We start from the raw sequence: 114878 nt of genomic DNA on the forward strand, positions 1-114878 counted from the left end.
GCACCCGGGAGGGTGTGGGAGAGTAGGTCACCGCCGGAACATCATTAAACGGTCGAGAGCCCCAACCACACGGTCGGGGCTCTCCCGCATTTAACGGTGAATCAGGGTGGAGCATGCTTCCCCACCTCCCGCAGCCACCGGTTCCGGAACAGCCGCCGGCCACCGGCGCACAACCCCCGCCTGCCCTCACCTCGTAGTGCACAATCCAGCTTCCCAAGTTCCCTTGCCGGCCGCGCTGGAGCTCAGTGGCATCAGACGGGCCTGTGTGGCCCCGCAGCGGCGGGAGGCCGCCGTCGTCGGGCTCCAAGGGAGTCCGGGAGCGCTGCCCCGGATCACGCAGGAACTGAGGGAGCATCAGCTCCGACCACGCCCTAGCTGAGGGGGCGTCCGCTGACGGCGAAATAATGCCCCGAAAGGCGCCGATTCCCGGGTTTTTCCCCAAAAAAGGCCGAAAACACGCGGAATTTGCCACCTCGGCGGCGGCAAGCTGGTAAGTTTTCGAACAGTGGCTTGTGCGCATGCCGTGTGCAGGCTCCAGAAATCATGACCGTCCAGGAGGACATAAATGGCTAAGAACCGTAGTGAACTTGTTGCAGAGGTAGCAGGCAAGGCCGGCACCAGCCAGGCAGCCGTCAACTCCGTGCTGGATGCGATGTTCGAGGTCTTCGAGACCTCTGTCGCCGCGGGCGAAAAGATCACCATCCCGGGCTGGCTTGCAGTTGAGCGCACCGACCGCGCAGCCCGCACCGGCCGCAACCCGCAGACCGGCGAGACCATCCAGATCGCCGCAGGCCACAGCGTGAAGCTGACCGCCGGCTCGAAGCTGAAGGCTGCGGTCTCCAAGAAGAAGTAATCTTCTGCGAACGCTTGAAAGGAGCGGCGACCCTCTGGGTCGCCGCTCCTTTTTCGTTAACTGATGCGTCCGGTCGCAGCGCCCAGGCAGCTGGCTGGTATCGCTCGATTCGGCGGGCAGGCGGGGCGTAGCGGACAATGGAACTGTGCCTTCCGCAGCAAATCCTCGTACCACCGCCGCCGCTCCCACCCCGACAGGGGGACCGCGGGGCGCCGTTGCGGGCTCCGGAGTGATCTCCCGGCCGTGGTTGTTCGCTGGCCTTGCAACCCTGTTCCTGGGGCTTGTTGCCGCGTTGGTGTTCTCCGGCGCCGCAGCCGCCCGCGAGGTCTCCGACCCGGGCGCCCTGGTCCGCTGGGGCTTGCCGGTCAGCAAGGCGGTGCATAACACTGCCCTGGCCACAGTGATAGGCGCCTTGCTCTTCGCCGTCGGAATCCTGCCCCGCACCCTTGCCGGCTCCCGGTCCAAGGACAGGGACGTCCCCGAGCATCCGGCCTTCACCCGGACACTGGCGATCGCCGCCGCCGCCGGAGCCGTCTGGACGCTGTCAGCGATTGCCGTGCTGGTGCTGAGCTACTCGGATATCGCCGGCCAGGGGATCTCCGGGGACGCGGAGTTCACCCGTTCCTTGGTTTATTTCATGACGGACATCGAGACCGGCCGCGCGTGGCTGGCCGTCGTCATTATCGCCGCCGTGGTCACCACGGCATTGTTTGGTGTCCGTTCCCAGGGCGCTTTGGCGGCAACCCTTGTGCTGTCCCTCATCGGGCTCGTCCCGTCGGCGCTGATTGGACACTCCGCCAGCTCCGCCGACCACGAAGGCGCCATCAACTCGCTCGGCCTGCACCTGGTCGGGGTATCGGCCTGGGTCGGCGGCATCATCACGCTAGCCCTGCTTTCCGGCATCTTGGGAGGCGCCGGGTCCGGCCCTAAGTCCGGCAGCCGCCCTGATATCACCGAGCCGACGTTCCGGCGTTTCTCCTCCCTGGCCGGCTTCGCCTTCGCCCTCGTCTTCGCCTCGGGGGTGATCAATTCCAGCATCCGCCTCACGTCCTGGAACGACCTCTTCGGCTCGGCCTACGGGCAGCTGATCCTGGCCAAAGCAGCGGCCACCCTCGTCCTTGGTGGCATCGGCTTGATGCACCGGAGCTGGGTCATCCCACAGCTGGGCAGCCAAGGCCGGGGGCTGTCCGCCCGCCGCGTGCTCTGGCAGCTCGTTGTTGCGGAGCTGCTGATCATGGGGGCGACGTCGGGCGTCGCCGTTGCGCTCGGCCGCTCGGCGCCGCCGCAGGAGCAGGCGCTGGCGCCGGACGCATCCCCGGCCTTCATCATCTCCGGCTACGAACTGCCGCCGGAACTGACGCCGGAACGCTGGCTGACTGAATGGCGCCCGGACTGGCTCTGGGTCGCCGTCGCGGTATTTGGCCTCGTGGCATACGTACTCGGCATGCGAAAGGTCCTCCGGCGCGGGGACTCCTGGTCCTGGTTCCGGGCCGTCAACTGGGTGATCGGACTCGGCGTCCTGACGTACGTGACCTCCGGTCCGCCGGCGGTCTACGGCCGGGTACTGTTCTCGGCGCACATGGTGGACCACATGGCGCTGACCATGGTGGCCCCCATCTTCCTGGTCCTTGGCGCCCCCGTGACGCTGGCCCTTCGTGCGCTCACGGCGCGCCGTGACAGCTCCCGCGGCCCGCGCGAGTGGCTGCTGATCGTCATCCACTCGAAGTTCTCCCAGCTGGTGACGCATCCGCTGTTCGCCGCCGCCAACTTCGCCGGCTCGATCGTGCTGTTCTACTACTCGGACGCCTTCGGCTACGCGATGCGGGACCACATCGGCCATGAGCTGATGAACCTGCACTTTGCACTCACCGGTTACATCTTTGTGCTCACCATGATCGGCACCGACCCGCTGCCACGGCGCGCGCCCTACCCCATGCGGCTGCTGCTCCTGCTGGCCACGATGGGTTTCCACGCGTTCTTCGGCGTCGCGATCATGGGCGGCACCGGGCTGCTGGCCGCGGATTACTTCGGCAACCTCGGCCGGACCTGGGGCCCGTCAGCCCTGCTGGACCAGCAGATGGGCGGCGCCGTGGCCTGGGGTATCGGCGAAGTGCCCACGCTGCTGGTGGCGATCGGCGTCGCCGTCATGTGGTCCCGGTCCGATGCGCGCGAGTCCAAGCGCACCGACCGGGCGGCGGACAGGAATAACGACGCCGATCTCACCGCTTACAACGATATGTTTGCCAAGCTGGCCGAGCGTGATGCCCGGCTGGCCGAACGCAACTCAAAGCTGGAAGGACGCTCATGACCGAAACCGTACGCACCCACCTCCGGGTCCGGGCCTCCGAACTGGTGGGCCGCAACTGGCTCAACACCGGAGGAAAGTCCCTGGACCTGGAATCCCTGCGCGGCAAGATTGTGCTGCTCGACTTCTGGACCTTCTGCTGCATCAACTGCCTGCACGTGCTGGACGAACTCCGCCCGCTCGAGCAGCAGTACTCCGACGTCCTCGTGACGGTCGGCGTGCACTCGCCCAAGTTCGAGCACGAGGCGGATCCGGTGGCCCTGGCCGCCGCCGTCGAACGCTACGAGATCCGCCACCCGGTCCTGGACGATCCTGAGCTGGACACCTGGAAGGCGTACACGGCACGCGCCTGGCCCACGCTGGTCGTCATCGACCCCGAGGGCTACATCGTGGCGCACCTCTCCGGTGAAGGCCACGCCGACGGCCTCGCCGTGCTGATCCCGGAGTTGATCGCCGAGCACGAGGCCAAGGGCACCCTGCACCGCGGCGACGGGCCCTATGTGGCGCCGGAGCCCACGTCGGGCACCCTGCGGTTCCCCGGCAAGGCCCTCTTCCTCCCGGCCGGACGCGGCGTCGGAAGCGCTTCAGAGGCGGGGTCCTGGCTTGTCACTGACACCGGGCACCACCGCCTCGTGGAGCTCTCCACCGACTTCCAGACCGTGCTGGCCACCTACGGCTCCGGCGACAAGGGCCATGCCGACGGCAATGCCGCCTCGGCACGCTTCAACGAACCGCAGGGCCTGGTGCTGCTCCCGGAAGACGTCGCCGCCGAGACCGGCTACGACGTCGTCATTGCAGACTCCGTGAACCACCGCCTGCGTGGGCTGTCCCTTGCGGACGGATCAGTCAGGACCCTGGCCGGCAACGGTGTGCAGCGGCTCCTGGAGACGGGACCGGCCCGGGTGGACGAAGAAGGCGCCGCGTACGGTGCCCGGCTGGAGGCGGATCCGCTGCAGGTTTCCCTCAGCTCGCCCTGGGACGTGGTCTGGTCCACCAAACTGCACGCCGTCGTCGTCGCGATGGCCGGCGTGCACCAGATCTTCAGCTTCGACCCGCGCTCCGGCGCCGTGTCCATCATCGCCGGCAACGGCCTTGAGGGCCTGCTCGACGGCCCGGCCGAGGAAGCGTGGTTCGCCCAGTCCTCCGGCCTCGCCGAGGACGCCGACGGCAACATCTGGGTGGCGGACTCCGAAACCTCGGCGCTGCGCAAGCTCGTAATCGACGACGGCGGCGCCATCACCGTTGAATCCGCCGTCGGCAAGGGCCTGTTCGATTTCGGCTTCCGCGACGGGGAGGCCTCCGAGGCCCGGCTGCAGCACCCGCTCGGTGTCACCGTCCTGCCGGACGGCTCGGTGGCGATCGCCGACACGTACAACGGCGCCGTCCGCCGCTATGATCCCTCCTCGGGCACGGTCTCCACCCTGGCGCGCGGGCTGTCCGAGCCCTCCGACGTCATTGTGGACCACACCCACGTTGCCGGCGCCGAGCCCCTGCTGGTGGTGGTCGAGGCGAACAAGCACCAGCTGGTCTATGTGCCGATTCCCAAGGAAGCGCAGCAGGTGGACGAGGGCGCGGTCCAGACCCACCGGCCCAAGAGCCCCGTGGCCCCCGGGCTGCTGGAGCTGACGGTCCGCTTCACCGCGCCGACGGGCCAGAAACTGGACGACCGCTGGGGCGACCCGACCCAGCTGAAGATCTCCTCCACCCCGCCGGAACTGCTGCTGGCCGGCGGCGGAACGTCGGTGGGACTGCTCCGCACCCTGGAACTCGCCGCCGACGTGCCCGAGGGCGTGCTGCACATCACCGCCCGCGCCGCTGCCTGCGACGGCCCGGAGGACGCGGACGGAGAGATCCCGGACCACGCCGCGTGCCACCTGTACCAGCAGGACTGGGGCATCCCGGTGCTGCTGCAGGCCGACGGCGACACCGAGCTGGTGCTGGACCTGCGCGGAATGGACTGACCTCCGCCGAAGGTGCCCGCTTTTGGCTGCTGTTCGTGACCTCGGTGTCACGGACAGCAGCCTTTTGGTTTTAACCGGGCCCTGGCCCCGCCCCCCGCGCCCCAGGCCCCTTGCCGCTGGTCCGCGGGATTAGTAGCTCAGGAGCGGGGTCACTTTGACGGTGTCTGCGTCGATGTCCAGGCGCGTGGTGAAGCTGAAATCGTGGACGTTGTTGACATACGTCACGGCCCCAGTGAACAGATCCACCTGCTGGGCCTCGATCCGCGCTTTGCCGTTCAGGGGTGCCACGACCCAGCGTCCGCCGAAAGGTTCGATGCTGATGGTGGGGTACTCGCTGATGCTCCAGTCGATGGTGCCGTCTATGACCCGGTTGTTGGTGGTGTGGTAAAACGGGCAGTCCGGCTGGAGTTTCTGCTCCTTGTCGGCGGTGTCGGCGCAGGTGTCCAGGAACTCGTTCACCTTGCTGCCCACCGCCTCCTTCAGCCCATCGGTGGCTTCCGTCATCAGGTTCAGCGGTGCCACGGGGAGCTCCCGGCCGGGCACTGTGGCCGTGGTGGCTGCGGCGGAAAAGTACTCACCGGCCAGGGAGGCCTCGTACTCGCCGGGGTAAAAGACGGCGAAGGAGTTGCGGCCGTTGGGCATGTTCACCGGGACCCCGTTGAGGGTGGCCTCGCTGGCGTTGACCACCGTGACGTCAAGGACTGGAAGTGCGGCGGGAACAATGGCCCATGTGTGGAAGAACAGCCATTCAGTGCCGGACCTCTCCAGCAGGAACTCGGTCCGAAGCTCGCTGCCGTCAATCGTGTAGTCGATCGGCACCATGACCTGGTTGTTGCCGCGGTCCTCGGCCTCGCCGTACTTGATGCCGCTGATCCGGGCGGTGGCGGTCTGCAGCGCCGTGCCGTCCAGCATGGCGGCGTTGCTTTGGGGAACGGAAGCGCGCAGCAGGCCGAGGGCTTTCTCGCCTTCGCCCTTCTGCAGGGCATCGAGATATTCACGGACAGGCTGCTGCGGGCTGGCCAGGGTGTTGTTCACGACGTTGACCGCGACGATGCCTCCGGCCACGGCAAGCATGAGGACCAGCAGCCACGCGGCTGCGATCCTGACCAACGCCTGACTCATTTGCACTTACCTTACGTTACCTGCACCCCACAGGAATCCCCTTGTCACGTGGACCCCATGTGACAGGTCCGCCTAGCGGCGGCGCTTGGGTGCGGTGCCGAAGACTCCGCGCAGCAGTTCGCGGCCGAGCTGGGTCCCGAGCGAGCGGGCCATGCTCTTGAGCCCGCCGCCGAGGGCGCCGCCCAGGGCCCCGGCAAGGTCTCCGGCCATGCCGCCGTCGTCCGCCGGCTGCCGTTGCGGCTGCCGGGGTTCCTGGCGGGACTCCTGACTCGGCTTCTGGCGGCCGGGTGCCGCAGCGGGCCGGCTGCTGGGGCGGCCCAGGATCTCCTCCTCGATCCGGCGCGCCTCGGCGTCGACGTCGGAGGTGCCGGCGGCCGGAGCGGGGGCCGCCGCGCCGGTGTCCGCCGCGGCCTTCCCGGAGATCTTCTCGTAGGCGGAGACGTTGTCGACGGCGGTGCCGTACTTGGGCAGCAACGCCGAGCCCGCCACGGTGCTGGAGATCAGGGCGTCGGCGCTGGGGCCCATCACGGATTCCGGCGCGCGCAGGCGGGTGAGGGCGACCGGCGTCGGGGCGCCCTTCTCGTTCATGACGGTGATGACGGCCTCGCCGATCCCGGCGGAGGTGAGGGTTTCTTCGAGATCGTAGTCGCTCATCGGGAACGTGGAGACGGTGGCTTTGAGTGCCTTGGCATCCTCCGGCGTGTAGGCACGGAGGGCGTGCTGCACCCGGTTGGCGAGCTGCCCGAGGACCTCCGCGGGGACATCCTTGGGGGTCTGGGTGACGAAGAAGATGCCGACGCCCTTGGACCGGATCAGCCGCACGGTGGTGGTGATGGCGTCCAGGAACGCCTTTGAGGCGCCGTTGAAGAGCAGGTGGGCCTCGTCCAGGAAGAACACCAGTTTCGGCTTGTCCAGGTCGCCGGCCTCGGGCAGGTCATCGAACAAGTCGGCCAGCAGCCACATCAGGAAGGTGGAGAACAGCATCGGCTTGGTCTGCAGGGTCGGCAGCTCCAGGCAGGTGATGACGCCGCGCCCGTCCGGGGCGGTGCGCATCAGTTCGGCGGTGTCGAACTCGGGTTCACCGAAGAATTTTTCCATGCCCTGCGCCTCGAGCGTGATGAGTTCACGGAGGATCACGCCGGCTGTCGACTTCGACAGGCCGCCGAGATCCTGGAGCTCGTCCTTTCCTTCCGCGGAGGTGAGGAACTGGATGACGGCGCGCAGGTCCTTCAGGTCGATCAGTTCGAGGTTGTTCTTGTCCGCGAAGTGGAAGACCAGCTGCAGGCTCGATTCCTGCGTGTCGTTGAGCTCCATGACGCGGGAGAGCAGGATCGGGCCGAAGGAGGTGACGGTGGCGCGGACCGGGATGCCGTTGCCGTCGCCGCCCAGGGCCAGGAACTCCACGGGGAACGTCTTGCCGGTCCAGGGCTGGCCGATCCCTGCCGTGCGGTCCATCAGTTTTTCGCTGCCCGTGGCGGCCGTGGCCAGCCCGGACAGATCGCCCTTGATATCCGCCAGGAACACCGGGACCCCGGCAGCTGAGAGCTGTTCGGCCATCATATGCAGGGTGACGGTCTTGCCCGTGCCGGTTGCCCCGGCCACCAGCCCGTGGCGGTTCATCATGGCCAGCGGCAGCCGGACGGGGGCATCCTTGTGGACTTCGCCGTCGACGATCGCGGCGCCGAGCTCAATCGTGGGTCCCTCGAGGGTGTACCCCTTCTGGATGGTGGCGACTTTGTCTGCGGTGGATTTGATGGCCATGCGGACAGCTTAGCCGGGCCCGGCAACCCGGACCCGGCTTCGGCAGGTGGTGTTGCGGCGGTGCTAGTCGGCGAGGGCCTTGAGGACTTCCTTCGCCACGTCCTCGCTGGACTGCGGGTTCTGGCCGCTGATCAGGTTGCCGTCGCGCACCACATGGGAGCTCCACGCGGCGGCGTTCTCGACGACCGCGCCCTTGTCCTTGAGCACGTCCTCCACGAACCACGGCGTGTTGGGGCCGGTACCTCCGCCCAGTTCCTCCTCGTTGGTGAAAACGGTGAGGCGGCGTCCCGCGAAGGCGAACGCACCGGCGTCGTCCGTCGCGCTCAGCAGGCCGGCCGGGCCATGGCAGAACGGGGCGATGATCTTGCCGGCCGTGTTCGCCGCCACCAGGATCCTGCCGAGGGCGGCGTCCCGGTAGAGGTCGGTCATCGGGCCGTGGCCGCCCGGCAGGACGATCGCGTCGTAGCCGGAGGGGTCGACGTCGGCCAGCGCGAGTGGCGCGGACAGCTCGGCGTCGATCTCGGCGAGGTACGTACGGAAGCTGTCGGCGCGGTCCTGGCCGCCGGCGGACTCGGCCGCCAGGCTCACCTCGTCCACCGTGGGCTTCGCGCCGCCGGGCGTGGCGATGTGGACGGTGTGTCCGGCGTTGCGGAGGAGCTGGTGCGAAACCACCAGCTCCTCGGCCCAGTAACCGGTGGGGTGTTCGCTGCCGTCACGCATGGTGAGGGAATCGGCGGCGGATACAACCATCAGAATGCTAGCCATGTGAGGCTCCTGTTCTGCCGGCCACGCGGCCGGCGGTGGTGAGTAGGGGGTTCTAGCGGGCGGCTTCGAGTTCGGCGAAGGTGGTGTCATCCAGGACGATGCCGGCAGCGGCCAGGTTCTCTTCGAGGTGCTGGACCGAGCCGGTGCCGGGGATCGGCATTATGGCGGGGGAGCGGCGCAGCAGCCAGGCCAGGGCCACCTGCGACGTGGTGGCGCCGAGCCGCTGGGCGGCCGCATCCAGCGGCCCGCCGGGCTGAGCCAGCTCGCCGGCGGAGATCGGCGCCCAGGGGATGAAACCGATCCCGTTCTCCTCGGCGTAGTTGAGCACGTCCTCGGAGCTGCGGTCGGTGAGGTTGTAGCGGTTCTGCACGGTGGCGACGGTGAAGAACTTCCCGGCCTCCTCGAGTTCTGCGACGCTGACCTGGGACAGGCCCAGCGCCTTCACCTTGCCCTCCTTCTGCAGGTCACGAAGCACGGTGAACTGCTCCTCCGGATCCACCTTGGGGTCGATCCGGTGCAGCTGCAGCAGGTCGAGCGCGTCGACCTTGAGCTTGCGCAGGCTCAGCTCGGTCTGCTGCCGGAGGTATTCGGCGCGGCCCAGCGGCACCCATTCATGGGGACCGGTGCGCGTGAAGCCGACTTTGGTGGCGATCCGCAGACCGTCCTTGTAGGGGTGCAGGGCCTCGGCAAGGATCTCCTCGCTGATGTTCGGCCCGTAGGAATCGGCGGTGTCAATGAAATCGACGCCGAGTTCGACGGCACGGCGGACGACGGCGATGGCGGCCTTGCGGTCCGCAGGCTCGCCCCAGACGCCGTCCCCGACAATGCGCATGGCCCCGAATCCCAGACGGTGGACGGTTCCCAGGTCCTTGAGATCGATCGTGGCGGATGTTTCCGGATGCTGTGAGGTGTCATGGCTCATAGGGGCGGCAACTCCCTCAGCCTGCTGAGTATTCCAACCGCGGGCCCGCACGGCGGGTTTCCCGACACGGGGCAGGGCCCGGAAGTAAGCTGGGGTATGGCCACCCGGGTATTGAAAAAAGTTGTTTCCGCCGCAGTCACGCTGGGCCTGCTACTGCTGGGTGGAGGGCCGGCCGCGGCTGCCCCGCCCCGAAATGCCGAGCCGGTCGGCATCGACGTGTCCTGGCCCCAGTGCGGCAAGACCCTTCCCAAGCAGCCGGCGTTCGCCATCGTGGGGGTGAATAACGGCCTCGCCAACACCACCAACCCGTGCCTGGCAACCCAGCTCGCCTGGGCAGACACCGCCCCGTCCCCGGCGCTCACCGCGCAGCCTCGAGTGGCGCTGTACGTCAATACGGCCAACCCCGGCCTGCAGGGTTCGTGGTGGCCCAGTTCCAACCAGTACGGCGGCGTTGACGTGCCCAACCCGTACGGTGTGTGCGGCAGCGGGGCAAACGACTTCCGGGCCTGCTCCTATATGTACGGCTACGCGAAGGCCTACGACGACGCCACCATCCGCGGGGTCGAGAATCCGGAGAACTACCTGTGGTGGCTGGACGTGGAGACCGAAAACAGCTGGCAGCCGGATAAGGCGGCCAATGTTGCGGTCCTCGAAGGCATGACCGATTACTTCACCGGCATCAACGCCAAAGTCGGCCTGTATTCCACCGGCTACCAGTGGAGCCAGATTGCCGGCACCGTAGAGGCCAGCAGCCCCCTCGCAGGCTTGCCCAGTTGGCTGGCGGGAGCGAGGTCGCTGACGGGTGCCAAGTCCCACTGCTCTTGGGCGGCGCTCACCCCCGGCAGCCGCGTCGCCCTGACGCAGTACGTCTCCGGCGGGCTGGACTACAACTACTCGTGCCCCTGAGCCGCCACCGGCTGCTACATGGGGAGCGCCACAGCTGAGGCAGAAATAACCCGGAGCCCGGCGTCGTTGTCGACAGTGTGCCCAAGCCGGGATGCGGCGTGGCACCTCAGACTTCCCGCTACGAAAGGCCGGCTTTTCCGTGACTGTTCCGCATTCCATCCTTGACCTGGCAACCATCGGCAAGGGCCAGACGGCGGCAGAGAGCCTGGCGGGGAGCGTCGCGATGGCGCAGCTTGCCGAGAGGCTGGGCTACCGGCGGGTCTGGTACGCCGAGCACCACAACATGTCGGCGATCGCCTCCTCGGCCACCAGTGTGCTGATCGCCCATGTCGCCGCGCAGACCGAGAGTATCCGTCTCGGCGCCGGCGGCGTGATGCTGCCCAACCACTCGCCGCTGACTATCGCCGAGCAGTTCGGCACCCTTGAAACCCTTCACCCGGGCCGGATCGACCTGGGCCTGGGCCGGGCGCCCGGAAGCGACCAGAACACGCTGAGGGCCCTGCGCCGCGACCCGATGTCCTCGGACAGCTTCCCGCAGGATGTACTGGAACTCCAGGGGTACCTGACCGGCCCCACCCGCATTCAAGGTGTGGAGGCCACCCCGGGCAAGGGCACCGACGTGCCGCTGTACATCCTGGGATCCTCGCTCTTCGGCGCCAAGCTCGCCGCGCAGCTGGGCCTGCCCTACGCCTTCGCCTCGCATTTCGCGCCAAACGCGCTGCAGGACGCCGTCGCGATCTACCGCCGCGACTTCCAGCCGTCCGCGCAGCTGGACGCCCCGCATGTGATCGCCGGCGTCAACGTGATCGCGGCGGATTCCGCGGCCGAGGCGCAGGAAATGTTCCACGCCACCAAACGCGCCCGCGTCTCGCTGTTCTTCGGCAACGGCCGGGAGTTCAGCGACGACGAGGCGGACATGATCCTGGACTCGCCGCAGGGCCAGCACGTGGCCCAGATGATGAAGTACTCCGCCGTGGGCACCCCGGACGCCGTGCTGGAATACCTGGAGGAATTCACTGCCCACGCCGACGCCGACGAGCTTATCGTCGCGCACCAGAGCACCGGCACCGAGGCCCGGCTGCGGTCGGTGCAGCTGCTGGCCGACGTCGCCGGGCTGGTCCGGGTCTAGGCGCCACGGGGTCCGTCTGCGCCATGCGTGTTGCTGTACATCGGTTGGCCTGCCCGTGCCGGAGGTTGCGGATGTTACATAGCCGCAACCGCGGGGACACCCGCGGGAAATCGGCCGGGAGGATACTTTAAGTACGTCCTCCACGGACGGTCTCACGCAGGCATTGGGGACTACTCGAAGGACTCCACGCATGCCCACTCCGCTGAACCAGTCCCTGGCCGATTCTGCCCTCCTGACGAAATCCCTGCCGCTGGGTCTGCTCCGCGCCTTTGTGCAGACCAACGCCGCCGACGACGGGCTGACGCCGCAGCTGCTGGCCGAACTCAAGATCCTGGCCCGCACCCCCGGGCTGCTCGTGGCCTGCAACTACGGCGGTACCCTGTGCGCCGCGGAAGGCATCTCCACCGAAACGCTTCCGCTGGGCAGCGCCGCGATTGCCCTCCGGGCGCTGGCTGCCCTGCCGAACACCCACGCTGCCGTCATCTCGGGGCGTTCCCTGCGCGACCTGGCCGCCGTCTCGCGGCTTCCGGCCGAGGTGCACCTGGTCGGTTCGCACGGCGCCGAGTTTGACATGGGCTACGCCCACGGACTGTCCCTGGCCACCGAGTCCGTGCTCCAGCAGGCCAGCCAGGCGCTCGCCGAAACTGTGGGCGCCTACCGCGGCATCACGATCGAGCGGAAGCCCGTCGCCGTGTCAGTGCACACCCGCCCGGCAGCCCCCGACGTCGTTGCGCTGGCCATCGAGCAAGCGGAGGCCATCGCCCGGGCGCACGGGCTGTCCTTCATCGTGGACGGTTCGGTGCTGGACCTGTCCGTGGTGGAACCGGCCAAGGCCACCGCCCTGGAACACCTGCGCTCCATGCTCGGCGTCAGTGCCGCCCTATACGCGGGGGACGCGGCCAGTGATGAGCTGGCAATGGCGACCCTGCGCGGGCCGGACATGGCCCTGCGGGTGGGGGAGGGCCCCACGCTGGCCGCGCACCGGCTGCGGGACCCCGAGTCCTTCGCCCGGGTGCTGGCCATCCTTTTTGAACTGCGGCGGGCCTGGCTGTTCGGGGAGGACGCCGTCGGCCTGGAACGGCATTCGCTGATCGGCAACGGCTCCTCCACGGCGCTGATCACCCCGGACGCCAAGATTTGCTGGATGAGCCATCCGCTGCCGGACTCGGGGTCCCTGTTCGCGCATCTCCTCGGCGGCGACGCGGCCGGCCACTTTTCGGTCGAGCCGGTGAAGGCCTCGCAGGTCCTGGGCCAGCGCTATGTGGACAGCACCATGATCGTGGAAACCCGCTGGGCCGACGTTACCGTCACTGACTATCTGGAACCGGCACCGGAGGGGGTGACCAGCCTGGTCCGGGTGCTCTCGGGCACGGGAACGGCGCGGATAGTCTTTGCGCCCCGCCCGGACTACGCGAACGCGCCCTTCAGCATGGAGGCCCGGGGGGAGGAGTTGCACGTCGTGGGGACCGCTGACCCGATCATCCTGCTCGCCCCCGGCGTCAGCTTCACCATCACTTCGGACGGCCGCCACGCCACCGCCACGGCCGACGTCGAGCTGCGGCACGGCCCGGTGGTGCTGAACCTGCGCTGCGGCGACACGGAACTCCAGCGCGCGGAGCAGCCGGAGGAGAACTCGCGCCGCGCCGCCGTCGCGCATCATTCCCGGCGCTGGGTGCAGGCACTGCAGCTGCCCTCCGTGAAACCCTCCCTGGTCCGCCGGTCCGCCCTGGTGCTCCGCGCCCTGGTCCACGAGCCCACCGGCGCCGTGCTGGCGGCGCCGACCACGTCGCTGCCGGAGGGGATCGGCGGCACCCGCAACTGGGACTACCGGTACTGCTGGCTGCGGGACGGCTCCATGACGGTCAACGCGCTGGTGGACCTCGGCTCGACGTCGGAGGCGGAAGGGTTCCTGGGCTGGCTGGGGCGGATCCTGGCCCATGCCCCCGGCCCGGAGTGGCTGCATCCGCTGTATTCGGTCACCGGGGCGCCGCTGTCCACCGAAGCCATCATCGAGAGCCTCCCCGGCTACGCGGGGTCCCGGCCGGTCCGGATCGGCAACGCCGCGGACCACCAGGTGCAGCTGGACGTGTTCGGGCCGGTCGCCGAGCTGATCGATGCCCTGAGCGCGCGGCAGGGGGCGCTGGATGATGCGCACTGGGAGCTGATGGTCCAGATGGCTTCGGCCGTCCTGGCCCGCTGGCACGAGGCGGACCACGGAATCTGGGAAGCCCGGCGGGCACCCCGGCACCATATCTACACCAAGGTGATGTGCTGGGTGGCGCTGGACCGGGCGCTGCGCACCGCCGCCCGGCACGGCCGGACGCCGCTTCCGGAGTGGGAGCCGACGGCGGCGATCATCAGGGAGGAAGTCCTGCGCGAAGGCTGGGATGAGAGTGCCGCGTCCTATACCGTGGCCTACGACAGCCCGGACCTGGACGCCGCGGTGCTGCATATCGGGCTCTCCGGGCTCCTGGACGTCTCCGACCAGCGTTTCCTGGACACTGTCACGGCGGTGGAACGGGAACTGCGGGTAGGGCCCACCGTGTTCCGCTACCGTTACGACGACGGCCTGCCGGGCCTGGAGGGCGGCTTCCACATCTGCACCACGTGGCTGATCGAGGCCTATGTTGCGGTGGGGCGGATCGAGGAGGCATGGGACCTGTTCGACCAGCTGGTCAACCTGTTCGGGCCCACCGGGCTGCTGCCGGAGGAGTACGACCCGGGCACCGAGACGCATCTGGGGAACCACCCGCAGGCGTACTCGCATCTGGGCTTCATCCGCTGCGCGCGGCTGCTGGACGCGCTGCCGAAGAACTAAGTGGCTCCGCTGGAGTTGAAGCGGAATGTCCGCTATTCGCAGGCGACGCCGTCGCGGTCGCCGTCCATCTGCTCGCGGTAGCCCGGCTGGCCGGCCCGCAGCGGAGCGGCCCCGGCGGCGCGGGCGGCGGCGCAGTTCGCGTAGTACACGGCCGTCGAAGCGGGTGGGGCGGCGGGTGGGGCGGCGGGGGGTGCGGCGTCGGCCGGGGCAGGTGCGGCGGGGGGTACCGGCTGGGGTTCGGCTGGTGCCGGTGCTTCCTGGCCGGCGGGGGCGGTGGTGTCCTGGCAGCCGGCCAGGACCCGTGCCATCGCATCGTGTTCCGCCCGGGTGACCCAGAGCCCGTAGCTGGACTTGACCGAGATCTGGCGGGCCACGTAGTCGCAGCGGTAGGACTTGTTCGGCGGCAGCCAGGTGGCGGCGTCGCCGTCGCTCTTTTGCTGGTTGGTGGGGCCGTCCACCGCGAGCAGGTTCAGCGGATCGTTGGCGAAGGAAAGCCGCTGAGCCTCGGTAAGCTGCTGGGCGCCCTTCTGCCAGGCGTCGCTGAGGGCCACGACATGGTCGATCTGCACGGCGGCGCTGGTGCTGTTGCCGCGGAGGAAGTTGACCAGGCTTGCCGTGTAGGGGTCGTTCAGGATGCCGGAGAGGACAACGCAGTCCCGGGTGCCAGGCTTGAGGGCGAGATCGGTCAGGTCCCGACGGAGCATGTCATTGCGGGTGTCGCAGCCGTTGCGGTCGACGTCGGCCCAGGCCTGGCCGAACTGGTCGCGCGAGTAACCCGTCTTCGGGGCCCGGCCCTTGACCGGGATTGTGGCCAGCACGTCCAGGGCTTTGCTGGCGACGGGGTCCGGTGCGGCCCCCTCGGCGGTGGGCGCGGGACTCTCCACGGGGGCCGGGGCGGTGGAGCTCTCAGCGGGGGCAGAGGCGCTCGCGGCGGGGGCCGGCGCGGCGGCCGGTGCCGTCCCGGGGCTGGCGCAGGCCGTGGCGGAGACCAGCAGCAGCCCCGCCAGCCCGGCCGCGATCCAGTCGACGGCGCCGGACCTGGCGGTGCTGGATCCCGCAGTGTTGCGTGGTGTGACCCTGTGCAATTCTTCCCCACTTCATGCTGTTGCCCCGGGTCCCCGCGGAGCAGCTTGAGACCGGTCCCAGCCTACCGCCGTCCACAGCAACGCGGGGTCACATCGCGCCCATGCTGAGGGCCGGGATGGGCGCGATCTGACCCCGCGTTGCTCCAGGGTTGCCCGCGGGGTCAGCGGAGCCGCGGGCGGGATGCCGAGAAGATCGCCGGTGCGGGACCTTCGCCGGTGGCGAGGTCGGCGAGGATCCGCCCGATCACGGGCGTGAATTTGAACCCGTGGCCGGAGAAGCCCGCGCCGATCACCAGGGGCCCGGTGCGGTCGAGGATGAAGTTCTCGTCCACGGTGGTGGTGTAGGTGCAGCTGATATCCGTAAGGGAGTCCGCATCCACTCCGGGCAGCCAGGACCGCGCGTAGCGTTGCAGCGCCGCCAGCTGCCCCGGCTCCGGCGTGAACGACCTCCGGTCCGGGTCCACCACCGGCCCCACGCCGTGCCAGCCGGCCTTGATGCCCTCCCCGGGAGTCTGCATGCCGTAGACCGGTGAGTACCAGTCGGCGAACTCCGCACCCTGGCCCGGAACATGGTTGAACCCGGGCCAGAGCGCACCCTCGTCCGCAATGGCGAAGTGCGCCGGCTGTTCCTGCGTCACGGTGAGCCTGGGGAGGGACGCCGCCGTGCCGAGCAGTTTCGAAGTCCAGGCCCCGGCCGTGACCACGGCCTGCCGGGCGGTCAGCACCTCAGTGCGGCCCCCGGCGTCGAGCGTGAGCCGGACGCCGCCGCCCTCCACTGCGAGATCCAGCACCTTGACCCGGTACCGGATGTCGGCCCCGCGGACCGCGGCGAGGCGCTGCAGCACCGGCAGGGCGGCATCGGGATTCAGCTGCCCGCCGTCGGGCATGTGCAGCACCTGCTGGTCGAACCGGATGCCGCGCCAGCGTTCGGCGGCTTCCGTGGCACTCAGGAACTCGGCCCGCAGCCCTGCCCCGAGCAGGGCGCTGCGCACCGCGCCCAGCCGCGGGTCGGTGCCGTGGTTCACGACGCCGGTGCGCGCCAGGAGGCGCTCACCGCCGTCAGCCTCGAGCTCGTCCCACAGCCGGACGGCCTCGGCGAGCATGGCCACGTAGTCCGGATCTGCGTAGCCGGGGTTAAGGTTCCGGGTGGCCCCGTGCGACGCGCCGTTGCGGTGTCCGGGGCTGAACTGCTCCAGCAGGGTGACATCCCGGCCGCGGCTGGCCAGGGCCCAGGTGGCCGCCGAGCCCATGGCCCCGGCTCCAATGACGACGGTGTCCAGGCTGGTGGTCATGGGTCCTCCGGAGGGTGTGGGTGCTGACAGGAGCGAGCGTTTTGTTGGGGTGGGCGTCAGGCGAGCAGCAGGGCGACGCCGATCATGCCCGGCACGGCGACGATGGTGGTGATGAGGACGGTGTCCTTGGCGACCGTGAGGCCGGTCTGGTACCGGCTGGCGGCAACGAACACGTTCTGCGCCGTGGGCAGGGCCGAGGTCACCACGACCGCGAAGAGGGCCTGGTCCTCCATGCCGAGGGCGAAGCGGGCAAAAACATAGGCCAGCGCCGGGTGGACGAAGAGCTTGAAGCAACTGGCCAGCAGGGTGTCGAGGCGCCGGCCGGCCGAGGCCTGCAGAGGCCGGGAGTCATTGAGGCTCATGCCAAAGGCAAGCAGCATGGCCGGAATCGCGGCACCGCCGATCAGGTGGATGGGCTGCATCACCAGCTCCGGGACCTGCCAGCCTGTCCCCGCCACCAGGAGGCCAAGGCCGGAGCCCACGATCATCGGATTCCGCAGGATCATGATCCCGAACCCCAACAGTGTGGTCCGGTGGCTGCTGGTGGTGGCGTCGAGGGCCATCAGGAACAGCGGCGTGAAGAAGGCCAGCTGGAAGATGAGCAGCGGGGCCACGTAACTGGCGTCCCCGAGGACAAAAACGGCGATCGGGATGCCCAGATTGGCGGAGTTGGCCAGCGAGGCGCCCATGGAGGACATCAGGGATTCCGGCACCGAGCGTTTGAGCAGGAAACGGACGATGACGAAGAAGAGCGCCGCCGTCGCGATGGCCCCGACCGCTGTGACCAGGAGCGGCGCGGCGAAGACGTCGTGCAGTGTGGCCTTGCTGAGCGTCTCGAACAGGAGGGCGGGGCTGGCGACGAAGAATGTCAGGGCGCTCAGCACGGACCTGGCGTTCTCGCCCAGGATGCCGCGCCGGCCGACGAACATGCCCACCAGGATGATGCACCAGACCACAAAGAAGCCGGCCAGAACCCCTAGCACGCGGCGGTCCGCGGAGTGGAAGGCGGGGAAGAGGCGGCAGTCACCCTCCCAGACTAATCAGCTTTATTAATGCCTGGCGCCTGTTGCAGCGGAAGAACGTCAGCGGATTGAGGCGTCAGTGGTTTGAGGGCGTCAGTTGAGCGTGGCGTTGTTCAGCGCGAACGGCGGTCGCATGATCCCGGGGGTATGGCCCTCCGCCGGGTCGTTGCCGATCTGGACAATTTTGTTGTCCTTGTCCACATGGACCACCTTGGGGCTGTAGGCCTTGGCCTCGTCCGTGGTCATCTGGGCGTAAGTGATGAGAATGATGACGTCGTTCTCGTGCATGAGGTGCGCCGCTGCGCCGTTGATCCCGATGACGCCGGAACCGCGCTCGCCGGCAATCGTATAGGTCTCCAGGCGGGCGCCGTTGGTGACGTCAACGATGGACACCAGTTCGCCGGGAAGAATGTCGGCCGCTTCCAGCAGATCCAGGTCAACGGTGACCGAACCGACATAGTGGAGGTCCGCGTGCGTGACCGTGGCGCGGTGGATTTTGGACTTGAATATTGTGCGATTCATAACGGGACCAGTCTAGCGCCGGCCCGCCGCCGGCGCTGTGAGCCAGCCAACACCGCCGGCCCACACCGCCTTCCCGGTCACGGGCCGGCGGGCGGGATGGAGGCTGCAGTCTCGGCCAGGATCTCCCGGGCGGCCAGGATCGCCGGGCGCCTGGTGCTGGAGCGCCGGACCGAGGTGAAGATGGTCCGGTGCGGATCGCCCGGCAGGGTGATCAGTTCCGACGTCGTCCCCCGCCCGGTCCAGACGAGGTCCGGCATGAGGGCCACAGCGTTGCCGGATTCGATCAGCCGAATCTGGGCCTGCAGGTCAGCCGTCTCGTAACGGACGTCGGGTTCGAACCCGGCGCTGCGGCAGGCCTGCTCGGCCCAGTGCCGTGACGCCGCCCCCCGCGGTTCCATCACCCAGGCCAGCGCGGCGGTGTCCGTGAGGGTCGTTACCGGCGGCCGGCCGGGGGAACGCGGCGGAACGGCGAGGCGGATCGCATCGCTGGTGAGCCGGAGCCGGTCGAGTTCGGCATACCGGGGTGCCGCGTGTCCGGGGTACTGCTCGGCAATCACCAGGTCGAAGTCCCGGGCCCAGGTTTCATGAAGTGCCGTTTCGGGTTCCCGCTGGGTCATCTCAATCCGCACTTCGGGATAGCGCGACGACATCCGGGTGAGGGCGTCCGGCATCAGGGCCAGCGCCGCGGACTGGAAAACGGCAATACGGACCGTGCCCGTCACAGTGGTCAGCGAAGCCGCCAGATCAGCTTCGGCCTGTTCCAGCGTTTCCAGCAGCTGCGCCGTGTGCGCCACCAGGACTTCGGCCTGCGGGGTGAGCTGGACCCGGCGTCCGGTCTTGCGAAGCAGCTCGACGCCGGCCTCCTTTTCCAGCAGGGCCAGCTGCTGGGAGACCGAGGAAGGGCTGTACTGCAGCGCCTCCGCGACCTCGGCCAGGGTGCCCCGGATCTTCAGTTCGCGCAACAGGCGCAACCGCCGGACATCCAGCATCGCTATTCCTTTGTGAATTCTAATGTTTATTGATTAGGAGAATTCACTTTATCTAATGCAATCCTGCTTGCATACTGTTGTCGTTGAGTAACTCCCATCACAGGGTGGATTGATGGGCGCCACACCTAAGCAGGAGACCCTGATGAGCACAAAAGACATAGACCGGTCGATCATGCGGCGCAAGCCCATCGACGACATCGAAGAAGAAAACCTACACAGCGGCCTGATGAAGAGCCTCGGGCTCTGGCAACTGACGGCCATCGGCGTCGGCGGCATCATCGGCGTCGGCATCTTCTCCCTGGCGGGCCTCGTCGCCCACGGCAGCGAATCCGAACCCGGCGTCGGCCCCGCCGTGCTGTTCTCCTTCCTGATCGCGGGCCTCGCCTCCGCGGCGGCCGCCTTGTCCTACGCGGAATTCGCCGGCATGATCCCGCGGGCCGGCTCGGCCTACACGTACGGCTACGTGGCGCTTGGCGAAATCATCGGCTGGTTCATTGGCTGGGACCTGCTGCTGGAATACATCGCGATCGTGGCCGTAGTGGCCATCGGCATTTCCGGCTACTTCGACGCCTTCCTCACCGGCATCGGTATCCAGATGCCCGTCTGGATGACTGCGACGCCGGACGAAGGAACCGGCGGCATCGTCAACATCCCGGCGATCGTAGTCTGTCTGATCGTGACCTGGATCCTGTCCCGCGGCACCAAGACCTTCGGACGCTTCGAACTCATTGCCGTGGCGATCAAGGTCATCCTAATCCTCTTCATCATTGGCCTCGGCATCTTCTACATCGACACCGGTAACTACAACCCGTTCATGCCCAGCGGGTTCGGCCCGGTAGTGGCGGGAGCAGCCACGGTCTTCTTCGCCGTGTTCGGTTACGACGCGATGAGCACCGCCGCGGAGGAAGCCAAGGACGGCAAAAAGCACATGCCGAAGGCAATCATCATGTCCCTGATTGTCGCGATGCTCCTGTACGTCGCTGCCACCCTGGTCCTCACCGGCATGCAGAACTACCAGGAAATCGACCCCAAGGCCGGCTTCGCCTCCGCCTTCAACAGCGTCGGGTTGCCGGTCATCGCCACGATCATCTCGGTCTTTGCCGTGCTGTCCATCCTGACCGTGATGCTCACCTTCCTGCTCGGCGTTACCCGCGTCTGGTTCTCGATGAGCCGCGACGGGCTGCTTCCCGGCTGGTTCGCCAAGACGGACCGCCACGGTACGCCGCAGCGTGTCACCTGGATCGCCGGAATCGCCTCCGCACTCCTCGCCGGAGTGTTCCCGATCAAGGCCGTGGCCGACCTGACCAACATCGGCATCCTGGCCGCGTTCGTCGTCGTCTGTACCGCGGTCATCGTGTTCCGCTACAAGAAGCCCGACGCCCCGCGCACCTTCCGGCTTCCCCTGATGCCGCTGGTTCCGGCCTTTGGTGTGCTGGCCTCGGCGTTCCTGATGTTCCAGCTGCATTGGGAGACCTGGGCCCGCTTCGGCGTCTGGCTCGTCATCGGCCTGGTCATCTACTTCGGCTACGGGCGCAAGCACTCGCTGATGAACCCTGAGAGTCCGCGGCACGAGGAGCTCGTGGAGTTGCACCGCCCCCTCGGCTAGCCCATCACCCCCCTCACTTCTGGCAGCAAATATCGGGACGCTCCCTCAGGTCCGGCGCGTTAGCGACAAACCCTCTCTCACTTCGTGGGAGGGGGTTCGTCGTTTCGGGGCGTCAACTGAGGGAGGGTCGTCCGAAAAGGGACGGGAAGTGAGGGAGGGTCCGGGGGGGATGAGCGGCTGATCAGACAGGCCACCTAGCCTTCGATTTTCCTAACCAGTATTGCTCGGAAAACATCGCTTTATCTTATGAAAATCCGGTCGCATACTGAATCTAGAACGGTCCATACCTTGAGAAAGAACGAGTACCAGCCATGACCAACATTTCAACGGAGTCCGGTGTGAACACCGGCAACGCGGCCGCGCACGCACCCGTCTCGGAAGGCTCACCGGTCCTCGAGGCCGCAGCCCTCGCCGAGGAGACCACCGGGCTGGTACGCCGCTGGCTCACCGAGGCGGCGAAAGTCCCGGTGGACGCCTCCGCCGAGCAGCTCGCCGGCGTCCTGAAGGACCCCAACGGCCTGGACTTCACCGTCGGGTTCGTCGACGGCGTCGTCCGCCCCGAGGACCTGGAAGTCGCCGCCCGCAACCTTGCCGCGCTGGCCCCCAAGGTCCCCGCCTTCCTGCCCTGGTACATGCGTGGCGCCGTCCGCCTCGGCGGCACCGTGGCTCCGGCGCTGCCGCAGGTGGTCATCCCGATCGCCCGCCGGGTGCTCCGTGAAATGGTCGGCCACCTCATCGTCGATGCCACCGACGCCAAGCTGGGCCCGGCCATTGCCAAGATCCGCAAGGACGGCATCAAGCTCAACGTCAACCTCCTGGGCGAGGCCGTACTCGGCGAACACGAGGCCTCGCGCCGCCTTGAGGGAACGCACAAACTGCTCGCCCGCCCCGACGTCGACTACGTCTCCATCAAGGTCTCCTCCACGGTGGCCCCGCACTCGGCCTGGGCTTTCGACGAGGCCGTTGAGCATGTGGTCGAGAAGCTCACCCCGCTCTTCACCCGCGCCGCGTCCTTTGCCGCCGACGGACAGAACGCCAAGTTCATCAACCTGGACATGGAGGAATACAAGGACCTGGACATGACCATCGCGGTCTTCACCCGGATCCTGGACAAGCCGGAGTTCAAGAACCTCGAGGCCGGCATCGTGCTGCAGGCCTACCTCCCGGACGCGCTCGCCGCCATGATCCGCCTGCAGGACTGGGCCTCCGCCCGCCGCGCCGACGGCGGCGCCGCGATCAAGGTCCGCGTGGTGAAGGGCGCCAACCTGCCGATGGAACAGGTCGAAGCGTCCCTGCATGACTGGCCGCTCGCCACCTGGGGCACCAAGCAGGACTCTGACACCAACTACAAGCGCGTCATCAACTACGCGCTGCACCCGGACCGGATCCGCAACATCCGGGTCGGCGTCGCCGGCCACAACCTCTTCGACATCGCGTTCGCCTGGCTGCTGGCCAAGCAGCGCGGCGTGGAGTCCGGCATCGAGTTCGAGATGCTGCTTGGTATGGCCCAGGGCCAGGCGGAAGCCGTCAAAAAGGACGTAGGCTCGCTCCTGCTCTACACCCCCGTGGTCCACCCCGCCGAGTTCGACGTCGCGATCGCGTACCTGATCCGCCGGCTCGAGGAAGGTGCCAGCCAGGACAACTTCATGTCCGCCGTTTTTGAACTCAGCGAGAACGAAACGCTCTTCGAGCGCGAGAAGCAGCGCTTCCTCGCCTCCCTCGCCAAGCTCGACGACGAGGTCCCGCCGCCCAACCGCCGGCAGAACCGCAGCCTTCCGCCCGAGCCCATGCCGCACGACTCCTTCGAGAACACCGCGGACACCGACCCCTCGCTGCCCGCCAACCGCGATTGGGGCCGCGCCATCCTGGAACGGGTCCCCTTCTCGACCCTCGGCAACGACGCCGTGGACGCGGCCACCATCAACGACGAGCAGACCCTCAACACCGTGATCAACACCGCGGTGGAAAAGGGCAAGGCCTGGGGCGCCCTCTCCGGTGACGAGCGTGCGGCGATCCTGCACCGCGCCGGCGATGTCCTGGAAGCCCGCCGTGCCGACCTGCTGGAGGTTATGGCCAGCGAAACCGGCAAGACCATCGACCAGGGCGACCCGGAGGTCAGCGAGGCTGTCGACTTCGCTCACTACTACGCCGAAGCGGCCCGCAAGCTCGACGACGTCGACGGTGCCGCCTTCGTCCCGGCGAAGCTCACCGTGGTGACCCCGCCGTGGAACTTCCCGGTCGCCATCCCGGCCGGCTCCACCCTGGCCGCCCTCGCCGCCGGCTCCGCCGTCGTGATCAAGCCCGCCAAGCAGGCCCGCCGCAGCGGTGCCGTGATGATCGAGGCCCTTTGGGAGGCCGGCGTCCCGCGGGACGTCCTGACCATGGTCCAGCTGGGCGAGCGTGAGCTTGGCCGGCAGCTGATCTCCCATCCCGCGGTGGACCGGGTGATCCTCACCGGCGGCTATGAGACCGCCGAACTCTTCCGTTCCTTCCGCAAGGACCTGCCGCTGCTCGCCGAGACCAGCGGCAAGAACGCCATCATCGTGACCCCGAGTGCCGACCTGGACCTCGCCGCCAAGGACGTCGCATATTCCGCCTTCGGCCACGCCGGGCAGAAGTGCTCTGCCGCCTCGCTGGTGATCCTCGTGGGATCCGTGGCCCAGTCCAGGCGGTTCCACAACCAGCTGATCGACGCCGTCACGTCCCTGAAGGTCGGATACCCGGAGGATCCGTCCAGCCAGATGGGCCCGATCATCGAACCCGCCGGCGGCAAGCTCCTCAACGCCCTCACCACCCTCGGCGAAGGCGAAAACTGGGCCGTCGAGCCGAAGCAGCTGGACGGGACGGGCAAGCTCTGGAGCCCGGGCGTGCGCTACGGCGTGCGCCGCGGCTCCTACTTCCACCTCACCGAATTCTTCGGCCCCGTGCTGGGCGTGATGACCGCTGACACCCTGGAGGACGCCATCGCCATCCAGAACCAGATCGAGTACGGCCTCACCTCCGGCCTGCACTCGCTGAACCCGGAGGAAGTGGGCATCTGGCTCGACACCGTCCAGGCCGGCAACCTCTACGTCAACCGCGGCATCACCGGCGCCATCGTGCAGCGCCAGCCCTTCGGCGGCTGGAAGAAGTCCGCCGTCGGAGCCGGCACCAAGGCCGGCGGGCCCAACTACCTTGTTGGGCTCGGCGAATGGGTCAGCAAGCCCAGCACCGCGGCCGGCAAGGTGGCCGCGCATGCCGGCGTCCGCCGGCTGGAGCAGGCAGCCCAGGGCTTCCTGGCCGACGGCGAGCTGGAACCGCTGCAGCGCGCCCTGGCCTCCGACGCCCTCGCCTGGGCCGAGGAATTCGGCACTGCCAAGGATGTCTCCGGGCTCAGCGCCGAGCGGAACATCTTCCGCTACCGGTCACTGCCGGTCACGGTGCGGCTCTCAGAAGGCGAACCGCTCGCCCACCTGGTCCGGACCGTGGCGGCCGGCGTCCTGGCGGGCTCCGCACTGACGGTGTCCACCGCCGTCGAACTCCCGGCCCGGCTGCGCACCGTCCTCGCCGGCCTCGGCATCGAGGTGACCGTCGAGAACGACGCCGACTGGCTGGCCTCCGCGGGCAAGCTCGCCGGCGCGGCCAGGCTCGCAACCTCGCGGATCCGGCTCATCGGCGGGAACGCCGAGGCCCTGGCCGAGGCGACCGGGGGCCGTCCCGACCTGGCGGTCTACTTCCACCCGGTCACCGAAGCCGGACGCGTTGAACTGCTGCCGTTCCTGCACGAGCAGGCCGTCAGCATCACAGCGCACCGCTTCGGCACCCCGAACCACATCTCGGACGGGCTGATCTGACGGGCTGATCCAGGGACCGCCTCCCTGCAGGCGGCACAAAAACGAGCCGGACGGCCACCCTCCAATAGTGGCCGCCCGGCTCGTGTCTTGTGGCTCGGAGCCTGCCGACTCAGCCGAAGTACCAGCCGGGTGGAACCCACGAGGCAGGCACGGCGTGGGCCGAGAAGTCGTCGCAACCGGAGCAGAAGTACGTGACTTCGCCCAGCTTGTTGATGGAACCGTCCCGGTGGTGAGTGGCAGGGACAAAAGTCTCAAGGTAGATGAACTCGTCGGTTCCGCAGCGTTCGCAGTAGGGACTGCCGACGTATTCGGCCTCCACCAGGGCCGGAGGGTGCGGGTCCAAACGTCCGCGGCTGGGGTGGTGGGCTGCGGAGCCGCGGTTCACCACCTGCGAAAGCGGGCCCGCCGGCTTGAGGCTGCGGGCTGATGCTGATGGGTGGGGGCGGTTTACGGCTGGCGTCATTGTCGGCCTATCCCGAACGCCTCCGGAGGGTCGCCGCATGGCAGACACCAAGGACAGCGTTCGTGTTTCGAATCGTTGTCATAGGCCTCTGCTTGACCTGCAACACACTCAGGATATGTCACGAACTCAAGTGGATCAATGGTACGCGTAAGTACGCAATCCGAGTAGGTACATCGGTGAGTACGCAGGTGCCCTCCGGCCGCCTAGGCGGAGCGCTTCAGGGTCCGGCCCGCGATGGTCTGGGTCAGGGCCTCGATCACCTCGGTATTGGCCAGCGGGTTGCGGATCAGGGTGAAATCGACGTCGCCCACCGCCGGCAGGTCAAAGCGCCGGGTAATGATCTTCAGGTCCTCCGGCACCAGCGAGGACGGCATGACGGCCACTCCGATACCGGCGCGGACTGCGGCCAGCACCCCGCTGATCTGCCGGGTGGTGCACGTGATCCGCCAGGTCCGCCCAGCGGATTCGAGCGCGTCGATGGCCAGTTTCCGGCTCAGGCTGGGGGCGGGGTAAGCAATCAGCGGCACGGATTCGGCCGGGTCCAGTGCGGTCTGTTCCAGGCCCACCCAGGCGAAGGAATCCTGCTGCACCACGGTGCCGTCCTTGGCCCCGGCCACCCATTTGACGAAGACGAGGTCCAGCTGGCCGGCGTTGAGCCGCTTGTAGAGCTGGTCGCTTTGGCCCACGGTCAGTTCCAGGTTGATCTGCGGGTAGACCTGCCGAAACTCCCGCAGGATCCTCGGCAGCCCGGTGATCGCGAGGTCGTCGGCCGTGCCGAAACGCAGCCGGCCGCGCATGGCCGATCCGGAGAAGTAGCGGGAGGCGGCGTCGTGCGCGGCCAGGATGCTGCGGGCGAACCCGGCCATGGCGTCCCCGTTGTCGGTCAGCCGCACATCCCGGGTGTCCCTGGCCACCAGGACCCGCTTCGCGGCGGTCTCGAGCTTGCGCACGTGCTGGCTGACCGTCGGTTGCGCCAGGCCCAGCCGCTCCGCCGCCTTGGTGAAGCTCAGTGTTTCAGCCACGGCCAGGAAGGATCGCAGCTGCGCGGGTTCAAACATGCGGTCTCCTGAGCTGCGGCGATCCCGCGCCGCATTGCGTTTCGTAATCCGAGTTATGCGGTGAATAAGCTTCCACAATCTGTTGCGGCCAGCTTAGCGTTAAGGCATCCCCGCTCACCCGCTCCTTTGAGGACTTTCCGTGGCACCCCCTCCGCCGTTAGAGGCCAACGTAACTGCACTGCCGGACACGAACACCGCGCCCATCCCCGTCGTCAGCCAGCGGCTTCCCTGGCGCCACACCTTCATCTCATTGAAAGTCCGTAATTTCCGCATCTTCGTGATCGGCCACTTCATCGCCGTGATCGCCCTGTGGATGCAACGGATCGCCCAGGACTGGCTGGTACTCCAGCTCTCCGGTTCCGTTACCGCCGTCGGGATCACCGTGGCGCTCCAGTTCCTGCCCTCGCTGTTCCTGGGCCCGTGGGCGGGCATGATGGCGGACCGCTTCGCGAAGCGGAAGATCCTGATGCTGTGCCAGTCGGCGGCAGCCCTGCTCGCGGCCATCCTCGCGGTGCTGGCGCTGAGCCATCGGATCGAGGTCTGGCACGTGTACGTGATCGCCCTGGCCCTGGGCCTGGTCACTGTGCTGGACCAGCCCGCGCGGCAGGTCTTCGTCAATGAACTCGTCGGCCCGACCTACCTCCGGAACGCCATCAGCGTGAACTCTACGACGTTCCAGCTCGGTGGCCTGATCGGGCCTGCGCTCGCCGGACTGCTGCTCACCGCGGTGGGGGCCGGCTGGGCGTTCGCCGCGAACGCCGTCGCCTGCTGCTTCACGGTCGCGATGCTGCTCACGCTGCGGAAGGACCAGCTGCACATCAGCGCGCCGGTGCCCAAGCGCAAGGGCATGCTCAAGGAGGGGCTGAACTATGCGCTGAGCAAACCCACCATCTACTGGCCGTGGCTGATGGCCGGCTTCATCGCCGTATTCGCGATGAGCCTGCCGGTGCTGCTGGCCGCGTTCGCGGACAACGTGTACGACGTCGGCGCCGGCGGCTACGGCCTGCTGAACGCGCTGGTGGCCCTCGGGGCGCTGGCCGGGGCCATCACTTCCGCCCGCCGGCGGCAACTGAGGCTGCGCTCGGTGATGCTGGGGGCGGGGATGTACGGGCTGATGCTCTGCCTCGCCTCGCTGGCGCCGTCCATGGTGTGGTTCGGGGCGGCGATGGTACTGGCCGGGTTCTGGTGCCTGATGTTCCTGACAGCGGCTAACCAGCTGGTCCAGATCAGCTCCAATATGGCCATCCGAGGGCGCGTCATGAGCCTGTACATCATGGTGCTGATCGGCGGGCAGGCCATTGGCGGGCCGATGATCGGATGGCTGGCCGAGCATGTGGATCCGCACACCGCCATCCTGGTCTCCGGCGGGGTGCCGGCACTGGCCGCGGCGACGGTCGCCGTCGTGCTGGCACGCCGCGGCCAGCTGATGCTCAAGGTGGACGTGAAGGACCGCCGGCGGCTCGTGAAGATCGTCCGGCGCTAGACGGCCAGCGGGGCGTGCGGGTACTCCGGCTTCCGCTGCTGGAACTGCAGTACGTCCGGGTTGAGGACCACGCCGTCGCGGATTTCGATCGCGCGGCGGATGGTCTCGTTCGCGCTCCAGGCCCCGGGGCCGGTGATCACGGTTTCCAGGAACGGCAGGAGCGCCTCGCTGATTTCCCAGCTGGACGAGTTCCACAGGTAGGAGGGGCTGTGGTCCACCGCGTAGTAGTCGATATGGTCCCCGACCTTGAACATCGGCTCGGCGAACGTGGTGGATTTCGCCCAGCTGAAGCCCATGCCCTCGTCGCAGGACACGTCCACGATCAGGCTTCCGGGCCGGAACGCATCCAGGTCCTCGGAGTGCAGGTACGTCAGCGGCGCGTTGGGATCCTGCAGGGTGCAATTGACCACGATGTCGCTCGCGGCGAGAAATGGCGCGAGCGGCACGCGGCCCCGGTCGGTGATGACCTCGCTGCGGAATGGCGCCTGATCGTCGTGGTCGAACTGCGCGATCCGCACCGAATGGATGGGGGAACCCACCGCGGCAACCCCGCGGTTGGTCAACACCTGGACGTCATGGATGCCGTGGGCGTTGAGGGCCGTGACCGCACCGCGGGCCGTGGCCCCGAAACCGATGACGACGGCGCTGAGGCGGCGGCCGTAGACCCCCGTGGATCCCGTCAGTGCCAGGGAGTGCAGCACGGAGCAGTAGCCGGCCAGCTCGTTGTTTTTGTGGAAGACATGGAGGCCGAAGCCGCCGTCGCTGGCCCAGTGGTTCATCGCCTCGAAGGCGATCAGCGTGAGCTTCTTGTCGATGGCCAGCTGGGTGATGGCCCGGTCCTGGACACAGTGCGGCCAGCCCCACAGGACCTGACCGTCCCGGAGTTCGGCGAGGTCCTCGGGCTGCGGCTTGGGCAGGAGCACGACGTCGGCCTCGGCCAGCAGCTGCGCACGGGGGACGATGCGCCCCACCAGCGGTGCCAGGTCGGCGTCCGAAAGGCCGAACCGCTTGCCGTAGCCCTCTTCCAGGATCAGCTGCCGCCGGAGCTCCGGGGCGATGCGGTCCAGGTGTAGGGGGTGGATCGGGAGGCGCCGCTCGTCAGGTTTCCGCGTGCTGGCAACGACTCCGAGGGTGAGGTGGCTCATGGTGCCGCTCACTTCTTTTTGGGACTCGCCGGCTTGGAGCTGGTGGCCTTGTCCAGGGAGCTGGGCGGCGCTGCAGCGGTCCTCTTGTCGGCCCGTTTTTCCTTGATGGATTTGCCGGATTTCTTGGATGCTGCTTGACGGGGGGATTTGTCAGCCATGATCGCTCCTGTAGCGGAACCGGAAAGGTTCCTGACTTCGAACGATACAGGTACTGACCTAACGGCCCCGGGGACGTCCACCGGGCTGGGTCCGGCCAGTGGCCGTGCGGGAATTGGAGCGGCTGACGGGAATCGAACCCGCGTATCAAGCTTGGGAAGCTAGCGCTCTACCATTGAGCTACAGCCGCAGTGGGACCGTCCGAAAGGCCGGACCTGGTCCCGGTGAAAACAACGAGATTCACATTACCCCAGTCGGAAGCCTTCTCAGAACACTCGAACCGGTTTCGCGTCCCGTCCCTCTCGTCCCTGGGCCGTCAACCCGCTTGGCGCGCCATGTGGCGCGCACCGCGGAGACCGAACACGACGGCGGGTCCGATGGTCGAACCGGGTCCGGGGTACGTCCGCCCCATGACGGAGGCGGCGTTGTTGCCCGCCGAGTAGAGGCCCTCGATGACAGTGCCGTCGGCGCGCAACGCCCGGGCCTCGCCGTCGGTGACGACCCCGCCCTTGGTGCCGAGGTCGCCGATCACCACCTTGAACGCTGTGAACGGGCCCTTTTCGAGCGGACCGAGGCAGGCGTTGGGGTGCACCGTCGGGTCGCCGTAGTAGCGGTCGTAGGCTGAGTTGCCGCGGCGGACGGCGACGTCGACGCCCGACCGCCCGGCACCGGATCCGCATCGTCGGACGGACCCCCGAGCTGCAGAGCAGCACCTCGGCCCCGTTCCGGCTGTGGCGGCAGAGCCTCTATGACTTCGCCGCCGCGCAACCGGGCGTCGACACCCTCCGTGCCCAGGTGTTCGCTTGGTCCGTGCAGAGCACGGCACTGGCCGGGCTCATCTGGTGGGTGACGGAGGAGTCGGGGGCGGCTCCCTGGCAGGCCGTGGATGAGGCGTTCGCGCAACTCAAGGACTGAGCAGGAGCCCGCCGGAGGCGGCACGGCGACGGTTCGCGGAGCGTCCTGGCTGTGGCGGCACGCAAGACCTCTATAGCCTAGATCCATGACTGTTCTGCTGAGGGAAGACCGACGGTGTTAGAGAACCCCGCGACGCCGCTGGGCGCCGGCCTGGATGACGGTCCGGCCGGCGGAAGCGCCGTTCCGCGGCCGACACCGCGGCACCAGCAGCTGATCGTGACGATTTACGGCCTCTACGGGCGCTCCAACGGGGGCGCACTGCCGGTCTCGGTGCTGATTTCCATGCTCGATGACCTTGGCGTCGAGTCCTCGGGGGTGCGCTCTTCCGTGTCCCGGCTCAAGCGCCGCGGAGTGCTGGAAAGCGTCAAACAGGGCGGAGTGGCCGCCTACCGGCTGGCCCCCAGTCTTGAGGATGTCTTCCAGGAAGGTGACCGCCGCATCTTCTCGCCCCGCCGGGCGACGGCTGCCGACCGCTGGCTCCTCATCGCCTTCTCCGTCCCGGAATCGCAGCGCCACCTCCGCCACCAGCTGCGCAGCATGCTGACCCGGATGGGCTTCGGATCTGTCACCCCGGGCCTCTGGATTGCCCCGGGCAACACCTATGACGACATCAGGCACCAGCTTGAGCGGACCGGGCTGACTGAATACGTGGAGTTCTTCAAGGCCGAACACCTGACCGCCGGTGACGTCAAGGACAAGGTTTCCCGGTGGTGGGACCTTCCGGCACTGGAGTCGCTCTACGCGGAATTCATCGAGCGCTTCGCGCCGGTCCTGGCGCGCTGGGAGTCGGCGGGCGCAGCCGCGCCCGGGCCCGATGCCGACCGGGCGGCCTTCGCGGACTACATCCAGCTCCTCACCCAATGGCGCCGGCTCCCGTATCTGGATCCGGGCCTGCCGGCGGAGTTCCTGCCGACGGGCTGGCACGGGCTCACCGCAGAACGGATCTTCGCGGAGCTGCACCGCCGCCTGAACGCCCCGGCCCGCCAGCATGCCGAGCGGCTGCTGGCGGCCACGGGCAGTTCCGGTACTGCCTAGGCTGTGCCGGGCAGGACCCTGGTCCTAACCCTGGCCTGACACCACAGCGACCCCCTGGATTTCGATCAGAGCCTCGGCCTGCCAGAGCCGCGTGACGCCGACGCCGGCCATCGCGGGATAGTCGGTGCCCGCCATCTCGCGCCAGATCCGCCCGATTTCGCGGCCGTTCTTCTGGTAGTCCTCGACGTCGGTCAAGTAGATGGTGACATTGACCAGGTCCGAGGGCGCGCCCCCGGCTTCAGCCAGCGTCGTGAGGACGTTGGAGAAGCACTGGCGGAACTGCTCCACGATGCCGCCGGGAACAATGTCGCCGTTGCTGTCCATAGCCGTCTGCCCACCCAGGTACACGGTGTTGCCGGCCAGGACGCCGTGGGCGAAGCCGGAGGGCTTGGCCAGGGCTGCGGGGTTGATGACCTTGTGGTTCATGGTGGCTCCTCTATGTCGGCTGCATATCAGCGGGTAGTTGGGGTCCGGCGTTCAACCGGCGGGCGGATTCGGAACCGCTGCCGGTCTACCCAAACCGGTGAATTCGTGTTAACTTGAGCATATGTGACGACCGTAAAAATGTCGACATACCCGAATCGGGGATGCCGCAGCGGGCACGTCACCGGAACCGGCAAAGGGGCCGGCTCCGCCGTCGACCCGGAAGTGAAGAATCATGCGCCTTGCGACCGTCATTACGGCAGCCCACGACGCCGAGGGCCCCGCCACCCGCGCCGCCGTGCAGGTGGGGGACCGCTTTGTGCTGCTGGCCGCGCAGGACCTCAGTGAACTGCTGGGAAGTGCCGGCTGGCGGGAACAGGCAGCGGCCGCCGTTGCCGCCGCGGAAGTGGCGGGCAGCGCGGGCGACGCCGTCCGTGCCGACACCATCCCCGCCGACGCCGTCCGCTTCGCCACCGTGCTGCCGCGCCCGTCCAAAGTTATCTGCTGCGGCCTGAACTACGCGGACCACATCGCCGAAATGGGCCGGGAGCTGCCGGAATACCCCACCCTGTTCGCCAAGTACGCGGACACCCTGATCGGGGACGGCGAGGTCATCGACGCCGCCGGACACGGCGCCAAGCTGGACTGGGAAGCAGAACTGGCGGTCGTCGTCGGCGCCCCGCTCAGGAACGCCTCGGTTGAGGAAGCCTCCGCCGCGATCGCCGGCTATACGGTGGCCAACGACATCTCCATGCGCGACTGGCAGAACCGCACCCTGCAGTGGTTCCAGGGCAAGGCTTTCGACCGCACCACCCCGCTCGGTCCGGTGCTGGTGACCGCGGACGAATGCGATCCCCAGGCCGGCGTCCGGGTCCGCTGCCTGGTCAACGGCGCAGAGGTCCAGAACGGCAACACCAAGACGCTGGTCTTCACCGCAGCCGCCCTGCTGTCCTACATCTCCACCTTCACCAGGCTGAGCCCCGGCGACGTCGTCCTCACCGGCACCCCCGGCGGTGTCGGCATGGGCGCCACCCCGCCGCGTTTCCTGCACGACGGCGACGTGGTCACCACCGAGATCGAGGGCATCGGCACGCTCACCAACACTGTCCGTCTCTAAGCCACAACCCCGCCAGTCCGACCCACCATACAGAGAGGCATCACCATGACAGAACAGATCAGCGAGCAGTTGACTGAACAGATCGTCCCCGTCGTTACCCGCAAGGGCGCGGAGCACCGCGACACCGGCCAGTCCGGCGGAGCCGTTAGGATCTCCGGCGTCAGCACCCAGCACACCCCTGCCACAAAGATTTGGTACGGCCAGGTCAGCAACGAACCGGGCTACCGCTCCTTCCCGCACCACCACGGCGAAGCCGAAACCGGCGGCTATGTGCTGCGCGGCCACGGCCGGATCTACTTTGGCGAGGGCTACAAGGAATTCATCGACATGACCGAGGGCGACTGGGTCTTTGTCCCGCCGTACATGCCGCATGTGGAAGCCAACATGAGCGTCACCGAGGAGCTCGTCTGGCTCACAGCGCGCACTCCGGAGAATATTGTGGTGAACCTCGACGACGTCGACGACTCCACGCTCGAAGGGTACCGCCGGGTATGAGCCCCACCTCGGAGATCCTGCTGTCGGCCCTTGCACTGACGGCCGTAGAACCGGAATTCCTCGACGAGGCCTACACCGCCACGACGCAGTACGTGCCCTGGCCCAAAGCCTACGGCGGCGACATGGTGGCCCAGGCCGCGGCCGCCGCAATGCGCTCGGTGGGCGATGACCGCTCGCTGCACTCGATGCACAGCTACTTCATGCGGCCGGTGGACATCGGCGCCGAGGTCCGTTACGAAGTGGAGCGGCTTCGCGACGGGCGGGGCTACTCCACCCGCCAGGTTCGCGCCTACCAGGCCGGCAAGACCGTCTATGTGGCCATGGCATCCTTCCAGGCGGAGGAATCCGGTCAGGAATTCGCCCGTGCCATGCCGGCCGGGATCCCGGGCCCGGAGTCGCTGCCGTCCTCCGCCGACGTGCTCGACGGCGTCGCGGGTGACGCTGCGGCCTACTGGTCCGGCGGCCGCAGCTTCGACATGCGGCATATTCCGGGATCCGTGTATCTCAGCGTTGAGGGGGAACAGGTTCCGTACCAGGCCGTCTGGGTGAAGGCCTTCGACCGGCTCCCCGACGACCCGGACCTGCAGCGGGCGGCGCTGGCCTACGTTTGCGACTACACCATCCTCGAACCTGTGCTCCGGGTGCACGGTTACGCCTGGGGTGACCCGGGCCTGGTCACGGCCAGCCTGGACCACGCCATGTGGTTCCACCGCGAAGGCCGGGTGGACGACTGGCTGCTCTACGTCCAGGAAGCAGTCTCGGCCCAGGCCAGCCGCGGCCTCGCCCAGGGGCACTTCTACGACCGGCAGGGCAGGCTCCTCGCCACGGTGGTCCAGGAAGGCATGATCCGGAAGTCGATTGCTCCGTAACTGCCCTTTTGGGCGGCCAAAACGGCCGTTTCGGAGCAATCGATGGCCCACCACCACCTGACAATGACGATACGAAAGGCTTGCAATGGAACTGACGCCCTCGGCGCACCAGGACACCTTTGCGCGTGACAACCTGCCCCCGGCATCGCAGTGGCCAGAATTGGAGTTCACGCTCCCGGAACTGCAGTACCCGCAGCAACTCAACGCCGCCACCGCACTGATTGACGACGCCGTCCGCAGCTTTGGTGCCGAACGCCCGGCCCTGCTCACCCCCGACGGCACCGCCTGGAGCTACGGGGAGCTGCAGCGCCGGGCCAACCAGGTGGCCCAGGTCCTCGTGGAGGACTGCGGGATCGTCCCGGGGAACCGCGTGATGCTGCGCTCGCCGAACAACCCGTGGCTCGTCGCGGCCTGGCTCGGGGTGCTCAAGGCCGGCGCCGTGGTCGTCACGATCATGCCGGCGCTGCGGGCCAACGAGATCCGGACGCTGCTGGAGCTGACCCGGCCGGCCGCCGCACTGTGCGACAGCCGCTTCCTGGACGATCTGGCCGAGGCTGCCGGCGACGAGGTGCCGGTGCTGGCCATGGGGGGCAGCACCGGCACGGACCTCGCCGCCCGCTGTGCGGCCAAGAGCGGCGAGTTCACGACCGTCCCGACGGCGGCGGACGACGTCGCGCTGCTTGGCCCGACCTCGGGCACCACCGGGACACCGAAAATCACCATGCACTTCCACCGCGACATTCTCGCCAACGCGGACACCTTTGCCCGGCACATCCTCAAGCCGACGCCGGAGGACATCTTCGCAGGGTCGCCGCCACTGGCCTTCACCTTCGGGCTGGGCGGTCTTGTGGTCTTCCCGCTGCGCTTTGGGGCCGCCGCGCTGCTGACTGAACGCGCCACCCCGCTCGAGCTGGCGCAGGCCGTGCACGCGGCGAAAGCCACCATTCTGTTCACTGCTCCGACGGCGTACAAGGCCATCCTCAAGGAGGGCGCCGAGGGGTTGCTCGCCAGCCTCCGGACCGCAGTGTCGGCGGGGGAGCACCTGCCGGCGGAAACCTGGCGCGCCGTCCACGAACGCACCGGCCTGAAGCTGGTCAACGGCATCGGCGCCACCGAAATGCTGCACGTTTTCATCTCCGCGGCAGGGGACGAGATCCGCGCCGGCGCCACCGGCACCGCCGTCCCCGGCTACCGGGCCACGATCCTTGACGATGACGGCAGGGAACTGGGCCCGAACGCGGTCGGGCGACTCGCCGTGATCGGTCCCACCGGCTGCCGCTACCTCAACGATTCCCGCCAGCTGGACTACGTCGTCGACGGCTGGAACGTCACCGGCGACACCTTCAGCCGGGACGAGGACGGCTATTTCTACTACCAGGCACGTTCGGACAACATGATCGTGTCCTCCGGCTACAACATCGGTGCACCCGAGGTCGAGGCCGCGATTGACCAGCACCCGGACGTGATGGAAAACGCCGTCGTCGGCAGGCCGGACCCCGACCGGGGCAGCGTGGTCTGCGCCTTCATCGTGCTGCGCGAGGGCGTCGAGGCCGATGATGCGAAGCGCAAGGAGATCCAGGACTTCGTGAAGCGGACCATCGCCCCGTACAAGTACCCGCGCCAAGTGAACTTCGTCGACGGCCTGCCCCGCAACCCGAGCGGCAAACTTCAGCATTTCCGGCTGCGCGAGCAGCTGGCCGCTGACACCGCTACCCCCGAACACCAGAACGTTTGAGAGGCACCACATGAAAATCGCAATCATCGGCGGCGGCCCGGGCGGACTGTACTTCGCCGCCCTCATGAAGCAGCTGGATCCAAACCACGAGGTCACCGTCTGGGAACGGAACGCCGCGACCGACACCTTCGGATTCGGTGTCGTCTTCAGCGACGAAACCCTCGGCGGCATCGGCAACGCGGACACCGTGATCGCCGAGTACATGTCCCAGCGCTTCGCCCGCTGGACCGACATCGACATTCACTTCAAGGGTCAGCAGCACACCGTCGGCGGCCAGGGCTTTGCCGCCATGAGCCGCAAGGAACTGCTCGAGCTGCTGCAGCGCCGCTGCGCCGAACTCGGCGTCGACCTGCACTTCAGCACCCTGGCGCCGGACGTCGAGGAACTCAGCCGCGACTACGACCTCGTCCTCGCCGCGGACGGCCTGAACTCCGCCGTCCGCTCGCGATTCGCCGAGATTTTCCAGCCCAGCCTCGACGTCCGCAGGTCCAAGTACATGTGGCTCGGCACCGACCTCGTCTTCGAGGCGTTCAAGTTCTTCGTCAAGGACACCGAGCACGGCGTCATGCAGATCCACGGCTATCCCTATTCGGACGAGGGAAGCACCTTCATCGTGGAAATGCACGAGGACGTCTGGCGCAGCGCCGGCTTCGACGCCACCGAACACCAGGCCTTCCGGCCCGGCGAAAGCGACGAGGCGGCCGTCGACGCGATCCGTGCCATCTTCGCCGCGGAGCTCGAGGGGCACGAGGTCCTGGTCAACAACTCCAAGTGGATCAACTTCACCACGGTCCGCAACGAGTCCTGGCGGCACGGCAACATCGTGCTCCTCGGCGACGCCGCCCACACCGCGCACTTCTCCATCGGCTCCGGAACCAAGCTGGCCATGGAGGACTCCCTCGCCCTGGCAGCCTGCCTGCACGAACACACCGAGCTCGAGGCCGCGCTGGAAGCCTACGAAACGGAACGCCGGCCCGTCGTCGAATCCACCCAGCGCGCCGCCCAGGCCTCGCTGGAATGGTTCGAGAACATCGGCATGTACAAGGACCAGAACCCGGTCCAGTTCTGCTTCAACCTGCTCACCCGCAGCCGCCGGATCACCTACGACAACCTCAGGCTGCGGGATCCCGAGTTCGCCGCCCGCGTGGACGAGGAATTCGCACGCACGCAGGGCATCGAGGGCAGTGCCCCTGCCATGTTCCAGCCCTACCGGATCGGCGGGCTGGAACTGAAGAACCGGATCGTCGTCTCACCGATGGACATGTACACCGCCACCGACGGTGTGCCGGGCAACTTCCACCTGGTCCACCTCGGCAGCAAGGCCCTCGGCGGCGCCGGCCTGGTTATGACCGAGATGGTCTGCGTCTCCGAGACCGGCCGTATCACGCCAGGCTGCAGCGGCCTCTACAACGAGGTCCAGCAGGAGAGCTGGCGCGAGATCGTCAACTTCGTGCATCACCGTTCGACGGCGGCCATCGGTGTCCAGCTGGGCCATTCGGGCCGCAAGGGGTCCACCAAACTGATGTGGGAAGGGATCGACGAGCCACTGCCCGAGGGCGGCTGGGAACCGGTAGGCCCCTCGGCGATACCCTACGGCCCGGGCAGCCCGGCCCCGCGCGAAATCGGCCGTGCTGAAATGGACCAGGTCCGGGACGAGTTCGTCGCGGCCACTGTCCGTGCGGCAGCTGCGGGCTTTGACCTGCTGGAGCTGCACTGCGCGCACGGCTACCTGCTGTCCACCTTCCTCTCGCCGCTGGCCAACCGGCGCACTGACAACTACGGCGGATCGCTGGAGAACCGGCTGCGGTACCCCCTGGAGGTGTTCGACGCCGTCCGTGCGGCCTGGCCGGCGGGCAAACCGCTCACGGTCCGGCTCTCCGCGACGGACTGGTCACCCGGCGGCAATGACGAGCACGACGCTGTAGCGATCGCCCGGGCGTTCGTGGAGCACGGCGCCGACGGTGTGGACGTCTCCTCCGGCCAGGTGGTCAAGGAGGAGAAGCCGGCCTACGGCCGGAGCTACCAGACGCCGTTCGCGGACCGGATCCGGCAGGAGGTGGCGCACAAGGCAGGCGTGGCAGTGATCGCGGTGGGGGCGGTGTCCTCCTACGACGACGTCAACTCGATCCTGCTGGCAGGCCGGGCGGACCTCTGTGCCCTTGGCCGCACGCACCTATTTGATCCGCAGTGGACCCTGCATGCGGCGATCGAGCAGGACTATCGCGGGCCCGGCGCCGACTGGCCGCAGCAATTCCGGGCCGGCAGCCGGAAGCCGCCGTCGGCCCGCACCGACGCGGTCCGGCCCCGGCTCGCGCTGGTGCGCGAGCCGGAAATTGCCGGGCTGCCGACGCACCTGCGCTGGACACCGGCGAAAGTGCCGGCGTCGGTCTAGCGCCGGCGGGGGACCGCTGTCCGGCGCCTCGATGGCGCGGTGCCGGGCAGCGGACGGGGCGGTCCGGTCAGTCCCGGCCGGACACGCCGCGGGCGGTGACTTTGGCCGTCAGCTCCGCCGGCCACGGGCTGGCGGCCGTGGCGCCCTGGGCGACGTGGGCCGTGACGAAGGACCCGTGGGCGGCGAGGGCCCGTGGTTCGCCGCGGAATTCCTCGCCCCACACCTCAAAGCTGAACGTCATGGACGTGCGGCCGATTTTCTCCACCACTACGGTGGTGGTGACCTGCTGGCCGAAGTACAACTTCGCCCGGTAGTTGAGTTCGTGGCGAACCCGCGGAGCCAACGGGAAGTACTCCGGCAGATCCAGGTCCCGGAACAACTTGGCCTCGCAGGCCTCGACAAAGCGGAGCACCGCCGAATTGTGCTGGTGCCCCGCGGCATCCGTATCCACCCATTCAATGGTCCGTTCCAGGGTCGCCGTCGTGGCGGTGCCGGGGAGGGACTGAAGGGGGTTCATGGAGGCCGCCTGGAAGTTCGAAGAGCAGTTAGCAACAGCGCAGTAATCAACCGCTGCATTACCCAATGGAAGGTAAGTCCATGGTAGTAGCTTCATATGTTTCCCCCGGCGCCCCCGGCGCCCCGGGCGTCCCGGAAGTGGCCGGCAAGCCCCTCGACACGGACCGGGAGGTCCCCGGCGACCAGGTGCAGCAGTCGTCCGGGACCGTCGCGCAGCTCGTGGGCAGGACCCTGGCGGAGCTCGGCGTCGGCCACGTCTTCGGCGTCGTGGGCAGCGGCAACTTCGAGGTGACCAACGCCCTGCGCCTGGCCGGGGTGCCCTACACCGCGGCCCGGCACGAGGGCGGCGCTGCCACCATGGCCGACGCCTATTCCCGGATGTCCGGCCTGGTCGGCGTGGTGAGCACGCACCAGGGCTGCGGGCTGAGCAACGCCGTCACCGGGATCGGGGAAGCCGCCAAGAGCCGCACGCCGCTGATCGTACTGACGGCCGACACCCAGAGCTCCGCAGTCCGGTCAAACTTCAAAATTGACCAGGATGCCCTCGCCCGGAGCGTCGGAGCCGTGAGCGAGCGGATCCATTCCCCGGCCACCGCCGTCGCGGACACCATCCGGGCCTTCCGTACCGCCCGGAACGAACGCCGCACCGTAGTGCTCAATTTGCCTCTCGATGTCCAGTCGGCCCCGGCACCGGCTGCCGTCCAGGCAGCGGCGGGCCGCCCTGCCGCTGTCGCCGACGCCCAGCCGGTCCGCCCTGCTGCCCCCAGCGTCCGTCGCCTGGCGCACCTGATCAACGCCGCGGAACGCCCGGTTTTCGTGGCAGGCCGCGGGGCCAGGAACGCGCGCGGGGAGCTGCTCAGCCTCGCCTCGCATTCCGGGGCGCTCGTTGCCACGTCGGCGGTGGCGAATGGATTGTTCCATGACGAGGACTTCGCCCTCGGGATCTCCGGTGGATTCTCCTCGCCGCTCAGCGCCGAGCTGATCCAGGGTGCTGACCTGATCGTCGGCTGGGGCTGCGCCCTGAACATGTGGACCATGCGGCACGGGCATTTGATCTCGGCCGGGACCGCCGTGGTCCAGGTCGACGTCGATGACTCCGCCCTTGGCGCCAACCGGCCCATCGACCTGGGCGTGGTGGGGGATTCCGCGCTGACCGCGGCGGATGTCCTCGCGGAACTGCGGACGCTCCAGCCGGCGCCGGCGCTGAGGTACCGCACCGCGGAGAACGCGGCGTCCATGGCAGCAGGCTCGCGCTGGAACGACGTCGAAACGCCGGACCTCTCCGGCGGCGGGCGGATCGATCCGCGGGTGCTGAGCCGCGAACTGGATCTCATCCTGCCCGCGGACCGGATTGTCTCGATCGACTCCGGCAACTTCATGGGCTATCCCAGCACCTATCTCGAAGTCCCGGATGAGTTCGGCTTCTGCTTCACCCAGGCCTTCCAATCGATCGGGCTCGGTCTCTACACCGCGATCGGGGCCGCGCTGGCCCGGCCGGACCGGCTGCCGGTCCTCGGGGCCGGGGACGGCGGCTTCCTGATGGGCATCAGCGAACTGGAGACCGCCGTCCGGCTGGAGCTGCCGCTCGTCTGCATCATCTACAACGACGCCGGCTACGGGGCGGAGGTCCACCACTTCGGCGCGGGCGCGGAGTCCGATGGCGGCCCAGCTGTCGATCGCGCCGTAGACCTCGGTACCGTCACCTTTCCGGACACTGACATCGCCGCGATAGCCAGGGGTTTCGGCGCGGACGCCGTGACGGTCCGCAGCGTGGCGGACCTTGAGGCCGTCCACCGTTGGCTGCAGGCGGGCCCGGCCCGGCCGCTGGTCATCGATGCCAAAATAGCGTCCGACGGCGGCGCCTGGTGGCTCGCCGAGGCCTTCAAAGGCCACTGACTTCAGCGCATAACGCTGACGATCGTTACAGAAACTAAATATGCTGATTTGTTTACTGTCGGAATGAATGCGTGACACAGTGGGCACAGCATGTGATCTGCCACACAAAATCCCTTCGAAATCTCAATGAGAGGTACACCCATGACGCAGTCAATGCCGACTGAGTTGCGAAACGAGGCCACGCCCCGGTGGAAGGGCCACGCGGTCCTGATCCTGTGCTTCGTGGCCATCGTCTTTGATGGTTATGACCTGGTGGTCTACGGATCCACCGTCCCCACGATCCTGAAGTTCCAGGAATGGGGCGTCACCCCCGCGCAGGCCGGCCTGATCGGCAGCCTCGCCCTGGTCGGTATGCTCGTCGGCACGCTCTCCGTCGGCATCCTGACCGACAAGCTGGGCCGTCGCCGCATCATGCTTGCCTGCATCGCGTGGTTCTCCACCTGCATGCTGCTCACGGCGTTCGCGCCGTCCGCCGAGGTCTTCGGCCTCCTGCGGTTCCTGACCGGTCTGGGCCTGGGCGGCATCGTTCCCACCTGCATCGCGCTGACAGTCGAATACGCCCGCAAGGAGCGGCGCCAGATCGCCAACGCCGTGATGTTTAGCGGCTACTCCGTGGGCGGCGTCGGCGCCTCCCTCCTTGCCATCAACCTGTTGCAGCACATCGACTTCCGCTGGATGTACGCCATCGGCGCGCTGCCCCTCGTCACCCTGCTCCCCATCGCCTGGAAACTCCTGCCCGAGTCGGTGGCTTACCTCGCCCGGAAGCAGCGCATCGAGGAAGCCAAAGCGACCGCAGGCCGCTACGGCCTAATCTACTCGGACATCGTCACCGCGGAGGACGTCAAGACCGGGGCAGAAGCGCCGAAATCGGCCATGAAGACCCTGTTCACCCGCAAGTGGATCCGCTCTACCGTCCTGTTTGCGATGGCGAACTTCTGCGGACTGCTGCTGGTCTACGGGCTGAACACCTGGCTGCCGCAGATCATGCGGCAGGCCGGTTTCCAGCTCGGCGATGCCCTGACGTTCCTGCTGGTGCTCAATGCCGGCGCGATCGTTGGCTCCATCAGCGCCTCCGTCCTGGCGGACAAGATCGGCATCCGAAAGGTGGTGACGGCGTCCTTCCTCCTGGCCTTCGTGTCCATCCTTATGCTGAGCCTCCAGCTCCCGCTGGCGATGCTGCTCGTCATCGTCGCCTTCGCCGGGCTCGGCTCGGTGGGAACCCAGATCCTGGTGGGCGGCTACTGCGCCACGCATTATCCGCAGTCCCTGAGCGCCACCGCCCTGAGCTGGTCACTCGGCATCGGACGCATCGGCGCCATCTGCGGGCCGCTGATCGGCGGTCTGATCGCCGGAATGGCCTTCGGCTGGCAGCTCAACTTCTACATGTTCGCGGCCTTCGCCGTGGTCGGCGCCATTGTGGTGTTCTCGGTGCCGAAACTCACCGAAAAATAGGCCACGCATTAGCCCCTGCGAAGGAGTCACAGAGCAGTACACAATCCGGGGAGTCCCATAACTCTTCGATAAAGGCCCGCCCCGCAGCCGCGCGGGGCGGGCCTTGCTGTCTATCCTGAAGGAGTTAGCTGCAGTTCCGGGGAAGCGGGCTACGCCCATCAGCCGTCCGCCGAGCAAGGATTTCCGTGGCAATCGCAGAATACGACGTCGTCATCAAACGGGATGCCATGAGCGTGTATGACTTCCTGCTCGACGCCCGCAACCTGCCGGCCTGGCGTGCCGGTGTCAGCAGCATTGAACTGGAATCGGGCGCTGCCGGAACCAAGGGGGCCGTGTACCGGCAGACCGTCACCGGCCCCGGCGGGCGCGCCATCTGCGGAGATTTCGAGATCACCGAGGCGCGGCCCGGGGCGGAAATCCAATACAGGGGCCTGGGCGGGCCGGAGCGGACCCGCGGCGGCTACTACCTGAGCACCGAAGGCGGAAGCACCCGCGTCCGCTTCGCCGTGGAATGCGAGCCCCGGGGTCTCCTGGCCCGGCTGAAGTCCCCCCTCCGCCGCCGGATGAAGGCCGAGGTCTGCCAATTGGAGCAGCTCAAGTCGGTGCTGGAAGAGCAGACAGAGCCGTAGCGGCAGTGCCGTAACACTCGCCCCGCGCACTGTTGTCCCCGGCGAGTACGGTAATTTTGAGACTGTGCTGATCTCCGACCGCGACATTCGTGCCGAAATTGACTCCCAACGGATCGTTCTGGAGCCGTTTGACCCTGCCATGGTTCAGCCTTCGTCGGTTGACGTCCGGATCGACAAATTCTTCCGGCTCTTCGACAACCACAAGTACGCCCATATTGATCCGGCAGAGGAACAGCCTGAGCTGACCCGCCTGGTCGAGGTCGAGTCCGGCGAACCCTTCATCCTCCACCCCGGGGAATTTGTCCTGGGCTCCACCTACGAAACGGTGACGCTCCCGGACGACATCGCCGCCCGGCTTGAGGGCAAGTCCTCGCTGGGGCGGCTGGGCCTGCTCACCCACTCCACGGCAGGGTTCATCGATCCGGGCTTCTCGGGGCACGTGACCCTCGAGCTGTCCAATATGGCGACGCTGCCGATCAAGCTGTGGCCGGGCATGAAGATCGGCCAGCTGTGCTTCTTCCGGCTCACTTCCGCGGCCGAGTACCCGTACGGCTCCGGCGAATACGGCAACCGCTACCAGGGCCAGCGCGGCCCGACGGCGAGCCGCAGCCACTTGAACTTCCACCGCACGGACGTCTGAACCCGCGGCGCGGTAATACCGCGCTCCTGCACCCGCAGCACGGATGCTGGACGCGGCTCAGGGCGGAGCTAGATGCCGTCCGCAGTCCGCACCGTGGGCGGTTTCGCGGGCCGGCGCAGCATCGCCACCACCGGCTCCACGAACCTGGCTGCGAGCGGGCCCGTCACGGCCATGATCAGCACGTAGGCGGTGGCCAGGGCCGCGAGCTCCTGGGGCACCACGCCGGAGGCGACAGCCAGGCCGGCAATGACGATCGAAAATTCCCCGCGGGCGATCAGCGCGGCGCCGGCCCGGAACTGCCCGGGCCGGCCGATCCCGGCCCGCCTCGCCGCCCAGATCCCCGTGATCATCTTGGTGGCGGCAGTGACGAGGGCCAGCAGCAGGGCCCAGCCCAGCACGGGCGGAATGGTGGAGGGGTCTGTGTTGAGGCCGAAGACCACGAAGAAGATCGCAGCGAAAAGATCCCGCAACGGCTCCAGGATCCTGGTGGCGCTGTGCGCAGTGGCCCCCGAAATGGCAATGCCGAGCATAAAGGCCCCCACCGCCGCGGACACCTGCATGGCCGCGGCCAGTCCGGCCACGAGCAGCGCAGCTCCGAGCAGGTTGAGCAGGAACACCTCGGAGTTCTCGCTGTGCACGGCCTTCGACACGTGGTGCCCGTGCCGCAGTGCCACCAGCAGCACGACGGTGACGACGGCCAGCGAGATCCCGACGGTCTGCAGCCCCACAACGAAACTGACGCCGGCCAGGGTCGCGGTCAGGATCGGCAGGTAGACCGCCATGGCCAGGTCCTCGAACACCAGGATCGAGAGCACCACCGGAGTCTCGCGGTTGCCGATCCGGCCCAGGTCCGTGATCACCTTCGCCGCGATCCCCGAGGACGAAATATAGGTGACTCCGCCCATCACCATCGCTCCCACGACTCCCCAGCCGAGCAGGACCGCCAGCAGGGCGCCCGGCGCGAAGTTCAGGACGAGGTCCAGGACCCCGGCCTGCCAGGAGCGGCGCATTCCCGTGACCAGCTCGGCCGCCGTATATTCCAATCCGAGCATAAGCAGGAGAAGGATGACGCCGATCTCGCTCGAGAGATGCGCGAACTCGTGCATACCTTCAAGTTTCACGATCCCGCCGGCACCGAAGAACAGCCCTCCGACGAGGTACAGCGGGATAGGGGACATGCCGATCCGCCCCGCCAGCCTCGCCAGCAAGCCGAGGCAAAAGACGACGGCCCCGAGTTCAATCAGGGTCAGTGCAAGCGGATCCATGCCGTCAGCCGTTGCGCAGGATGCCGGCTGCTGTGTCGAGGCCTTCTTGCGTTCCTACTGCCACGAGGAGATCGCCGCGTTGCATGATGACGTCCGGTCCCGGCGAGGGGAGTACTTCGCCCTCGCGCATGATGGCCACTATCGAGGCGCCACTCCTGGTCCGGATGCGGGCCTTGCCCATCGGGTGGCCGCGGAAGGGGGAATCGGGGCCGATGGAGAACTGCCGGGTGACGATCCCCGGGACCTCGCGGTGGGCCTCGGAAAGCTGCATGGCCAGCCGCTGGCCGCCCAGCAGGTTCCCCAGCGCCGCGGCTTCATCGGCGGTCAGGGGGATGGACGCCTGGCAGGTGTCCGGGTCGTCCCACGTGGAGACGATCAGCTCGGTTTGGCCTTCGCGGTATTCCACGACGCCGATCCGCCGCCCGGAGGCGGTCATGAAATCCTTGCGCCGGCCCAGCCCCGGCAGTTCCGTCTCATCCACGTTCATGCCTCCAGCCTAGTGCGCCGGACGGCTTTCCGGGCAGCCTCAGGCCGCGGGGACCACCGCGATGTCGGTCTTGTCCGGTGCCTTGACCGGGAGCAGGAGCAACAGCCCGGCCAGCAGCACCACCATGATGCCGAGGATGCCCCAGCGCTGGGCCTCGCCGGGCCCGACCAGCGGGGCGGCGACGGCGATGCACAGCGTGAAGAGTGCGGGGGCCAGGAAGCTGACGGCCCGGCCGGTGGTGGCATAGAGCCCGAACAGCTCGCCGGACTCGCCGTGCGGGGCGAGCCGGGCCAGATAAGCCCGCGACGAGGACTGCGCCGGCCCCACAAAGAGGCACAGGAACAGGCCGAAGATCCAGAACGTGGTGGTGCCGGCCCAGTCCATGCCGAAGAAGGAATGGCTCGCGTTGCCAAGCACGAGAATCATCGAGCCGGCGATCAGCAGGCCCACCAGCGACCCGGTGATGACCGATTTCGGCCCGATCCGGTCGTCGAGGAAGCCGCCCAGGATGGCTCCCACCGCGGCGACGACGTTCCCGAAGATCGCGAAGAAGATGACGTCCTTGAGTTCGAAGCCGAACGTGCCGGCGGCGATGATGCCGCCAAAGGTGAACACCGCGGCCAGCCCGTCCCGGAACACGGCACTGGCGAGCAGGAAGTAGATGGTGTGCGGGCTGGTCCGGTAGATCGCTTTGATCCGCCGCACCAGCAGGCCGTACGACGCCAGGAATCCCAGACCGGCGCCCTGCTTCGTCCTGGGAAGCTCCGGCACGGCGAACAGCACTGGCAACGCGAAGATGAAGAACCACAGGGCCGAGAACACCGCGACCAGGCGGATGTTCAGGCCGTTTTCCGTCGAGGCGCCGAACCAGTCGAAGCTGGGCTGGACGAAGAGCTGGAGCACAAGCAATAGCGCTGCGATCCCGCCGAGGTACCCCATGCCCCAGCCGAAGCCGCTGACCTTGCCGATGTTCTCCGGGGTGGAGATCTGGGCGAGCATGGCGTTGTAGTTCACGCCGGCGAACTCGAAGAACACATTGGCCAGCGCTATCAGCGTCACGCCGAGCAGCAGGAACTCCGGACGCGGGAAGACGAAGAAGCACAGGGCGGTCAGGAGCGCCACCGCGGCAGTGTTGACCCCCAGCCAGAGCTTGCGGCGTCCGCCGGTGTCCGAGCGCTGCCCGGTGACAGGGGCCAGCAGCGCGATGGCGGCACCGGCGATGGCCAGTGCGCCGCCCAGGACCGCGGAGGCCTGGTCCTCGCCGCCGAAGGCATTGGAGGTCAGGTACACCGTAAAGACGAACGTTGTCATGACCGCGTTGAAGGCAGCCGAGCCCCAGTCCCACGCTGCCCACGCGAGAATGCGGCCCTTGTGGGTGACCTGGCTTCCGGATTCCAGTTCCGAGGCGGGACGCATGGCCTCGGGGGCAGCAGCGGAGTTCATAGCGTGAATAGTATCCGCAGGGCGCCAAGGTCTCGGCGCACCGAGCGAAAAGAATTTGTCCACGCTTGGTAAACTGTCCGGACTGAACCTAACGAATGCCCCGCCTGCTCCAACTTCTTGACAATCGAATTCCAGACGTTGCGGAGATACCAGTGATCACAGTCCTTGCCGTGCACTTTGCGGTGGCTGCTGTGACGCCATTTCTCTTCCGGAAGTTCGGCCGGAATTCGTTTTACGCCCTCGCGGCGGTACCCGCTGGCTCCTTCCTCTGGCTGCTCCTGCAGCACGGCGCCGTCTACTCCGGCGCCGGAGCAGCCCAGGGCGGCGGTGGTGCCGGCCCGGGCCTTGCCGAGGTCCTGCCCTGGATCCCCGAGCTGAAAATTGAGCTTGCCTTCCGGATGGACGCCCTGGCCTGGATTATGTCCCTGCTCGTCCTTGGCGTGGGGGCGCTGGTCCTGGTCTATTGCGCACGGTACTTCAAGGACAAGGACGACTACCTCGGCGGATTCGGTGCCCAGCTGCTGGCCTTCGCCGGGGTGATGTTCGGCCTGGTGACGGCAGATGACCTGCTCCTGCTGTTCATCTTCTGGGAACTGACCACAGTCCTGTCCTACCTGCTGATCGGCTACGCCCGGACCAGGCTCTCAGCGCGGCGTTCCGCCTTGCAGGCCCTGATCGTGACCACCGCCGGCGGCCTGGCCATGCTGGTGGGCCTGATCATCCTCGGCTTTAACGCCAGGACCTACCGGATCTCGACGCTCCTCGAGCTGGCGCCCGGCCTCGTCACCGGGCCCGCCGCGGGAGCCGTGGGCGCCGCCGTCGTGCTCATTCTGATCGGTGCGATCACCAAATCGGCGCTGGTCCCGTTCCACTTCTGGCTCCCCGGCGCCATGGCGGCCCCCACCCCGGTGAGCGCCTACCTGCACGCCGCGGCGATGGTGAAGGCCGGCATATACCTCGTGGCGCGGCTGGCGCCAGGATTCGCGGACACCGCGTTCTGGTTGCCGGTGGTCCTCGGCCTCGGCCTAGCCACGATGCTGGTCGGCGGTTACCGGGCGCTGCGGCAGACGGATATCAAGCTCATCCTGGCCTACGGGACGGTCAGCCAGCTCGGCTTCCTGACCATGGTGGTGGGCCTCGGCAAACCCGATGCGGCGCTGGCCGGCCTGGCCCTGCTCCTCGCCCACGGACTGTTCAAGGCCACCCTCTTCCTGGTGGTGGGGATCATCGACCACCAGGCCGGAACGCGTGACATCCGCAAGCTCTCGGGCGTCTACCGTTCCTCCCGCGGCCTCGCCATCGTGGCCGCCGTCGGCGCCGCATCGATGGCCGGCATCCCGCCGCTGGCCGGCTTCGTCGCGAAGGAATCGGTCTTCGAAGCCTTCGTCCACTACAGCACCGACCCCACCGCCGGCCCGTGGGGACTGGTGATCCTGATCGGCCTGGTCCTGGGCTCCATCCTGACGTTCGCCTACAGTGCACGGTTCATGTGGGGCGCCTTCGCCGTCAAAACCGGCGTCGAAACCACCCCGTTCAAACCGATCAAGCCGGCCTTCCTGGCCGCCCCCGCCATCCTGAGCCTCCTGACCATCGTCTACGGGCTGTGGCCGGCCCCTGTCGACGGCTGGATCCAGCCCTACGCGGCGCTGTTCGTGCCCGACGGCGAGGACGCGGCGGACGCCGCCGGACACCTGGCGCTGTGGCACGGCTTGACCCCGGGCCTGGGACTGACCGCCATCACCTTCGCCCTCGGCCTGGCCATGTTCTACGGCCGCAACGCAGTCTCCCGGCTCCAGGGGCTGGTCCCCGGCTGGATCGACGGCGACCGCAGCTACCAGCTGACCATCGGTGCGCTCGACGACGTCGCGGTTTGGATCACCGGCCGGACCCAGCGCGGCTCGCTGTACTTCTATTTGACCGTCATCCTCGCCGTGGCGTTCGTCCTGCCGCTCACCGCGCTGGTGCTGGCCAACAAACCGCTGCCGCAGGACCTCTACTTCATTGATCCCAATTCCCCGCTGCAGATCGTCGTGGGTGCCGGAATTGTGATCGGAGCGCTGGCAGCGGTACGCGCCAACAAGCGCTTCCTGGCCGTGCTGATGGTGTCCGTCACCGGTTACGGCATTGCCCTGATGTTCGCGCTGCAGGGCGCCCCGGACCTCGCGCTGACCCAGATGCTGGTGGAATCCATCATCCTGGTGGCCTTCGTCCTGGCCATGCGCAGCCTCCCGGCCGAACTGCGCGACCGGACCGGCGGGAAGTACCGGGTGGTGCGTGTGATCATCGGCGCCGCCTTCGGCGTCACCATGGTGTTTGTCGCCATCTACGCCCTGGGCGCCCGGGTGGCCACTCCCGTGTCGCTCGAGTTCCCCAAGCTGGCCTACGAGGGCGGCGGCGGATTGAACATTGTGAACGTGACCCTGGTGGACATCCGGGCCTGGGACACTTTCGGGGAGATCGCGGTGCTGGCCCTGGCGGCCACCGGCGTCGCCAGCCTGATCTTCGTCCGGGGCCGCGGCGAGGGGATCCGGGCCTCCTCCACCGTGGCCGAGGGGACCGTCGGACGCCGAAACACCGGTGCCGGCCGCGGGAACACCCGTGACGATGCCACACTGGCCATGAGCCGCCGGTTCGCCGCCTCCAGCCGGGACGCCTGGCTCGTGGCCGGCCGGACCATGGCGCCGGAACGCCGTTCCATCATTTTCGAAGTCGTCACACGGCTGGTCTTCCACTCCATCATCGTCTTCTCCATCTACCTGCTGCTGGCGGGCCACAACTTCCCCGGCGGCGGCTTCGCCGGCGGCCTCACTGCCGGGCTGGCGCTCACCGTCCGCTACCTCGCCGGCGGCCGGTTCGAGCTGCGCGAAGCCACCCCGATCAGCGCCGGCACCCTGCTGGGCATCGGCCTGGCCACCGCGGCCGCCTCGGGTCTGGTGCCGCTGCTGCTGGGCGGCCAGGTGTTCCAGAGTGCCATTATCGAGTTCTGGCTGCCGGTCTTCGGCGACATCAAATTCGTCACCTCCACGATCTTCGACATCGGCGTGTACATAGTCGTCGTCGGCCTGGTGCTGGACGTGCTGCGCAGCCTCGGCGCCGAAATCGACGAACACTTCGAGGAACACCCGGCGGTACAGGCCGGCGGGCAGGCCGACGGGCAGGATACTGCCGGGGTTCCCGCCGAGACCACAGCCAGGGGGAAAGTATGAGCGTCAACCTGACCCTGCTGACGGTCATGGGTGCCCTCTACGCGTGCGGCATCTACCTGATCCTGGAACGCAGCCTGACACGGGTCCTGCTGGGCCTGATGCTTCTCGCGAACGCCACCAACCTGCTGATCCTCGCCACCGGCGGCTACGCCGGCCTGGCGCCGTTGTACAGCAAGGACACCGCCGCCGGGGAGTACAACGATCCGCTGCCGCAGGCCCTGATCCTCACCTCGATCGTGATTTCTTTCGCGGTGACGGCGTTTATGCTCGGCATCATCTACCGGACCTGGGTGCTGGCCCGGGAGGATGAGATCCAGGACGACGCCGAGGACCGCCGCGTCGCGAAAACTCCCAGCTTCGACGTCGAGGACGACTCCGTGATCCCGGTGGAGACCTCCGAGTTCCCGCTGACCATGATCGGCTCCGACGGCCGATCCGTGTCTGACGTTCCCGACGGCGCCGAGGCCACGGTCAAGGTCGCCGACCGCAAGCTGGACGCCGGGGAAGCGGCCTCGGAAGAACAGCCCGGATCCCTGAATGTTGCCCCACCCAAGGAAGGAGGCGGACAGTGAACATTGCCAGTTTCGCCCCGCTCGCCGTCCTCCTTCCCATCCTCGGCGCTGCCCTGACCTTCCTGCTGATCCGGCACTCACGGGCTCAACGGACCGTGAGCATTGCGCTGCTCTCCCTGACGCTGCTGCTGGAGTGCTGGCTGCTGGCCTCCGTCTGGGACGGCGGAACGTCGGCGGTCAACCTCGGCGGCTGGCTCCCGCCGTGGGGCATCGTGATGGTGGTGGACCAGTTCTCCTCGCTGATGCTGGTGGTCTCCTCCTCCGTGAGCCTCGCCGTGCTGATCTACGCCACCGGGCAGGGCATGGCCGACGGCGACCGGGACGCGCCGGTGTCGATCTTCCACCCCACCTACCTGATCCTGGTGGCCGGGGTGTCCAACGCCTTCCTCTCCGGGGACCTGTTCAACCTGTATGTCGGGTTCGAGATCCTCCTGACCGCCAGCTACGTGCTGATGACCCTCGGCGGGACCGGGCCGCGGATCCGGGCCGGCGTGACCTACGTGGTGGTCTCCGTGGTGTCCTCTGTGCTCTTCCTGATCGCGATCGCGATGATCTATGGGGCCACCGGCACCATCAACATGGCCGACCTCGCCGTCAAACTCGCCGACCTGGACCAGGGCACGCAGAACCTGCTGCACGTGATGCTGCTGGTGGCGTTCGGCATCAAAGCGGCCGTGTTCCCGCTGTCCTTCTGGCTCCCGGACTCCTACCCGACGGCACCCGCCCCGGTCACGGCGGTGTTCGCCGGCCTGCTCACCAAGGTGGGCGTCTACGCGATCGTCCGCACCGAAACACTGCTGTTCCCGGGCGACACGTTCAATACCCCGCTGATGGTCGCGGCCCTGCTGACCATGATCGTGGGGATCCTGGGCGCCCTGGCCCAGAGCGACATCAAACGTCTCCTGTCCTTCACCCTGGTCAGCCACATCGGCTACATGGTGTTCGGCCTCGCGATGTCCTCGGTGGCCGGGCTGGGCGCCGCCGTCTTCTACGTGGCGCACCACATCACCATCCAGACCAGCCTGTTCCTGGTGACCGGCCTGATTGAACGCCGCGGCGGCAGTTCCTCGATGGACCGCGTCGCCGGGCTCGCGAAGCTGTCCCCGGTGCTGGCGGTGCTGTTCTTCGTCCCGGCCATGAACCTGGCCGGCATCCCGCCGTTCTCCGGCTTCCTGGGCAAGCTGGGGCTGCTGCAGGCCGGTGTCCAGCTGGGAACCCCGCTGGCTTACGCCCTCGTGATCGGCGGGGTGCTGACCAGCCTGCTGACCCTGCTGGCCATCGCCCGCGTCTGGAACCGCGCCTTCTGGCGCAAGCCCGAGGACGCCGAACACCCCGATCCGGTGCTGCTGTCCGCCCCCGAGGATTCGGCCACGGGGGACCGGGCCGGCAAGACCAACGTCACCCTGTTGCCGCGGACCATGGTGGGCTCCACTCTGGGCCTGGTCATCTTCGGCGTCGGGCTGACCGTTTTCGCCGGTCCGCTGTACAAGGTGGCGGACCAGTCCGCCGTGGACATGCTGGACCGGACCTCGTACATCCAGGCGGTCCTCGGCGAGGAAACCCAGGTGCCCGCGATCGCCCAGCCCGAGCCGCCGGTGGTGTCCAAATGAGCCGGAAACGGATCTCGCTGCGGCAGGAACTCCCGCTGCTGGTATGGCTCGTGATTGTCTGGGGTGCCCTCTGGCGGGACTTCAGCCCCGGGAACCTGCTCTTCGGCGCCCTCATCGCCGTCCTGGTGGCCCGGCTGTTCTACCTGCCGCCGGTGGAACTCGGCGGGCGCTTCAACGTGCTCCGGGCGGTTCCGTTCGCCCTGATGTTCCTGGCGAAAGTGGCGGCAGCGAGCTTCCAGGTCCTGTATCTGGCCGTGGCCAAAGGCCCCAAGGTGATCAGCGCCGTCGTCGCCGTCCCGCTCCGGAGCCACTCCGACCTGCTGGTCACCGCGACCGGCCACATCACCGCGCTGATCCCCGGCTCGCTGGTGGTGGAGGTGGACCGCTCCACGTCCACGCTCTATATCCACGGCATCAACATCCGCAACGCCGCAGACGTCGCGCAGCTGCGCAGGCACGTTCGCGACACGGAGGCCGGACTGATCAGGATCATGGGAACCAAAGCCGAACTGTCCGCGCTCAACCGGGAGGTGGCGCCATGATGCAGCTGGTCCTGACCGTCACCGCCGTGGTGCTTTCCCTGGCCGCCGGAGGCGCAATTATCCGGATCGCGCGGGGCCCGTCACTGCTGGACCGGGTGCTCGCCGCGGACGTGCTGCTGGCCATCGTGGGCGCCGCCTTGTGCATCGACATGGCTGCGAACCGGCACCTGAACAACCTCATGCTGCTGGTGGCGGTGTCCCTCATCGGGTTCGTCGGCTCCGTCACGGTCGCCCGCTTCGTTGCCGACCGTCGGGAGAAGACCCGTGAATCCTGAGACATTTTCTGCCGATACCGTGATTGACGCCGTCTCGGCGGTCTTTATGGTGATCGGCGCCCTGATGTCCCTCGCCGCGGCGGTGGGCCTGCTCCGCTTCCCGGACCTCATGACCCGCATGCACGCAGCCACCAAGCCGCAGGTGCTGGGGCTGTTCCTGCTGCTCTTCGCGCTGGGCCTGCAAATGCGCACCTGGTGGGTGTGGCCGGTGCTGGTGGTGGCGTGGATCTTCCAGCTGCTCACCGTGCCGGTGTCCGCGCATATGGTCGGACGGGCCGGTTACCGGACAAAGCACCTGCACCCGGAGCTGCTCAGCACGGACGAACTGGAGGCAGTGGTGCAGCAGGCGGCCGGCAAACGCGGTTTTACCGACGACGACGGCGGCGCGGCCACCGACGGGCGCTGAGGGCTAGACGACGCGCCTTAAACCAGGTCCTGGGACTTGGCGAAGCGCGTAATCGCGCGCTGGGTGCCGCGGTTGGCGAGGACCTGGATGATCGCGCTGACAGACGCCGAGATCAGCGCGAAGGTCAGGGCTGACCGAAGCGTGGTGGGCACGTCGTCGTCGTGGCCCTTGGGCGGCTTGTTGCCCGTGGATTTCTCCCAGACGGTGTCAACGAGCTTGGTGCCGACAAAGCCGGCGAGCAGGCTGATGCCGGTGCCGAGCAGCTTGATGAAGATGTTCATTCTTCGGACTCCTTGTGGGAGGAAACAGGGCTTCCCCTAGCCTAGCGTTCCTGGCCAGGCGGTTCAGCCAGGGACGCGGGACCGCCGCCGGGGGCCGGGACCAACGCCCCTGTCGGGCGGGTCGGGCCCGGACCTACCTTCAAACATGGACCAGCCCAAAACCCGGCCGCGTGGCCACCCCGCGCCTCAGGCCACCCCATCGTCCGACGGCCAGACCTGGCGGCGGCTCTATTTCTGGGCCGGCATCTCCTCGGTGCTTTTCGTGGCGCTGCTGATTCTCGCCCTGGTCCTGGACTTCGCCGCCCCGCCGCCGGTCCACGGAGGCGCCGAGACGCTGGAATTCATCGCGCGGAACAAGGGGATCTACGTCGCCGAACAGCTGTTGTGGATCGTGCCGAACGTCCTGCCGGTGCTGGTGTTCGTGGCGCTTTTCCTGGCCCTGGCCCCACTCGATAAGAGCCTGGCCCTGCTGGCCGCCGTGACCGGTGCCCTGTCGTGGGGGCTGATCCTCGCCGTCCCGGTCACCAGCAGGGGCTCCCTGGTGCTCGCCTACCTCAGCGATCGATACGCGGCCGCGCCCGACGACGCCGCCAGGCTCCGCTACGCGACCGCCGCCGAGGCCATCGTGGCCGAGAACAACACCCCCGCCGCCGTCGGCGTTCTGTCGGCGCTCGGCATCCTGCTGATCTCCGTCGTCATGCTGAAGGGTGTGCTGCCACGGGCCCTCGCGTGGCTGGGGATCGTCACCGGCGGACTGGGCAGCATTGCGGAGGCGCTCCGGCACGCGGTGCCGGAGTCCTACTGGGGTTACGGGGTGCTGATGTGGGTCTGGTTCGTGGCGGTAGGGGTTGCGCTGATCCGGCTGGCGGCGCTGACACCCCGGGGCAGGGGCAGGAGCAGCAGGCTAGCCTGACGTCCCGGAGCGGCCGAGGATTTCCGACAAGGCTTCGACCACGAGGTCGTGATCGGCTTTCTGCGGCAACCCCGACACTGTGACCGTGGCGACCATACCGGTTCCGCGCAGATAGATGGGGAAAGCACCACCATGCGCGGCGAACTCCATCTCGTCGAACCAGTCGTTGTCCTCGATCCTCCGCCCGGCCGCCCGGGCCCGAAGACCGACCAGCAGCGACGGGACTTCGTACCGCACGGCAGTACGCTGTTTGGCCCGGATCCAGCGCTCGTTGTCCGGAGTGGCGCCCTCCAGTGCCGCGTGGAAAAGCACCTGCTCACCCTTGGTGATGTCGATGGCGATCGGATGGGAGCGCTGCCGGCCAAGTTCAACCAGGAGAAGTCCGAGGTCCAGGGCGTCGTCTTTGCTGAATGACCGGAACTGCAACTCATCCATTTCGGCCAGGATGCGGCCGATGAGCGCCGCCAGGGATCCGTGCGGCTGCGGTTCTGCCGAGTCCGGGTCGTAGCCGGGGGAAGACACTGATGAGTTGGTCAAATGATTCAGCTTCCGTTGGTTAGCCGCCGTTGGTGGCCTGCGGACCGCGGCGTCCGGAGTTCCGATGCTGTGCCGACTCTACCAAGCCGGCCGTTGCCGGTCACCGGGGCCGAAGCCGGCGGATTGTGACGGACGGCCCCGGAAAACAACCCGCCACGGGTGTAAACTGGGCCACGCCCACAAGGGCGATATTTACATACGACAGGGGAGCGCCGCCGTCGGGCATCACCGGAGGAATCCGGGGAACCACAGGTGGGCGCTGAGAGTGCGGACAGCCGCAGACCCTCGAACCTGATCCGGTTAGTACCGGCGCAAGGGAGTCGAGTTCTCAGAGTGCGCGGGGCGGCGGCGGAAGCTGCGGGACCCGGGTCACTCTCCCCTCCTGTTCCTCAGGAGGACGATATGACTGACACATCAGCCAAGCACGAACCCGCCGGGCACGAACCTGCCGGGCACGAATCTGCCACCACGCCCGCCCGACGCAGCCATAACTGGCGTGTGGTGGACATTGTGGTGGCCGCGTTGATCGCGGTGGCCGGCGGCGTGATTTTCTGGGCCTGGTCCCAGGGCGCCAACCTCATTTCCGCCCCCGTGAACGCGTTCTACCCGCCGCTCACCGGGCTTTACGCCGGCGGCTGGATGATCCCCGCGGTGCTGGGCATGCTCATCATCCGCAAACCGGGCGCCGCGCTGTTCTGCGAAGCCGTGGCCGCCACCGGCGAGCTGATCATGGGCTCGCAGTACGGCACCACGGTGCTCATCTCCGGCCTGTTGCAGGGCCTTGGCGCCGAACTGGTCTTCGCCGCCTTTATGTACAGGAAGTTCAACCTGCCGGTGTCCCTGCTGGCCGGTGCCGGGGCGGGCCTGTTCTGCGGTCTGAACGATTCATTCATGCCCTGGGGCTGGAACATCGCCTACGCCGGCGGCGACAAGCTCGCGTACATCATTTTCACTGCCATCTCCGGCGCCGTGATCGCCGGCGGGCTGTCCTGGCTCGCCACCCGCGGCCTGGCCAGGACCGGGGTGCTGAGTTCCTTTGCCTCCCGCAAGGCAGCCGCGGAGCCGGTCTTCTCCTGACGTCCGCACACTGATCATGACAACCTCCGATACAGTCCGCCCGGCCGCAATCACCGCCCGTGGCTGGGGCTGGCGGCACGCCGGCCGGTCCCGGCCCGCCGTCAGCGGCCTGGACCTGGACATCCGGCCCGGGGAGCGCGTGCTGCTGCTGGGACCCTCGGGTGCCGGCAAATCCACGCTGCTCCACGCCCTGGCCGGTGTGCTCGGTGACAGCGCCGCGGGCAGCACTGAGCGCGCGCCTGCCGCGGCGGCGGACCCCGAGGACGCGGACGAGGCCGGCAGCCTGCTGATCGACGGCGCCCCGCCGCGGGCCCGGCGCGGCCGGGCCGGGCTGATGCAGCAGGACCCGGAGACCCAGGTGGTGCTCTCGCGCCTCGGCGACGATGTCGCCTTCGGCGCGGAAAACCTCTCCGTGCCCCCGGCGGATATCTGGTCACGGGTAGCGGAAGCGCTGGACGACGTCGGGCTGGGACGGCTGCCGCTGGACCACCCGACGTCTGCGCTTTCCGGCGGGCAGAAGCAGCGCCTGGCGCTCGCCGGCATCCTGGCGATGCGCCCCGGGCTGATCCTGCTCGACGAACCGACCGCCAACCTGGATCCTGCCGGCGTCCTGGAAGTCCGCGACGCCGTCGGCCGCTGCCTGGAGAAGACCGGAGCCACCCTGGTGGTGGTGGAGCACCGGGTTTCGGTCTGGAAGGACCTTGTGGACCGGATTGTGGTGCTGCAGCCGGGATCGGCCACTGACTCCGCCGTGTTGATCGACGGGCCGCCGGACCAGGTCCTGGCGCAGGCACGGGACATGCTTACCGCGGCGGGCGTCTGGGTGCCGGGCTACGTGCCGCCGACCCGGGCGCGCGGCGGTGCGCGGGATGCCGGCGCGTCCGGCGCGCCGGGAGGGAACGCAGCCGGCGCCAGCACCGCGGGGCGGCTCCTGCTGGCCGCGGAAAGCCTGGCCGTGTCGCGCGAACGGCCGCGCCGGGCCGGTCTCCGCGGCGGTTTCCGGCCCATCCCGCCGAAACCCGTGCAGTCCGGCATCACGGCCCAGGTCCGGGCCGGGGAGGCCCTGACCATCACCGGCCCCAACGGCTCCGGGAAGTCCACCTTCGCCCTCACGCTCGCCGGCCTGCTCGCGCCCGTGTCCGGCACGGTTTCTGCCACGCTGGATCTCAGCGCCGGTGCCGGGATCGATCCGTACCGGTGGAAGGCGCAGCAGCTGATCGCCAGGATCGGCACCGTGTTCCAGGAACCCGAGCACCAGTTCGTCACCGGGCGGGTGCTCGATGAGCTGATGTTTGGGCCCCGGCATCTGGGCCGCGGCGAGGAACGCGTGGACGAACTGCTGGAGCGGCTGCGGCTCACGGAGCTGGTGGACGCCAACCCCTACACGCTCTCGGGCGGCGAAAAACGGCGCCTGTCGGTAGCCACCATCCTCGCCGCCCATCCGCAGGTGCTCGTCCTGGACGAACCCACCTTCGGCCAGGACGCCAACACCTGGGCGGAACTGGCTTCCTTCCTCTCCGAGCTGCTCGACGACGGCACCGCCGTCGTGTCCGTGACGCACGATGCCGAATTCAGCGAGGTCCTGGGCGGCACCGAGCTGAGCCTCCGGGCCCCCGAACACCAGGAACCCGGGAAGGTCGCCGCGCCATGAGGCAGGAACTGATGCTGCGCGGCAACCATGCCCTGCTGACCCGCGCCAACCCGCTGGCAAAGTTCGCCGCCGTGATGCTCATCACGATGGTGCTGGCGCTGTCCATCGACTGGGTGTCCGCCTCGGTGGCCCTGGCCTTCGAGCTGGCGATCCTTCCGCTGGCCGGGCTGACTCTCGGCCTGCTCTGGCAGCGCGGCTGGCCGCTGATCCTGGCCGCCGCACTGGGCGGCTGGAGCACCACGATCCTGGCGCCGGACAGCGGGAGCATCCTGTTGGACGCCAGGATCTGGTCTATCAGCGAAGGATCCCTTGAGCTCGGGCTGGGGTTCATGCTCCGCGGCCTGGCCATTGCCCTGCCGGCAGTGCTGCTGATGAGCTGCACGGACCCCACGGACCTGGCCGACGCCCTCGCGCAGAAGGCGAAGCTGCCGCACCGCTTCGTCCTCGGGACGCTGGCCGCGATGCGGCTCGTGGGGCTCATGGCCGAAGAATGGCAGACCATTGGCATGGCACGCCGTGCCCGCGGTGTGGGCTCCCACGGGAGTCCGCTGCAGCGGCTCCGCGCCACCCTGGGGCAGAGCTTCGGGCTGCTGGTGCAGGCTGTCCGGCGCGCCTCCCGGCTCGCGGTCACCATGGAGGCCCGGGGCTTCGGCGGCGCACACCGGACCTGGGCGCGGAAATCGACCTTCAGCGGGGTGGATGCCTGGGTGCTGCTGGGAGGGGTGCTGATGGCCGGCGCAGCCGTCGCCGCCTCGCTCGCGGCGGGGACCTGGAACATGGTCTTCCTCGCACGGCAGTAACGGCTGTTATCGCACGGCGCGGGTATTTCTGTGAGCTACACGGCATTTCGGCCGGAACCGCGGAGGAGAATAAATCATCCGTGATATTTTCTGGGAATGACTCAAGAGACTGCTGAAGAAGTCGGAGCCCTGCTCCGCGACGCCCGTGGCCAGAAAGGCTGGACCCAGGGGCAGCTCGCCGCCGAGCTGGGAACCAGCCAGAGCGCGGTTGCCCGCATGGAACAGGGCAAGCAGAACCTGAGCCTGAAAATGATCCAGCGGCTCGAGTCCATCTTCGGCCGGAGCATCGTCAAGGTGGGCCGGCCGGCCATGACGCACCTCCGGGTCGAGGGCGGCCGCACCCTCTCCGGCTCCGTCGACGTCAACAGCAGCAAGAACGCCGGCGTCGCCCTGCTCTGCGCCAGCCTGATCAACCGCGGCACCACCACCCTGCGGCGGCTCGCCCGGATCGAAGAGGTCAACCGGATCGTCGAGGTGCTGACCAGCATCGGCGTCGAATGCACCTGGCTCAACGCCAACGACCTGCAGATCCGCCGCCCGGCCGTGCTGGACCTCGACTCGATGGACGTCGAGGCGGCCCGCCGGACCCGCAGCGTCATCATGTTGCTGGGCCCGCTCCTGGACGAATCCAGCGAATACCGGCTGCCCTACGCCGGCGGCTGCGACCTCGGCACCCGCACCGTGCAGCCGCACATGCAGGCGCTGCGCCAGTTCGGCCTCAGCGTCGACGCCAGCGCCGGCTTCTACGCCGTGCAGGCGCCGCCGTCGGACGGGCACGACCGCTCTTTCGTGCTCAGCGAACGCGGCGACACCGTCACCGAAAACGCCATCATGGCCGCCGCGCACCGCAGCGGCACCACCGTGATCCGCAACGCCAGCCCCAACTACATGGTGCAGGATCTCTGCTTCTACCTGCAGATGCTCGGCGTCGGGATCGAGGGCGTGGGAACCACCACGCTGAAGATCGCCGGGGTGCCCGCCGTCGACGCCGACATCGAATACTTCCCGTCCGAGGACCCGATCGAGGCGATGAGCCTGATCACCGCGGGCATCGTCACGAACTCGGAAGTGACCATCCGGCGCGTCCCGATCGAATTCATGGAAATCGAACTCGCGACGCTGGAACAGATGGGCCAGCGGCTGGAGGTCTCCGGCGAGTACCTCGCCCGGAACGGGCGCACCCGGCTGGTGGACGTCACCACCAGGACCTCTGAACTGCGCGCCCCCGAGGACAAGATCCACCCCATGCCGTTCCCCGGGCTGAACATCGACAACCTGCCGTTCTTCGCGGTCATCGCCGCGAATGCCCAGGGCCAGACGATGATCCACGACTGGGTCTATGACAACCGGGCGATCTACCTGACCGAGCTGAACAAGCTCGGCGCCCAGGTGCAGCTGCTGGACCCGCACCGGATCTACGTCAACGGACCCACCAAATGGCGTGCGGCCGAGGTGGGCTGCCCGCCGGCACTCCGCCCCGCGGCCTGCCTGCTGCTGGCGATGCTGGCCGCCCGCGGCGTCTCGGAACTGCGCAACATTTACGTGATCGAGCGCGGCTACGAGGACCTGGCCGAGCGGCTCAACACCATCGGCGCGAAGATCGAGTACTTCCAAGACTGAACACCCCCAGCAACGCGGGGTCAGATCGCGCCCATTGGGAGGCCCTGCATGGGCGCGGAGTGACCTCGCGTTGTCCTAGAGCGTTTCGGCGGATCGTGTCGCACAATAGAGACATGCGCACCTTCGGCGTGGAGGAAGAACTGCTGATAGTCGACCCGGAAACGGGGATGCTGCTGGCCCTCGCCGACGTCATGCTGCCCAGCCTGGTCCCACCGAAGCAGGACGCCGGTCCGGTCGACCCGGCACGGCTGCATGACATCGGCGAGGGCACCGATTTCAGCTATGAACTCAAACTGGAGCAGATCGAAACCCAGACGCGGCCGTGCCTGGACTACACCGAACTGCTCCGGCAGCTCAACCAGGGCCGGGCCAACGCGGACCGCGCCGCCCGGGTGCACGGCGGCCGCGTCGCCGCCCTCGCCACCTCGCCGCACGGCTCCGCCACTCACCTGACGCCGAATCAGCGCTATCGGACCATGCAGCAGCGCTTCGGGCTCACGGTCCGGAACCAGCTGACCTGCGGCCTGCACGTCCACACCTTTGTGGAGTCGCCGGAGGAAGGCGTGGCCGTGATGGACCGGATCCGCGACAAGCTCGCCGTGCTGATCGCCCTCAGCGCGAACTCCCCGTACTGGAACGGCGCAGAGACAGGGTTCGAAAGCTACCGCACCCAGGCGTGGAACCGCTGGCCGGGGTCGGGTCCCACGATGATCTTCGGCAGCCTGCCGGTCTACCGGCGGCTGGTGACCCGGCTGGTGGAAAGCAACGTCCTGATGGACGAGGGAATGGTCTATTTCGACGCGCGGCTGTGCCGGAATCATCCGACCGTGGAGATCCGGGTCGCCGATGTCTGCCTGCGCGCCGAGGACGCGGCGCTGATCGCCGTGCTGGTGCGCGCGCTCGTGGAGTCGGCGTCCCGGGAATGGAACGACGGCGTCGATCCCGCCCCGGTGCCGACGCTGCTGTTGCGGATGGCGGCCTGGCAGGCCAGCAACTGCGGACTGCGCGGGCAGCTGCTGGACTTTGGGACCTTCACCCCGGCCCCGGCCGCGGAGGTGGTCCACGCACTGGTGGATTTCGTCGCACCGGTGCTGGCGGAACAGGGCGAGCTGGAGCTGGTGCGGGCGGGCGTCGGCCGGATCCTGGCGGAGGGCACCGGGTCGCAGCTGCAGCGGGAGCCTTACCACGCAGGCGGCCTGGCCGCTGTCGTCGAACGTGCGGTCGAGGTGACGACGCGGGGAACTGTCACCGGGGACCCTGTGGACGAGGACTCATCCCTGCGGTGGGTCCGCCGCGGCTGACCCACCGCGGGCCGGAACAGTCTTAGACCTGCTTGAGCGCCTGGCCGAGGTCGCGGGTCAGGTCCTCAAGGTCCTCAAGGCCCACTGAGAGGCGCACCACACCGTCACTGAGCCCGATCGCCGCCCGCCCCCCGGGCCCCATGGCGCGGTGCGTTGTGGTGGCCGGGTGGGTGATCAGGGACTTCGAATCGCCCAGGTTGTTGGAGATGTCGATAATCCGCAGCGCATCCAGCAGAGCGAACGCGGCCTCTTTCGCCGAACGACCGGCGGACGGGGAGAGTTCGAAGGTCAGAACGGTGCCGCCGGCTTTCATCTGCCGGGCAGCCAGATCGTACTGCGGATGGGACGGCAGCAGCGGGTACTTGACCCAGCTGACCGCGGGCTGCTGTTCCAGCCATTCGGCCAGCCGCAGCGCGGAGGCGGAGGAGTGGTTCACCCGCAGGGACATGGTCTCCAGCCCCTTGGTCAGCACCCAGGCGTTGAAGGCGGAGAGCGCCGGGCCGGTGTGGCGCATGAGCTGCTTGACCGGGCCCTCGATGAATTCCTTGGTGCCCAGGATCGCCCCGCCGAGCACCCGGCCCTGGCCGTCGATGTGTTTGGTTCCGGAATACACGATCACATCGGCGCCGAGCTCCCCGCAGCGCTGCAGCAGGGGGGTGGCGAAGACATTGTCCACGACGACCGTCGCCCCGGCGGCGTGCGCCAGCCCGCTCACGGCGGCGATGTCCACGATTTCCTGCATCGGGTTCGACGGCGACTCGAAGAAGACCGCCGTCGTGGGCTCCGACAGCGCCGACCGCCACTGCTCCAGGTCCGGGCCGTCCACGAAGACCGTCTCGACGCCCCAGCGGGGAAGGATTTCGTTGAGGATCACGAAGCAGGATCCGAACAGCGAACGGGCCGCGACCACCCGGTCGCCGGCGGCCAGCAGGGCGCCGAGGGCAGTGAAGACCGCGGACATGCCTGAGGCGGTCGCGAAGCAGGCCTCGGTGCCTTCGAGCAGCCGGAGCCGTTCCTGGAAAGTGGCCACCGAGGGGTTGCCGTAGCGGGAGTAAACGAAGCGCTCGTCCTCGCCGGTGAAGGCGCGCTCCGCGGCGGCTGCGGATTCGTAGACGAAGCCGGAGTTCAGGAAGACCGGTTCGGACGTTTCCTGGAAGCCGGTGCGGTCGAGTCCGCCGCGGACGGCCTGGGTGTCGGCGCTCCAGCCGGCGGCATCAGGGTTGAAGGTCACTTAGTGCTCTCCGAGGTTGGTGGGCAGGCCGCGGTTCTTCCAGCCGTTGACAGTCCGCTCGCCGTGGCGGTCCGGTTCGCCTTCGAAGCCCTCAAGAACGTTGTAGGAGACGAAACCGGCGTCCGTCGCGGCAATCGCCGCGGCAACGGACCGGGCGCCCGAACGGCAAAGGAAGACCAGCTCGGTGCCTTCGCCCCCGGGAGCCTGCAGTTTCAGCTGCTCAACGAACTGCGAATTGGGGATGCCGCCGGCCAGGTTCCACTGGATGAAGAGCGGGTCGTTCCGCTTGCTGCCCGCGGACGCGGTGTCGGGGATGCCGATGTGGGCCCATTCGCCCTCGGTGCGGACGTCCACCAGGATGGCGCCGTCCTCCAGCTTGGCCCAGGCCTCCTGCGGGCTGAGGTCCCCGGCGTAGCTCACGCGTGGCCCCCGCCGTCGAACTCAAGGTCATCCACGGCGTTGGCGACGGCGGCATCGGCGCTGGCGATCGCCGCCGGCAGCACGACGGCCTGCGCCACGATGACGCTGCTGCCGTTGAAGGTGGCGGTCGCGCTGCCGTGCAGCACGTAGCCCTCGGCGAGGGCGGCCGAGACGCGCTCGCAGAAGGCGCGGTCATCGGGGCCGGTGAACAGGCGGTAGGCCAGTTTTTCCTCGGCGGCACCGGGGACTGCGGGGGACGGGGCGGGTGCTGTCCCGGGGACAGCGGGGGCGGACGCGTCAGGCACGACGGATCTCCTTCTTTCTTTCACGCTTGCAGCTCGAATGGTCGATATGCCGAGTATTCACCTGAGGCACCCCGCCGCGAAAGGGAGGGTTGCCGACCGGCCAGTCAGGGCTTGGCGCCGGTTCTCATTACTCACCAAAAAACGTAACACCTGCGACGCCGGCCCGCACCGCCGCCGTCGTCATGTTAAGTAACGCTCCTCCCAGCAACGCGGGGTCAGATACGGCCCATCCGGCGGCCCCGCATGGGCGCTAGGTGACCCCGCGTTGCTTTGGAGGCGGGGAGGACTACTCGATCGTGGCGTAGAGCGCGTTGAGCTCTGCGGTGAGTTGCCGGCGCAGCTCGGGGGTGCCGATTTCCTTGCCGTCGATGCGGTTGACGGGCGCCAGCAGCCGGATGCTGGAGATCAGCCAGACGGCGTCGGCGTCGTACAGGTCGCGGGGCTCCAGCGGGCCGTAGCCCAGCTCCCAGCCGGCGGCCTTGGCCGCGATGAACAGGGCACCCTGCGACGTGCCGGGCAGGATCCCGCTGTCCAGCTGGGGCGTGATCAGCCGCCGGACGGTGCGGACCCCGCCGGCGCCGTCGTCGGAGGTCTCCAGGTGCGCGAGCAACACGGTCGACGTCGGACCCTCCAGCACACGGCCGTCCGCGGAGGTGAAAATAACGTCGTCCGCACCCTGGGCATGCGCGTAGCGGAGCGCGGCCATGTTGACGGCGTAGGACAGAGTCTTGGCGCCCATGAGCAGCCACGGGGCCCGTTCCCCGATGTCGCTGTCGTAGCCGCGGTCCAGCAGGATGACGTCGACGCCGGTCTCGCGCTGGCGCCTCCCGGCGGACCCGGGGGCGGAGGCCTGGACCCAGCAGGTGGGCGTGCCCGCGCCTTCGACGCCGCGGGTCACGAGGAGCTTGACCACAAGCTCGTCGTCCTCGACGGTCCCGGCGCCCGGCACGTGCTGGCGCCGGAATTCGCCGATCGCCGTCGCGATGGCCCGGCGCCAGGTTTCCTCCGCCGGGATGTCCAGCTCCAGCAGCCGGGCCGACCCGGCCAGCCGGTCCAGGTGCGCCTGGAGCTTGCGGGGCTGCCCGCCCACCGCAAGCAGCGACTCGAAAACCCCGTCGCCGCGGGTGGCGCCCTGGTCCGTCGCCATCAGCTGCGGCCGGGTGGCATCGGCCAGCCGGCCGCCGTCGAATGCCGGATCCAGGAAGACCAGCACCGGGACAGGGGCGGGAGCGGCAGCAGGAGAAGTCATGGCTTCAGCTTAGTGCGGCTCACTGCGGCGGGCTGCGGGATAGGATTTGACCGTTGCCCGTTCCGGAACTGTCCCGCGGGTCTGGAACTTGAGGGGTTCGTCTGTGTTGTGGCCATTTTCCCTGACGGAAACTCTCCCGTCCTGGATGATTTTGATCCTGACCGTGGTTGACCTCGCCATCCGGGTCCTGGCCCTCGGCATCATCCCCGGAAACCGCCGTCCCACTACGGCTATGGCCTGGCTCCTGATCATCTTCTTCGTTCCGGCCGTCGGCCTGGTCCTCTTCCTGCTCTTCGGCAACTTCCGGCTCTCCCGCAAGCGCCGGGCGCAACAGGACGCCGTGAACACCCGGGTACGCGCCGGGGCCTCCGATCTGGCGATGGTGGAAAGCCGCTACGAGGGCCCGGAATGGGTGTCCTCGGCGGCGGAACTGAACAAGACGCTGGGCTCGCTGCCGATGGTGGACGGCAACCACGTGGAGCTCCTGCCCGGCTACCCGGACTCGATCAAGGCGATGGCGGCTGCCGTCCGGGAGGCGAAGTCGTTCGTCAACGCCGAGTTCTACATCCTGAGCTCGGACCACGTCACGGATGAGCTGTTGACCGAGATGGAGGCGGCGGCCGAACGCGGTGTCGAAGTCCGCGTCCTGTTCGACCACCTGGGGACCCTGCGCATCCAGGGCTACAGCAAGCTGATCGCCCGGCTCAAGGCCAGCAAGATCCGCTGGCGGCCCATGCTTCCGCTGCGGCCCGTGCACGGGCAATGGCGGCGGCCGGACCTGCGCAACCACCGCAAGATCATGGTGATCGACGGTGAGATCGCCTTTACCGGGTCGCAGAACCTGATCGAGCCCTCCTACAACAACTCCCGGCACCGCAAGATCGGCCGCGAGTGGGTCGAGCTGATGGCCTGCCTGCGCGGACCGATCGTCACCACGCTGAACGTCGTCTTCGCCACCGACTGGCTCAGTGAAACCGACGAATCCCTCGAGGGCCAGCTCGCGCACCGGCCCGAACTGCACGCCGGGAACGTCACCGCCCAGGTGGTGCCCAGCGGCCCCGGCTTCATCACTGAAAACAACCTGCGGCTCTTCAACACGCTGATTTACTCGGCGCAGCGCAAGATCTCGATCTGCAGCCCGTACTTCGTCCCCGATGATTCGCTGCTGTATGCGGTGACGACGGCGGCGCAGCGCGGGGTCGACGTCGAACTCTTCGTCTCCGAAAAGGGCGACCAGTTCCTGGTCCACCACGCCCAGCAGTCCTACTATGAGGCGCTGCTGGAAGCCGGGGTGCGGATTTACCTGTACAAGGCCCCGTTCGTGCTGCACGCCAAGCACTTCACCATCGACAACGAGGTGGCCGTGCTGGGCTCCAGCAACATGGATATGCGCTCCTTCTCGCTGAACCTTGAGGTCTCGGTGATGCTTCTGGGTGAGGACATCGTGCAGCGGATCAGCGCCGTCGAGGACACGTACCGGGACATTTCGCGCGAGTTGACGCTCCAGGACTGGATGAAGCGGCCGATGGGGGTCAAATACGTGGACAACGTCGCCCGGCTGACGGCGACCTTGCAGTAACCGGCATCAGCCGGGCGGGAACTCCGCGCCGAGCGCCGAGAGCACCCCGAAGGCTTTGGTGCGGATCTCCTCGTACTCCTCCTGCGGCGAGGAATCGGCGGTGATCGCCCCGCCGACGCCGAGGCTGAGCCCGGTGCCGCCCCCTGCCTGCTCGGTGAGGACGAGGGTGCGGATCGCGACCGCCAGGTCGGTCGCGCCGTTGAGCGAAAAATAGCCGATCGCGCCGGAGTACACCCCCCGGGGAGCGCCTTCGAGCCGGTCCAGGATGGCCATGGTGCTGACCTTGGGGGCGCCGGTCATGGAACCGGCCGGGAAGCAGGCCGCGACGGCTTCGGCCCGGGGCATCCCGGGCTTGAGCCGGGCATCGATGGTGCTCACCATCTGGTGGACCGTGGCGTAGCTTTCGATCGCGCAGAGCCGGCTGACCGACACCGAACCGGGCACCGCGAAATGGCTGAGGTCGTTGCGTAGCAGGTCCACAATCATGATGTTCTCGGCGCGGTCCTTCGGGGAGGACTCCAGGTCGTGGCGCAGCAGCGCGTCCCGTGCGGGGTCCGCGTCCCGGTGCCGGGTGCCCTTGATCGGCTCCGCGCGCATCCCGCCGTCGGCCGTGATCCGCAGGAAACGCTCCGGCGAGGTGCTCGCCACGGTGAGGTCCCCGAACCGCAGGTAGCTCGCGAACGGGGCGGGATTCCTGCGGCGCAGCGCCAGGTAGGCCTGCCGCGGGTCCAGGAAGCCGGCCGGCAGTTCCGCTGCCAGGGCGGTGGTCAGGCAGACCTCGTACGTGTTGCCTTCGGCGATCTCGTGCTGGGCCAGGGTGATTTTGGATTTATAGGCGGCTTCCGAATCCCGGGCGGCGAAGTCCGGGGCATGGCCGGGGGCGGATGGCTCGACGGCGCCGCTGCCGCCGGCTCCCGCCGGCACGGATGCTGCCGCGGTGGCCGCGTGGGCGGCCTCCAGCCAGTCGCCGGCGTCCGCGGTGTCCAGGGCCAGCAGCCAGACCGTGCCTTCAACATGGTCCAGCACCACCGCGCGGCCGGCAAAGAGCAGGCTGGCGTCGGGGGATTCGGCCGAGACGTCGCTGCCGCCGGTCTCACGTTTGAGTTCGTAGCCGAGGTAGCCCAGCCAGCCCAGGGTGAAATCGCAGGGGTAGTCATCCGGGGCGCGGAGGTCACTGCGGCCCCAGACCCCGTCGAGCCAGCGGAAGAACGGCCCCTCGGTCCTGACGCTGGCGTTACCGACGCTCACCCGGGTGGTGCCCGAGTTGTGCCGGACCGACTGGCCGAACGGGCCGCCGTCGTCCGCCAGGATGCTGAAGCGGCTGCGTTCCGCCGCGGCGCTGGCGTCCGGCGCGAGGGACGAGTCGAGCCAGACGGCGTTGGCTGAGCGGCCGAAGAGGGATTCGAACAGCCGGGCCGGGTCCGGCACGGCGTCGATCCGTTCGGCCCGGAGCTCGAGGCCGCGGCGGGCACCCACTTCGGGGAGGAGCGCCGGGGCCAGCGCCGGCAGGTATTGGAGGGCCTGCAGCACTTCCGCGGGAGCGGCGCCGTCAGCAAGGTTGAGCACCCGAATATCGGCGTGGGCGGGAACGTCGTCCTTGGAAAGCCAGGCCTGCTCCTGGGCGGCCCACTCATCCCAGTAGGGTTCGTAGCTTTCACCGTCGCGGGCCAGGGCCCTGCTGCGCCGGTCATGTTCGGGCGAATCCGCCCAGATGGCCGCGGCCAGGAAAGGACGGGCGGCCTCCGCGGCGGCCCCTACCCCCTCCACCAGGACAATTTCGGCGGGCTGGGTGGTGCGGGTGTCGCCGTCGTAGTGCGCGTTCCAGTCCCAGCTGACCCATTCGGCCGGATCGCCGCGGTGCAGCGGGGCCAGGACAGTCGAGACATAGCGTTCAATGCCTGCCGCGAGGCCGTTCCAGCCGGGGTAGATGTCCTCAAGATGGAAGAGGGAAACCTTGTGGTGCTCGCGGAGCCGTGCCGCCAGTTCGATCGACAGGGTGGTCTTGCCTGCGCCGGATCGTCCGTCGATGGCGATGATGACGGGTGCGGGACTCATGAAATAGAGCGTACCGGCTGCCCTGCATTGGGTTGATCACTGCCGGGTTGTTGCCCGTCCGGCCGTCGACGCCGGGCGAGCTCGGCCCGGACGTGCGCCACGATCCCGGGAAGCGCGGCGTGGATCAGGTTCCAGGTCAGGTCGAAGTCCGCGTGCCCGCCGTACCAGGGGTCTTCGATGCCCTGGTCCAGGGGGTCCTTGCCCGCGACGGCCGGGTCAAAGCTGCGCAGCATGCGGATCTTGGACAGCGACTCGCGGTCCGGTGCCGTCTGCTGCAGCCAGCCGAAATGGTCCACATCCAGGGCCAGGATGAGTTCGCGGTGCCGGAACCAGTCCGCCTCCCATTCGCGGGCCACGTGACGGTCCGAAGAGATGCTGTGGGCGTTGAGCTTGCGGGCGGCCCGCGGGTCAATCGGGCGGCCCACCTCATAGGCCGTGGTCCCGGCCGAGTCCACGACGGCGCCGGACAGGCCTTCGGCGGCGATGGCCTCCGCCAGCATCAGCTCGGCCATCGGGGACCGGCAGATGTTTCCGGTGCAGACCGCGATGATCCGGTACTGGCTCGACGTTGGGGTCATAGTGCAAGCATGAAGGATGCGGGTCCGCTTGGCTAGTTTCCGGGCATCGGATATTACAGATTTTGTCACACTGGTATCTCATGCTGTCACGATGAGTGCGGCGGGGCCTTTGCCCCTACCCGTCCAGGTGCGGACGGGGGAGCATGTCCCCATGACGCTGGGAACAAATGTGCCACCTCCGGTTTCTGCGGTAACTGCGGCGGCGCCTCGTTCGGCGGAAGCCCCGGACACTGTGTTGCGGACCCGGCGGTACGTGTTCGGTTTCTTCCCGCTGCTGGCGATGCTGATGGTGACCGCGCTCGTGGGGGCGGGGGCCGCATTGCTCGTGGCGCGTGCCACCGGCTGGGGCGCCGAGACCATCGTGAACCGGTACATCTCCGCGAACGGCGCGGTGTCCGATCACCCCGTGGACATCAAGGCTCTGCTGGCCGCCGCGCTTCCCGCCGTGGTGTCCGTGAAAGCCACGACGAGCCCGTCCAACCCCCTGCTGGACCCCAGCGGCGGCGGCCGGGTGATGGCGCAGGGGACCGGGATTGTCATTGGCAGCACCGGTGAGGTCATTACGAACGCGCACCTTGTCACCGGCGTGGTCAGCGGAGCCTCGGCCGTGACCGTGACGTTCCACGGCGGGGGCCAACACCCGGCACGGATCGTTGGCTCGGACTGCGGAAACGACCTGGCGCTGTTGAAGGTCAGTGGCGTGAAGAACCTGCCCGTGCTGGAGCTCGGGGACTCCCGATCCACGGTGCCCGGTGACCCTGTCATAGCCATCGGCTATGCGCTGGGCCTGGACGGCGGTCCGAGCGTCACCACCGGGATCATCTCAGCGACCGGACGGACGTCCGTCGCGGATACCGGCCTCGGCACCACCTGCAGACTGACAAACCTGCTCCAGACCGACGCCCCGATCAGCTCCGGCGACTCCGGCGGACCCTTGATCGACAGCGGCGGGCACGTGATCGGCGTCAACACCATGGTGGCCACACCCACCTCGCAGACGACGGTGAACGGGATCAGCTTCGCCATCGCGGCGGACACGGTGAAAGCGCTGCTCCCGAGCCTTCGCGCGGGTGGCTAGGAACCTAGGCGCCCCGGTTCCAGAGCGCCTTGCGGAGCAGCCCCTTCAGCTCGCCGACCTCAGCGTCGCTCAGGCCGGCCAGTGCTGCCGATTCAGCCTCCCGGGCGGCGGCCTCGGCCTGCCGGAACACTGAAGACCCCTCTGCCGTGGCCGAAACAATCTTTGCGCGCCGGTCCTGTTTCCCGGGCGCGCGCATCACGAGCCCGCGCTTCTCCAGCTCATCGATCAAGGCGACGATCTGGCTGGGATCCAGGCTGAGGAATTCGGCCATTTCCCGCTGCGTGGGCTCCAGATCGCTGTTGGCCAGGGCCAGGACCGAGTAGGAACGCTCCTTGAGGCCGAACCCGGCCAGCGCGCGGTTGTTCAGGACCGAGCCGGCGGCATGCAGTTTGGCCAGCAGGAAACCGGCGTCCTGGCTGATGGGGGCCGCCACAAGTTTCTCTGCCGGTTCGGTGCCCGGCGCATCATCAACATCGGTGGCCATATCCAACTCCAATAGTCCAAGAAATAAATCATTGACTTTTTCAACTATCCATAATTTCATGGATACAGAACAGCATCCCACGCCGCAGGGCCGGATGCACAAGGCAGCTAGCAAAGGAGCGGCAATGAGTCTGTCAGGAAAAGTAGCAATCGTCACGGGAAGCGGCCGGGGCCTCGGCCGGGCCTACGCCCGGGAGCTGGCCCGTCAGGGCGCCGCGGTCGTCGTCAATGATGTGGACGCCGCCGTCGCCGCCGAAGCGGTCCGGACCATCCAGTCCGACGGCGGCCGGGCCGCCGCCGTCGTCGCCCCGGTGGGCAGCTCCGAGGTTGCCAGGCAGCTCGTCCAGGCAGCCGTCACGGAGTTCGGCCGGCTGGACATCCTGGTCACCAACGCCGGCGTCCTGCGGGACAAGAGCCTGCTGAAGATGACGGACGACGACTTCGACGCAGTGATCAACGTCCACCTGCGCGGCACATTCACCTGCGCCCGGGAGGCCTTCGGCTACTTCAAGGAGCACGGCATCCCCGGCCGCATCATCACCATCGGCTCGCCGACCGGCCAGCGCGGCAACTTCGGCCAGACCAACTATGCTGCCGCCAAAGCCGGAATCGTGGGCATGGTCCGCACCTGGGCGCTGGAGATGAAGAAGGCCGGCGTCACGGCCAACGCTGTCATCCCGGTGGCAGCCACCGCCATGACTAAAACCGTCCCGTACTTCCAGAAGGCCGTCGAAGCCGACGAACGCGGCGAGGCCATGCCGGCCTTCTTCCGCCAGGACCTCGGCTTCGGCACAGCTGACGACGTCGCCGGGCTGGTGGCGTTCCTCGCCTCCGACGCGGCCTCCGGAATCACCGGCCAGGCGATCGGCGCCGGCGGCGACCGCTTGCAGGTCTGGACCCATCCCGAGGCAGCCGCCACCGAATACCGCGAAGGCGGCTGGGGCTACCAGGACCTCGTGGAGAACTTCACTGCCCTCTTCGGCGACAAGTTCCAGAGCGTGGGCGAGGAATTCCTGCCCCTGCCGGAAGAGCTGAAGCCCGAACCGGCCGAGGCCCGCTGACCATGGCCGCCGCCCGCTACGAACTCGGCATCGACGCCGCGAAGCTCGACGCAATCGACATGCACGTCCACCTCGAAGTGGACGGCCACGGCCACGAATCCCTGCCCGCCGCGCTCACCGAAGCCTCGGCCAAGTACTTCAAGGCCGAGGACCGGACGCCGTCGCTGGACCGGATCGCGGAGATCTACCGCGGACTGAACATGGCCGCCGTCGTCTTCACCGTCGACGCCCGCACCCAGCTCAAGCACGAGCCCAACAGCATCCCCGACCTCATTGCCGGGGCGGCGCGGAACAACGACGTGCTGATTCCGTTTGGCAGCGTTGACCCGCGCACCGGCCCCGAGGCTATCCAGGGCGCCAAGCACCAGGCCGTGGACCTGGGCGCGCGCGGGTTCAAGTTCCATCCGAGCCTGCAGGGCTTCGACCCCTCGAATGAGCAGTTCTACCCGCTGTGGGAAACCCTCCAGGACCTCGGCCTGCCAGCCATTTTCCACACTGGACAGAACGGCATGGGCGCGGGCCTCCCCGGCGGCTATGGCATCAAGCTGGCCTTCTCCAACCCGCTCCTGCTCGACGCCGTGGCGGCGGACTTCCCGGAGCTGCAGATCATCATGGCCCACCCCTCGGTGCCGTGGCAGGACGAGGCCAACTCGATCGCCACCCACAAGTCCAACGTCTTCATCGATCTGTCCGGCTGGTCCCCGAAGTATTTCCCGGAGTCGCTGGTTCGGATGGCCAACTCGGTGCTGCAGGACAAGGTGCTGTTCGGCACCGACTTCCCGCTGATTACCCCGCAGAAATGGCTGGGCGCCTTCGCGGACCTGCCGCTCAAGGACGAGGTCCGACCCAAAATCCTCAAGAACAACGCCGTGCGCCTGCTCGGGCTGGAGGGTTGAGATGAGCGTGGACACACCCGTCGCCGCCGCGCAGGAACGGCTCTACGGCATCTGCGACTTCTACGATGCCGAGTCCCTGCTCACCCCCGCCGAACGCCGGGTCCTGGGCCGGCTGCGCACCTTCCTGGATGAAGAGGCCCGGCCGGTGCTCGCCGACTACTGGGAGCGCGGCGAATTCCCGGACCAGCTGGCGCGGCCACTGATCGACTTGGACCTCATGGAGCCGGCCGAACTGACCGGCGCGCCGGGTGCAGGGCAGACTCCGGCAAGGGGGATCTACCAGGGGTTCCGGATTTTCGAACTGGCCCGGACTGACGCATCGCTTGCCACGTTCTACACTGCCCAGGCCGGACTGTTCCGGACCGCCATCCGGGTCGGTGCCTCGGCCGAACAGCAGGCCGAGTGGATGCCCAAGGTCATCGACTTCTCGCTCAAGGGGGTCTTCTCGCTGACCGAGCCGGAATCCGGCTCGGACATCGCCGGCGGTCTGGCCACCAGCGCCCGCCGGCAGGGGGACAGTTGGGTCATCAACGGCGCCAAACGCTGGATCGGGGGAGCGGCCACCGCCGATGTTCTCGCCGTGTTCGCCCGCGACGAGGCCGACGGGCAGGTTAAGGCCTTCCTCGTGGACCGCCAAGCGGCGGGCGTGACCCTACAGAAGATCCACGGCAAAACGGCCCTGCGGATGATGCAGAACGCTCACATCACCCTCGACGAGGTACGCGTCCCGGAGGCAATGCGCCTGCAGAACGTCAACTCCTTCCGCGACGTGGCCGCCATGTTGCGGGCCATGCGTTCCGACGTTGCCTGGATCGCGACCGGCATGGCCGCCGGCGCATTCGAAGCCGCGCTGCGCTACGTCACGCAGCGGGAGCAGTTCGGCCGGCCGCTGGGGTCCTTCCAGCTCGTCCAGGAGAAACTCGCCCGGATGCTCGGCAACGTCACCTCGGCCCTGTCCCTCGTGGTCCGGCTGACCGAGCAGCAGGCCAAAGGCATCTACCGGGACCAGGATTCGGCCCTCGCCAAGATGCAGACCGCCCTGCTGATGCGCGAAACCGTGGCGCTGGCCCGCGAAGTGGTGGGCGGTAACGGCATCACTCTCGAGACCGACGTCGCCCGGTTCCATGCCGACGCCGAAGCCGTCTATTCCTATGAGGGAACGCACGAAATCAACGCCCTGATTATCGGACGCGCCCTTACCGGCCACAGCGCTTTCACCCACTGACCCTTCACTCCACCGATTCAGGCGGGACCGCCCACCCGGGTCCCGCCGTCGTCCCTTTCCATCCACCATCACTAGGAGCCCAAGTTGCCCAACCTCGTCGTCGACTTCGACAAACTACTCACCCTCGCCGGCACCGATCTCGGCGTCACCGAGTACCGCGAAATCACCCAGGAACAAATCAACAAGTTCGCCGATGCCACCGGCGATGACCAGTGGATCCACTTGGACCCGGAACGCGCCAAGGACGGCCCCTTCGGCGCCCCGATCGCGCACGGCTTCCTCACCCTCTCACTCATCATCCCGTTCTGGGGTGAGTTGTTCGACGTCGACGGCGTCACCACCAAGGTCAACTACGGACTCGACAAGGTCCGCTTCACCTCCCCGGTCAAAGTGGGCTCGCGCATCCGCATGCGGGCCACCATTGCCGAGGTCACCGAGGTCAAGGGCGGCGCTCAGATCAAAGTGGCCAACACAATCGAGATCGAAGGCCAGGAACGCCCTGCCGTCGTGGCCGAATTCCTCGCCCGCTTCTACAAGTAGGCCGCGTCCCGGCCGTCTCCGTCAGCAGGCCCACCCACCATCCCTTCTGCCCCAAGGAACAACGATGTCCCAGATCTCGCAGTTGCAGGCCATGGACGCGGCTACGCGTCGCCGTGAAGCACGGACCGTCATCGCCTCCAGCTATCTCGGCAGCACCATCGAGTATTACGACTTCCTGCTCTACGCCACGGCCGCAGCCGTGGTCTTTCCCAAGGTGTTCTTCACCGGCATGGACGAGTGGGTGGGCGTTGTCGCCGCCTACGGCACGTTCGCCGCCGGCTACGTGGCGCGGCCCGTCGGCGGCATCATCTTCGGCCACTTCGGGGACAGGCTCGGCCGCAAGAACATGCTGATCGTCTCCATGCTGGTCATGGGCATCGCCTCCACCCTGATCGGGCTGGTGCCCGGCGCCGCAGTGGCCGGAGCCTGGGGTGCCGTGATGCTTGTGTTCCTCCGCGTCTGCCAGGGCATCGCCGTGGGCGGGGAGTGGGGCGGCGCCGCCCTCATGGCGCTGGAGCACTCGGAATCGGGCAAGCGCGGCTTCGCGGCCTCGTTCGTCAACGCCGGCGCCCCCACCGGCGCGGTGCTGGGCACCCTTGTCATGGGTGCCTTCGCGGCCCTGCCCAACGAGCAGTTCCTGGCCTGGGGCTGGCGCGTGCCGTTCCTGCTGTCCTTCGTCCTGCTGGGGGTCGGCATGTTTGTCCGGCTCAAGGTCTCCGAAAGCCCCATCTTCAAGGCGGCACTGGAACAGGAAAAGGCGGAGCAGGAAGCGGCGCCCGTCCGGCGAGAGATCCCCCTCCTGCAGGTCCTCCGCCGGCCCAAGACCCTCATTTTCACCATGCTGGCCGGTGCGGCGGGCTTCGGGCTGCAGGTTGTTATGGCGACGTTCTCCGTCACCTACGCCGTGTCCAAGGGCGCCGACCGGCAGGGCGTGCTGTACGCCTTCGCCGCAGCTTCCTTCGTGTCCATCATCTTTGTGGTCATGGGCGGCCGGCTCTCCGACAAGCTCGGCCGGCGGCCTGTGATGATCGGCGGACTGGTGCTCTTCATCCTCTACCTCACGCCGATGTTCCAGCTCCTGGCCTCGAACAACATCGGGCTGGTCTTCGTGGCCTTCGCGATCGGCCTCATGATCCACTCCACCCTGTTCGGCCCGCTTGCCGCCTTCGTGTCCGAGCAGTTCGGCACCACCTCCCGCTACACCGGCGCCTCGCTCGGCTACCAGCTCGCCACGCTGCTCGGCGCCGGGTTCACGCCGGCCATCGTGGCCCAGATCTTCAAGGATTCCGGACAGAACACGGCATCCGTCATCGCGTACCTGGCCATCATGTCCGTCGTGTCGATCGTGTTCATCCTGTTGACGCGCGAGCCCAAGAACAACGATCTGACCACTGTCGGGTCCTAAACCGGCCCGCTGGCGCTACCGTCTAACTAGAAAGGATTTTGTCGTGGAGAATTTTGGCATCGGCTCGTGGCTGCAACGGCGCCGCCCGAAGTCGGGCATCAAGACCGCCGTCATCGCAGGGGACAGGGAGCTCAGCTACGAGCAGTTCGCGGACCGTTCCGCCCGGCTCGCCAACGCCTTACGGGACCGCGGCGTCGCCAAGGGCGACCGCGTGGCCTACCTCGGCGAGAACGATCCGGCTTTCCTTGAGACCCTGTTCGCCGCGGGACTCGCCGGCGCGGTCTTCGTTCCGCTGAACACCCGGCTCGCGCCGCCGGAAATCCAGTTCCAGCTCCTGGACAGCGGGGCTGTCCTGCTGGTCCATTCGGCGGCGCTCGCGGGGCTCGCGGAGCGCGGCTCGGCGGGGACCGCGGTGGGTGGGCGGGTCGTCGTCGACGATTCAACAGTGCCCGACGAATCAGTGCCCGGCGGCGGCACTAACGGCAGCGGAATTGTCGGCGGCGGTGCTGCCCAGGGAACCGCCGTGGAGGCTTTTGAGGCCGTGATCGCCTCCGGCGCGGCGCTGCCCCCGGATGAGTCCGTCGGCCTGGATGACGCCGCCATGATCCTCTACACCTCCGGAACGACGGGAAACCCGAAGGGGGCGCTCCTGACGCATGGCAACATCACGTGGAACTGCTTTAACGTGCTGGTCGACTTCGACTTTGCCTCCTCCGATGTGGCCCTGATGATCTCCCCGATGTTCCACGTCGCCTCCCTGGACATGGGCGTCCTGCCCACTCTCCTGAAGGGTGGCACCGTGGTCCTGGAGGCCAAGTTCGATCCCCGCCGGACCCTGGAGCTGATCGAGCGGCACCGTGCAACGACCATCAGCGGGGTGCCCACCACCTACCAGATGCTGTGTGAGCATCCGGACTGGGACCACACGGACCTTAGTTCGCTGAACAAACTGACGTGCGGCGGCTCCGCCGTGCCGATGCGGGTTCTGGAGGCCTACGAACGGCGCGGCCTGCGGTTCTCCAACGGTTACGGCATGACCGAGACGGCGCCCGGCGCCACCACGCTGCCCGCCGCCCGGTCCCTGGACAAGGCGGGGTCCTCGGGGCTGCCGCATTTCTTCACCGATGTCCGGGTGGCCGATCCTCTGGACCCGGCGGCGGGCTCCGCCGCGCCCGGAACGGTGGGGGAGCTCCAGATCAAGGGTCCCAACGTCATCCACCAGTACTGGAACCGGCCCGATGCCTCCGCAGATTCCTACACCCCGGACGGCTGGTTCAAGTCCGGTGACATGGGCTACAAGGACGCGGACGGTTTCGTTTTCATCTCCGACCGGCTCAAGGACATGATCATCTCCGGCGGGGAGAACATCTACCCGGCCGAGGTGGAGCAGGCGATCGCCGAGCTCGACGCCGTCGGAAGCGTCGCGGTGATCGGCGTGCCGGACGAGAAGTGGGGCGAGGTGCCGCGGGCCGTGGTGCTGCTGCGCGAGGGGGCGGGGCTGACCGAAGAGCAGCTGCGCGCCCACCTGGAGGGCAGGCTCGCGCGCTACAAGATACCCAAGTCCGTGGTCTTTGTGGCAGAAATGCCCCGAACCGCTAGCGGAAAGATCCGGAAGGCGGATCTTCGAAAACTGACGTCCGGCGCCGTCTGACGGGCCCGCGGGCGGTATCTGGCGCCAGGAAGCGCTGCCGCGGCGCCTAGTGGATCGCGGCCAGCAGGACGCCGACGGCCATAAACAGCACACCGAACGTGCGGTTGAGGATCAGCTGGCCGCGGGCGTCGTGGGTGAAGCGCTGGAAGGACTTGGCCGCCGCCGCGAAGAAGAACCACATGACCAGAATGTCGATCACGATCACGGTCGCGGACAGGACCAGGTACTGCGGCAGCAGCGGCTGCTCGGGCCGGATGAACTGCGGCATGAAAGCCAGGAAGAAGACCACGGCCTTGGGATTGAGCAGGTTGACCCACAGGCCGCGGCGGAACATGGAGAAGGCCGGCTCGTTGCGCAGCGCGGCGGCCTTCTCCTGGTCCAGGTCCGGTTTATGCAGGAACTGCCGGATGCCCAGGTAAACCAGATAGGCGGCGCCGGCGTAGCGGATCACGTTGAACGCGAGCGGCGAGCTCGCCACCAGCACCCCGACGCCGAGGGCCACGATCACGATGTGCACCACCAGCGCGGCCTGCTGGCCCAGGATGCCCCAGATGGAACGCCGGAAGCCGGAATTCAGGGAATTGCTCATGGTGTTGATGGCGCCCGCACCGGGCGTGAAGCTGATCAGGACGCCGGCGCCCGCCAGGGCCAGCCACAGGGAGGGTTGCACCGGTTCAGTTTACGGTCCCTGCGCCGGCCGGTTCGCTTGATGACGACGGCGGCCGCGGCCGCGCCTGACGCCCGCAGTCAGCCCTCGCGCAGACCGTAACTGAGAATCATGTTGCCCTTGCTGGTCTGCTCGGACGATTGCAGCTCAAGCCGGGTGAGGGGATCGCCGTCGTTGAAGAGCCGCCGGCCGCTGCCCGCGATCACCGGATGGACGATCAGCATCAGATTGTCCAGCAGACCGGCGAACAGCAACTGGCGGACCAGCGAGATGCTACTGAAGACCCCGATGTCGCCGCCGTCGCCCTTTTTCAGGTCCGCGAAGAAGCCCTCCAGCGGGCCTTCGATCAGCCGCGAATTCTGCCACTCCAGGTTTCCGGCCAGGGTCCGGGAAGCCACATATTTGGGCAGCGGGTTGATAAACCCCCCGAAATCGGCGTCCGTGTCGGCCCTCGGCCAGTAGTCCGCCCATTGCTGGTACCCGACCCTGCCCAGGAGTCCGGTATCGATCCGGCCCATCATCTGACCCATCCCCGCCCCGAGTTCCTCGTCGAAGCTGTCGAACTGCCAGCGGAACGGGTCTTCAACCACACCATCCACGGAACTGAACAGGCCGGCCGTCACGTTGCGCATCGTTTCTCCTCGCCGCTGGGTCTTTTAGAGCACCCTAGCGGCACACCGGAGGGTAGGGAATGGCTGGTTGAAATCCGGAGCAGCCGCAGGCCCGCTGGGGGCCCCGCTGTCTCATCCCTGCTGTTCCGCGTCTGAAAGGGGCTCCAGCACCAGGGGTGGCTACTATTGCGACTGTGAACCTGCGCCGCGCGTTATCCCTCCTGCTGTTCCTGCTTCTGGTCCCAACGTTCGCGGCAGTTTCCGGTGCATCGGCGCAGGCCAGCGGGCCAGGCCCGATTTTCGACGCGGCTGAAGCGGCGGACCGCGAGCCTGCTGCGGAGGCGGGCACCGGGCCGGCGTGGGGGGTGCAGCTTGACTGGTCGACGGACTCGGCCGCCCAGTATGCGCGGCGCCTGGGGAAACCGGCGGCTCTCTACGCCCATGAATTGTCGATGCCCGTTCGGGAGGACGAAAAGAGATTCATCCCGCAGTTCCTGGGACAGGCGGGGTCCGCAGGCGCCGATGCGTTGATCACCGTTAATCCGCGCGTTCCCTTGGCGCAGGTCGACACGGTGACCTCAGCTGAGCTGGCGCAGGAAATCAAAGTGATGGCCGACGGGTTCAAGGGCCAGCTTTACATCCGATTCGCCCCCGACATGAATGCGGGCTGGACGGCCTGGGGCCAAAAGCCGGTTGAGTACATTGGGGCATTTCGTGCCGTGGCTGCCGCCATGCGCGGAGAGCTGGACGAGCCGTTGATGGTCTGGTCGCCGTTCCAGGGAAGGGGCTACCCGTTCGTCCAGGCACCGGACGCTGCGCAGCCCGGCAGCCCGGGCTTCGAGGCATTGGACACGAATTCCGACGGCGTCTGGAACCTTGCGGACGCGGCCTACGCGCCCTACTACCCCGGGGACGACGCGGTGGACTGGGTCGGGTTGTCCGCGTTCCATGACGACTCAGCCGGCGGGCCGCCGGTCAACACTCTCCCTGCCGTGGACGGTCTTACCCGCATGCTGGGACCCGCGCAGCCGGTGCAGACCGCGGTGGACTCAAACTTTTACGCCAGCTATGCCGTGGACAGGGCCAAGCCCCTGCTGCTGGAAACGGGGGCCTTCTACAGCCCGGCCAGCGGCGGACCCGCGGAAGAAGACATTAAAAGTGCCTGGCTGAGCCAGGTACTTTCTTCCCCGGTCTCCGGATATAACCACATTCGGGCAGTGCTGTGGAACGAAACAGTTGAGCTGCGCGTATCCGGTGAGGTGGCCATCGACTGGCGCCTGACGGCGGACCCGGGCACCACCTCGACGCTGGCCAACGGGCTGGAGGGGTCCCACTTCCTGACGGGCACCGCGGCGACGGGCGAGGGTGGAAACGCTGCCAACAGCGCATCGGGCGGCAAAATAATCTCCGGTGGCTGGGCGTGGCTGGCTGCTGCGGCGGGTCTGGCGCTGGCCACCGTGTTATGGGTGCTCCCTTTCCGCTGGGCGGCGGCACGGTCGTGGGCCTACCAGGATGAGAACGTCAGGGACCGGCGCGTGGACATGCTGCGCGGCATGGCGATCCTGTTTGTGGTGGTGAACCACGTTGGCCTCACCTCGTTGTTCCAGTTGCTGACCCAGGAAACGATTGGCGCGGTGTCCGGTGCGGAATTCTTTGTCCTGCTCTCCGGGGCGGTACTGGGCATGGTCTACGGGCCAAGGGTCAGGGACAACCTCGGGGACGTGGTGGACAAAACAACCGGCCGGTCCTGGAAGCTCTACGTGACCGCCCTGACCGTCGTCATGACGGTCTTTGTCATCAGTCTCATCCCGCTGATCCAGAGCTCGGTACTGACCGCCTTCACTGACGAAGGGACCGGTGCTGTGGGCTCGGCGGCGGCGGGCCGCAGCTATGACCTGTATTCGGGGGTGGAGGGGCTGCTGCAGTTCCCGGTCCCGGCCTGGCTGATCCCGAAAATCCTGCTGCTGGAGTTCGGCCCGTGGCAGTTCAACATCATGGGCCTGTACGTTGTGCTCCTGCTCCTCAGCCCCCTGATCCTGTGGGCGCTGTCCCGCAAGCTGGCATGGCTGGTTCTGCTGGTGAGCGGAGCCCTTTACACGGTGGGGGCACTGTCCCGGATCCGTGTCCTGCCCTCCCAGTTCGAAGATTCCTTTCCCTTGCTGGTCTGGCAGGTCCTCTTTGTCGTTGGCCTGACCGCAGGCTACAACCGCCGGCCCCTCGTGGAGTGGTTTTCCCGCCACAAGAGTGTGCTGGCCTTCTGCACGCTGCTGACAGTACTCTTCGCACTGTTTGCCTGGTCCAACCCCTACCTGTCCAACGCCTACGATGTCCGCCTCGCCCTGCTGCCGGATGCCCTGCATCAGACGCTCTACAGCGGCTATTTCGGACGGACCTATCTTGGCGCCGGACGGCTGCTCAATGTCCTGCTGGTGGTCATCACCGCCTACACCCTCCTGACCGCCTACTGGAAGCTGCTGGAACGGGCTCTGGGCTGGTTCCTGATCCCGTTGGGGCAGGCCACCTTGTACGTCTTCATCATCCACGTGTTCCTGATCCTGGCCCTGGCCAACATCCCTGCGCTGCAGCTGGGCAACATCTGGCTGAACACCGGCGCCTATGTGCTGGTGCTGGGTCTGGTGTGGGCGATGGTCAAGACCAAGTTTTTGTTCCGGATCATCCCCCGCTGACCCGGCCCTGCCCGAGAAGTATCCTGCCCGCCACGGCGAGCAGGGACAGCCCGCCTGGCGGGAGGCTGCGACGCAGTCAACCGCACGGCTTTAGTCCCATCCTGCGCAACGCCGGGGGCCGGACCGCCGCCAGCAACCCCGGGGCCCCCGGGACGGGCTGCCCGTTGCGCCGGTCAACGTGAGCGTGCTGGTGACTGAGAACCAAGGCAGGGGGGCCTCCGCCAGCGTGACGCTCCCCGCGCTGCCGGATTAGGCGGCCGCCTCGCCCGGAGCACGTCAGGCCCGGGCGATCACCTCGCCGTTGGGGATCAGGAACCAGCCGTCGTCCGTGGAACCCCAGCGGTGCCAGCCGGCTGAAATCCGGGCCAGATCGGCGGCGTTGGCGAAGCCGTACTCGAGCGCCTGGTCCGCGAACGCAGAATGTAGCACGCGTTCGCCCCAGACCCGGGCCTGCCAGCGGCGCTGCTGGCCGGTGGCGTAGAGCCAGTTGCTGCTGGTGGGGGCGACGTCGGTGAACCCGGCGGACTGGGCCCAGGAGACCAGGCGGCGGCCGGCGTCGGGTTCGGCGCCGTTGCGTCGTGCGATCCGCTGGTACAGCTCCATCCATTCATCCAGCTCGGGGACGGCGGGGTACCAGCTCATGCCGTGGAAATCGGCGTCGCGTACGGCCACGATGCCGCCGGGCTTGGCGACGCGGCGCATTTCCCGCAGGGCAGCGACCGGGTCCGTGAGGTGCTGCAGCACCTGGTGCGCGTGGACGACGTCGAACGTTTCGTCCTCGAAGTCGAGGTCGTAGATGTTTCCGGCGACAAACTCGACGTTCTGCACGCCGCGCTCGGCCGCGAGGGCCGCCGCGTGGCTGATCACCTCGGGCGAGCGGTCCAGTCCGGTGACCTTCCCGGGGAAGACGAGCGCGGCGAAATCGCACGTGATGCTGCCCGGTCCGCAGCCGACGTCGAGCACCGAAACCCCGGGAGCCAGGTGCGGGATCACAAACGCCGCGGAGTTCTCCGCCGTCCGGGAGGCGTGGGCGCGGACCACCGACTCGTGGTGGCCGTGGCTGTACACATCGTCAGGCTGCTGCGCACTCATAAGGAAACGCTACCGCTTCGCGCCGGCAAATCCGCGAAGCGGCGGGAAGCAACCGGCAAGAGGGCAGGATTTCGCGTGTGGCGGGTATCGCCGTCAGGACCCCCGGAAACGCCAACTACTGCGGTGCCGTTGCTGACGGTGCCGTCTGCTGCGCCGCCTCCTGCCCGGCCCTGATCGTGGCATCGATCATCGAGGACATGAACCGGGTGGCGATCTCCAGTTCCTCCGGCGTGAATTCGGCCATCGCGGTAGCCATGTGGCGGGCCAGCGGCTGGAACATGGCGCCGCCGTCGCGGTAGGCCTTGGGGGTCATCCGGAGCTGGACCTGACGGCGGTCCGTGCCCTGCCGTTCGCGGACCACGTGGCCGGAGTTGTGGAGCCGGTCGATCAGCGCCGTCGTGGCAGGTGAGCTCAGGTGGAGTTCCTTGCGGAGTACGCCGGGCGTGACGATCTGGTTCCTCGCGGTGTGCTGCATGATCACGGCCAGGGCATTGAGGTCTGTCCGGTGCATGTCGTTCCGGCCGCCGGCGGAATCCACATAGCGGTTGGCCTCCAGGCTGAACTCCTGCAACAGCCGGACCAACGGCGGCGGCCCGGGAGATTCCGGGCGTCCCGAGGGATCAATTGTCACGGTGCACCGTCCTCTCTCCTGTCGCCGGTGTGGCCTGCTCCGCAGGTGGCGCCCTCCGGAGTTTACTTCAGCGGCACCCGGGGTCCGTGCCCGAAGTCCGGCGATATTCCCAAGATTTCACCCCGACGGGGTTATCTCCATTGTGGAGATAGTCTATTATGGACTCAATTCTACTCCGCCGAGGCAAGCACCAGAAGGAACCATGAACAAGACCCCACACGGCAGTGCCCGCGTCCCCTTCTGGCTGCGCTGGCTGGTACCGGTCCTGCTGGTCATTACCTGGCTGGCCATCGCCGGTATCGGCGGACCAACCTTCGGCCGGTTGGACGAGGTCTCCTCGAACGACCAGGCGTCCTTCCTGCCGGCTGGGGCCGAGGCCACGGCGGTCCAGGACTGGCAGGCAAAGTTCCGGGACACCAACGAGATCCCCGCCGTCATTGTCATTGAGAGCGGATCCGCCTTCACCCCGGCCCAACTCGGTGAGGTGGCGGCCCTCAAGGGCGAACTGGAGGCCGTGGCCGGTGGCAGCACCGTCATCGGCCCCATTCCGTCCGAGGATGGCAAGGCCGTGCAGTTTGTGGTCCCGATCGATTCGGCCGGGGAAGTGAAGGAAATCGTCAGGGAACTCCGCGACGAGGTGCAGGCGTCCGCCCCGGAGGGCATGCAGACCTTCGTGACCGGTCCGGCCGGCCTGACGGCTGACCTGGTCAGCGCCTTTGCCGGCATTGACGGCATCCTGCTGCTCGCGGCTCTCGGCGCGGTGTTCGTGATCCTGCTGATTGTCTACCGCTCGCTGCTGCTGCCGATTGTCGTGCTCTTCACCTCGGTCTTCGCCCTCTGCGCCGCCATCCTGCTGGTCTTCGGCATGGCCCAGCTCGGCTGGATCCAGCTCAACGGCCAGAGCCAGGGCATCCTGTCCATCCTGGTGATCGGTGCCGCCACGGACTACGCGCTGCTCTATGTGTCCAGGTTCCGCGAGGCGCTGACGCACACGACCAACCGCACGGCCGCCGCGCTGACGGCGTGGAAAAATTCGTGGGAGCCCATCATGGCCTCCGGTGCCACGGTCATCATCGCGCTTCTCTGCCTGCTGTTCTCCGATCTCAACTCCAACAAGGCCCTCGGTCCGGTGGCGGCCGCCGGCATCCTCTGCTCGCTCTTCGCCGCCCTCACCCTGCTGCCAGCGCTGCTGGCGCTGCTGGGCCGAGCCGCGTTCTGGCCGTTCCTCCCCAAGCTGCTTCCGGAGGCCGAGCGCGAGCCTGCGATCGTCACCGGCCTTGAGGGGCAGAAGGGCGTGTGGCGCGCCACCGGTTCCCTCGTTTCCCGCCGGCCCCGGACCGTCTGGATCGCCTCCGTCCTGCTGCTTCTGGTGGCCTCCGCCGGTGTCCTGCAGCTCAAGGCCAACGGTGTCCCGCAGACCGATGTCATCCTCACCGCCTCCAATGCTGTCGACGGCCAGGATGCCCTGGCCCGGCACTTCGATGCCGGCTCCGGCAGCCCTGTCGTGATCGTCGCCGACGAGGCGAAGTCGCAGGAAGTGCTGGAACAGACCAAGGCGACCGACGGCGTCGGTGACGCCTACCTGCTGGCCGACGGTGGCGCGCCGATCGTCACCGGCGCACCAGCTGCTCCCGGCGCTCCTGCGGCCCCCACGGCTCCCGCAGTGCGGGACGGCAGGGTCCTGATCAACGCGACGCTGAACTTCGCCGCGGACTCCAATGAGGCCGAAAACGTCGTGGTGGTCCTGCGCCAGGAACTCAAGAAGGTCGACGACGGCGCCCTGGTCGGCGGAGTGACCGCAACGGCCCTGGACACGAACATCACCGCCCAGCGCGACCTCGTCACCATCATCCCGGTGGTCCTCGCGGTTATCCTCGTGATCCTGATGATGCTGCTGCGCTCGGTGCTGGCGCCGGTCCTGCTGGTCGCCTCGGTGGTCCTGTCCTACGGCGCCGCGCTGGGGGTCTCCGCCTTCGTGTTCAACAACGTCTTCGGATTCCCGGGCGCCGATGCCACCGTTCCGCTCTTCGGGTTCGTTTTCCTGGTCGCACTGGGGGTGGACTACAACATCTTCCTGATGAGCCGGGTCCGGGAGGAATCCCTGAAGCACGGCACGCGGCCCGGCATCCTGCGCGGACTGGGCGTTACCGGAGGGGTGATCACCTCCGCCGGTGTGGTGCTCGCGGCCACCTTCGCGGCTTTGGGCGTCATCCCCATTATGTTCCTGGTGCAGCTGGCCTTCATCGTGGCCTTCGGGGTGCTGCTGGACACGGTTCTGGTCCGCTCGCTGCTGGTCCCGGCGCTGGCCTACGACATCGGCCCGCGGATCTGGTGGCCGAGCAAGCTGGGGCGCCCGGAGACCGATGCCGCCGCGCGTGCCCTGCCGTCCGCCCCCGAGCCGGAGCCGGAGACTGCGGGGGCGGGAATCCGCTAACCGGTACCCGCGACCGCAGCCGCCGTCACTGGTCCTGGTCCCTCCACCAGGCAACCGTGGCGGCGGCTGCCACTTTAACCGGGGTGGGACGCAGCCCCAGGGCAGCCTCGCTGGCGCGCGAGTCCAACACGAAGGGGTGCTCGAACTGGTACAGGGTTTCGGCGAGTTCCCGGGCCCCGGGGGAGAAGACCGCCATCGTCCGCAGCACCCAGCCGGGGACCGCGGCCACCCGCGGTGTCCGGACACCGGCGGCGGCGGCGAACTCCTCGGCAATCTTCCGCTGGCTCAGCGCAGGGCCGGTCGGCGCATGCCACACCCGGTTCCAGAGCGCCGGATCCTGCGCGGCCCTGATCATGGCGGCGGCCAGATCCGGCACATACGTGAACGAATGCGGCAGCCCGGCATTGCCAATCACCAGCAGGGACTTGCCTGCCAGGACCGGCTTCAGCATGCGCTCGCCGGCATGCGCGCCGCGGACCCTGGGGCCGAAGAAATCACTCGCCACCACACTCACGGTGTCCGTTGCGGACGCCTGCCGGGCCTTCAGCAGCTCGGTGCGGATGCCCCGCTTGCCGCCGCGGGCCTCCCGCGGGCCCTCCTCGGTCATCGGCCGGTCCGGCTCGCTGTAGGAGTACAGGCTCTCCGGAAAGACGACGACGGCGCCGGCCCCACCCGCCGCGGCAAGGACCGTCTCCTCGGCGCCGGGGAGTTCCTCCGCCCAGGTCCTGGCCGTGTACCGCGAGCCGTGGATGCAGTGGAATACCGCCTTGGCGCCGCGGAACAGCTCGCCGAGCTGCGCCGGGTCGGACGCATCCACGCGCTCCTTCTCGACGCGCGGGTGGTCGGGACCGCTGCCGGAGCGGGTGAGCACCCGCATCCGGTGGCCCGCCGCGGCGAGCTGTTCGGCGACTGTCCACCCAACCGGGCCGGCGCCGGTGACGACGTACAAAGCCGGGGTCTGGGCCGCGGGGGATTCGGGCTGGGACATGGTCTGCTCACTTTCGCTGTGTTCGATCGCTTCGGCTTCGGCTTCGGCTTCGGCTTCGGCTGCTGGGGCTGGGTTGCCCCGGCCGGCCCTGCCCGCCCTGCTCGGTCTTGAGAGCAGTGCTCTCTGAAATCAGGATGCGGCCAGTGCGGATGGAAGTCAAGAGCGGTGCTCACATTTGTTGACAGTGCTCTGCCTTGTGGAATGCTGGAACCATGCCGCAGACCGCCCGTGACCCCTCCGTCAAGCCGTCCACGCCCCGCGAGCGTGCCCGGGCCCGGACCCTTGAGGACATTGTGCGCCTCGGACGCGAGCATTTGGCAGTGCACGGGGCTGCGGCATTGTCCCTCCGCGCCGTGGCCCGGGATCTCGGTGTCGTTTCCTCGGCGGTCTACCGCTATGTGGAGAACCGCGATGAGCTGCTGACGCTGCTGCTTATCGACGCTTACACCGAACTCGGCGACGAAGTCGACGCTGCCGTGGCGGCCCTGCCCGAGGCCGACTATGCCGGACGGTTCAGCGCCCTGGGCTCCGCAGTGCGGCGCTGGGCGCTGCGTGAACCGGCCCGCTACGGCCTCCTGTTCGGCAGCCCCGTGCCCGGATACCGGGCGCCGGCCGAGCGCACCACGGGGCCGGGCACGCGTGTCATCCATGCCCTGATGTCGGTTCTCGACGGCGCCTACCGTGCCGGGCGGCTGGCGGCGCCCGGCGGGCATGCCGCCGTCGCGCCGCTGCTCGCCGCTGACCTCGAGCGCATCCGCGGCGAAATGGGACTGGCTGTGCCTGACCCGCTGCTGGCGCGCGGCGCGCTCGTCTGGACCTCCCTGTTCGGCACCATCAGCTTTGAAGTTTTCGGCCAGTACGGCGCAGGCACCTTCGCCGCGCCGGATGACCTGTTCGCCCACCATCTGGCCGTGTTGGCGAACCTTGCGGGCCTGGGCCCCGCTGCGCACCAGGCCGGCGGGCAGTCCGCCGTTCATCCGAAGTAGCCGCCCGGCCGGACTGGCCGCCCCCTGTTGTCTCCCCCCGGTGCTCGATAGACTGCCCCTGCGCCTGCCTGGGCGCGCCGAAGCTTCCAGGAAGGATCCAACCATGTCCGAAAACAACGAGTTTGATCGAGCGGCAGCCGAATCCGCCGACGAGGCCGCCGAGGGCCAGTACGTCGAGGGGGACTACGGCACGGCCGGCGCCACCGGCGAGAATCCGCCCGAGGCGGAAGAAGGCGAATACGCTGCCGGTGACTACGGAGCGGCCGGCGTCAGTGGCGACACCGCCGTCGGCTCGGAGGAGGGCGACTATCCCGAGGGCGATTACGGCGACGCAGGTGCCACCGGAGCGTCGCCGCCCGCCGCCGTGGAGGGCGAGTATGACGAAGGCGACTACGGAGCCGCTGGCGACGCGGGCTCCCGGCGCGACGGAGGGGCCGAAGCCGCAGCGGCGGGCGAAGCGGCGCGCACGAGGGACGACTCCGCCGGCGAGGCGGATCGCCGGGGCCGCTAGGCGGGAGGCTTCGCGCACAGCGAAACAGGCGGCGGCCCGCGCGGCCGCCGCCTGAAGAATGCCGGAATTCCGGGGGGAGGGGCCGTCTGAACGCCCTGCTGCGCCGCCTCCAAATCGTAAGTTGAGCGTAGGGCGCTCAACTTTGAATTGACATTGAACCGGCCCTGAGTAAAGTTGAGTGCAGATCGCTCAACGGTCGGATCCTCGCGGTCCGCAGCCATCTCAGCAAGTTTCCCCGGAAAGAAGGAAGCAACACATGTCACGTGCAGTAGGTATCGACCTCGGAACAACCAACTCCGTCGTCTCCGTTCTCGAAGGTGGCGAGCCCACCGTCATTGCCAACGCCGAGGGTGGCCGCACCACGCCGTCGGTTGTTGCATTCTCCAAGTCCGGCGAAGTGCTGGTTGGCGAAATCGCGAAGCGCCAGGCCGTCAACAACATTGACCGGACCATTGCTTCCGTCAAGCGCCACATGGGCACCGACTGGAGCGTCGCCGTCGACGACAAGAAGTACACGGCGCAGGAAATCTCCGCCCGTATCCTCATGAAGCTCAAGAACGACGCCGAGTCCTACCTCGGTGAAAAGGTCACAGACGCCGTGATCACCGTTCCGGCGTACTTCAACGATGCCGAACGCCAGGCCACCAAGGAAGCCGGCGAAATCGCGGGCCTCAAGGTCCTGCGCATCGTCAACGAGCCCACCGCGGCCGCCCTGGCCTATGGCCTGGACAAAGGCAAGGAAGACGAACTCATCCTCGTCTTCGACCTCGGCGGCGGAACCTTCGACGTCTCCCTCCTCGAGGTGGGCAAGGATGAAGACAACTTCTCCACCATCCAGGTCCGCTCCACCGCCGGTGACAACCGTCTCGGCGGCGACGACTGGGACCAGCGCGTCGTTGACTACCTGCTGAACCAGCTCAAGGTCAAGGGCATCGACCTGTCCAAGGACAAGATCGCCCTGCAGCGACTGCGTGAGGCAGCGGAGCAGGCCAAGAAGGAACTCTCCTCCTCCACCAGCACCAACGTCTCCCTCCAGTACCTCTCCGTCACCCCCGACGGCCCGGTGCACCTGGACGAGCAGCTGACCCGCGCCAAGTTCCAGGACCTCACCAAGGACCTGCTGGAGCGCACCAAGAAGCCGTTCCACGACGTCATCAAGGAAGCCGGCATCCAGCTGTCCCAGATCGACCACATCGTGCTGGTCGGCGGCTCCACCCGTATGCCCGCCGTCTACGACCTGGTCAAGGAACTGGCCGGCGGCAAGGAGCCGAACAAGGGCGTTAACCCGGATGAGGTCGTCGCCGTCGGCGCTGCCCTGCAGGCCGGTGTCCTGAAGGGCGAGCGCAAGGACGTTCTCCTGATCGACGTCACCCCGCTCTCCCTCGGCATCGAAACCAAGGGCGGCATCATGACGCACCTGATCGAGCGCAACACGGCCATCCCGACCAAGCGCTCCGAGACGTTCACCACGGCGGATGACAACCAGCCGTCCGTGGCCATCCAGGTCTTCCAGGGCGAGCGTGAGTTCACCCGCGACAACAAGCCGCTGGGCACCTTCGAACTGACCGGAATCGCCCCGGCTCCGCGCGGCGTCCCGCAGGTCGAGGTCACCTTCGACATCGACGCCAACGGCATCGTGCACGTCTCCGCGAAGGACAAGGGCACCGGCAAGGAACAGTCCATGACCATCACGGGCGGTTCCAGCCTCTCCAAGGAAGACATCGACCGCATGGTCAAGGACGCCGAGGAGCACGCAGCAGAGGACAAGGCCCGCCGCGAGGCAGCCGACACCCGCAACACTGCCGAGCAGCTCGCCTACTCCGTGGACAAGCTGATCGCCGACAACGCTGACAAGCTGCCGGAAGAGGTCAAGACCGAGGTCCAGGCCGACGTCGACGCCCTCAAGGCCGCCCTCGAAGGCACCGATGACGCAGCCGTGAAGACCGCGTTTGAGAAGCTCCAGGCTTCCCAGACCAAGCTCGGCGAAGCCATCTACGCCCAGGCAGGTTCCCCGGACGGCGCCACCGGCGCCCAGGGTGCCCCCGCCGGTGAGCAGGCAGCCGGCTCCGACGAGGACATCGTCGACGCCGAGATCGTTGACGAAGACGAGAAGAAGTAATCATGCCGCACCACGGTAACGAAGAAGAGCACGGTTCTTCCGAGAGCCGTCGCGACGCTGAGCAGCGGGAGAACGAGCCGCAGAAGCCGATCATCCACGACAACCGCAAGGTTGATCCGAAGACCGGCCAGGCCCGCCACCCCGACCAGGAGCAGCACGCCGATTCCGGGGACGCCCTGTCCCAGGCGGAGGACATCCTCAACAGTGTTGAGGTGCCGGCCGCGGACTCCGTGGCCCAGGGTGCCGGCGGCGCGGAGGCGGAGGAGCTCAGGAATGACCTGCGCCGCCTGCAGGCCGAGTACGTCAACTACCGCAAGCGCGTTGAACGCGACCGTGCCGTGGCAGGGGAGATGGCCGTCATCGGCGTCCTGAACTCCCTGCTCCCGGTACTGGACGACGTCGACGCCGCCCGCCAGCACGGTGATCTCACGGACGGACCGTTCGCCGCGATCGCCGCCAAGCTGGAGAATGCGCTGAAGACGTACGGCCTGGTCCGCATCGATGAGACCGGAGTGGAGTTCGATCCCACGATCCACGAGGCCCTCATCCAGCAGCCCGGAACGGATGTTGAAATCGACACCGTCAGCCAGGTCCTGCGTTCCGGCTATAAGTCCGGCGACCGGGTCCTGCGGGCAGCCCAGGTCATCGTGGCTGTTCCGGCGTAGCAACACGTCGCGAAGCGAGACAAGGGGCCCCGCCCCTACGCGTGGCGGCTTTGGTCCTGCGGACCAAGCCGCCACGCTCCGGTAGGCCCGATGCCACTCCCGGGCCCCTTGTCTCGCTCCGCTCTTGGGGTTCTCTCGCCTTATCACTTTGTACTTTGAAAGGAAACGCCATTGGCTAGCCAGGACTGGGTGGACAAGGACTTTTACAAGATCCTTGGGGTCGCCAAGGACGCTTCCGACGCCGACATCAAGAAGGCCTACCGGAAGCTCGCGCGGCAGCACCATCCGGATACCAATGCGGGGAATGTCGCTTCGGAGAAGAAGTTCAAGGACATCTCCGAGGCCTACTCCGTGCTCTCCGATGCCGACGAGCGCCAGCAGTACGACGCTATCCGGGCCATGGGCGGCGGAGCCCGGTTCGCCCCGGGCGGCGGCGCCGGCGCCGGCGGCGGGGCTGGCTTCGAGGACCTCTTTGGCGGTCTGTTCACCGGTGGCCCCGGACGCCACTCCGGCGGCTACAGCACGTCTGGCGGCATTCCGCCGGAGTTCGCCGATCTCTTCGGCGGAGCGGGCGGCGGCTTCGGCGGCGGCCAGTCATTCCAGCGGGCCCCGCAGAAGGGCGCGGACCGGACGGCGTCGACCTCGATCTCCTTCGCCGGGTCCATCCGCGGCACCACCATTGGCCTGCGTGAACCGGACGGCGAAGTCATCGACGTGCGCGTCCCGGCCGGCATCAAAGACGGCCAGAAGGTCCGTGTCCGCGGCAAGGGCCAGTCCGGTCCGGCCGGAAACGGGGACCTTATGGTCACCGTCTCGGTGAAGCCGCACGATTTCTACGTCCGCGACGGTGACAACCTGCGCATCCACGTGCCGGTCACCTTCCCGGAGGCCGCCCTGGGCGCCGACATTGAGGTTCCGACCATCGACGGCGACAAGGTCAGGGTCCGCGTCCCTGCCGGCACACCGTCAGGTCGCACCCTCCGCGTCAAGGGCCGCGGCGTCAAGCACACCAAGGCCACCGGTGACCTGCTGGTGACCATTGACGTCGCCGTACCGCGGAAGCTGAACAAGGAATCCGAGGAGGCCGTCAAGGCCTTCGCCGCGGCCACCGCCGGCGAGGACGTCCGCGCCGAACTGGCAGCCAAGGCCCGGCTCTAGAAGCGGACGCCTGCCATGGCCATCGAATACGAGCAGCCGATCTTCGTCATCTCCGTTGCCGCGGAGCTGGCGGACATGCACCCCCAGACGCTGCGGCAGTATGACCGGCTGGGCATCGTCTCGCCCAGCCGGGCGCCCGGTAAGTCCCGCCGCTACTCGCAGCGGGACATCAGCATGCTCCGCGAGGTGCAGCGGCTCTCGCAGGAGGGTGTTTCCCTCGAGGGCATCAAACGGATCCTCCAGCTGGAGAACCAGGTGGCAGCCCTGCAGCGGCGCATAGCCGAGCTGAGCGAAGAGCTCGACCGCCGTCCCCGCACCCTGGAATCCCGCATCTTCGCCGCCGGAGCCGCGGGCGACGTCGTCAGCCTGGCCCGCGGCAAGCGCCCCCGCGCCCGGTCCCAGGCGGTCGTCGTGTGGAGGCCGCGGAACGGCGACTGACGAAGCCCCACGTCCAATGTGTCGCCGTTGAGGCCAACATGACGGCAGGCAAGTTTCCTGCAGGTTGACTTTGCTTCCCCTGCTTTCTGCCGTTTTATCAGCGAACTTACAGTTCCCGGACGCCGCATTGGGGATGACCTCCGCGACTGAGTACTTGGGAACGCGGTCCGGGTACTGACCGGAAAATAGAGTACACACTACTCGTGACGGACCGGAGCGGCAGCGGCTTGACTGGGCGCAGCTGGGTCTCACAGCTGGTCTCTGGTCTCTGGGGGTTGTCCGTATGTGTATTTTTTGCCGTGCCGTTATGGCTTGTCCTCGCCCTGTAGCGGGCGGGCCCGCAGCGAAAAACGGCGTCCGATGAGCGCGGGAATGGAATCCGTTGCCATGTTCGCCGGTTCCATCACCGGGCTGGTTCTGCTGACCCTCGGCCAGACGATGGTGGTGGTGTGCGTCTGCTTCGACATGGTCCGTGCACTGTCCGTGCCCAGGTCCCACCGGCGCTATGTGGCCAGTACCGTTTTCCGGTCGCTGGCGGTGCCGTCGATCCTCGTTATGGGCGTCAGCGTGCTGGTGGACGCCGTCTACTGGTCCTGGCTGGACGTGGCCATGGGCGTCTTCGTGATGACGATGATCATCTTCCGCCTGCACCACGACAAGGACGAGGACAACTGGTGGAAGGGCAAGGGCAAGAAAATCGCCCGCTGGGCCCGGAATCAACTGTCCTCGGGGAGATCACTGGCGCCGGCCGCGGCCTGAATTCCCACAACGCGGGGTCACTTCGCGCCCATCCTGAGGGGTTTCACCGGCGCTAGGTGACCCCGCGTTGCTGTTGGGGCGGCGGAATCGCGGACGAGCCCGGACTAGCCGTTGATCACTTGGGGAACGCCGAGGGCCTTGAGTCCTTCCACGCCGAATTCCAGGCCGTAGCCGGATTGCTTGGCGCCGCCGAAGGGGACCCGCGGGTCCACGGCGCCGTGCTTGTTGATCCAGACCGTGCCGGACTGGATCCGGGCGGCGACCTCGCGGGCCGCAACCGGGTCGGAGGACCAGACGGAGGCGCCAAGGCCGACGTCGAGCGCGTTGGCCATGGCGACTGCCTCGTCCACGGTGCTGTAGCGGATGATGGGCAGGGCGGGGCCGAACTGTTCCTCGGCCACGAGCGGATTGGCGTTGTCGATGTCGGCTACCAGAGTGGCGGGGTAGAAGTGGCCGGGCTGGTCTGTGGCCGGGTTGCCGCCGAGGAGGATCTTGGCGCCCGAATCGCGGGCGGCTTCGACCAGCCGGGCCACGATGTCGAACTGCTGCCGGTTCTGCAGCGGGCCCAGGACGTTGTTCTCGTCGAGGCCGTTGCCCATCGGCATGGCAGCGGCGACGGTGGTCAGTTCTTCGCAGACGGCCTCGTAGATGTCGCTGTGGACGTAGAGGCGCTTGAGGGCGGCGCACGTCTGGCCGGTGTTGATGAAGGCGCCCCAGAAGAGGCCCTCGGCGATGGCTTTGGGATCGGCGTCAGGCAGGACGATGCCGGCGTCGTTGCCGCCCAGTTCCAGCGTGAGGCGTTTGACGGTGTCCGCGGAGGACCTGATGATCGCCTTGCCGGTGGCGGTGGAGCCAGTGAACATGACCTTGCCGACCGCAGGGTGTTCGGCCAGCCGGGCGCCGACGTCGCGGCCGCCGGACACGACGGTGAGGAGGCCTTCCGGCAACTCCTCGTTGAGGACTTTGGCCAGCGCCAGGACGGACAGCGGGGTGTATTCGGAAGGCTTGACCACCACGGCGTTGCCCATCCGCAGGGCCGGGGCGATCTGCCAGACAGTGATCATCATGGGCCAGTTCCACGGGCCGATCGCGCCGACGACGCCGATGGGCCGGTAATGCAGTTCGGCGCGGGTTTCGCCGTCGTCCACCACGGTTTCCGGTTCCAGCACGGTGGTGGCGGCGACGCGCAGCCAGGCGGCGCAGGCACCGACCTCGAACCGCGCGTTGGGGCCGTTGAGCGGTTTTCCCTGTTCCCGGGAAAGCAGCCGGGCGAGCTCTTCAGCGGAGCGTTCGACGGCGTCGGCGGCCCTCAGTAACGCGGCGCTCCGGGCGTCGTGCCCCAGTGCCGCCCAGGCCGGCTGGGCAGCTTCGGCGGCGGCAACCGCCCGCTCCAGGTCCTGGACGGTGTGGACCGGCGCCTCGCCGACGGCGGTGCCGGTGGCGGGGTCGAGGATGGTCCGGGTCGCACCAGACGTCGGGGTGATCGCGGCGAGAAGGGCGTCGTAGGTTTCCATTGGTACTCCACATCGAGTAGTTGAGGCGCGGGGTCATTGAAGTACTGCGCGGTGCAGGATGGTTCCAGAGCGGCCGTACTGTCATGTCCGAGTGTCCTCCGATCCCGGACCTGCAGTCTTGTCTTTGCGCGAAGTGCACTTGACCCACTGCGAATGATCGCCATGGCCTGGATGCCGTTGCGCTAGGAAACAACAACCGATCGCTGATCGACAAGAGGGTGATGGGCGCCACCTGCGATGCTGAATTGCACGGTGCCAGGCGCCGCCATTTCCCCGACTCATGACCGTTAAGAAGGATCCGATGAGCATTTCAAATTCCGAGCCCCGGACCGCGGAAGCCAGTCCCCGCCAAGAGCACTCCACTGCGCTGCGCGCCGGCAGCGTCGGCGTCATGGGCATTCTCTTCTTTGTCTTGTCCGCCCAGGCGCCGTTGACCGGAATCGTCGGTGCATCACCGCTGGCTGCAGCCCTCGGCAACGGTCCCGGGGCGCCCGGGGCGTATCTGGTGGTGGGCATCGTCATCATGATCTTCGCCGTCGGGTTCGTAGCGATGAGCCGCAAGATCCAGGCCCCCGGCGCCTTCTACGCCTACGTGACGGCCGCCTTCGGGCGCAAGGCCGGAGCGGGAGCCGCGTGGCTCGCGCTCCTCGCGTACAGCACGATCCAGGCCGCGATGTACGGGCTGTACGGCGCCGCGTTCTCGGGGCTCCTCGGATCCGCCGGCATCGTAGTTCCCTGGTGGCTGCTGGCCGTGGTCACCATGGCGGGTGTGCAGGTGCTGGGATCCCTCAACATCGAACTTGGGGCGCGGGTCCTGGCGTTGCTCGTGGGCCTGGAGGTCGCCATCCTGCTCATGTTCGGCTTGACCGTGCTGTTGCGGGGCGGCGGGCCGGAAGGAATCAGTCTGGCGGCGTCGTTCTCGCCCACGGCGATCGCCACCGGCGCCCCGGGAGTGGCCATCATGTTCGCTGTCGCCTCCATGTTCGGCTTCGAATCGACGGCCATCTACTCGGCCGAGGCCAAAGACGCCCACCGCACGGTAGCCCGTGCCACGTACCTTTCGGTGGGCGTCATCTCGGTGTTCTTCTCCTTCATTTCGTGGATGCTGGTCAGCTACTACGGCCCCTCGCGCGTCATCGATGCCGCGGGTGCAGCCCTCGAATCCGGCGATTCCACGTCCTTCGTCTTGACGCCGATGGTGGAGCTCTTCGGGCCCTGGGCCGGAGTTACCACCGGCATCCTGCTCGTGACCTCCCTGCTGGCCGGCATTATCGCCTTCCACAACGGCATCAACCGTTACCTCCATTCGCTGGCCCTGCGCGGGTCGATGCCCGGCGCCGTGGCCCGGACCAACCGGCACCGGGCCCCGGCCGTCGCCGCGCGGATTCAGACCGTGATCGCGTTCCTGTTCGTGGCACCGTTCGCCGTGCTGTCCCTGGATCCTGTCCTGACCCTGTTTTCCTGGTTCAGCGGGTTGGCCGTGGCGGCTCTCCTGGTCCTGTATATTCTGTGCTCACTTGCAGTCGTCGCGTATTTCGGGCGCGAAAAGGTGGCCGGCCAGGTCTGGCAGACCAGGGTGGCTCCGGTGCTCGCCACCGCGCTGCTTGCCTGGGTGCTGTATCTCGTGGTCAGCAATTTCACGGCACTGATCGGCGGGAGTGCTGAAACGGCCGGGGGCCTGCTGATCGCCGTCCCGGTCGTGTTTGCGGCCGGCGTGCTGGTGGAAATCGGCGTGGAACGCAGGGCTGCGCGGGCGGGACTTCCCGCGTAGCCCGACTATAGAGAGGTGAAGGGGGCGGTCCCGGAAAGATCCGGTACCGCCCCCTTTTGCATCCCCGCTGTCGGGCGCCGTCAACCGCAGATGGGGCCAGGCTCAGGCGCCGCGCCGCCAGTCGCTGGGGGATTCACCGAAGGCATCACGGAAGGAACGGCTGAAATGGGCCGCATCCAGGAAGCCCCAGCGCGCGGCCACTGCCCCGACCGGCATGCCGGCTAGGAGCGGATCGCGCAGTTCGCGGCGCGCCCCTTCCAGTCTCTGTGCCCGGATCCAGCTCGCCACGGTGGCTCCCGATTCATGGAAGACGTTGTGCAGGTGCCGTGTGGAGATGAAATGGGCCGCCGCGATAGAAGCCGGCGAGAGCAGCGGATCGGCCAGGTGGGCGTCGATAAATTCGCGGACAGACGCCGCAAGCAGGGCTTGCGGCCTCATGCGGTCCGCGGACATGTCCAGTTCCGAATGCAGCATCGTGGAGACGAGATCGAGGGCATTCGCGGCGAGGCGGGACCCGCTGGGGCCGCCGAGCGCATCCAGGTTCTCCGCGAGGTGGGCGATGAACGGCCCGACGATCGAGGCGAGTGCCCCGTCGGCGGCCATCCGCACGGCGGAAAGCTGCGCGATGCAGTCCGGCGGCAGGGACAGCGCGTCCCAGGGAAACATCACCACCATGAGCCGGGCGTCCCCCTCGAAGGCAAGCGTGTACGGGCGGCTGGTGTCATAGATGGAGAGGTCGCCCGGCTGCAGGACGGCCTCGCGGTTGTCCTGGATGAGGAGCCCGGTGCCCTGGAGTTGGAGATTGAGCTTGAAATAGCGCTGGTTGGACTGCGCAATCAGCGCTGGCGTGCGGTGGACCTCATGGCTCGTGGAGGAAACCTCAACGACCGCCACACGGTCCAGTCTGCGGGCCCGCATACGGCCGCGGAAGTTATCCGCATCTTTGCTGGAGGCGGCCAGGGGAACAAAGGACTCCGCGACGAGGTGCCTCCAGTGGTCGAAGGATTCTGCCGTGCTGGTATGGACGTCTTGTCCGGCGGGGCTGAGCGATGGGCGGGCTGCAACTGCGGTCATAGAAAGATCCTGACGCCGTCGTATTTCGGGGACTGTGTCATGGAACACAGTCCTTTCAGGGTAGCGCCGCGACCCGCCGATGTCATCTTTTTTCGACAGGCGTCGAATAAAAATAGCCCGCGCGCCTAGCAGCCCAGCAAGGTCAGGAATCCCTCCAGCTGCTCGTTCAGCCCGAGTTCCACCTGGCCTTCCGGGGCGAGTGCCGCCGCGATCTGCGCGCCCAGGAGGAGGTTGAGCAGCTGTCCGGCCAGGGCGGCGTCGTCGACGGGGGTGGTGACGGCGCCGACTTGCCGCGCCTCGGCAAGGTACTGCCGCATCGCCGCAAGCCACTGCTCCATCGAATCCCGGTGGATCAGGGCCTTGTCGGGATCGTTGATGGCCTTCTGCCAGAACGGAATCACAATCCGGGCCTCGTTGATTCGCTCCTCATCCAGGGGCAGAACCTCGACGCAAAATGCCCTCAGGGCCGCGAGCCCGGTCAGCCCTCCGGTGACCTCCGCGATTCGTTCGTTGGTGCGGTTGAAGACGTGTCCGAAGGCAAAGGTCAGCAGGTCGTCCTTGGTGGGGAAGTACGGTTTGAGGGCCCCGTTCGCAAAGCCGGCCTCGAGGGCAATTTCACGCATGGTGGCACTTTCGATCCCGAGGCGGGCGATGATCCGCCACGTGGCGTCGACGAGTTCAAGCCGCCGCTGGTCGTGGTCGACAATCTTTGGCACCGGACAGTTCCCCCAGAATAATTTGCGTCGGACTCTTGTGGCACAGCTTACGTTTCCGTATTCTCTACAACTATAGAAAATAAAGTTTTGACCCGCCAGGGTCCCCGACCGAAGGCCGCCATGATGCCCGTACAAACTGACACCCGCACACCGTTTAGCCAGTACAGTCTGGCCGTGGGCGCGGAAATTACCGCAGTCCAGGGCATCCTGCGCGCCGCGGGCCTGCTGGGCGAGACCAAACGCATCGCGTACCTTGGCCTGGTGGACCCCGCCAGGAACGCGGCGGCAACCGGGGACCGCCGGTTCCGGGTCTTCGTCCACGACGTTTCCGGAGGGCGTCCGGCCGACGTGACCGTCTCGGTGTCCAGCGGCGCTGTGATTTCCGTCGTCGAGCTGGACACGGCGGTGGCCGGCGAGCTGCCCGTCCTGGAGGAGGAGTTCGAGGTGGTCGAGGAGCTCCTGGCCACGGACGAGCGCTGGCTTAAGGCGCTGGCCGCGCGCGGGCTCGACGTCGGCAAGGTCCGCGTCGCGCCGCTGTCGGCAGGGGTCTTCGAGTACCCGGAGGAAAAGGGCCGCCGGATTCTGCGCGGCCTGGCCTTCGTGCAGGATTTCCCCGAGGACAGCGCCTGGGCGCACCCCGTGGACGGTCTCGTGGCGTATGTCGACGTCGTCAGCAAGGAAGTCACGCAGGTCCTGGACCTGGGGGCCGTCCCGATTCCGGCAGAGCACGGCAACTACACCGATCCTGAGCTCACCGGCCCGCTGCGCACCTCACAGAAGCCCATCAACATCACCCAGCCGGACGGGCCCAGTTTCACCGTCACCGGCGGCAACCACGTCGAGTGGGAAAACTGGAGCGTTGACGTCGGCTTCGACGTCCGCGAAGGCGTGGTGCTGCACAACCTTGCCTTCCAGGACGGCGGCCGCAAACGGCCCATCATCAACCGCGCATCCATCGCCGAAATGGTGGTCCCGTACGGGGATCCGTCGCCGATCCGGTCGTGGCAGAACTACTTCGACACGGGCGAATACCTCGTGGGCCAGTACGCCAACTCCCTGGAGCTGGGGTGCGACTGCCTCGGCGAGATCACCTACCTCAGCCCCGTCATCAGCGACGCCTTCGGCAACCCCCGGCAGATCCGCAACGGCATCTGCATGCATGAGGAGGACTGGGGAATCCTGGCCAAGCACAGCGACCTCTGGACGGGCATCAACTACACCCGCCGCAACCGCCGCCTGGTGATCTCCTTCTTCACCACCATCGGCAACTACGACTACGGCTTCTACTGGTACCTCTACCTCGACGGCACCATTGAATTCGAGGCCAAGGCCACCGGCGTCGTCTTCACCTCCGCCTACCCGGAGGGCGGATCCGCCAACATCTCCCAGCTTGCCCCGGGCCTGGGCGCTCCCTTCCATCAGCACCTGTTCAGCGCCCGCCTGGACATGGCAATTGACGGCTTCACCAACCGCGTCGAAGAAGAAGACGTGGTTCGGCAGGCGATGGGCGAGGGCAACGAGCGCGGCAACGCCTTCTCCCGGAAGAGAACTGTCCTGGCGCGCGAGTCGGAAGCCGTCCGGGAAGCCGACGCGCGCAGCGGCCGGACCTGGATCATTTCCAACCCGGAATCGCGGAACCGGCTGGGCGAGCCTGTGGGCTACAAGCTCCATGCCCAGGGCCAGCCCACCCTGCTGGCCGACCCGGAGTCCTCCATTGCCCGGCGCGCCGCTTTTGCCACGAAGGACCTGTGGGTCACCCGGTTCGCGGAGGAGGAACGGTACCCCACGGGAGACTTCGTCAACCAGCACGCCGGGGGAGCGGGCCTGCCGGCCTACATCGCCCAGGACCGCGACATCGACGGCCAGGACATCGTGGTGTGGCACACCTTCGGGCTGACGCACTTCCCCCGGATCGAGGACTGGCCCATCATGCCGGTGGACACGGTCGGCTTCAAGCTCCGGCCCGAGGGCTTCTTCGACCGCAGCCCCGTGCTGGACGTGCCCGCGAGTGCACAGCCGGCCGGCGGCCACTGCCACAGCTAGTCCGGCGCCGTGAGTGTCGCAGCCAGCTTGGGCCGCCGGAACGGCATCGCCGGCATCGTCTTCCATTTCCGGATCTGCGCCGCCGCGACGGCGGCGTCGTGCCTCGCGCACCTGTGGCTTGTCGCAGGGAACCAGCACGGGATCTGGCTGAACGTGCTGATGCTCGCCATGGTGGCGGTGTGCCTGCCGTGCGCCGTGCACATCTGGCACCACGGACGGATGAGCGCCCTTCGCCGGGTCATGGCCTCGGCACTTGCCATGACCGGGGTGCATGCACTGCTGCTCCTCGGCGCCGGAGCGTCGGGCCACCTCCACCATGGCACCGCTGCGACCGCAGCGGCAGCGGTGCCCTCGGGTGCCGGGGAGATGCTGGCGGTCATCGCGCTGGAAATCACGACGGCGCTGATCGCCGCGACGCTCCTGGCCCGGCTCCGGGCACAGCCCGGGGGCTTGAACCGCAGCTGATCCGCGTCAGTCGGTGAACAGCCCGGCCAGGTCTTCGGCCGTCAGCGCGCCGCCGGAGAGGGCGTCGCCCTCCATGACGTCGGCGAAGAGCTGGGACTTCCTCGCCTTGAGCGCCATGACCTTTTCCTCGATGGTGTCCTTGGCGACGAGCCGGTAGACCATGACGTTGCGGGCCTGGCCGATCCGGTGCGTGCGGTCCACGGCCTGCGCCTCGGAGGCCGGGTTCCACCACGGGTCCAGCAGGAACACGTAGTCGGCCTCCGTCAGGTTCAGGCCAAAGCCGCCGGCCTTGAGGCTGATCAGGAACACCGGGGCGGCGCCGTTCTTGAACTCGTTCACGACGTCGGTCCGGTTGCGGGTGCTGCCGTCGAGGTAGCAGAACTCGATGTTCTCCTCGACGAGCCGCTCGCGGACCTTGCCCAGGAAGCCGGTGAACTGGCTGAAGATGAGGGCCCGGTGCCCTTCCGCCACAAGGTCCTCCAGCTGCTCGAAGAGCACATCGAGTTTGCTGGACCGCACCCCGGAGAGTGAGGGGTCGATCAGCGAGGGGTCCAGGCTGAGCTGCCGCAACAGAGTGAGGGACTGGAAAATGGTGAAGCGGTTCTTGTTGACGTCGTCGATCAGGCCCAGGATCTTCTGCCGTTCACGCTGCAGGTGCGTCTGGTAGACCTTCTGGTGCCGCGGGTTCAGCACCACCTCGAGAATCTGCTCCTGCTTCGGCGGCAGATCGTGGATGACCTGCTCCTTGGTGCGCCGCATCATCAGCGGACGGACCCGGCGCCGCAGCTTGTCCAGCTGGGCCTTGTCACCGTTCTTTTCGACCGGCTTCTGGTAATACTCTGCGAACCGCTTCGGGCTGGAGAAAAGCCCCGGCGCAACGATCGAGGTCAGCGCCCAGAACTCCATCAGGTTGTTCTCCAGCGGGGTGCCCGTGATGGCGAGTTTGAACACCGCCGGGAGTTTCCGGGCGCACTGGTAAGCCTTGGACTGGTGGTTTTTGACGAACTGGGCCTCGTCGAGGACCAGGCCGGCCCACTCCTTGGAGGCATAGGACTCATAGTCGATCCGGAACAGGGCGTAGGAGGTGATAACGATGTCCGCCCCTGCCATGGCCTCGGCGGGGCTCGAGCCGCTTTTGGCAAAGGTCTCACCGATGGCGCGCACCGTGAGGCCGGGGGCGAACCGCGCGGTCTCGGCCTCCCAGTTGCCGACCACACTCGTGGGGGCCACCACGAGGAAAGGCGCGACGCCGGGCGCCGTGCCGGGCGCCGTGCCGGGCGCCGCGCCGGCGGGAACCGAGGCGGGTTCCGTGGCGGCAGCACCGCCGTCGGAAGCTGCGGCCGGCCCGCTTGCCGCGTCCTTGGCGGCACAGATCAGCGCCAGCGCCTGCACGGTCTTGCCGAGCCCCATGTCATCCGCCAGGACCCCGCCGAGTCCGTGCCGGTAGAGGAAACTGAGCCAGTTGAACCCTTCCAGCTGGTAGGGGCGCAGTTCGGCGTTGAGCGTTGCGGGCAGCGGCAGGCCCTTCACGCCGCCTTCCAGCAGCCCGCCGACAGCCTCACGCCAGGCCGCGGCCTGCTCATCCACGATGCCCAGTTGCGCGAGTTCGTCCCAGAGCCCGGCCTGGAAGCGGCTGATCTGCAGCGGCGCGTCCTTGTTGTCCTGCAGTTCCCGCGCCTCTTCAATCAGCGCCCGGAGCTGGTGCAGTTCGGGCAGGTCCAGGGAGAAGTAGGCGCCGCTGGGGAGCAGCATCTTGGTCTGGCCGGCCGCCAGGGCGGAGAAAACCGCCGCGAAGGACACCGGCTGGCCCTCCAGGGAAATCTGGATGCCCAGGTCGAACCAGTCCCGCTGCTCGGTGGCTTTTGTGGAGATGGACACCACGGGGGCTTCCTCGGCCTCGCGGTAGTCGGCGATCTCGCCGGCCGTGTCCACGCTGACGCCGGGGACCTCGCGGAGCGCAGGGAGCAGCTCCTCGGTGAAGGCCAGGGTGTCGAGGCCGCTGAGTTCGGCCGAGGCTGCCAGCCGCGGTGTTCCCCAGCCGCCCGTGGCCGATTCGCCCAGCGCCGGCACAACGTCCCAGGGCTGTCCCACGGATTCGAGGATGCGGGCCTCGGCAGGGTCGTCCCGGTAGCCGTGATCGCCGGGATGGCGCCACAGCGGCTGCGCCGTGACGAGGGTGCCGGACTTGTAGTGCCATTCCCAGTGCAGCCGCACCCGGTGGTCGGCGCCGTAGTTCGCCAGCAGCGACAGGGTGGGAACGGCCAGCTGTGGCAGCACCACGGACTGATCGGAGGCCGTGACCCGGGCGCTCTGCTTGAGTTTGGGGTAGAAGCCGGTCAGGAAGCGGCTCTCATCCCGGGCCGGGATGTGCAGCGTGGTTCCGGCCGTGACGAAGGTCAGGAGCTCTTCGCTGAGCCCGCTCTCCAGCGGGGCGAGCGTGATGAAAGAATCCGTCGGGGCGACCCCGGGCAGGGCGTCCGCCCCGGAGGTCAGGAAAATGCCGTGGGCCGGCCGCCCGATGGTCCCCACGCTTGCCGGATCGACCACCTCCCCCTCAACGGTGATGCTCGGGGCGAGGGAGAGGCCGCCGTCGTCCCCGCCGGCCGCGGGGGCGACGGCGCCGTTCCCTTCGTCGGGGACCGGTGCGGCGCCGAAGCGGGTCAGGTTGAGTCCGACGGCGGCCGGCTGCTCCACGAGCCGCACGGGCTCCGGGCCCCGGCTGTGGACCAGCGCGAGGCCGATCTTCCCGGCCTGGGCCAGCAGGCTCCACAGGTTTTTACCGGCATAGGTGTTCAGGCCCAGCCACAGCCCGGTTCCGGCGTGCTGGCGGTTCGCCTGGGCGGTGTGCGCTGCGAGGAACTCCTGCATCCACTCGACGTGGGCCTCGTTGCATTCGCGCCGGTAGCTCAAGTAGCTCAGGGTGTTCCAGGAGACATCGCCGCGGATCCATTTGCCCTTGGCGCCCATGATCACGGGACGGGCCTTCAGTTGGCGCACGCTGCGCAGCGGGTCCCGGCGTCCGGTGTACGAGAAGTGCGGGGCGGGTTCTTCAATTTCGAACTGGAGCGCCAGCGGCACGCCGTTGGTGGACTGCGTGATCCCCGGCTGGGCGATCAGCGGGCTAAGGGCCTGTTCCCAATCCGGGACCTCGAGCACCTGGGCCTGCCGGGACAGCCGGCTGACGTCGGCCGGGGCCAGGAGCTGGACCCGGATCGCCGGGTTGTCCTCGGCCGCAAACAACAGTGCGGCCACGTGCTTGCAGTCTTTCCGGACCGGACAGCTGCAGACACCCACGGTGCAGCTCCAGCCACCCGCCTTCCGGACCAGCTTCGCCGTCGTCGAGTACGGCACATCAGCGCCGCCCCGCACCTTGCCGAGCATAAGTCCGGTGGCGGCGTCGAAGGAAATACCGGAAACTCGGCTCCCCATGGCGTAGGCAAGTCCGGCCGCGAGGGAGCGGTCGTTGATCGCGGGAGTCTGTATTGCCAGTGCCGCACTCTCGTCCGGTTGGGATGGCATGTGCGCACTACTTTCAGCAGTTGGTCATCTGATCCATCTTAGCGAGCCTGGAAGGACTCCCCGTACTGGGTTGTCCGGGCCTGTGGATATCGGGCCACGAGGGACGCCCCGCCCGATACACCCAAACTTCGCCGGACGTTCAGCGCCGCTCAACCCCCGTGCAGGCGGTGCCACGTACCGTGAAGGGGTCGGAGCGCCACCCGCCTGCAGCAGTGAGGACTTTCCATGAGCAACGGCCTTTCCACCACCGCCCTTCCCGCCACCGGTTACGCCACGGTCCTGCCGCGGGAGCTCATCAACGGCAGCGACGCGGAGGTGGTCGACGCGAACGTTGACGTGGTCAATGTGATGTACGCGGAGCTGCTCGACATCGAGGAAATCGCTCCGGACGCGCTGCGCAGCTACTACGTTGACTTCTACCTGACGCAGTCGCTGGGCGGCGGGTTCGCCCAGTACGTCTTTACCGTGCCCGACCGCGAGGACATCGACGTCTACGTCCGGGCGGGGCTGGAACAGATGGGAGCCAGCGCGCACCTGGACCTGTTCAACCGCACCGTGGCCGCCTTCGATGCCCTCTCCGAGGACGAAGCTGACGCCTATCTTGACCGGGACGCGGATCTGGACGACGGCGCGGACGGCATCACGGACGCGGTCCGGCTTCTGGAAAAGCTCGACGGCGAGTTCGAAACGCTGCTGGAGACCGAAGACATCATCGCGCTCAACGCTGCCTGGCTGCGGAGCCTGCCAGACCTCCTCGTCCTAAACGACGAGGAACTGGACCGCCACATTGCCGAGCGTGTGTCCCGGATCCCGAACTTGGCGGAGCGCCAGGCCGAGGCCGCCGAGGATGACCTGCTGGACACGCCGGAATTCGAGGTGATCATCCGCGAGCTCTGCGACGTGGCGGGCCACACGCTCCTGAAAATCACCATGGGCGACCCCAACTACGACCACGACGGCCAGACCACCCTCGCGTGGCATTTCACCACGGACCAGGGCGAGTTCCTGATGCTGGACGATGAACACGAAGCGGTCATGATCCACCCGGACACCCAGGAGATCCTGGCCGCCGTCGAGTTCGAGGTCGAGGACGACTGAGCAGGACATTCCGCCGTCGGCCGCCGTGGACGACTGGGCCGCTAGTAGCCGGCGGCAGCGGTGATCATTTCTCCTGACGGGGCCACGAGGTACCAGACGCTGCCGACGCCCTGGCCCAGAATGTCCCCGGCCGCCAGGTCCTTGGCGTAGTAGTACACGGGCATCCCGTTGATGGTCAGTTGCTTCTTCCCGTCCGGGGTGGCAATCGTGCCCACGGTGCCAGTGACGCCGTCGACCGCTGGCATGTCTGCGGTGGCGAGCACCGGAGGCCACGCTTCGAGGCATCCGGCGGTGCAGGTGCTCGTCCCGGAGTCCTTGACGTCCTTCGTGTAGTAGTAGACGCTCATGCCCTTGCCGTCGACCACAATCCGTCCGGCGCTGGAATCCGCGACCTTGAGGTCCGGGGTGGCTGAGGCCGGTGGGGTGGTCGACGCCGGAGCCGAACTCGCCGTGGCGCTGCCGGGCGGCACCGTGGCGGCCGCCGACGTCGGCGACGTGCCAGTCCCGCTGGTGCCGGCACAGCCGGAGAGCAATGCGGCGAGGGCGAAGGCGGACAGGCCGATGCTGAGGTGCTTTTTCATCTGCTGCTCCTTGACTCGAACCGGCCAACTGGGCAGGCCGGCGCTAACCGTTACGACGCCTCCGGGGGAAGAATGGTTCACAGCAGGCCTTGGACTGCGCCCAGGAATCCGCGGGCGTGAACTTTTCCGGCGATCCGCACGTCATTAGGGTCAGCAGCGCAGAAACCCAGGAGCCAGGGAGGGGCCGTTATGTCGCTGGACGAAGACGTCGTGGCGGCGATCTACCGCGACCACGGGCCGGCGCTCCGGCGTTTTGTCCTCAGCGCTTCCCGGGATCCGCAACTGGCTGATGACGTGGTGCAGGAGACCATACTGCGGGTCTGGCAGCAGGCTCCCCATATCACCGGAAGCCTGCGCAGCTACCTGTTCAGGACGGCCCGCAACATCATGATCGATAACTACCGCAAGGCCCAGCGCCGGCCTCGCGAGACGTCGGACCGGGAGCTGGCAGACCCGGCCGACGGCGCGGAACGCATCAACGAACTCCTCAACCGGGTGCTGATGGAAGAGGCGCTGCTGCGGCTCAGCGCCGAGCACCGGGATGTCCTCGTGGCCCTGCATTACCGCCGCTACACCGTCCAGGAGGCATCGGTCAGCTTGAAGATCCCGAGCGGAACAGTGAAGTCCCGGGCGTTTTACGCCGTGCGGGCCCTCCGCGCGATCCTCGATGAGATGGGGGTGGAACGATGAGCGGGACGGAGCTGCACCAGTTGCTCGGCGCGTACCTGTTGGGCGGTCTGGAGCCTGAGGAGGCCGCTGCCTTTGAGCAACATCTGGGCGGCTGTGCGGACTGCCGGCAGGAGCTCGACGAACTGGCCAGCCTCCCCGCGCTGCTGGACGCTCTCCCGGTCCCTGACGCCGTCGCCCTCTCCGCCGCTGCTCCTGCCGCTGCTCCCGCCGATGCCGGGCGGGAGCCGTCGACGTCGGATCCCGCGCCGGCCGCCGTGCCGCGGCGGATGCTAGACGAACTGTCCACCCGCCGTCGGAAAGGACGACGACGCTGGGCCGCGGCGCTCGCTGTAGCGGCCGCGGCGTGCCTCGCCCTCGGGATCCTGGCTGCGCCGCTGTTCAACCAGCCGCCCAAACCGGACGCCAGCTACTCCGTGCAGGCCAGTGATGGACTGCAGATCACGGTGGGCATGGTGAAGAAAACCTGGGGCACCGAGCTGTCGGTCGATGGCCGGAGCCTGCCGGTGGACGGCACCTTCTCGCTTTGGGTGAAAGACGGCGACGGCGGCGAAGACCGCGCCTGCGCGTGGACGGCAACACCCAGCGGCAGGGTCAGGATCACGGGCGCCACACCCCTGCAGCTCACGAACATCGCCAGCGTCGAGATGCGGAACGGGCAGCAACAGACCATGGCCGTCATCGCCGTGCCGCGCGGATAGCGGAGCCGCGGCACAGCCGCGGGTTTTTGTCGGACCCCGCTGCTCTACTCATGGTGGGGGAGCTGACGGCTTCCCCACCACCTGCGGAACGCACGTCCGCACCGGCGATTGGGGATTCGTTATGGAACAGGCATATGTGGTTGTCACCTCGGGGAAAGACCTGGCGCTGCGCCTGATGGCGTCCGGGCGGACCAAACCGGCTGCGGTGATCTCCTGGCATCCGGAGCAGCGGGAGAACCTTCTCGACGTGGACCACATCGCCCGCGAGGTTGGAGATCTGGCCGAGGTCTATTGGCTTGAAAACGGTCCGGAGAGTTATGCCTTTGGCGACTGCCTGCCGGCGGGGGCCCACGTGTTCGGCAACGCGGCACGGGTCTACTCGGAGGATCTTCGCTGGATGACGGACGTGCACCGCAGCCCGCTGCGGATGGCGCGGGACCGCCAGACGGCCGTCCGCGCGGCCGAGGCACTCATCGAGGATGTGCTGAGCCTGATCACCGTGGTTCCGCCAAAAACTGCGCCGGTCCGCGCCCTGCCGCGGCGCGTGCGGGGCACCGTCAGGGCCTTCGCCAGTGCGGGTTCCCGCGCCATCGTCGGACTGGGCGACGGAAGCTGCTGCACCATCCAGCGAGAGCACGTGGTCCCGCCGGTCCGTCTCGACTGGATGCTGGAAATTGGCCAGTCTGTCGAAGGCGATCTCAACGATGAGGACAGGACGCTCGACATCAACGCGCTGAAGACCGCACCCCGGCTCGCCGAGCTGTACCGCCCCGGCGACCTGGTCCTCGCCCTGGCCGAACAGGTCACCGCCAAGAACGCGAAGCTCACCCTCTACCCGGGATCCAGCTGGAGCGTTGACCAGGCCCGGATCTCCTCCAACCCCCTCGACACCGCGGACAGCCTGGTCACGGAGGGCGAGGTGGTGGTGGCGCGGTTCCTCCGGGAAAACGGGGCGGTGGTGTTGTCCCTGCTCGACGTCGACGATGACGCCGACGTCGTGGACGCGCCCGCGCTGCTGGCTGGCGGTACCCCCTGGTTGCGGCCCGGACGGCACCTCACCGAGCAGCCCACCGCGGGCCGGACCTTCCCGGCCAAGGCGCCCGGTGGCCCCGGCGGGGGTGGGGCAGCGTCGCAGGGCAGCGGTTCCGCGGCCGCGGCGGGGCCCGCTCCGAAGCCGTCGGCTGCGCTGATGACCGTCCAGCTCCAGCTCGAAGCCGAGCGGAGGAAAGTGGCTGTCCTGCAGGAACTGGTCGCCGCCGCCGGCCAGGCCGGGGCCGGACTCGTCAGCCTCCAGCAGGAGCAGGACGCCCTCCGGCGGGAACTTGGGGCGGAGCAACAGATCGCGGAGGATGCCCGGGCGGCGCTGGAGGACGCGGAAGTCCGGCTCGCCCGGCGGAACGAGGAACTTCTGGACCTGAAGGCCCACAAGCGCCGGACGCAGACCGCGCTCAAGCGCGCGCTGGCTGCCGGTTCGGACGCGCTGTTCGAGACGGCAGGAGAACGCCTGCGGCACGATGTGTACCTCGCCTGGGCCAAGAACGTTCCGGCGTCCGACAAGGCCCGGCAGCCGCTGCCCCCGGATTGGAAGGCCGGTCCGGAGTTTGCGGCCTCCCTCTACGGGTTCACCGAGCCCGGCGTCGTGGCCAAGGCGCTGAAGGCAACGGTGGAGGTTCTGACCGGGACGGCGGAGCGGAATGCTGCGCGCGAAGTCCACGCGCTGCGGGCCAGCCTGGGCGCAGACACAGCCCAGCTGGTCCGTGAGGACGGGGCAAAGAGCTACCGCGCGGCGATCGAGCAGAAGGTGGCCTCGGCCCGGCGGCTGCACTACTGGCGCCTGCCGGACGGATCGATTGAGCTCTCGCGCGTTGTGGTCCACGACGACTTCAAGCCCTGACCGCGGCGGGTGCGGCAAGGGCTGGCCGCGGCCCGGTACCCCGGGGTGGCTGCCGGGAGTGCCGGGGATGGGAAGCTCGGGCAGCTACATCTTGGCGAGTTTTGCCCGGACCATCATGAAGATGCCGTAACAGATCAGGCCAATGCCCACGGCGGCCAGCATGTACATGCCGAAGGGCTGGTCGCGCAGGCCCTTCAGGCCGCCGTCGAGCCCGGTTGACTCCTCGGGGTGCACTTTGATGGTGGCAATGATGATCAGCAGGCCGGCCAGCAGCAGGGCGATGCCCTTGGCGGCGTAGCCGACGACGCCGAGGACGGTTACCGCCGTCCGGGCCTTCGCCGACGCGGGGAGCCGGAGGTGCTTGACGAAGGACTGCCGGAAGCCCCGGATGGCATAGACAACTCCGGCGATGGCGATCCCCGCGCCGACGGCGAGCAGGAGCAGGTAGCCGCCGGGGGCCTTCATCACCGCGATACTGAGGTCGCTCGTTGAGCTGCTGTGGTCTTTGCCTGCGCCGGTTGCGAAGGATGCCAGGGTCACGGCGAGCCCGGCGTAGACCACGGCCTGGAGAGCGGCCTTGGCCTTCTTCGCGGCCTTTTTCTTCGTCGGAAGGTGCTCAAAGTCGAAGATGGCATCGCTGGTCTGCCACAGGGCTAGGGCCACACATGCCGCAAACGAACTCCAGAGCAGCACCGGCCCGGCCGGTTGTTGAGCGAGCTGCTCGACGGCGCCACTGACGTCTGCATCGCCCTCGCCGCCCATGGAAAGCCGGATAGCGACCAGCCCGATCAGCAGATGCAGGATGCCGCTGACGGCGAATCCGGCCCGCGCCACAAGCTCCAGCGTCCGTGAGTTGGTGATGTCCTCGGCCGCGTCAGCGACGTCCTTCAGTTCTCTTTTGATGATGGATCCTTCAACTGCCTCGGTGCTTCCGCCGGACCGCTGTTCCGCCCGGATCATGCCTCTGACGTAATCGTGCCACGTCGAGCCCGCCGGGAACAGCACTGCCTGCGGTCAGCTTCGCGCGACGGCGGTTCGCATGAGCGGTTGGCCTAGCGGCGCCGGTAGCTGAGGTCGAAGATGAGCCGGCCGGCGTCGTGCGCCTTGTTCTCGAAACTCGTCAGGATCCGGCCGTCGAACCGCGGCGCCCAGCCGCCGGTCTCGTCGGTGCCCTCGTTGGGGCCCGTGTGTTCGGTGCTCACGGGCGCGCGGCCCTCCTTGACGGGGGCCCCGCCCACAAGGGACTCGACGCCGGATTCCCACACCTGGGTGAGGGGGCTCTCGGCGCCGCTGCGCTCGCCGTCGTGCAGGTTCTCGAAGTCGGCGGAGCCGGCCAGGACCTCGCGCACGTGCACGGCATAGTTGGACCAGTCCGTCGCGATGCGCCAGAGCCCGCCCGGTTTGAGGGCCCGGGCGGCGAGTTCGGCGAAGGCCGGCTGGATGAGGCGGCGCTTGTGATGGCGGGACTTGTGCCACGGGTCCGGGAAGAACACCCACAGTTCCGTCACGGAACCGGCCGGCAGCATGGTGGCGAGCACCTCGGGGGCGTTCGCCTCCACCACGCGGACGTTGCTCAGGCCGCGGCTGTTGATCTTGATCAGCGTGTTGGCCAGCCCCGGGGTGTAGACCTCGACGGCGAGGAAGTCCTTGTCCGGGTTCTCCTCTGCGGCGTGGCACACGGCGTCGCCAAGCCCGGAACCGATCTCCACGATCAGCGGGGCGGTGCGGCCGAATTCGGATTCGGCATCGAAGACGTAGTCCGGGTGCACGGAGGTGTTGGCGATGTGGCGGGGAACCTCGACGGCCCACCGGTCGGAATGTTCCTCCCAGGCGACCTGCCGGCGGCCCTGCAGGCGGGTTCCGCGGCGCACGAAGCTGACCGGACGGCCTCCATAAGTGCCGAAGGAGGCCTGGCTGCCGGGGGTCACCGGGCGCGAAGGCTGCGGCGTTTCGGGGGATTCTGGGGATTCACTCATCCCTTCCAGAATAGAGGAGTCCCGGCATCCGCCAGGCGGGGGCGGGGCACTGCGGGGCAAGGAGATCAGCGACGAACGCTACCTGATCCTGAGCCGGGGCTGACAGGACCGCCGACAGTGGCGACGCTGGCACCGCCGCCGTCACGGACCCTGCCAGAATTGGGTCCGTGACCATACCGAAAAGCTCCCAGGACTCCACCGTCAGCGGCATCGAGGCGGGGGACCGCACCGGCCTGCTGGTGGACGCCGAGATCGACGACGTCCCCGCGGCGGAACCCACCCGGGTCGGCAGCCGCCGCGCCCTGGCCTACCTGGGCGTGTGCCTGGTCCTGATCGGGCTGAACCTCCGCACCGTCTTCTCCAGCTTCTCCGCGGTTCTGCCCGAAGTGACGGCCGACGCCGGGCTGCCGGGCTGGGCGGTGGTTGTCCTCACCACGGTCCCGGTCACCCTGCTCGGGGTGTTCGCCCCGCTCGCTCCCGTCCTGGCCCGCCGGTTCGGTGCCGAGCGGGTCCTGCTGGGCGCGATGGCGGTGCTCACGGCCGGACTGCTGCTGCGGCCCCTCGATGCCGGGGACGCCGGGCACCTTCCTGCCTTGCTGGCCGGGACGGCGGCCTGCGGTGCCGCGATCTCGCTCTGCAACGTGCTGCTGCCCGGACTGGTGAAGCGTGACTTCCCGCACCGGCTCGGCCTGATGGGCGGCCTCTATACCACCGCGATCTGCGCCTCCGCCGCCCTCGGCGCGGGCATCACCTACCCGGTCTTCAGCGCGACGGGGGAGTGGACCGCGGCGCTGCGGTTCTGGGCGCTGCCCGCCGGCGTCGTGCTGCTGCTCTTCCTGCCGCTGGCCAGCCGGCAGCGCCACGGCCGGCACCAGGTGGCGCACGGCGGGGTGAACGTCTGGCGCTCGGCGGTTGCCTGGCAGGTGACCATCTTCATGGTGCTGCAGGCGATGATGTCCTTCAGCGTTTTCGCCTGGCTGGCCCCGATCCTGCGCGAACGCGGGGTGGACGGCGGCACGGCCGGGGTGATGGTCTCCGTCTCGATCCTGCTGCAGATGCTGGGATCCCTGTTCGCCCCGGCGCTCGCCACCAGGTTCCGGGACCAGCGCGCGATCAACACCGTGGTGGCGCTCATCACCGGCGGCGGCTTCGCGCTGAGCATCTTCGGCCCGCTCGAGCTGATCTGGGTGTGGACCGGGCTGCTGGGACTGGGCCAAGGCAGCCTGACCGCCGTCGCGCTGACCATGATCATGGTCCGCACCCGGGACGGCCACACCGCCGCGCACCTGTCCGGGATGATGCAGGGCGTCGGCTACGGGGTGGGCTCCACCGGCACCCTGATGGTCGGCCAACTGCACCAGGCCACGGGGTCTTTCACGGCGGCGGGGATCCTGTTCCTGGTGGTCGGATCGCTGGCCGCGGTGTTCGGCTACCGTGCCGGGCGGAACCGCTTCATCGGTGACTGACGCCTTGCGCCGGGCGCCCCGGGAGCGGCCACTACAGGCCGGCCCTGGCGAAGACCTGGCCGATCATGGCTGCGAGCCCGTCGGCGCCGGACTGCACCTCGGCGTCCGTGAACCTGATGACGCTTGCCTCAACGGTCAGTGTTCCCTTCCGGGCTCCGACCATGACGTGCCGCTCCCCGCTCCCATCGGAGAGCTGGTAGACGACGGCGTAACTCGAGTCCGCGGCGATGTCCACGCTCGGGCGCTTGAGGTCCGACCACGGGCGCGTGCTGCCGCCCGTGCCCTCCTGGATCGTCGCGCAGTCCCGAAGAGTAGCGGCAACGGCGTCGAACGGGTATGGCTGCGTCGCCGTCGTCGGCATGCTCGCCACCGTGAGAGTGATGGAGTCCATTTTGTTGGAGCCCTGGATCTGTCCCTGGCCGACTGTCGAGCCTGGCAGGAACGAGGGAAAGACGCTGTAGGTGCAGGGGGCCTGGGGTCCCTGCGACGGAGAGCCGGGATCCACGCCGGGCCGCTCCGAGCCAATGACGGTGGCGCTCGGCATTTCCACCGTGTTCCCGTTCGGTCCTGTGATGCCTTTGAGCAGAGCCACGAGATCATCAGGGGTGCGGGAGTTCGGCGGAGCCGCAGCGACGGAGGGAGGGTGCTGCACGGCCTGGTCGATGATCTCCTGGGCCAGTCCGGCCATGGAATCGAGGGCCGGCCGGGCGTCGGCCTCGGAGTTCAGTTCGGCGACGGAAAGAGTCAGGCTGACGGACAACGTACCTGCCAGCACCCTGAGCCCGGCCGAGCCGAAGTCCCCGGGCTGCCGGGGCTTGGTGTTCTGCATCCAGGCGAACCTCCTCTCTCCGGCAGGCGGGGCGCCAAGGAGCTGGACCGCGTGCGTCGAGGTTCTGCCGGACTCCGTGTAGGCGAGATCGAACTGGCCGCAGCGGGCAGCCAGGTCATCCGTGTAGTTGAAGTCGGCCTGGGAGATCGCGTCCTTCTCAGCACTCCGGATCGTGAGGGTGATGGTCGTCGTCGGCCCCGACTGTGCCGCGATCGGGATCCCGCCCTCCGCCATGTTCACGCTCTTGTCGGCCCAGACGGCGAACGGGCTCCGGGGCGCGAAGACCACGCAATCACCGGGCGTCGTCTCTGTTGTCGGGAGGGGTTCGGCGCCCGCGGCCACCCCGCTGCGCAGGCGCTGGGAGTCCAATGCCCCACCCTGCACCTGTCGGTTCTGGGCCACGGCGTTGATGATCGCCATGAGCTCCTGGTCCGTGTAGACCTTGTCCGGAGTACCCGCCGGTGGGGCGGTGCCGGACGACGGCGACCCAGCCGCCGTCGTCGGCCCGCCCGCCGGGGGATCGGACGAACATCCACCCAGGGCCAGCAGGGCGATGACGACGAAGGCAAGCCGCCGCCTGTCCCTCGACCCCGGCGCCGCCCGGAACATTCCAGCTGACTTAACTGACCGAGCGGACATCGCAGGCCCCTTTATCTGGTAGGCCACACGCTACGTTTCAGGTGGGAATCCCAAGTAGGGCACTTTGACCTGACATTGAAGGTGCCAGTGCCGGGGCGGTGGTGCGCCCCGCCCGCAAGCTGTGGCATGCTTCCCCTTTAGCCAACATCCCGGCTCCGCCAGGAAGCTCCGCGCGGCAGCCCGCCTTGACCTCGACCCAGGTTGAGGTTCCGTCCCTACCTATCGATCAGGCCACGACCTTGCCCCGTTCCGCCCCCGCCCCGAGTCTGGATTCCGCTGGCATCTTCCACCGCGACTATCTGCTGGTGACCCTGGGCGCCTGTGCCCTCGTGTTCCTGGTCGCGTTCGAATCGCTGGCGGTGACCACGATCATGCCGCTGGTCAGCCGGGAGCTGGATGGGGCCGGCCTTTACGCCCTGGCGTTCGCCGGCCCGCTCGCCACCGGCGTCATCGGTATGGTGGCTACCGGCAACTGGTCCGACCGGCGCGGCCCGGTGGGGCCGCTGTACGCAGCCGTGGCCCTGTTCGTGCTTGGCCTGCTGATCGCCGGAACGGCGGCGACCATGCCTGCCCTGGTGGCCGGCCGGCTGGTCCAGGGCCTGGGCGGCGGCGCCATGACGGTGGCGCTGTATGTGGTGATCGCCCGGGTCTATCCGCCCGTGCTGCACCCGAAGATCTTCGCCGCTTTTTCCGCGGCCTGGGTGATTCCTTCGCTGGTGGGTCCCTTCGCTGCCGGCCTGGTGGCGCAGCTGGTCAGTTGGCACTGGGTGTTCCTCGGCGTGGTGGGGCTCGTGGTACCGGCCCTGCTGATGGTGGTGCCGGCCCTGCGCGGGCTGCACGGCACACCCGACGGCGGATCACGGGAGCCCGCCGTACCGGAGGACATGTCCACTCCTGCACCGCGGACGTCCTCCGGCTCCGGCAGGCTGGCCTGGGCCGCGCTCGCGGCGCTCGCTGTGCTCGGCCTGAACCTCTCCGCCAGGCTTCCGGTGGCGGGCGGGGTCGTTGCCGTGGCGGCCGTCGCCGTGGCCCTCCTCGCCGTCCGTCCCCTGGTGCCGCGGGGAACACTGACGGCCCGCCGCGGGCTGCCCAGCGTCATCCTCACCC

The 114878-nt window shown here is 67.8% G+C and carries 97 protein-coding genes, 1 tRNA gene, 2 pseudogenes and 2 riboswitches (1 of these 102 running past the window's edge); of the genes and pseudogenes, 58 read left to right on the forward strand and 42 right to left on the reverse strand.

Going from position 1 to position 114878, the window contains the following annotated elements:
• Positions 1 to 565 precede the first annotated feature (565 nt).
• The 3 genes from ABIB29_RS14640 to ABIB29_RS14650 all read left to right on the forward strand — a co-directional run bounded on the left by ABIB29_RS14640 (position 566) and on the right by ABIB29_RS14650 (position 5119).
• A complete protein-coding gene (locus ABIB29_RS14640) occupies positions 566 to 853 on the forward strand; it encodes an HU family DNA-binding protein (protein WP_066436531.1) in 288 nt (95 codons plus the stop codon).
• 145 nt (positions 854 to 998) lie between these two features.
• Positions 999 to 3161 (forward strand): bifunctional copper resistance protein CopD/cytochrome c oxidase assembly protein, encoded by a 2163-nt coding sequence (locus ABIB29_RS14645; RefSeq protein WP_502915622.1) that lies wholly within the window; start codon positions 999 to 1001, stop codon positions 3159 to 3161.
• A complete protein-coding gene (locus tag ABIB29_RS14650) occupies positions 3158 to 5119 on the forward strand; it encodes an NHL domain-containing thioredoxin family protein (RefSeq protein WP_354173538.1) in 1962 nt (653 codons plus the stop codon). Before ABIB29_RS14645 ends, ABIB29_RS14650 begins: the two co-directional genes overlap by 4 nt.
• A gap of 129 nt (positions 5120 to 5248) precedes the next feature.
• Here the strand turns inward: ABIB29_RS14650 and ABIB29_RS14655 are convergent, their stop codons facing one another.
• The 4 genes from ABIB29_RS14655 to ABIB29_RS14670 form a co-directional block, all read right to left on the reverse strand.
• Complete coding sequence (locus tag ABIB29_RS14655) at positions 5249 to 6241, reverse strand: hypothetical protein (protein WP_354173539.1); 993 nt, start codon at positions 6239 to 6241, stop codon at positions 5249 to 5251.
• Positions 6242 to 6313: 72 nt separating this feature from the next.
• The gene (locus ABIB29_RS14660) at positions 6314 to 8002 is read right to left on the reverse strand and encodes a helicase HerA-like domain-containing protein (protein ID WP_354173540.1); all 1689 of its coding nucleotides are present in this window, start codon (positions 8000 to 8002) and stop codon (positions 6314 to 6316) included.
• A 63-nt stretch (positions 8003 to 8065) separates the two neighbouring features.
• Positions 8066 to 8767, reverse strand: coding sequence for a type 1 glutamine amidotransferase domain-containing protein (locus ABIB29_RS14665; RefSeq protein ID WP_354173541.1), 702 nt, complete (start codon positions 8765 to 8767; stop codon positions 8066 to 8068).
• A 52-nt stretch (positions 8768 to 8819) separates the two neighbouring features.
• The gene (locus tag ABIB29_RS14670) at positions 8820 to 9689 is read right to left on the reverse strand and encodes an aldo/keto reductase (RefSeq protein ID WP_354173542.1); all 870 of its coding nucleotides are present in this window, start codon (positions 9687 to 9689) and stop codon (positions 8820 to 8822) included.
• Positions 9690 to 9785: 96 nt separating this feature from the next.
• Between ABIB29_RS14670 and ABIB29_RS14675 the strand changes: the two genes are divergently transcribed.
• From ABIB29_RS14675 to ABIB29_RS14685, 3 genes are all read left to right on the forward strand, one after another.
• Positions 9786 to 10595, forward strand: coding sequence for a glycoside hydrolase family 25 domain-containing protein (locus tag ABIB29_RS14675; protein ID WP_354173543.1), 810 nt, complete (start codon positions 9786 to 9788; stop codon positions 10593 to 10595).
• Between the two features lie 139 nt (positions 10596 to 10734).
• Positions 10735 to 11724 carry an LLM class flavin-dependent oxidoreductase gene (locus tag ABIB29_RS14680; RefSeq protein ID WP_354173544.1) on the forward strand — a complete coding sequence of 330 codons (990 nt, stop codon included), beginning with the start codon at positions 10735 to 10737 and terminating at the stop codon, positions 11722 to 11724.
• 190 nt (positions 11725 to 11914) lie between these two features.
• Positions 11915 to 14542 carry a trehalase-like domain-containing protein gene (locus ABIB29_RS14685; RefSeq protein WP_354173545.1) on the forward strand — a complete coding sequence of 876 codons (2628 nt, stop codon included), beginning with the start codon at positions 11915 to 11917 and terminating at the stop codon, positions 14540 to 14542.
• A 32-nt stretch (positions 14543 to 14574) separates the two neighbouring features.
• On the opposite strand, the gene ABIB29_RS14690 is transcribed toward ABIB29_RS14685, so the two are convergent.
• The 5 genes from ABIB29_RS14690 to ABIB29_RS14710 all read right to left on the reverse strand — a co-directional run bounded on the left by ABIB29_RS14690 (position 14575) and on the right by ABIB29_RS14710 (position 19452).
• The gene (locus tag ABIB29_RS14690; protein WP_354173546.1) at positions 14575 to 15627 is read right to left on the reverse strand and encodes a GmrSD restriction endonuclease domain-containing protein; all 1053 of its coding nucleotides are present in this window, start codon (positions 15625 to 15627) and stop codon (positions 14575 to 14577) included.
• Between the two features lie 161 nt (positions 15628 to 15788).
• Positions 15789 to 16919: an FAD-dependent oxidoreductase gene (locus ABIB29_RS14695; RefSeq protein WP_354173547.1), complete on the reverse strand. Its 1131-nt coding sequence runs from the start codon at positions 16917 to 16919 to the stop codon at positions 15789 to 15791.
• A gap of 56 nt (positions 16920 to 16975) precedes the next feature.
• The gene (locus ABIB29_RS14700) at positions 16976 to 17902 is read right to left on the reverse strand and encodes an AEC family transporter (RefSeq protein ID WP_354173548.1); all 927 of its coding nucleotides are present in this window, start codon (positions 17900 to 17902) and stop codon (positions 16976 to 16978) included.
• A 132-nt stretch (positions 17903 to 18034) separates the two neighbouring features.
• Positions 18035 to 18463 (reverse strand): aspartate 1-decarboxylase, encoded by a 429-nt coding sequence (gene panD, locus ABIB29_RS14705; RefSeq protein ID WP_354173549.1) that lies wholly within the window; start codon positions 18461 to 18463, stop codon positions 18035 to 18037.
• A 77-nt stretch (positions 18464 to 18540) separates the two neighbouring features.
• Positions 18541 to 19452 (reverse strand): LysR substrate-binding domain-containing protein, encoded by a 912-nt coding sequence (locus tag ABIB29_RS14710; protein ID WP_354173550.1) that lies wholly within the window; start codon positions 19450 to 19452, stop codon positions 18541 to 18543.
• 142 nt (positions 19453 to 19594) lie between these two features.
• On the opposite strand from ABIB29_RS14710, the gene ABIB29_RS14715 reads away from it, so the two are divergent.
• A complete protein-coding gene (locus ABIB29_RS14715; RefSeq protein WP_354173551.1) occupies positions 19595 to 21058 on the forward strand; it encodes an amino acid permease in 1464 nt (487 codons plus the stop codon).
• A 311-nt stretch (positions 21059 to 21369) separates the two neighbouring features.
• Complete coding sequence (locus tag ABIB29_RS14720) at positions 21370 to 24891, forward strand: bifunctional proline dehydrogenase/L-glutamate gamma-semialdehyde dehydrogenase (RefSeq protein WP_354173552.1); 3522 nt, start codon at positions 21370 to 21372, stop codon at positions 24889 to 24891.
• Positions 24892 to 25000: 109 nt separating this feature from the next.
• Here the strand turns inward: ABIB29_RS14720 and ABIB29_RS14725 are convergent, their stop codons facing one another.
• Positions 25001 to 25354 carry a hypothetical protein gene (locus tag ABIB29_RS14725; RefSeq protein ID WP_354173553.1) on the reverse strand — a complete coding sequence of 118 codons (354 nt, stop codon included), beginning with the start codon at positions 25352 to 25354 and terminating at the stop codon, positions 25001 to 25003.
• A gap of 203 nt (positions 25355 to 25557) precedes the next feature.
• On the reverse strand, positions 25558 to 26412 hold the full coding sequence (locus tag ABIB29_RS14730; RefSeq protein WP_354173554.1) for a LysR substrate-binding domain-containing protein: 855 nt from the start codon (positions 26410 to 26412) through the stop codon (positions 25558 to 25560).
• A 139-nt stretch (positions 26413 to 26551) separates the two neighbouring features.
• Between ABIB29_RS14730 and ABIB29_RS14735 the strand changes: the two genes are divergently transcribed.
• Positions 26552 to 27895, forward strand: a complete 1344-nt coding sequence (locus ABIB29_RS14735) for an MFS transporter (protein ID WP_354173555.1) — start codon at positions 26552 to 26554, stop codon at positions 27893 to 27895.
• Here the strand turns inward: ABIB29_RS14735 and ABIB29_RS14740 are convergent.
• The 4 genes and pseudogenes from ABIB29_RS14740 to ABIB29_RS14755 form a co-directional block, all read right to left on the reverse strand.
• Positions 27892 to 29040, reverse strand: a complete 1149-nt coding sequence (locus ABIB29_RS14740) for a N(5)-(carboxyethyl)ornithine synthase (RefSeq protein ID WP_354173556.1) — start codon at positions 29038 to 29040, stop codon at positions 27892 to 27894. The two genes, ABIB29_RS14735 and ABIB29_RS14740, sit on opposite strands and share 4 nt — an antisense overlap.
• 8 nt (positions 29041 to 29048) lie before the next feature.
• Entirely contained in the window at positions 29049 to 29198 is a 150-nt protein-coding gene (locus ABIB29_RS14745; protein WP_192815748.1) for a hypothetical protein, read from the reverse strand.
• A gap of 114 nt (positions 29199 to 29312) precedes the next feature.
• Positions 29313 to 29386, reverse strand: a tRNA-Gly gene (locus ABIB29_RS14750).
• 126 nt (positions 29387 to 29512) lie between these two features.
• Positions 29513 to 29827, reverse strand: a pseudogene (locus ABIB29_RS14755) (FAD-binding protein); the annotation flags it as partial.
• 68 nt (positions 29828 to 29895) lie between these two features.
• Here ABIB29_RS14755 and ABIB29_RS14760 point away from each other — a divergent pair.
• Together ABIB29_RS14760 and ABIB29_RS14765 are read left to right on the forward strand one after the other, a co-directional pair.
• Entirely contained in the window at positions 29896 to 30111 is a 216-nt protein-coding gene (locus ABIB29_RS14760) for a hypothetical protein (protein ID WP_354173692.1), read from the forward strand.
• A 114-nt stretch (positions 30112 to 30225) separates the two neighbouring features.
• Positions 30226 to 31146, forward strand: a complete 921-nt coding sequence (locus ABIB29_RS14765; protein WP_354173557.1) for a PaaX family transcriptional regulator — start codon at positions 30226 to 30228, stop codon at positions 31144 to 31146.
• Positions 31147 to 31170: 24 nt separating this feature from the next.
• On the opposite strand, the gene ABIB29_RS14770 is transcribed toward ABIB29_RS14765, so the two are convergent.
• Positions 31171 to 31572, reverse strand: a complete 402-nt coding sequence (locus ABIB29_RS14770) for a RidA family protein (protein ID WP_354173558.1) — start codon at positions 31570 to 31572, stop codon at positions 31171 to 31173.
• A gap of 232 nt (positions 31573 to 31804) precedes the next feature.
• On the opposite strand from ABIB29_RS14770, the gene ABIB29_RS14775 reads away from it, so the two are divergent.
• The 5 genes from ABIB29_RS14775 (at position 31805) to ABIB29_RS14795 (ending at position 38177) form a co-directional block, all read left to right on the forward strand.
• The gene (locus ABIB29_RS14775; protein ID WP_354173559.1) at positions 31805 to 32686 is read left to right on the forward strand and encodes a fumarylacetoacetate hydrolase family protein; all 882 of its coding nucleotides are present in this window, start codon (positions 31805 to 31807) and stop codon (positions 32684 to 32686) included.
• A 45-nt stretch (positions 32687 to 32731) separates the two neighbouring features.
• A complete protein-coding gene (locus tag ABIB29_RS14780) occupies positions 32732 to 33181 on the forward strand; it encodes a cupin domain-containing protein (protein ID WP_354173560.1) in 450 nt (149 codons plus the stop codon).
• The gene (locus tag ABIB29_RS14785; RefSeq protein ID WP_354173561.1) at positions 33178 to 34050 is read left to right on the forward strand and encodes an acyl-CoA thioesterase; all 873 of its coding nucleotides are present in this window, start codon (positions 33178 to 33180) and stop codon (positions 34048 to 34050) included. The genes ABIB29_RS14780 and ABIB29_RS14785 overlap by 4 nt, the downstream gene beginning before the upstream one ends.
• An 85-nt stretch (positions 34051 to 34135) precedes the next feature.
• A complete protein-coding gene (locus ABIB29_RS14790) occupies positions 34136 to 35785 on the forward strand; it encodes an AMP-binding protein (protein WP_354173562.1) in 1650 nt (549 codons plus the stop codon).
• A 10-nt stretch (positions 35786 to 35795) separates the two neighbouring features.
• Positions 35796 to 38177, forward strand: a complete 2382-nt coding sequence (locus ABIB29_RS14795) for a bifunctional salicylyl-CoA 5-hydroxylase/oxidoreductase (protein WP_354173563.1) — start codon at positions 35796 to 35798, stop codon at positions 38175 to 38177.
• A 67-nt stretch (positions 38178 to 38244) separates the two neighbouring features.
• Here the strand turns inward: ABIB29_RS14795 and ABIB29_RS14800 are convergent, their stop codons facing one another.
• The gene (locus ABIB29_RS14800) at positions 38245 to 38694 is read right to left on the reverse strand and encodes an acyl-CoA thioesterase (RefSeq protein ID WP_354173564.1); all 450 of its coding nucleotides are present in this window, start codon (positions 38692 to 38694) and stop codon (positions 38245 to 38247) included.
• A gap of 80 nt (positions 38695 to 38774) precedes the next feature.
• Between ABIB29_RS14800 and ABIB29_RS14805 the strand changes: the two genes are divergently transcribed.
• The 4 genes from ABIB29_RS14805 to dcd all read left to right on the forward strand — a co-directional run bounded on the left by ABIB29_RS14805 (position 38775) and on the right by dcd (position 43310).
• Positions 38775 to 40589, forward strand: coding sequence for a thiamine pyrophosphate-binding protein (locus tag ABIB29_RS14805; protein WP_354173565.1), 1815 nt, complete (start codon positions 38775 to 38777; stop codon positions 40587 to 40589).
• Between the two features lie 141 nt (positions 40590 to 40730).
• Positions 40731 to 42041, forward strand: a complete 1311-nt coding sequence (locus ABIB29_RS14810) for an MFS transporter (protein WP_354173566.1) — start codon at positions 40731 to 40733, stop codon at positions 42039 to 42041.
• A gap of 185 nt (positions 42042 to 42226) precedes the next feature.
• Complete coding sequence (locus ABIB29_RS14815) at positions 42227 to 42670, forward strand: SRPBCC family protein (RefSeq protein WP_354173567.1); 444 nt, start codon at positions 42227 to 42229, stop codon at positions 42668 to 42670.
• A gap of 64 nt (positions 42671 to 42734) precedes the next feature.
• Positions 42735 to 43310, forward strand: a complete 576-nt coding sequence (gene dcd, locus ABIB29_RS14820) for a dCTP deaminase (RefSeq protein WP_354173568.1) — start codon at positions 42735 to 42737, stop codon at positions 43308 to 43310.
• Positions 43311 to 43378: 68 nt separating this feature from the next.
• On the opposite strand, the gene ABIB29_RS14825 is transcribed toward dcd, so the two are convergent.
• Genes ABIB29_RS14825 through ABIB29_RS14835 form a run of 3 tightly spaced genes read right to left on the reverse strand, consistent with a single transcriptional unit; the run spans position 43379 to position 46505 of the window.
• Positions 43379 to 44575, reverse strand: coding sequence for a cation:proton antiporter (locus ABIB29_RS14825; protein ID WP_354173569.1), 1197 nt, complete (start codon positions 44573 to 44575; stop codon positions 43379 to 43381).
• Between the two features lie 4 nt (positions 44576 to 44579).
• Complete coding sequence (locus ABIB29_RS14830; RefSeq protein WP_354173570.1) at positions 44580 to 45062, reverse strand: cation:proton antiporter regulatory subunit; 483 nt, start codon at positions 45060 to 45062, stop codon at positions 44580 to 44582.
• Between the two features lie 39 nt (positions 45063 to 45101).
• Positions 45102 to 46505, reverse strand: a complete 1404-nt coding sequence (locus ABIB29_RS14835) for an MFS transporter (protein ID WP_354173571.1) — start codon at positions 46503 to 46505, stop codon at positions 45102 to 45104.
• A 152-nt stretch (positions 46506 to 46657) separates the two neighbouring features.
• Here ABIB29_RS14835 and ABIB29_RS14840 point away from each other — a divergent pair, with 152 nt between their 5' ends.
• From ABIB29_RS14840 to mnhG, 6 genes are read left to right on the forward strand one after another with little or no spacing between them, the layout of a single operon-like run.
• Positions 46658 to 49711 (forward strand): Na+/H+ antiporter subunit A, encoded by a 3054-nt coding sequence (locus tag ABIB29_RS14840; RefSeq protein ID WP_354173572.1) that lies wholly within the window; start codon positions 46658 to 46660, stop codon positions 49709 to 49711.
• Positions 49708 to 50283, forward strand: a complete 576-nt coding sequence (locus tag ABIB29_RS14845) for a Na(+)/H(+) antiporter subunit C (protein WP_354173573.1) — start codon at positions 49708 to 49710, stop codon at positions 50281 to 50283. Before ABIB29_RS14840 ends, ABIB29_RS14845 begins: the two co-directional genes overlap by 4 nt.
• Positions 50280 to 51893, forward strand: coding sequence for a Na+/H+ antiporter subunit D (locus ABIB29_RS14850; RefSeq protein WP_354173574.1), 1614 nt, complete (start codon positions 50280 to 50282; stop codon positions 51891 to 51893). The genes ABIB29_RS14845 and ABIB29_RS14850 overlap by 4 nt, the downstream gene beginning before the upstream one ends.
• Positions 51890 to 52435 carry a Na+/H+ antiporter subunit E gene (locus ABIB29_RS14855; RefSeq protein ID WP_354173575.1) on the forward strand — a complete coding sequence of 182 codons (546 nt, stop codon included), beginning with the start codon at positions 51890 to 51892 and terminating at the stop codon, positions 52433 to 52435. The genes ABIB29_RS14850 and ABIB29_RS14855 overlap by 4 nt, the downstream gene beginning before the upstream one ends.
• Positions 52432 to 52710 carry an MrpF/PhaF family protein gene (locus ABIB29_RS14860; RefSeq protein ID WP_282380909.1) on the forward strand — a complete coding sequence of 93 codons (279 nt, stop codon included), beginning with the start codon at positions 52432 to 52434 and terminating at the stop codon, positions 52708 to 52710. The genes ABIB29_RS14855 and ABIB29_RS14860 overlap by 4 nt, the downstream gene beginning before the upstream one ends.
• On the forward strand, positions 52700 to 53116 hold the full coding sequence (gene mnhG / locus ABIB29_RS14865) for a monovalent cation/H(+) antiporter subunit G (protein WP_354173576.1): 417 nt from the start codon (positions 52700 to 52702) through the stop codon (positions 53114 to 53116). The genes ABIB29_RS14860 and mnhG overlap by 11 nt, the downstream gene beginning before the upstream one ends.
• 17 nt (positions 53117 to 53133) lie before the next feature.
• Here mnhG and ABIB29_RS14870 read toward each other — a convergent pair whose 3' ends face one another.
• Positions 53134 to 53397, reverse strand: a complete 264-nt coding sequence (locus ABIB29_RS14870; protein ID WP_069949902.1) for a DUF4235 domain-containing protein — start codon at positions 53395 to 53397, stop codon at positions 53134 to 53136.
• A gap of 145 nt (positions 53398 to 53542) precedes the next feature.
• On the opposite strand from ABIB29_RS14870, the gene ABIB29_RS14875 reads away from it, so the two are divergent.
• Positions 53543 to 54310 carry a DUF4386 family protein gene (locus ABIB29_RS14875; RefSeq protein ID WP_354173577.1) on the forward strand — a complete coding sequence of 256 codons (768 nt, stop codon included), beginning with the start codon at positions 53543 to 53545 and terminating at the stop codon, positions 54308 to 54310.
• On the opposite strand, the gene ABIB29_RS14880 is transcribed toward ABIB29_RS14875, so the two are convergent.
• The gene (locus ABIB29_RS14880) at positions 54302 to 54847 is read right to left on the reverse strand and encodes a heme-degrading domain-containing protein (protein ID WP_354173578.1); all 546 of its coding nucleotides are present in this window, start codon (positions 54845 to 54847) and stop codon (positions 54302 to 54304) included. The two genes, ABIB29_RS14875 and ABIB29_RS14880, sit on opposite strands and share 9 nt — an antisense overlap.
• Before the next feature lie 193 nt (positions 54848 to 55040).
• A riboswitch (TPP riboswitch) is annotated at positions 55041 to 55183 on the forward strand.
• A gap of 66 nt (positions 55184 to 55249) precedes the next feature.
• Between ABIB29_RS14880 and ABIB29_RS14885 the strand changes: the two genes are divergently transcribed.
• The 5 genes from ABIB29_RS14885 (at position 55250) to ABIB29_RS14905 (ending at position 61296) form a co-directional block, all read left to right on the forward strand.
• The gene (locus ABIB29_RS14885) at positions 55250 to 55924 is read left to right on the forward strand and encodes an ECF transporter S component (protein ID WP_354173579.1); all 675 of its coding nucleotides are present in this window, start codon (positions 55250 to 55252) and stop codon (positions 55922 to 55924) included.
• A 16-nt stretch (positions 55925 to 55940) separates the two neighbouring features.
• Positions 55941 to 57575 (forward strand): ABC transporter ATP-binding protein, encoded by a 1635-nt coding sequence (locus ABIB29_RS14890; RefSeq protein ID WP_354173580.1) that lies wholly within the window; start codon positions 55941 to 55943, stop codon positions 57573 to 57575.
• Positions 57572 to 58375, forward strand: a complete 804-nt coding sequence (locus tag ABIB29_RS14895) for an energy-coupling factor transporter transmembrane component T family protein (protein WP_354173581.1) — start codon at positions 57572 to 57574, stop codon at positions 58373 to 58375. The genes ABIB29_RS14890 and ABIB29_RS14895 overlap by 4 nt, the downstream gene beginning before the upstream one ends.
• A gap of 96 nt (positions 58376 to 58471) precedes the next feature.
• On the forward strand, positions 58472 to 59995 hold the full coding sequence (locus ABIB29_RS14900; RefSeq protein WP_354173582.1) for a UDP-N-acetylglucosamine 1-carboxyvinyltransferase: 1524 nt from the start codon (positions 58472 to 58474) through the stop codon (positions 59993 to 59995).
• Between the two features lie 113 nt (positions 59996 to 60108).
• Complete coding sequence (locus ABIB29_RS14905) at positions 60109 to 61296, forward strand: glutamate--cysteine ligase 2 (protein WP_354173583.1); 1188 nt, start codon at positions 60109 to 60111, stop codon at positions 61294 to 61296.
• Positions 61297 to 61318: 22 nt separating this feature from the next.
• On the opposite strand, the gene ABIB29_RS14910 is transcribed toward ABIB29_RS14905, so the two are convergent.
• From ABIB29_RS14910 to ABIB29_RS14925, 4 genes are all read right to left on the reverse strand, one after another.
• Positions 61319 to 62527: an O-succinylhomoserine sulfhydrylase gene (locus ABIB29_RS14910; RefSeq protein WP_354173584.1), complete on the reverse strand. Its 1209-nt coding sequence runs from the start codon at positions 62525 to 62527 to the stop codon at positions 61319 to 61321.
• Complete coding sequence (locus ABIB29_RS14915) at positions 62528 to 62947, reverse strand: rhodanese-like domain-containing protein (RefSeq protein ID WP_354173585.1); 420 nt, start codon at positions 62945 to 62947, stop codon at positions 62528 to 62530. It abuts the gene before it with no gap.
• Positions 62944 to 63171: a DUF1737 domain-containing protein gene (locus ABIB29_RS14920; protein ID WP_354173693.1), complete on the reverse strand. Its 228-nt coding sequence runs from the start codon at positions 63169 to 63171 to the stop codon at positions 62944 to 62946. Before ABIB29_RS14920 ends, ABIB29_RS14915 begins: the two co-directional genes overlap by 4 nt.
• A gap of 98 nt (positions 63172 to 63269) precedes the next feature.
• Positions 63270 to 63384, reverse strand: a riboswitch (SAM riboswitch).
• 154 nt (positions 63385 to 63538) lie between these two features.
• Positions 63539 to 64501 carry an aminodeoxychorismate lyase gene (locus ABIB29_RS14925; RefSeq protein WP_354173586.1) on the reverse strand — a complete coding sequence of 321 codons (963 nt, stop codon included), beginning with the start codon at positions 64499 to 64501 and terminating at the stop codon, positions 63539 to 63541.
• Between the two features lie 145 nt (positions 64502 to 64646).
• Here ABIB29_RS14925 and cls point away from each other — a divergent pair, with 145 nt between their 5' ends.
• A complete protein-coding gene (gene cls, locus ABIB29_RS14930) occupies positions 64647 to 66080 on the forward strand; it encodes a cardiolipin synthase (RefSeq protein WP_354173587.1) in 1434 nt (477 codons plus the stop codon).
• A 6-nt stretch (positions 66081 to 66086) separates the two neighbouring features.
• Here cls and pabB read toward each other — a convergent pair whose 3' ends face one another.
• Positions 66087 to 68135 (reverse strand): aminodeoxychorismate synthase component I, encoded by a 2049-nt coding sequence (gene pabB / locus ABIB29_RS14935; protein WP_354173588.1) that lies wholly within the window; start codon positions 68133 to 68135, stop codon positions 66087 to 66089.
• Complete coding sequence (locus ABIB29_RS14940; RefSeq protein ID WP_354173589.1) at positions 68132 to 68713, reverse strand: low molecular weight protein-tyrosine-phosphatase; 582 nt, start codon at positions 68711 to 68713, stop codon at positions 68132 to 68134. Before ABIB29_RS14940 ends, pabB begins: the two co-directional genes overlap by 4 nt.
• Positions 68714 to 68864: 151 nt before the next feature.
• Between ABIB29_RS14940 and ABIB29_RS14945 the strand changes: the two genes are divergently transcribed.
• Positions 68865 to 69791: a S1C family serine protease gene (locus ABIB29_RS14945; protein WP_354173590.1), complete on the forward strand. Its 927-nt coding sequence runs from the start codon at positions 68865 to 68867 to the stop codon at positions 69789 to 69791.
• A 4-nt stretch (positions 69792 to 69795) separates the two neighbouring features.
• Here the strand turns inward: ABIB29_RS14945 and ABIB29_RS14950 are convergent, their stop codons facing one another.
• Positions 69796 to 70275, reverse strand: a complete 480-nt coding sequence (locus ABIB29_RS14950; protein ID WP_354173591.1) for a MarR family winged helix-turn-helix transcriptional regulator — start codon at positions 70273 to 70275, stop codon at positions 69796 to 69798.
• A gap of 124 nt (positions 70276 to 70399) precedes the next feature.
• Between ABIB29_RS14950 and ABIB29_RS14955 the strand changes: the two genes are divergently transcribed.
• The 6 genes from ABIB29_RS14955 (at position 70400) to ABIB29_RS14980 (ending at position 77052) form a co-directional block, all read left to right on the forward strand.
• Entirely contained in the window at positions 70400 to 71335 is a 936-nt protein-coding gene (locus ABIB29_RS14955; protein WP_354173592.1) for an SDR family oxidoreductase, read from the forward strand.
• Positions 71336 to 71337: 2 nt separating this feature from the next.
• Entirely contained in the window at positions 71338 to 72231 is an 894-nt protein-coding gene (locus ABIB29_RS14960; RefSeq protein ID WP_354173593.1) for an amidohydrolase family protein, read from the forward strand.
• A 1-nt stretch (position 72232) separates the two neighbouring features.
• Positions 72233 to 73456 (forward strand): acyl-CoA dehydrogenase family protein, encoded by a 1224-nt coding sequence (locus ABIB29_RS14965; protein WP_354173594.1) that lies wholly within the window; start codon positions 72233 to 72235, stop codon positions 73454 to 73456.
• Between the two features lie 84 nt (positions 73457 to 73540).
• On the forward strand, positions 73541 to 73996 hold the full coding sequence (locus tag ABIB29_RS14970) for a MaoC family dehydratase (RefSeq protein WP_354173595.1): 456 nt from the start codon (positions 73541 to 73543) through the stop codon (positions 73994 to 73996).
• Between the two features lie 64 nt (positions 73997 to 74060).
• Positions 74061 to 75401, forward strand: a complete 1341-nt coding sequence (locus tag ABIB29_RS14975) for an MFS transporter (RefSeq protein WP_354173596.1) — start codon at positions 74061 to 74063, stop codon at positions 75399 to 75401.
• 43 nt (positions 75402 to 75444) lie between these two features.
• A complete protein-coding gene (locus ABIB29_RS14980) occupies positions 75445 to 77052 on the forward strand; it encodes an acyl-CoA synthetase (RefSeq protein ID WP_354173597.1) in 1608 nt (535 codons plus the stop codon).
• A 46-nt stretch (positions 77053 to 77098) separates the two neighbouring features.
• Here ABIB29_RS14980 and ABIB29_RS14985 read toward each other — a convergent pair whose 3' ends face one another.
• Both ABIB29_RS14985 and ABIB29_RS14990 read right to left on the reverse strand, forming a co-directional pair.
• Entirely contained in the window at positions 77099 to 77722 is a 624-nt protein-coding gene (locus tag ABIB29_RS14985; RefSeq protein WP_354173598.1) for a LysE family transporter, read from the reverse strand.
• A gap of 77 nt (positions 77723 to 77799) precedes the next feature.
• Positions 77800 to 78351 carry a dihydrofolate reductase family protein gene (locus ABIB29_RS14990; RefSeq protein ID WP_354173599.1) on the reverse strand — a complete coding sequence of 184 codons (552 nt, stop codon included), beginning with the start codon at positions 78349 to 78351 and terminating at the stop codon, positions 77800 to 77802.
• 173 nt (positions 78352 to 78524) lie between these two features.
• Between ABIB29_RS14990 and opgC the strand changes: the two genes are divergently transcribed.
• Positions 78525 to 81017 (forward strand): OpgC domain-containing protein, encoded by a 2493-nt coding sequence (gene opgC / locus ABIB29_RS14995; RefSeq protein WP_354173600.1) that lies wholly within the window; start codon positions 78525 to 78527, stop codon positions 81015 to 81017.
• 276 nt (positions 81018 to 81293) lie between these two features.
• On the opposite strand, the gene ABIB29_RS15000 is transcribed toward opgC, so the two are convergent.
• Positions 81294 to 82109 (reverse strand): class I SAM-dependent methyltransferase, encoded by an 816-nt coding sequence (locus ABIB29_RS15000; RefSeq protein ID WP_354173601.1) that lies wholly within the window; start codon positions 82107 to 82109, stop codon positions 81294 to 81296.
• A 115-nt stretch (positions 82110 to 82224) separates the two neighbouring features.
• Positions 82225 to 82740: a MarR family winged helix-turn-helix transcriptional regulator gene (locus tag ABIB29_RS15005; protein ID WP_354173602.1), complete on the reverse strand. Its 516-nt coding sequence runs from the start codon at positions 82738 to 82740 to the stop codon at positions 82225 to 82227.
• Between the two features lie 202 nt (positions 82741 to 82942).
• Here ABIB29_RS15005 and ABIB29_RS15010 point away from each other — a divergent pair, with 202 nt between their 5' ends.
• Entirely contained in the window at positions 82943 to 85174 is a 2232-nt protein-coding gene (locus tag ABIB29_RS15010) for an MMPL family transporter (RefSeq protein ID WP_354173603.1), read from the forward strand.
• 25 nt (positions 85175 to 85199) lie between these two features.
• Here ABIB29_RS15010 and ABIB29_RS15015 read toward each other — a convergent pair whose 3' ends face one another.
• Complete coding sequence (locus tag ABIB29_RS15015; RefSeq protein WP_354173604.1) at positions 85200 to 86162, reverse strand: NAD-dependent epimerase/dehydratase family protein; 963 nt, start codon at positions 86160 to 86162, stop codon at positions 85200 to 85202.
• 212 nt (positions 86163 to 86374) lie between these two features.
• Between ABIB29_RS15015 and ABIB29_RS15020 the strand changes: the two genes are divergently transcribed.
• The 7 genes from ABIB29_RS15020 (at position 86375) to ABIB29_RS15050 (ending at position 92798) form a co-directional block, all read left to right on the forward strand.
• Complete coding sequence (locus tag ABIB29_RS15020) at positions 86375 to 87148, forward strand: TetR/AcrR family transcriptional regulator (protein WP_354173605.1); 774 nt, start codon at positions 86375 to 86377, stop codon at positions 87146 to 87148.
• A gap of 103 nt (positions 87149 to 87251) precedes the next feature.
• Positions 87252 to 87659, forward strand: a complete 408-nt coding sequence (locus ABIB29_RS15025; RefSeq protein ID WP_354173606.1) for a hypothetical protein — start codon at positions 87252 to 87254, stop codon at positions 87657 to 87659.
• 256 nt (positions 87660 to 87915) lie between these two features.
• A complete protein-coding gene (gene dnaK, locus ABIB29_RS15030; RefSeq protein ID WP_354173607.1) occupies positions 87916 to 89778 on the forward strand; it encodes a molecular chaperone DnaK in 1863 nt (620 codons plus the stop codon).
• Positions 89779 to 89780: 2 nt separating this feature from the next.
• Positions 89781 to 90443 carry a nucleotide exchange factor GrpE gene (locus tag ABIB29_RS15035; RefSeq protein WP_354173608.1) on the forward strand — a complete coding sequence of 221 codons (663 nt, stop codon included), beginning with the start codon at positions 89781 to 89783 and terminating at the stop codon, positions 90441 to 90443.
• A gap of 171 nt (positions 90444 to 90614) precedes the next feature.
• Positions 90615 to 91601, forward strand: coding sequence for a DnaJ C-terminal domain-containing protein (locus tag ABIB29_RS15040; RefSeq protein ID WP_354173609.1), 987 nt, complete (start codon positions 90615 to 90617; stop codon positions 91599 to 91601).
• Between the two features lie 15 nt (positions 91602 to 91616).
• The gene (locus ABIB29_RS15045) at positions 91617 to 92039 is read left to right on the forward strand and encodes a heat shock protein transcriptional repressor HspR (RefSeq protein WP_354173610.1); all 423 of its coding nucleotides are present in this window, start codon (positions 91617 to 91619) and stop codon (positions 92037 to 92039) included.
• Between the two features lie 372 nt (positions 92040 to 92411).
• Positions 92412 to 92798, forward strand: coding sequence for a hypothetical protein (locus ABIB29_RS15050; RefSeq protein ID WP_354173611.1), 387 nt, complete (start codon positions 92412 to 92414; stop codon positions 92796 to 92798).
• Between the two features lie 104 nt (positions 92799 to 92902).
• Here ABIB29_RS15050 and ABIB29_RS15055 read toward each other — a convergent pair whose 3' ends face one another.
• Positions 92903 to 94312 carry an aldehyde dehydrogenase family protein gene (locus ABIB29_RS15055; RefSeq protein ID WP_354173612.1) on the reverse strand — a complete coding sequence of 470 codons (1410 nt, stop codon included), beginning with the start codon at positions 94310 to 94312 and terminating at the stop codon, positions 92903 to 92905.
• A 391-nt stretch (positions 94313 to 94703) separates the two neighbouring features.
• On the opposite strand from ABIB29_RS15055, the pseudogene ABIB29_RS15060 reads away from it, so the two are divergent.
• A pseudogene (locus ABIB29_RS15060) lies at positions 94704 to 96056 on the forward strand (APC family permease); the annotation flags it as partial.
• Positions 96057 to 96185: 129 nt separating this feature from the next.
• Here ABIB29_RS15060 and ABIB29_RS15065 read toward each other — a convergent pair.
• Together ABIB29_RS15065 and ABIB29_RS15070 are read right to left on the reverse strand one after the other, a co-directional pair.
• Positions 96186 to 97157: an AraC-like ligand-binding domain-containing protein gene (locus tag ABIB29_RS15065; protein ID WP_354173614.1), complete on the reverse strand. Its 972-nt coding sequence runs from the start codon at positions 97155 to 97157 to the stop codon at positions 96186 to 96188.
• A gap of 125 nt (positions 97158 to 97282) precedes the next feature.
• The gene (locus ABIB29_RS15070; RefSeq protein ID WP_354173615.1) at positions 97283 to 97873 is read right to left on the reverse strand and encodes a TetR/AcrR family transcriptional regulator; all 591 of its coding nucleotides are present in this window, start codon (positions 97871 to 97873) and stop codon (positions 97283 to 97285) included.
• Positions 97874 to 97993: 120 nt separating this feature from the next.
• Here ABIB29_RS15070 and ABIB29_RS15075 point away from each other — a divergent pair, with 120 nt between their 5' ends.
• Both ABIB29_RS15075 and ABIB29_RS15080 read left to right on the forward strand, forming a co-directional pair.
• Positions 97994 to 99916 carry a primary-amine oxidase gene (locus ABIB29_RS15075; protein ID WP_502915623.1) on the forward strand — a complete coding sequence of 641 codons (1923 nt, stop codon included), beginning with the start codon at positions 97994 to 97996 and terminating at the stop codon, positions 99914 to 99916.
• A 9-nt stretch (positions 99917 to 99925) separates the two neighbouring features.
• Positions 99926 to 100381, forward strand: coding sequence for a hypothetical protein (locus ABIB29_RS15080; RefSeq protein WP_354173617.1), 456 nt, complete (start codon positions 99926 to 99928; stop codon positions 100379 to 100381).
• Between the two features lie 6 nt (positions 100382 to 100387).
• On the opposite strand, the gene ABIB29_RS15085 is transcribed toward ABIB29_RS15080, so the two are convergent.
• The gene (locus ABIB29_RS15085; protein ID WP_354173618.1) at positions 100388 to 103900 is read right to left on the reverse strand and encodes a DEAD/DEAH box helicase; all 3513 of its coding nucleotides are present in this window, start codon (positions 103898 to 103900) and stop codon (positions 100388 to 100390) included.
• Between the two features lie 225 nt (positions 103901 to 104125).
• Between ABIB29_RS15085 and ABIB29_RS15090 the strand changes: the two genes are divergently transcribed.
• Complete coding sequence (locus tag ABIB29_RS15090) at positions 104126 to 104998, forward strand: DMP19 family protein (protein ID WP_354173619.1); 873 nt, start codon at positions 104126 to 104128, stop codon at positions 104996 to 104998.
• A gap of 41 nt (positions 104999 to 105039) precedes the next feature.
• On the opposite strand, the gene ABIB29_RS15095 is transcribed toward ABIB29_RS15090, so the two are convergent.
• On the reverse strand, positions 105040 to 105579 hold the full coding sequence (locus ABIB29_RS15095; protein WP_354173620.1) for a COG4315 family predicted lipoprotein: 540 nt from the start codon (positions 105577 to 105579) through the stop codon (positions 105040 to 105042).
• A gap of 189 nt (positions 105580 to 105768) precedes the next feature.
• Here ABIB29_RS15095 and ABIB29_RS15100 point away from each other — a divergent pair, with 189 nt between their 5' ends.
• From ABIB29_RS15100 to ABIB29_RS15110, 3 genes are all read left to right on the forward strand, one after another.
• Entirely contained in the window at positions 105769 to 106269 is a 501-nt protein-coding gene (locus ABIB29_RS15100) for a sigma-70 family RNA polymerase sigma factor (RefSeq protein WP_354173621.1), read from the forward strand.
• Positions 106266 to 106967: an anti-sigma factor family protein gene (locus ABIB29_RS15105; protein ID WP_354173622.1), complete on the forward strand. Its 702-nt coding sequence runs from the start codon at positions 106266 to 106268 to the stop codon at positions 106965 to 106967. The genes ABIB29_RS15100 and ABIB29_RS15105 overlap by 4 nt, the downstream gene beginning before the upstream one ends.
• A 121-nt stretch (positions 106968 to 107088) precedes the next feature.
• On the forward strand, positions 107089 to 108861 hold the full coding sequence (locus ABIB29_RS15110) for a hypothetical protein (protein ID WP_354173623.1): 1773 nt from the start codon (positions 107089 to 107091) through the stop codon (positions 108859 to 108861).
• An 84-nt stretch (positions 108862 to 108945) separates the two neighbouring features.
• On the opposite strand, the gene ABIB29_RS15115 is transcribed toward ABIB29_RS15110, so the two are convergent.
• Positions 108946 to 109821, reverse strand: coding sequence for a DUF1206 domain-containing protein (locus tag ABIB29_RS15115; protein WP_354173624.1), 876 nt, complete (start codon positions 109819 to 109821; stop codon positions 108946 to 108948).
• Between the two features lie 92 nt (positions 109822 to 109913).
• Positions 109914 to 110837 carry a tRNA (guanosine(46)-N7)-methyltransferase TrmB gene (trmB, locus tag ABIB29_RS15120; RefSeq protein ID WP_354173625.1) on the reverse strand — a complete coding sequence of 308 codons (924 nt, stop codon included), beginning with the start codon at positions 110835 to 110837 and terminating at the stop codon, positions 109914 to 109916.
• A 173-nt stretch (positions 110838 to 111010) separates the two neighbouring features.
• Between trmB and ABIB29_RS15125 the strand changes: the two genes are divergently transcribed.
• Positions 111011 to 112303 carry an MFS transporter gene (locus ABIB29_RS15125; RefSeq protein ID WP_502915627.1) on the forward strand — a complete coding sequence of 431 codons (1293 nt, stop codon included), beginning with the start codon at positions 111011 to 111013 and terminating at the stop codon, positions 112301 to 112303.
• A 31-nt stretch (positions 112304 to 112334) separates the two neighbouring features.
• On the opposite strand, the gene ABIB29_RS15130 is transcribed toward ABIB29_RS15125, so the two are convergent.
• The gene (locus ABIB29_RS15130) at positions 112335 to 113771 is read right to left on the reverse strand and encodes a hypothetical protein (RefSeq protein WP_354173626.1); all 1437 of its coding nucleotides are present in this window, start codon (positions 113769 to 113771) and stop codon (positions 112335 to 112337) included.
• Positions 113772 to 114010: 239 nt separating this feature from the next.
• Between ABIB29_RS15130 and ABIB29_RS15135 the strand changes: the two genes are divergently transcribed.
• Positions 114011 to 114878, forward strand: partial view of an MFS transporter gene (locus tag ABIB29_RS15135; RefSeq protein ID WP_502915628.1) — the 5' portion only. The gene runs 542 nt beyond the window's last position; the window shows 868 of its 1410 coding nt (coding positions 1-868); the start codon lies at positions 114011 to 114013; the stop codon falls past the right edge of the window.

The sequence above is a fragment of the Arthrobacter sp. UYEF36 genome, assembly GCF_040547025.1.
Lineage (GTDB): Bacteria > Actinomycetota > Actinomycetes > Actinomycetales > Micrococcaceae > Arthrobacter.

Bases quoted from the DNA above. Each gene is read 5' to 3' on its own strand.
- ABIB29_RS14795 (WP_354173563.1), top strand. From the start codon at position 35,796: ATGAAAATCGCAATCATCGGCGGCGGCCCGGGCGGACTGTACTTCGCC.
- ABIB29_RS14805 (WP_354173565.1), top strand. From the start codon at position 38,775: ATGGTAGTAGCTTCATATGTTTCCCCCGGCGCCCCCGGCGCCCCGGGC.
- ABIB29_RS14955 (WP_354173592.1), top strand. From the start codon at position 70,400: ATGAGTCTGTCAGGAAAAGTAGCAATCGTCACGGGAAGCGGCCGGGGC.
- ABIB29_RS14715 (WP_354173551.1), top strand. From the start codon at position 19,595: ATGAGCACAAAAGACATAGACCGGTCGATCATGCGGCGCAAGCCCATC.
- ABIB29_RS14975 (WP_354173596.1), top strand. From the start codon at position 74,061: ATGTCCCAGATCTCGCAGTTGCAGGCCATGGACGCGGCTACGCGTCGC.
- ABIB29_RS15095 (WP_354173620.1), bottom strand. From the start codon at position 105,579: ATGAAAAAGCACCTCAGCATCGGCCTGTCCGCCTTCGCCCTCGCCGCA.
- ABIB29_RS15105 (WP_354173622.1), top strand. From the start codon at position 106,266: ATGAGCGGGACGGAGCTGCACCAGTTGCTCGGCGCGTACCTGTTGGGC.
- pabB (WP_354173588.1), bottom strand. From the start codon at position 68,135: ATGAGTCCCGCACCCGTCATCATCGCCATCGACGGACGATCCGGCGCA.
- ABIB29_RS14810 (WP_354173566.1), top strand. From the start codon at position 40,731: ATGACGCAGTCAATGCCGACTGAGTTGCGAAACGAGGCCACGCCCCGG.
- ABIB29_RS14905 (WP_354173583.1), top strand. From the start codon at position 60,109: ATGCGCACCTTCGGCGTGGAGGAAGAACTGCTGATAGTCGACCCGGAA.
- ABIB29_RS14945 (WP_354173590.1), top strand. From the start codon at position 68,865: ATGACGCTGGGAACAAATGTGCCACCTCCGGTTTCTGCGGTAACTGCG.
- ABIB29_RS15065 (WP_354173614.1), bottom strand. From the start codon at position 97,157: ATGACCGCAGTTGCAGCCCGCCCATCGCTCAGCCCCGCCGGACAAGAC.
- trmB (WP_354173625.1), bottom strand. From the start codon at position 110,837: ATGAGTGAATCCCCAGAATCCCCCGAAACGCCGCAGCCTTCGCGCCCG.
- ABIB29_RS14855 (WP_354173575.1), top strand. From the start codon at position 51,890: ATGAGCCGGAAACGGATCTCGCTGCGGCAGGAACTCCCGCTGCTGGTA.
- ABIB29_RS14775 (WP_354173559.1), top strand. From the start codon at position 31,805: ATGCGCCTTGCGACCGTCATTACGGCAGCCCACGACGCCGAGGGCCCC.
- cls (WP_354173587.1), top strand. From the start codon at position 64,647: ATGATTTTGATCCTGACCGTGGTTGACCTCGCCATCCGGGTCCTGGCC.
- ABIB29_RS14965 (WP_354173594.1), top strand. From the start codon at position 72,233: ATGAGCGTGGACACACCCGTCGCCGCCGCGCAGGAACGGCTCTACGGC.
- ABIB29_RS14675 (WP_354173543.1), top strand. From the start codon at position 9,786: ATGGCCACCCGGGTATTGAAAAAAGTTGTTTCCGCCGCAGTCACGCTG.
- ABIB29_RS14730 (WP_354173554.1), bottom strand. From the start codon at position 26,412: ATGTTTGAACCCGCGCAGCTGCGATCCTTCCTGGCCGTGGCTGAAACA.
- ABIB29_RS14900 (WP_354173582.1), top strand. From the start codon at position 58,472: ATGACTCAAGAGACTGCTGAAGAAGTCGGAGCCCTGCTCCGCGACGCC.
- panD (WP_354173549.1), bottom strand. From the start codon at position 18,463: ATGAATCGCACAATATTCAAGTCCAAAATCCACCGCGCCACGGTCACG.
- ABIB29_RS14845 (WP_354173573.1), top strand. From the start codon at position 49,708: ATGAGCGTCAACCTGACCCTGCTGACGGTCATGGGTGCCCTCTACGCG.
- ABIB29_RS14890 (WP_354173580.1), top strand. From the start codon at position 55,941: ATGACAACCTCCGATACAGTCCGCCCGGCCGCAATCACCGCCCGTGGC.
- ABIB29_RS15010 (WP_354173603.1), top strand. From the start codon at position 82,943: ATGAACAAGACCCCACACGGCAGTGCCCGCGTCCCCTTCTGGCTGCGC.
- ABIB29_RS14950 (WP_354173591.1), bottom strand. From the start codon at position 70,275: ATGGCCACCGATGTTGATGATGCGCCGGGCACCGAACCGGCAGAGAAA.
- ABIB29_RS14800 (WP_354173564.1), bottom strand. From the start codon at position 38,694: ATGAACCCCCTTCAGTCCCTCCCCGGCACCGCCACGACGGCGACCCTG.
- ABIB29_RS14685 (WP_354173545.1), top strand. From the start codon at position 11,915: ATGCCCACTCCGCTGAACCAGTCCCTGGCCGATTCTGCCCTCCTGACG.
- ABIB29_RS15100 (WP_354173621.1), top strand. From the start codon at position 105,769: ATGTCGCTGGACGAAGACGTCGTGGCGGCGATCTACCGCGACCACGGG.
- ABIB29_RS14835 (WP_354173571.1), bottom strand. From the start codon at position 46,505: ATGAACTCCGCTGCTGCCCCCGAGGCCATGCGTCCCGCCTCGGAACTG.
- ABIB29_RS14875 (WP_354173577.1), top strand. From the start codon at position 53,543: ATGGACCAGCCCAAAACCCGGCCGCGTGGCCACCCCGCGCCTCAGGCC.
- ABIB29_RS15115 (WP_354173624.1), bottom strand. From the start codon at position 109,821: ATGATCCGGGCGGAACAGCGGTCCGGCGGAAGCACCGAGGCAGTTGAA.
- ABIB29_RS14780 (WP_354173560.1), top strand. From the start codon at position 32,732: ATGACAGAACAGATCAGCGAGCAGTTGACTGAACAGATCGTCCCCGTC.
- ABIB29_RS14725 (WP_354173553.1), bottom strand. From the start codon at position 25,354: ATGACGCCAGCCGTAAACCGCCCCCACCCATCAGCATCAGCCCGCAGC.
- ABIB29_RS14885 (WP_354173579.1), top strand. From the start codon at position 55,250: ATGACTGACACATCAGCCAAGCACGAACCCGCCGGGCACGAACCTGCC.
- dnaK (WP_354173607.1), top strand. From the start codon at position 87,916: ATGTCACGTGCAGTAGGTATCGACCTCGGAACAACCAACTCCGTCGTC.
- ABIB29_RS14925 (WP_354173586.1), bottom strand. From the start codon at position 64,501: ATGACTTCTCCTGCTGCCGCTCCCGCCCCTGTCCCGGTGCTGGTCTTC.
- ABIB29_RS14670 (WP_354173542.1), bottom strand. From the start codon at position 9,689: ATGAGCCATGACACCTCACAGCATCCGGAAACATCCGCCACGATCGAT.
- ABIB29_RS15015 (WP_354173604.1), bottom strand. From the start codon at position 86,162: ATGTCCCAGCCCGAATCCCCCGCGGCCCAGACCCCGGCTTTGTACGTC.
- ABIB29_RS15000 (WP_354173601.1), bottom strand. From the start codon at position 82,109: ATGAGTGCGCAGCAGCCTGACGATGTGTACAGCCACGGCCACCACGAG.
- ABIB29_RS14660 (WP_354173540.1), bottom strand. From the start codon at position 8,002: ATGGCCATCAAATCCACCGCAGACAAAGTCGCCACCATCCAGAAGGGG.
- ABIB29_RS14640 (WP_066436531.1), top strand. From the start codon at position 566: ATGGCTAAGAACCGTAGTGAACTTGTTGCAGAGGTAGCAGGCAAGGCC.
- ABIB29_RS14740 (WP_354173556.1), bottom strand. From the start codon at position 29,040: ATGAGCCACCTCACCCTCGGAGTCGTTGCCAGCACGCGGAAACCTGAC.
- ABIB29_RS15110 (WP_354173623.1), top strand. From the start codon at position 107,089: ATGGAACAGGCATATGTGGTTGTCACCTCGGGGAAAGACCTGGCGCTG.
- ABIB29_RS14940 (WP_354173589.1), bottom strand. From the start codon at position 68,713: ATGACCCCAACGTCGAGCCAGTACCGGATCATCGCGGTCTGCACCGGA.
- ABIB29_RS14990 (WP_354173599.1), bottom strand. From the start codon at position 78,351: ATGCGCAACGTGACGGCCGGCCTGTTCAGTTCCGTGGATGGTGTGGTT.
- ABIB29_RS15045 (WP_354173610.1), top strand. From the start codon at position 91,617: ATGGCCATCGAATACGAGCAGCCGATCTTCGTCATCTCCGTTGCCGCG.
- ABIB29_RS15050 (WP_354173611.1), top strand. From the start codon at position 92,412: ATGGAATCCGTTGCCATGTTCGCCGGTTCCATCACCGGGCTGGTTCTG.
- ABIB29_RS14710 (WP_354173550.1), bottom strand. From the start codon at position 19,452: ATGCTGGATGTCCGGCGGTTGCGCCTGTTGCGCGAACTGAAGATCCGG.
- ABIB29_RS14825 (WP_354173569.1), bottom strand. From the start codon at position 44,575: ATGGATCCGCTTGCACTGACCCTGATTGAACTCGGGGCCGTCGTCTTT.
- ABIB29_RS15090 (WP_354173619.1), top strand. From the start codon at position 104,126: ATGAGCAACGGCCTTTCCACCACCGCCCTTCCCGCCACCGGTTACGCC.
- ABIB29_RS15055 (WP_354173612.1), bottom strand. From the start codon at position 94,312: ATGGAAACCTACGACGCCCTTCTCGCCGCGATCACCCCGACGTCTGGT.
- ABIB29_RS15085 (WP_354173618.1), bottom strand. From the start codon at position 103,900: ATGCCATCCCAACCGGACGAGAGTGCGGCACTGGCAATACAGACTCCC.
- ABIB29_RS14790 (WP_354173562.1), top strand. From the start codon at position 34,136: ATGGAACTGACGCCCTCGGCGCACCAGGACACCTTTGCGCGTGACAAC.
- ABIB29_RS15075 (WP_502915623.1), top strand. From the start codon at position 97,994: ATGATGCCCGTACAAACTGACACCCGCACACCGTTTAGCCAGTACAGT.
- ABIB29_RS14870 (WP_069949902.1), bottom strand. From the start codon at position 53,397: ATGAACATCTTCATCAAGCTGCTCGGCACCGGCATCAGCCTGCTCGCC.
- ABIB29_RS14745 (WP_192815748.1), bottom strand. From the start codon at position 29,198: ATGGCTGACAAATCCCCCCGTCAAGCAGCATCCAAGAAATCCGGCAAA.
- ABIB29_RS14895 (WP_354173581.1), top strand. From the start codon at position 57,572: ATGAGGCAGGAACTGATGCTGCGCGGCAACCATGCCCTGCTGACCCGC.
- ABIB29_RS15130 (WP_354173626.1), bottom strand. From the start codon at position 113,771: ATGTCCGCTCGGTCAGTTAAGTCAGCTGGAATGTTCCGGGCGGCGCCG.
- ABIB29_RS14960 (WP_354173593.1), top strand. From the start codon at position 71,338: ATGGCCGCCGCCCGCTACGAACTCGGCATCGACGCCGCGAAGCTCGAC.
- ABIB29_RS14720 (WP_354173552.1), top strand. From the start codon at position 21,370: ATGACCAACATTTCAACGGAGTCCGGTGTGAACACCGGCAACGCGGCC.
- ABIB29_RS15025 (WP_354173606.1), top strand. From the start codon at position 87,252: ATGTCCGAAAACAACGAGTTTGATCGAGCGGCAGCCGAATCCGCCGAC.
- ABIB29_RS14785 (WP_354173561.1), top strand. From the start codon at position 33,178: ATGAGCCCCACCTCGGAGATCCTGCTGTCGGCCCTTGCACTGACGGCC.
- ABIB29_RS14860 (WP_282380909.1), top strand. From the start codon at position 52,432: ATGATGCAGCTGGTCCTGACCGTCACCGCCGTGGTGCTTTCCCTGGCC.
- ABIB29_RS14665 (WP_354173541.1), bottom strand. From the start codon at position 8,767: ATGGCTAGCATTCTGATGGTTGTATCCGCCGCCGATTCCCTCACCATG.
- ABIB29_RS14695 (WP_354173547.1), bottom strand. From the start codon at position 16,919: ATGACCACCAGCCTGGACACCGTCGTCATTGGAGCCGGGGCCATGGGC.
- ABIB29_RS14650 (WP_354173538.1), top strand. From the start codon at position 3,158: ATGACCGAAACCGTACGCACCCACCTCCGGGTCCGGGCCTCCGAACTG.
- ABIB29_RS14770 (WP_354173558.1), bottom strand. From the start codon at position 31,572: ATGAACCACAAGGTCATCAACCCCGCAGCCCTGGCCAAGCCCTCCGGC.
- ABIB29_RS14655 (WP_354173539.1), bottom strand. From the start codon at position 6,241: ATGAGTCAGGCGTTGGTCAGGATCGCAGCCGCGTGGCTGCTGGTCCTC.
- ABIB29_RS15035 (WP_354173608.1), top strand. From the start codon at position 89,781: ATGCCGCACCACGGTAACGAAGAAGAGCACGGTTCTTCCGAGAGCCGT.
- ABIB29_RS15020 (WP_354173605.1), top strand. From the start codon at position 86,375: ATGCCGCAGACCGCCCGTGACCCCTCCGTCAAGCCGTCCACGCCCCGC.
- ABIB29_RS14830 (WP_354173570.1), bottom strand. From the start codon at position 45,062: ATGAACGTGGATGAGACGGAACTGCCGGGGCTGGGCCGGCGCAAGGAT.